Genomic DNA, 114658 nt, shown 5'->3' on the forward strand with positions numbered 1-114658 from the left:
GCTACGCTGGGGCTCGAGGCGGATGCGAGCGCCGTTGGCGCCGCCGCGCTTGTCGCTGTCGCGGTAGGTCGACGCCGCCGCCCAGGCGGTCCTGGCCAGCTGCGAGACGGAGAGTTCCGTCTCGAGGATCTCGTCTTTGAGTTCGGCGGCTTCCTCGTCGCCGATCAGTTCGTAGTCGGCGTCCGGGACGGGGTCCTGCCAGACGAAGGTTTCGTCCGGCACGTCGGGACCGAGGAACCGCTCCGGCGGGCCCATGTCGCGGTGGATCAGCTTGTACCACGCCCGCGCGAACGCGTCGAGGAACTGCGGCGGGTTGTCGCGGAAGTTCTCGATGATTTCGCGGAACTCCGGATCCCGCTTGAGCGCGACGTCCGTCGTCATCATCATCGGGGCGTGCTTCTCCGAGGGATCGTGAGCGTCCGGAACGGTGTCGTAGGCCTCCTCCTCGACCGGCTGCCACTGTTTCGCGCCGCCGGGACCTTCGGTCAGCTCCCACTCGTAGTCGAGCAGGTTGTCGAGGTAGGAGGTGTCCCACATCGTCGGCCAGGCGTTCCAGGCGCCCTCGATGCCGCTGGTGGTCGTCTCCGAGCCCGTGCCGGAGTCAGCCCAGCCGAGACCCTGGTTTTCGATCGGCGCTGCTTCGGGCTCGGCACCGATGTCGTCGTCGGTGGCGCCGTGAGCCTTGCCGAACGTGTGTCCGCCGGCGATGAGGGCGGCCGTCTCCTCGTCGCTCATCGCCATCCGACCGAACGCCTGACGGATCCGATCGGCCGATTTCAGCGGCTCAGGGTTGCCGTTTGGCCCCTCGGGGTCGACGTAGATGAGCCCCATTACGGTGGCGCCGAGGGGCTCGTCGAGTTCGCCCTCTTCGTCGACGCGGTCGTGCTGCGGAGCTTCCCATTCGCCCTCGGGACCCCAGTAGACGGCCTCGTCGGGCTCGAACTCGTCCTCGCGGCCGCCGGCCCAGCCGAGCGTCTGCATGCCCATCGACTCGAGGGCCGTGTTCCCGGCCAGGACGATCAGGTCGCCCCACGAGAGCTTGCGGCCGTACTTCTGCTTGATCGGCTCGAGCAGCCGGCGCGCTTTGTCGAGGCTGACGTTGTCGGGCCAGCTGTTGAGCGGCGCGAAGCGCTGGTTCCCGCCCGAGGCGCCGCCGCGACCGTCGGTGGTGCGGTACGTGCCGGCGCTGTGCCACGCCATGCGGATGAAAAGCGGCCCGTAGTGGCCGTAGTCCGCCGGCCACCAGTCCTGGGACGTCGTCATCAGGTCCTTGAGGTCCGCCTTTACCTCCTCGAGGTCGAGCTTCTGGAACTCCTCGGCGTAATCGAAGTCGTCGTCGTCGTACGGGCCGATGTCCTCGGTGTTCTGGTCGAGGACCTCCAGATTCAGCTTGTTCGGCCACCACTCGTGGTTGCGATTGCGCTCGTACTCAGTCATGCTCGAGTCACCTCAGCAATACCACCGTTACCGCCGCGTTCCGGATGCTCGTCTGCCATGATTTCTCTACAAAGGGAAGATCGGATCAGAGAATAATATATGTACCGATCGCGACTTCCGGTTCACTATTCGCCCATATTATTTCCGGTACTGGAAACAAACCTCGTTAATATCGCTATCGGCCACCGCTCGAGCGTACTCGCTTCCGGACGAGTATCGATCTTCCGCTCACATCGATGTCGGCGAGGCGAGAAAGAGACTCTGACCGCGGATCGCTCGAGCGCTTCCGTTACGCGTCCGTCGCTTCGTCGACTTCCGCTTCTTCTTCCTCCTCTTCGGGCGTATCCGGTGCGTCCTGATCCGCGCGACGGCCGACGTCGACCTGGTAGTTCCCGAGGATGTCCCGGCCGAGGATGACGGGGTAGTCCATGTGGCTGCGGTCCTCGACGCTGGCCGTGACGGTGTGCTGGGTGCCGCCGACGCCGACGACGACGTCGACGACGGGGCGGCTCTTGGACTGTTTGCTGCTGCCCGATCGGATGCGGGTGATGGATTTGATCGGTCCGGCGCCGATGTCGGCGGCGAGGGCGGTGTCGATGCTCGTCCGCGTCGCGCCTGTGTCGGACTTCGCGAGGACGGTCTTCGAGCCGCTGGTCCCCGAGAGCACGATCTCCTCGGTGTAGCCGATCACGCTCGGTTCCGTGTCCGGCGCCGACGTCTCGACGGGCTGGGCAGTCGGCCGAGAGTCGTCGAGGACGTTCGAGATGTCGTTGACGCGGTCCGCGTCGACCTCGCCGCCGGCGCGTTCGATCGCCAACTTCGCGATGTAGGGGGCCGGACTGACCTGGGTCGCCTCGTAGAGGCCCTTGAATCCGGCTGTCGGATTGACCTCGAGGACGAACCAGCCCTCGTCGCCCTCGACGAGATCGACGCCGGCGTAGTCGAGGCCGATGGCGTCGGCCGCGCGGCGGGCCATGTCGCGGGCCTCCTCGGGGAGGTCGTCGGTTGCGTCCTCGACGCTGCCGCCGAGGGCGACGTTCGTCCGCCAGTCGTTGTCCGGCGCGTAGCGGTACATCGCACTGATGATCTCGCCGCCGACGACGTAGACGCGGACGTCGCGGTGGCGGACGTCCTCGCGATCGATAAGTTCCTGCAGGAAAGCGTAGCGGTTGCCGACCTTCGCGTTGATCGGATCGTTGGGGCCGACCTTCCACGTTCCACCGCCGTGGGTACCGATCGCCGTCTTGTAGACCGCTTCTTCGCCGTACCGATCCCGTGCCGCGTTGAGCTGATCGCCGCTGAGCGCGAGGGTGACGTCGGGGGTTCGGACGTCGTTGGCCGCGAGCGTCGTCGCCGTCGAGAGTTTGTGGATCGCCGTCAACACCGTCGACGGCTCGTTGAGCGTCGGCACCAGTTGCGCGAACGTGTTCGCCAGCCCGAGTTCCTCGGCGGGCTGTTCGGTGTTCGACAGCAGCATCCGGTTCGCGATGACGTCGACGTCCGGCTCTAAGACGACGCTCCCGTCGGTGACGCTGATCGACGTGTTCTCGGCACGGAGCCACTCGGTATCGTGGCCCAGATCTTCGACGGCGTTGAGAATCGCTTTCGTTTCCTTGCTCGTGTGTAGACTCAGTACCCCGACAGTGACAGGATCGGCAACAGCCATACTCAAACACACGACTACGGGGGGCAAAAGGATACTGTCATCAGCAGGCGGCGCCTGCTTTCGATTGTCACTTCGAGGACGCCCCGTCTCGTCGGACCACACCTCTCACGAGTCGGATCCACGGTCGCCGCGCCGTCACGTGATCGCCGCCCGGACCTCGTTGGGATCGACCAGTCCGCTCGCGACGACGAGGACGGCCCACGTGATCGCGCCCAGCGCGATCGCGCCTGCCAACATCGCGAGACTCGAGACCAGCGGCGTCACGAGCAACACGGCGCCGGCCATGATCCCGGTGATCACGCAGATGACGCAGATCGACCGGGCGAGTCGTTTGAGCCGGAGTTCGAGTTCCAAGTGGACGATGTAGAGGTTCACCGCCACGTACACCGAGTGCGTCGCGACAGTCGCGATGGCCGCGCCGACGACGCCGATCGTCGGGATGAGAACGAGGTTCAACAGGAAGTTGGCGACGGCCGTCCCTCCTTTCGCCATCGCCCGGTGGCGTGCACGCCCGAGGTAATCTAAGCTGTCGCTGGTCAGGTTCGTGATCGCCTGCAGGATGATGAACGCGGCCAGGACCTGCAACACCGGCACCGCACCCGCGTACTCGGCGCCGATGACCATCGGAATGAACGGATCGGCGACGATCACGAGCCCGGCGGCCGCGGGGATGTACACCATCATCGTGTTCGTCAGCGCCGTCTCGTAGATCTGCCTGGCCTGCTCGAGTTGGTTCGAGGCCTTCTGTTCGCCGAAGTTCGGCGAGATCGTAAAGCCGAGCGATTCGGCGGGCGCGAGCACGAAGTCGGTGATCTGCTTGCCGAGCGTGTAGAACGCGACCGCGGTCGGAGTCAGGATGACGCCGACGAGCACGGTGTCGACCTGTTTGTCGATGACATTCGCGCTTCGCGTCGCGGTCAGCGGCACGCTGTACTCGATCATCCGTCGCGTCAGCCCCTCTTCGTGGGTCTCCGCGGCGTCGTACTGCGCGTAGAAGGCGTAGTAAAGGACCGCGAGCCCGACCGCGGCCGACAGCGCGTAGCCGACGACGTAGCCGAAGAATGCGCCCAGCGCCCCCAGTCCCATGAGCACGAAGCCGACGGCGAAGACCAGTCTGGAGAGGCCGCTGATCGCCCTGACGGCGGCGCTGTACGGGAGGTGGTTGAACCCCTGGAAGGCGACTTCCGTGAACGTGCTAAAGGAGAAGACGGCGATGTAGAGCACGCCGGCCGCGAGAAACGGCGCGGCGTCCGGCCGACCCAGCGCGGCCGCAAGCTGCTCGTGGAACACCAAGAGGAGGTAGCCGACCAGCGCCATGATGACGATCTTGAACGTGATCGTCGATCTGAGCAGGTGCGGAATCTGGCCCGGATCGTCCTCGCGGTACTCCGAGAGGTATCGCGCCGCGGATTTGCCGATCCCGAGATCCGCGACCAGTCGGATCATCGCCAGTATCCCGATCACCCAGTACAACGTCCCGTAGCCGTCGGGATCGAGGAGATAGCGCGCCAGTACGAACATCAACAGCGCGCTCGAGATCATGTAGATCGCTCGAGCGAGCAGCGTTGCCTTGAACCCGCGGACGATGTGGTCCTCTCGACTCATGTGATAGGGGAGGGTATTCGGTTGCGCGCGGTCGGTCAGCCGCTCGACCGTGGGAACCCGTCGTATCTATGCCGATGACTGAGTCGGCAATTGTAATGCGGGGACAACAGGTGTAACGTCCCGGTACCATCGCTGAAACGGCGTCTTAAGTCGATATCTCTGGGACGGAATCAGTCGACGGACACCGCAGCGACCGGACGGCTCGACGCTTCCGATCGACCGTTCAGCCGAGTACGGATCGCATACTGTCTTCGACCCGGTCAGTTCGCCGGCGTATCGCCAGTGCGGCGGTCACCCGACAGCCCGACCGAACGAGTTCGTCTAAGACGAGACGGGGACGGTGCGACCGTGATGTATCGACGGCCGCCCCTCAAAGATACGACGCGTCCCAGCGGGTCGCCTTCCGGCGGTTCCCGCAGTTGTTACACTCAATTCGGCCCATCGTGTCCATAGTGTTTTCCAGCGAGTCGCAGTTACCGCAGAACCAGCCGTACAGGTCCTGACGCCCCTCGCTCTTGTAGGCGCTGTAGAACGGCGCCTTGGCGCCGCGAGCGGCCTCGCCGTAGCTCACGTAGATCGTCTCGCCGTCGTTCTCGAGTTCGTCGACGGCGCCCCACCCCTCCTCGCCGATCTCGTCTTCGGCGTAGACGTTCTCCGTGAACGTCTCGTCGCCGATCTCGACCTCTCGCTGGCCGGCCCGTTCGAAGCCGTTGTCTGCGTAGAACTCGTTGCCGCCCTCGTTGTCCTCGAGGACGAGCCCCTGTACGTGGTCGGCGCCCTCGTCGAGCAACCGCTCGCGGGTGCGGACGAGCAGCCGAACGCCCGTGCCGCCGCCGCGGTGATCGGGATCGATGTGGAGCCACAGGATTCGGCCGGTGTCGTAACGCTGGCCGATCAGGTCGTTCTGCGAGAAGCCGACGACGTCGCCGTCGTTCTCGACGACGAGGATCAGCGAGTGATCGTCCTCGAGCACGTCGTCGAAGGAGTCGCCGTACCACTGATCGATCGCGTCGGCGACGGTGTCCTCGTCGAGGAACTCGGTGTAGGTCGATTCGAGTGAGCGCTGGGCGATCGATCGGATCGCGTCGATATCGTCGGCTGTCGCTTCGCGAATCTCCATGCCCGGTGCTACCATGTCTTCATACAAAACGTATGCCCACGGGGAGAGATTTTCCCCGTCTTCAGTTCAGCGGAACGAGCCGTCTCGACGTAAAATCTACACCGGCAGTTTCCGGCGCCGTTAGGTCCGGTCTCGAAGGGAAGATTCACATTGCCACCCGCCGAGCCATCGTTATGAGCGACGTTACGGACGAACCGCCCGACGACGGTCCGTCCGACCGCACGGCCGAGCCGTTCACATACAACGGCGGCCGGGTCGATCCCGGCGAGTCGGCTAACATCCGGTACGGAATCAGCGAGACGTATCTCGGCGATCCCGTCAGGATCCCGGTCACGGTCGTCAACGGCGAACGACCCGGGCCGACGGTGTTTCTCTCCGCGGCCGCTCACGGGGACGAACTCAACGGCATCGAGGTGGTCCGCGAGGTGGCCCACGACTGGGATCACTCGGAACTCCACGGGACGCTCATCTGTCTGCCCGTGATGAACGTCCCCGGCTTTCTCGCTCAGGAGCGGTACCTCCCGATCTACGACCGGGACCTGAACCGGTCGTTTCCCGGTCGCGAGGGCTCGACGAGCGCCCGGCGGATGGCCTACCAGATCTTTACGAACTTCATCGAACCCTGCGACCTCGGTATCGACTTTCACACGTCGACGCGGGGGCGGACGAACATGCTCCACGTGCGGGCCAACATGGAGGAGTCGACGGTCGGCCGACTCGCGAAGGCGTTCAGTTCGAACGTCATCATCGCCGGCGAGGGTCCCTCGGGGACGCTGCGCCGCGAGGCGACCCTGGCCGGCATCCCGACGATCACCGTCGAGATGGGCGAAGCCCACCGGTTCCAGCGCCGGCTGATCGACCGCGCGCTGACCGGCGTCGCCAGCGTCTTCGCCGAGTTCGGCTGTCATCCCGACTCGTCGGTCCACTGGCCCGGCTGGCGGACCATCATCGACGACGATAACGAGAAGACCTGGATTCGGGCCGACGCCGGCGGCATCGTCGACATGAAACGCGGCCGCGGCGAGTTCGTCCGCGAGGGCGAAACCATCTGTACGATCACCAACCCGTTCAAGGAGGAAGACGACATCGTCACCGTCGAGGCGCCGTTTACCGGCCTCATCGTCGGCGTCCTCGAGAACCCCGTAGTCTACCCCGGCAACCCGCTGTGTCACCTGGTCGGGCTGTCGCCGGACACGCGGACGGCCCTAGAGCGCGAGCGGACCACGGCGAGTTCGCGGTCGGAACTCCGCTCGGCCGGTCCGGACGACTACGGCGCGTAACCCGCGCCTCCGATCGCCGGTTGTCGGCGGCTCTATGGCAAACGGGCACGCGATCGTTCCCGTCCCGAACGAATTCATGATTTGTAGCCGTCGCCGATTTATTTCTTCTAACTATTATTCGCAGGGAAGGTTTGGCAAGAGAGATAAAAGTAACTTCTATACCCCCGCGGTCTAACGGTCAACATGAGCGCATGAGTCAGTCTTACAATCGCGGTCTCATCGAGGACTTCGGTCGCTGGAAGGAGTTCTCGGCGGGCATGTGGGCGTGGATCTTCCACAAGTTCACCGGGTGGATGTTGATCGGCTACCTGTTTACCCACATCGCCGTGTTGAGTAGTTCGCTAACCGGGCCGGAGGCGTACACGAACACGATCGGCGGACTCGAGTCGCTGTTTATCGTTCGAGTGCTCGAGGTCGGACTGCTCGCCGTCGCAGTCTTCCACATCCTGAACGGGCTTCGCCTGCTGATGGTCGACCTCGGCGTCGGCCTGGAGGCCCAGGACAAGAGTTTCTACGCCTCGCTGGTGTTGACGGCGATCATCACCGTCGCGAGCGTGCCGACTTTCCTCGACGGGGTGACCCTCTAATGGCAGAACGATACTCCTCCTTCGCGCCGGGCGGCACCGCGTGGCTACTCCAGCGAATCACGGCGGCATTTCTCGTCGTGGTACTTGCTTTCCACTTCTTCCTCCTGCACTTTGTCAACCACGCCGCGGAGATCGAGTTCGCCGGCACCCAGGCCCGCATGGAGAACGTCGGCTACTTCCTGACGATGGTGTCGTTCCTGATCGCAGGTACCTTCCACGGCGTCAACGGCGTCTACAACGCCCTGATCAACCAGGGGCTGGACGGAACGCAGAAGAAAGTCGTCCTTGCAGTGCTTGTTATCGCGAGCCTTGCACTCATCGCGCAGGGAATCTACGTTGCGACTACCATGGCGGGGTGGACCTAATATGAGTACTCAACAACAACAACCAGAGGAACCGCAGAGTCAAGAGGCACCGGAAGACCCCGAAATGCGAGGGGCCGAGTCGCCGGTCGACGAGAAAGAGAAGCAGGGCGGCGATATCGACCAGCAGACGACCCCCGAGGACGAACTCGAGGGCGAGACGGTACACATCAAGGTGTTCCGCTACGACCCCGAGGTCGAGGGCAAACAGGAACCGCGGTTCGACGACTTCCACGTCCCCTTCGAGAAGGGGATGACCGTCCTCGACGCGGTCATGTACGCACGGGACACCTACGACTCCTCGCTGACCTTCCGACACTCCTGTCGGCAGGCCGTCTGCGGTTCGGACGCCTTCTTCGTCAACGGCAAGCAGCGACTGGGTTGTAAGACTCAGATCGCGGATCTGGAACAGCCGATCCGCATCGAGCCCCTGCCCCACCAGGAGGTCGTCAAGGACCTGGTCGTCGACATGGACCACTTCTACGACCAGATGCACACCGTCGAGCCGTACTTCCAGGACGAGGAGACGCCGAACCCGGCCGACTTAGAGGAGCAGCGCCAGAGCCCCGAGAACCGCGAGAAGATCAAGATGTCCTCGCGGTGTATCTGGTGTGGCGCCTGCATGTCCAGCTGTAACATTGCGGCCGGCGACAACGACTACCTCGGCCCGGCGGCGATCAACAAGGCCTACAAGTTCGCGATGGACGACCGCGAGGGCGAGGAGATCAAGGAGCACCGACTCCGCATTCTCGAGCAGGAACACGGCGTCTGGCGGTGCCAGACCCAGTTCTCCTGTACCGAGGTGTGTCCGAAGGATATTCCGCTCACCGAGCACATTCAGGAGCTCAAGCGGGAAGCAGTCAAGAAGAACCTGAAGTTCTGGTAACCATGTACGAACACGACGTAATCGTGGTCGGCGCCGGCGGCGCCGGCCTCCGGGCAGCGATCGCAGCGCACGAGGCGGGATCGGACGTGGCGATCGTCTCGAAACTCCACCCGGTCCGCAGCCACACCGGCGCGGCCGAGGGAGGCATCAACGCCGCGCTCCAGGAGGGCGACGACTGGGAACTCCACGCCTACGACACGATGAAGGGGTCTGACTACCTCGGGGACGCCCCCGCGGTCGAGACCCTCGCCCAGGACGCCCCTGAAGACACCATGCGCCTCGAACACTGGGGAATGCCGTTCTCCCGCGAGGAGGACGGACGCGTCTCCCAGCGACCGTTTGGCGGCCTCTCCTACCCGCGAACCACCTACGCCGGCGCGGAGACGGGCCACCACCTGCTGCACACGATGTACGAGCAGGTCGTCAAGCGCGGGATTCAGGTCTACGACGAGTGGTACGTCATGGAGCTGGCCACCTCCGGCGAGGACGACCCCAACGACCGAAGCTGTCACGGCATCGTCGCCTACGACGTCCAGTCCGGCAACGTCGAGGGCTTCAAGGCCAACGACGGCGTCGTCCTCGCGACCGGCGGCCCCGGGCAGGCCTTCGATCACACCACCAACGCCGTCTCCTGTACCGGCGACGGCCACGCGATGGCCTACCGTGCCGGCGCGCCGCTCGAGGACATGGAGTTCATCCAGTTCCACCCGACCTCGCTGCCCTCGACGGGCGTCCTCATCAGTGAGGGTGTCCGCGGCGAAGGCGGTATCCTCTACAACAGCGAGGGCGAGCGGTTCATGTTCGAGCACGGCTACGCGAACAACTCCGGCGAGCTCGCCTCCCGGGACGTCGTCGCCCGCGCCGAACTGACCGAGGTCAACGAGGGCCGGGGCGTCGACGACGAATACGTCCACCTCGACATGCGCCACCTTGGCGAAGAGCGCATCATGGACCGCCTCGAGAACATCCTCCACCTCGCGGAGGACTTCGAGGGCGTCGACGGCCTCGTCGAGCCGATGCCGGTCAAGCCCGGCCAGCACTACGCGATGGGCGGCATCGAGGTCGACGAGAACGGCCAGACCTGCGTTGACGGCCTCTACGCGGCCGGCGAGAGCGCCTGTGTCTCCGTCCACGGTGGCAACCGACTCGGCGGCAACGCCCTGCCGGAACTGATCGTCTTCGGCAAGCGCGCCGGCCGCCACGCCGCCGGCGAGGACCTTGGCGAGCCCCAGATTCGCACCGGCTACGGCGACGACGTCGAGGACGAGACCGAGACCGAACTGCCCGTCCAGCCCGGCGACGCCGGTCTCGATACCTCGAGCGGCGTCGCGGCCGACGGCGGCGTCACGGCCGACGCCGAAGGGCTCGTCGAGCGCAAGGTCGAGCAGGCCCGCACGCGCGTAGACACTCTTATGGACCGCGACGACGGCGTCCAGCACGCTGAGATCCGTCAGAAGCTCCAGAACGCGATGACGGATTACGTGAACGTCTTCCGAACCGAAGAGGGCGTCAAGAAGGCGCTGCGGATCATCCGCGAGTGCCGCGAAGAGTACCAGAACGTCTACGTCGACGACCCCTCGCGGACGTTCAACACCGACCTCCAGCAGACTATCGAGACGCGCAACCTGATCGACGTCGCCGAGACCATCGCGCTCGGCGCGCTCGTCCGCGACGAGTTCCGCGGCGCCCACTGGCGTAAGGAACACCAGGAGCGCAAGGACGACGAGTGGCTCAAGCACACGCTGATCTCCTGGAACGACGGCCAGCCGGACATCTTCTACCGGCCGGTCATCCTCGAGGGCCAGGACAAGACCTACGAGCCGAAAGAGCGCAGCTACTAAGCGTTCGCTGCGATTTCGGTCGCCGTCACCCGTCGCAGCATAACAATACTGCTATATATGCGGTCCCGTTTGGTGTACGTAGATGGGTCTCGAACGGTTCGTCCGTCTGAATCTGATTCTCCTCCCGGTGCTCGTGACCAGCGGCTACCTGTTGCGCGACTCGATACCCCTGATTCTGTACATTCCCGTCGCCGGATACTGCATCTTTGCCGGCATCATCTGCTTTACGTGGCTGCTCTCCCAGCTAGAGATGTTCGGCCAAAACTCCTGAACGGCCCGGGGACCGTTCCGGACGGGTCTCACAGCCTCAGCGTCTCGAGGAGATCGATGCCGACGCCGAAGTGGTCGATTACCCTGTAGCCGACGTAGATTCCGATGATCCCCATGATCCCGGGGAGTTCCGGCGGCGCGGGGATCGGAACGTTGAGGAGGCGAAAGAGCGCACCGGTGACCGCTCCGGTTAGCAGGGCGAGAACGGCGAGCTGGGTCGACATTTCGTGTTGGTTTGCTCCGGTATCTACAAAAGCGATGCGCCTAGCTCCCCGCGTTCCGCCGACTCGAGCCGTGTGCTGGCAGATCACACGCGAAATCTCGGTCACGTCGATCGTCTCATCTCGAGAGCGGTCGATATCGAGTCGTTCAGACCGTTTCCAGCCGTATCCGGTCTGTCGAACTGCCAACCGTCTCCGTATTGCCCGCCGCATTTCGACGATTGTTGTAGCTGAGATTTATTATCGTCGAAACACAGACTCTGGCGTATGGCGTCACAGTCACCACAGGGGATCGACGTTTCGATACCGACGAGTCTGGATTCTGCACAGGCGAAACTGGTCTACCTCTACGTCGCCGCGAGCGGCACTGCGACGGCCGAACGCCTCTGCGACGATCTCTGCGTCAAGAAGGGAACGGTCCTCTCGATCACCAGCACCCTTCGGGACCGCGGCCACCTCGAGCGGACCGACTCCGGCTTCAAACTGGCCTAAAGACCCGGATTTCTCACTCTCTCTAACTCAGCGAACTGGCCGGGAGCGGGGTCGCCGAAATGACGGCGACTCCGCGACTCGGGGGAGGGAAGGCAGTTGCACGGTCGATTACCGCGAGCGCCCGGAGGGCGCGAACGGGCCGACGACCGATGTGAACGAACGACTGAAAGGAGTGAGGGAACGGAGGGAGGAGTGCTTTTCATCAACGCTAAGCGGGATCTTCGATCCCGCGAGGTCCGAGAGAGCTTTGCTCTCTCGAGATTTTGCCGAGTGCGGTCGCTGCGCGACCGCACGTGGTTCGAGACGCCTTCGGCGTCTCGTCATCAAGCGAGACCTCCGGTCTCGCGGACCTCGCGAATCGAAGATTCGCTCAGTCACGAGAGAGCTTCGCTCTCTCGAACGACAGAGCAAAAGGTTGTTTCTTAGAGTTCGATCCGCTCGACTAACTGGTCGCGGTTCTCGTTCGTGTTGACGGCGACGATGCGAATCTCCTCCTCGAGACCCGAGCCCTCGAGTTTCGCCTTGAGCAGGTTGTCGACCTGGTAGACGCCGGCGGCGTTGGTCATGGCGATCTCGACCATGACGGGGCTGTCCTCCCCTTCCTGGAGGGAGACGCGGCTGATCGCCTGGCTCGAGAGGGTGTTGATGCCGCGACCGCCGTGTTCGTAGGGGATCCGGGAGCGGCCCCGTTCCATGTCCAAGGCGTCGGCGACGCGGATGACGCCGGCTTCGGTCGTCAGCGGCGTCTCCGAGCGGTGGTGACAGAGGATCGCGTGGAGGACTTCGCCCCTCATGCGGACGGTTTCGGCGACGTCGTAGAACTCGGGGAGGATTCGATCGAGGATGTCAGCGGCCAGCGGGATCGAGTAGTAGGCGTGCTGGTCGCGGTGAACGACGTGGCCGACGTCGTGGAGCATCGCCGCGAGCGCGATGATGACCGCCTCGTCGGCCTCCTCGAGATCCTGCTGGCGAGCGCCGTTGAAGTCGACCCCGCCGGCCTTGAGCAGGTCGTAGAGACACAGCGCGCGGTTGCGGACGATCTCGATGTGTTTCGCGCCGTGGTCGTTGTACCGCATTCGGTCGACGGCGTTGACGTTCTGGGCCTCGAGGTAGGTCTGGATCTCCTCGTCGCTAGTGATGAATTCGAGAACTCGGTTCAGTTTCGCGTCCGGAAAGTTGTGATTAGCATCGGGGGAGTAGACGCGGCGAGCGGTGTCGTCGCCGGTAGAATCGCTCATAGGTGACCATCGCTTGCGTGCTAAAAAAGCCCTGCGACGGACCGAGCCGTCAGTCCCAAACCGGCGGTCGACGGAGCGTCGGTGCCGGAGGACGCTGTTGTCGGGTGCGGTATCGACGGTCGTTCAGGCCAGCTCCTCGACGGCGGCCTCGACCTCGTCATAGTCGGGTTCGACACCCGGATCGTCGCTGACCCACGAGTAGGCGATTTCGCCGTCGGCGTCGACGACGAACACTGAGCGCTTGGCGACGCCGTAGACGCCCAGGTCGGCGAAGTCCATCTCAATGCCGTAGTCGTCGATGATCTCTTTGTTGTAGTCGCTGATGAGTCCGAACTCGAGGTCGTTCTGCTCGCGGAACTCGTTCAGGGTGAACGGCGAGTCGCGGCTGACGCCGTAGACGCTGGCGTCGAGGTCGTTGAACGCGGCGAGCCGATCCTGGAACGTACACATCTCGGTGGTACAGACGCCGGTGAATGCCCCCGGGAAGAAGGCGAGCACGATCGGCGCCTCGTCCTCGAGGTGGTCGGAAAGCGTGAACTCCTCGATGTCGCCGTTTGCGAGCGGTGCCGTGAAGTCGGGTGCGGCGTCTCCAGTTTCTGGCATCGTCCTCCCTTTGTCGGTAACCGGGAAAGACAGTTTCGTTCGCGGACGAATCGTCCGTCCGGCGACGGTCGAACCGGGATCCGGACGTTCGGGGGCGTTCGGGGACGAACGGTCAGTTGCTGTTCAGCGGGGGTACATTCCCCTCTATCCGACGATTGTTCTTAGGAAACTCATGGGTCGTAACTGGACTTTCGCTGAAACTTGCTATACTTAGTGGTCCAAAAAGGTTATAATTGCCAGCGGGTAAGCCACGTATAGAGATGGCAATCGAAACCGCACCGTTGTTCGTCCCTACCCCGGGGGCACCAGAACTCCTGATCATCCTCTTCGTCGCGATCTTGTTATTCGGGGCCAACAAGATCCCGCAACTGGCTCGGTCCACCGGCGAGGCCATGGGCGAGTTCCAGAAGGGGCGTGAGAAGGTCGAGACCGAACTCGAGGAGATGCGCGAATCCGGCTTCGAAGAGGAGATCGAAAACGAGGACGACGACTTCGTCGACACCGAGCCCGTCACCGAGGAGGGCGAGACGGAGACGGAAACCGAGACGAAGACGGAGACGGAAACCGAGACCAACTGACGTTTTTTCTGCGGGCGTGTGGCCTAGCGGAGAGGGCAGGAGGTTCCTAACCTTCTGATCGTGGGTTCGAATCCCGCCACGCCCGTGTAGCGAGCCACGGAGTGGCGAGCGAACCGGATAGCGGATTCGAATTAGGGAGTGAAGCGAAGCGGAACGACCGCGGTTCAAATCCTGCCATGCCCGTTTTCCTGCGAGCGGCGGCGAACAGTGAAAACAGGGTTGGGGATTTGAATTACGAAACGAACGAGCGCAGCGAGTGACGGTTAGGTGGTTCAAATCCTGTCACGACCATGCAGCGAGCCGCGGTGTGGCGAGCGAACCAGCACGAGCCGCGCACAGCCACCACCGCGTCGTTCACTGTAGCGGACGGATTTTCGGAGCCGAGCCGTCTCTTCATACATCTACGAGCGACGGGACAACAGACCCGGACGAGGATACCCGTACTCGGTTAGTGGCCGCTGCCGCGTCGCGTGTTCGGATCGCCGAATCGGGTTAGCGGCTCGAGTTCCTCGCGATTCACGTCCGCGAAGGCGTCGCGGGCGATGACCCGTCGGTGGACCTCGTCGGCGCCGTCGACGATGCGGAACGTGCGGACGGCCTCGTAGAAGTCCGCCAGCGGGAGGTCCTTCCCGATGCCGTTGGCGCCACAGCACTGGACGGCGAGGTCGACGGCCTCCTGCGTGACGTTCGCGGTGAAGACCTTGCACATCGAGACGGGCACGCGGGCTCCGTCGCCGTCCTCGATCCGGTCGGCCGCGTCGCGGATCGCGGTCCGGGCGACGTGAAGCCGCGTCTCGGCGTCGGCGATCTGGTGGCGCAGCGACTGTTTGTCCGACAGGGTCGACCCGAACCCCTCGCGCTCGCTGGTGTAGGCCGTCGCGATCTCGAGGGCGCGCCGGGCCATTCCGGAAAAGCGCATGCAGTGGGTGAGGCGGGCCGGGCCGAGTCGCGCCTGGGCATGGGAAAATCCCTCGTTCAGATCGCCGAGCAGGTGTTCATCGGGGATTCGGACGTTCTCGTAGACGATTTCGGCGTGGGAGGCGCCGCGAGCGCCGTCCCCCATGTGGGGAACGTCGCGCACGATATCGACGCCGTCCGCGTCGGCGGGAACGAGGAAGAGCGAACAGCCCTCGTAGGGATGGGTGTCGGGGTCGGTGCGCGCGAGAACGATCAGGACGTCGGCCTCGACGCCGTTTGACGTCCACCACTTATGGCCGTTGATGACCCACTCGTCGCCGTCTCTCTCCGCAGTCGTCCGGATCATCTTCGGGTCCGAGCCGGCCCCGTCCAGCGGTTCGGTCATCGAGAACCCCGACGTGATCTCGCCCTCGACGAGCGGCTCGAGGTAGGTCTCTTTCTGTAGCTCGTCGCCCGCCAGTTCCAGCAGGTGCATGTTCCCCTCGTCGGGGGCGTCGACGCGCATCGCGGCGGCGCCGAGGAGGCTGCGGCCGGCCTCCTCGAAGATGGGCAAGACATCGCGGAAGCGTTCGCCCATGCCGCCGTACTCCGCGGCGATCTGGGGCGCGTAGATGTCGTACTCGCGGGCGGCGTCCCGAAGCTCCGCGATCGTCCCGCTCGAAACGGCCATCCCGCCGGCTCGCTCCCGCTCGATCGGGAGGACGACCTCTTCCATCAACTCGCGGGCGCGGTCGGCGAGTTCCTGTGCGCGGTCGGAGTCGGCGTAGTCCATACGGCTACTGGGTCCGGCGCGGCGATAGGTGCCGGCGGAAACTACCGTGGCTGTGGAACTCTCCCCAACTGTATTTACGATGGAAGCTGTAGTTGCATAACTCAATTCCAGAAGAAATACTTCGAGTTGAATAGGTATCGATGTAAAATGGGGCGCTGACGGATCGGCCGATCGCCGCGCGCTATCGGGCGGTCCAACCGCCGTCGACGGCCAGACAGGCGCCGGTTACGTAACTCGCGGCCTCGCTCGCGAGGAAGACCACTGGGCCGGCGATTTCCTCGGGGTCGGCGAACCGTTCGAGGGGCGTGCGGTCGATGATCGACTGCCGAAGTCGGTCGTCGGCCTCGAGGTCGTCGGTCAGGGCCGTCGAGACGTAGCCGGGGGCGACGGCGTTAACCCTCACTTCGGGGGCCCAGTCGAGTGAGAGGCTCTTCGTAAGGCCGACGAGGCCGTGTTTCGAGGCGACGTAGGGGTGCTGACGCGGCAGGCCGACCAGCCCGCCGACGCTCGCGACGTTGATCACCGACCCGCCGTCGCTCTCGAGGAGGTGGTCGGCCGCGGTGCGGGTGACCTCGTAGGCGCCGTTCAGGTTGACGTCCAGCACCCGATCGAGGCTCTCGGTCTCGACGTCCTCCGGCTGGCCAAGCGCGTCGTCGGGGTTGAAGCCGGCGTTGTTGACGACGACGTCGACCCCGCCGAAGGCGTCGTCCGCCCGGTCGATGACGTCCGCGACCGCATCGGGATCCGTCACGTCCGCGGGGACGGCGACCGCGTCGCCGCCCGCGGCCTCGATCTCGTCGGCGACCGCCTCGATCTCGTCGCTCGAGCGCGCCGACGGGACGACTGCGGCTCCGGCGTCGGCGAGTTCGATCGCGATCGCGCGGCCGATCCCTCTCCCGCCGCCGGTGACGACCGCGACGCGGTCCTCGAGACTGAACTGGTCGTTCATTTACCCGACCGATACCGGTGCCGAACCCATAGCTGTTCTCCCGTCGGGACCGCGCTGCTCAAAACTCGTCACAAATACGGACGGGTTTCCATTAGAAATAGATAACGTAGTCCGACAATATATGTAGGATGGGTCTGAAAACGGGAGTGTATTTGAGAGTGACAGTAGCGTGGATTGGATTGTGATAGCGGGGAGACACGTACGGATACGTCGGGAAGGAGACTGTGCTCGGGGGATTATCAGAAGTGGTAATGTATGGATGAATTTTTTGAAGGGTGAGAGTTTGGGTGAAGTCAATGGCTATTGACGAGGCCGACCAGTCGGATGCCGGGGACTTTTCTGAGGGTGAGGCGTCCGAGTCTGCGTCGGAGGCGAATCGATCTCGCGGGTCGGACGGCGACGCGAATCCGGACGGGGGAGTTCGCGTCGGCGACTACACGTGGGAGCATTTCATGGAAGAGTATGGGTACGGCGACGACGCGTCGGTTCTGTATCCCGACGATCCTGTTGAGGCGACGTCGGACGACCAACTGGGATTAGATACCGACGAAGGACCCGAACGCACGGTCCCGTCCGGCGAGGACTGGACCCGAGTCGAGTTCGATCCCGAGTCCTACCTCGGCTATCACCCCGACGATCTGGACTCGACGGTCGTGCCGACCGCCGGCGACAACGCCGAGGAACTCTGGGACGTCTTTCGGGAGTACGCCGACCCGGAGACGACGCCGGTCGTCAAAGATACCTGGACCTGGGAGCACTACAAGTGGGAGTACTACTACGAGGACGACGGCTCCCGGCCGCGGGATAGCGACGGCGACATCGTCACCCACGATAAGGAGGAGTCGCTCGGCTTCGATCCGGACACGCTAGAACAGCGCCTGTCCGCGGCCGACGACGCCGCGATGGAGCTGGACGAACTCGTCGAGGAACGAACCGTCAACGTCCAGGAGGAGGTCGACGAGGACGAGTTCTTCTCGACGGTCGCGGGCAACACGACCGTCACCAACCGCTACGATCTGGAGAAGGCCGTCCCGATGGACAAGAAGACCCACTTCAGAGAGGTCGAGCGCTACTGGGTGAACAAACCCTACGCCTGCGTCGTTATCTTCCACTCCGAGAAGGAAAACGAGAAGAAGTACTACCTGATCGAGCCCTACCTGAACGAGATCGAACTCGAGTTACAGGAGTTCCTCTCAGGCAAACTGCGAACCGCGATCAAGTACTCCGACGAGGGGATCAAGGAGAAGGCGACCGAGGACGGACGCCGGACGGTTATCGAGGACGAGACCCGCCAGTTGCTCAAGCGCTACGACCTGTTCGAGAAGACGGCTAGCGGGTCCCAGGAGAGTATCCTCGACACGCTGCGGAATCTGCTCGACGACGACGAGGGCGACGGCGACGGCGACGGCGAGAACGACGGCCCCGACCCGCTCGAGGGGCTCTCCGTTCGGCCCGAGCCGGCGATCCTCGCCGACGATCCGGACACGCTAAGTGAGTATCAGGTCGAGAAACTGCTCTATCTGCTCAAGCGCAACTTCATCGGCTACGAGCGCATCGACGGGATCAAACACGACATCAACGTCGAGGACATCTCCGTCGACGGCTACAACTCGCCGGTGTTCGTCTACCACTCGGAGTACGAGCAGATCATCTCGAACGTCTACCACGGCGAGGACGAACTCGACGACTTCGTCGTCAAACTCGCCCAGCGCTCCGGAAAGGGTATCAGCAAACGGCTGCCGCAAGTCGACGCGACCCTCCCCGACGGATCGCGCGCCCAGTTGACGCTGGGAGAGGAGGTGTCCGACCACGGGACCAACTACACCATCCGTCAGTTCAAGGACGTCCCGTTCACCCCGATCGACCTCATCAATTGGAACACCTTCTCGCTCGACGAGATGGCGTTCCTCTGGCTCTGCATCGAGAACCACAAGAGCCTGATCTTCGCCGGGGGTACCGCTTCCGGGAAGACGACCTCGCTGAACGCGGTCTCGCTGTTTATCCCCTCGAGCGCCAAGATCGTCTCCATCGAGGACACCCGGGAGGTCGAACTCCCGCAGCGAAACTGGATCGCCAGCGTCACGCGCCCGTCCTTCGCCGACGACGAGCAGGGCGACGTCGACGAGTTCGACCTGCTCGAGGCCGCGCTCCGTCAGCGACCCGACTACATCGTCATGGGTGAGATCCGGGGCGAGGAGGGACGGACGCTGTTCCAGGTCATGTCGACCGGCCACACGACCTACACCACGTTCCACGCTGACTCCGTCGACGAGGTGCTCAAGCGGTTCACGACGGATCCGATCAACGTCTCGAAGACGATGTTCACCGCCTTGGACCTCGTGTCGATCCAGACCCAGACGCGGGTCCAGGGCCGGAAGGTCCGCCGGAACAAGTCGCTGACCGAGATCAATCACTACGAGGCCGAACACGACGAAATCAACGTCCAAGACGTCTACCAGTGGCAGGCCGAGACTGACGAGTTCCTCAAGATGGGGGACTCGAACACCTTAGAGGAGATCCAGTTCGACCGCGGCTGGAGCCGCGAGAAACTCGAGGAGGAACTGTTCAAACGCGAGGTCATCCTCGCCTACCTCATCAAGAACGGGCTCAACACGTACGCGGAGGTCGCCGCCACGGTGCAGGCGTTCATCAACGATCCCGACACGATCCTCACGCTCATCGCGAACGGCCAACTCGAGGACAGCCTCGAGGACCTCCGGGAGATGGAGAGCGTCCTGATCGACGTCGATCCGGAGAAAGAGGAACTCGTCCCGCGACCGGATGCGACTGACGAGACGTACAACACCTCGATGGACCTCCTGGAACGCGCCGAAGAGTCGCTGTTCGAGGAGTACCGCGGCAAAACGCCGAGCGGACTGGACAGCGCCCTCGGTGGAGCCGAGGCGGCGGACGCGATCGAGGTCGACGGCGCCGACGCCGACGAGTTCGACTTCGCCGGCGACGTCGACGACTCGGTCGAAGACGACGAGTGGGAGCTCGGCGACGGCTCGAGCGGGTTCGGCGCCGGCGAGGACGCCGGGGAGCCGGCGTGGCTCAGCGACGATACCGGTTTCGATATCGGCGGCGACGAGGGCGAGGCTGCTGCCGACAGCGCCGAAGCGGCTTCGAGTGCCGGCGAGGGAGTCGCCGCCGAGACGGTCGGTGACGGAACGGCCGCCGGGACGGGCAGCGACGGGATCGCGGCCGAGTCGCCCGATGCCGGCACCGCGGACGAGACGTCCGACGGGTTCGAGATCGACGACGAGACGGGCGGCGTCAGCGGCCCGCCTGCGCCGGCGGCGAGCGCGAATGGCGCGGACGCGGAGACCGAAACTCCGCAGCCGGCGGCCGTCGACGAGACGGAGACGACCGTCATGCCGACCGACGACGCCGACGACGCGGATCTCGGCGGGCTGTTCGACGACATGGGCGACACTATCGATCGGCTCGACGCGGACGGCCAGCCGGAACCGCCAACGGAGGCCGACATCGCGTCGACGGCCAAGCCCGACACCTCCGGCTTCGATTCGATGTTCCCCGAAGACGACCTCGAGTCGATCTTCGACCCCGAATCCGACGCGGAGACGGCCGGCGACTTCAGCGATCAGTTCGAACCGGCGACCGCCGACGAGCCGGTCGGCGACGGACTCGAGACCGCCGACGAACCCGACGAGACGCCGACAATCGACCTCGGCGGTTCGACCGACAACCCTGCCGAAGGCGACGAGACATCGACGGCCGCTCCCGAGGAGATGACCGACGAAGGTATCGAGACCGACGAGACGCCGACTATCGAGCTCGGAGGGGCGGCCGACGACTCCGCAGCGACGGACGCCGAGGAGGGTGTCGCGTCGGAAGCTGACGCCGGTTCCTCGAGCATCATCGACGACGGCAGCGATGAGAGCGCCGCTGTCGAGAACGGCAACGGTATCGTGGCCGGCGAGCCGACCGCCGACGCGCCGGAGTCGGACACCACGTCCCCGGCGAACGAACGAAGCGAACACGACGGGCGTCTCGAAGGCGATGGCGACGACCAGCCGGCCGACGAGGAGCCGACGGTGACCGCGGCCGATCCGCCCGGCAAGGATCGCGACGATCCGACGGAGCCAGCAGAAGTCGACGATACCGACGAATCGGAGTCGATCTTCGGGACCAAGTCCGACTCGATCTTCTCCGAGGATTCGGCGGCGGACGATAGCGACGACGAGTCGCTGTTCGACGGCGAACAGGCGCAGGCCGAGACTGACGATTCGATCTTCGAACCGGCCGAGAGCGAGGACGATGGACCGGCGGACGGCGAAACCGATCCCGCCGACGATAACGGGGATACCGACGCATGAGCCTCCAGACCGACAGCAGCGGCGGTGGCGGTTCCGGCGGGCTCTCAGGGGGCTCCGACGTGCTCGGCGAGACGTTCTACCCCCTCTACGACTGGTTGTTCACCGACGATAGCGAGTTCGTCGGCGACGTCGAGACGAAGTTAGCTCAGGCTCGAATGACCAACACGGTCGAACTCTACCTCTCCCGAGCCCTCGGGATCGGCTTCATCAGCGGCCTGGCGCTGTGGCTGCTCGGCCTCCTGCTCGGCTACACGCTGTTTGCCACCGGCATCATTCAGGTCGACGTGATCCTCGGCTTCCCCGTCAGCAGCGAGCTGGTGCTCCAGATCATCGACACGCTCCGCATCCCGGCGTTGATCTTCTTCACCGGACTCCTCTTCGGTTCGATCGGCTTCGCGATCGGGTTCGGATCGCTGGTCGCGATCCCCTACTCGCGTGCCTCGACCCGCAAGCGCCAGATCAACATGCTCCTGACCGACTCCGTTTCGTTCATGTACGCGCTGTCGGTCGGCGGCCTGAACCAACTCGAGATCATCGAGGCGATGGCCCAGGCCGACGACACCTACGGCGAGGTCGCAAAGGAGTTCCAGAGCATCGTCAAAGAGACCGAGTACTTCGACATCGACTACCGGACCGCGATCCGGAAGCAGGCCCTGGAGACGCCCAGCGACGAACTCTCGCAGTTCCTGACCGACATGCTCTCGATCGTCAACAGCGGCGGCGACATGGAGAGCTTCCTCGAGGACAAGAAGGAAAAACACATGCGGACCGCCAAACAGGAGCAGGAACTGACCCTCGAGACGCTCGAGCTGTTCGGCGAGATGTACATGACGCTGTCGCTGTTCCCGCTACTCTTGATCATCATTATGGTCGTCATGCAGATGATCCCGCAGGCGAGCGTGACGAACACGATGCTCTATATGACCGTCTACGCACTGATCCCGCTGACCGGGGTCGGCTTTCTCATCATGGTTTCGACGGTCAAAGAGGACGAACCGGGTGACGGCTACCTCTCGATGGGGGACACCGACGACCGCCTCGAGAGCCAGGGAGATCAGGGCCTGCTGGATCTCGGGCTGGTCGAGAAGTTCACGGGTGACCACAGCGTTTTCGACCGGATCAAGAACCGCGAGGGGACCTACGAGACGATGGAGGTCCTTCAGAAACCCCACCTGTTCTTCCGGGACAATCCGCTGCTCACGCTCGCGCTGACGGTGCCGGCGTCGCTCGTGATCGTTACGACGGCGATGATGAACGGCTCGGCGCCCACGTCGTGGGATGGCCTCCTCGAGAACGCTGTCTGGGGGACGTTCATCTACGTCTACGTCCCGCTGTACGTTATCGCGATTCCGCTCGCCGTCTTCCGCGAGTGGAACGTTCGATACCGTAACTCCGTCGTCAGTCAACTCTCCGAGGACCTGCGCAAACTCTCGAGTTCGAACGACACCGGACTGACGCTGCTCGAGTCGCTAAAGGCCGTTTCCGACACCACGAGCGGGAAGCTAGCCCGCGAGTTCGAGATGATGCACACGAAGGTCAACTACGGGACCAGTCTGAAGCAGGCGCTCATCGAGTTCAACAACAAGTACCACATCCCGCGGCTGGCTCGGACGACGCGGCTGATCACCGAGGCTCAGGAAGCCTCGAATCAGATCTCGGACGTGCTCCGGACGGCCGCCCGCGCAAGCGAGAACCACGACGATATCGAGCGCGAGCGCAAGTCCCGCACCCGGATGCAGGTCGTGATTATCATCATGACGTTCATGACCGTACTCGCGGTGATCGCGATCCTCAAGACGCAGTTCATCGACACGATGGCCGGCCTCTCGAGTTCAACCGGCGGCGGTACCGACGCGGCCAGCGGCGGCGGTAGTGGCGGCCTCGGGGAGGCCGACCTGAGCGACAACATCGACGTCAATATGCTGTCGGTGTTGTTCTTCCACGCCGTGACGATGCAGGCGATCCTCTCCGGGGTCATCTGTGGGTACATCCGCGATGCGGACGTGCTGAGCGGACTGAAATACGCCGTCATACTGGCGACGATCGCACTCGTCGGCTGGACGCTGGTGGCTTAATCATGAGTCGAAAACGGACCCGAACCGACCGCGACCGCCGCTCGAAGACGGTGTCGATCTCCCTGCGCGAGCGTGGCCAGACCACGCAGGACTTCGCCATCGGGATCGGCGTGTTCATCCTGGCTGTAGCCTTCGTCTTCTCGTTTCTCCCGTCGATCCTGACCCCGTTCGACTCGTCGGTTTCCGGCGGGCAGACGGCCCAGGCCGACCGCGTCGCCGACCGAGTCGTGCACAATCTGTCGACGGAGACGGGGCCGGAGACCGAACTCAACGGCAGCGCGTTCGAGGAGTTCGTCGACGATGACGAGGGACTGTCCGAACGGCTCGGCCTCAGGGAAGACGAAGCCCGCTACGATCGGATCGACGTTCGCCTCGAACCGCTCAACGAAAGCGAACCGCTCGGGGACGAGTGGACGGTCGGCGACGGCTACGAAAACCAGTCGGCGGCCAGTTCCGCGCGGATCGTGACGTTCGAAGCGGGCTCGTTCACCGGGGCTGCGCCGGAGTGCGATCCGGCCTGTCGACTCGTCGTGAGGATGTGGTGATACGATGCGAGACACACCCCACTCCGAAACCGACCGCGGACAGGCCTACACCCTCGAGGGATTCGTCTCGGCGATGATCGTCCTGATGGCGGTCCTGTTCGCGCTCCAGTCGGTCGTTATCACACCGACGACGGGCGGGCTCGCCGATCGGACGTCCCAGGCGCAACTCGAACAGGAGGCACAGGACGCGCTGGTGGTCGGCGCAACGACCAACGGGAGCGCGGAGAACGGAACCGGCGATCTATCGACGCTCGTTCGCTACTGGAACGACTCGACCGACGAGTTCCACAACGCGAGCGAGCAGAACGTCGAGTTCTACTACAACGCCTCGAACGACACGGAACTCTATCGGAAGTTCGCCCTCGGCGAGGTGCTCTCGGAGCGGTTCACCGAGCGCGGACTGAGCTATAACGTCGAACTCGTCTATCAGGATAAGAACGGCGAGTTCGACGAGGAGAACAGTACGTATCTCGTCTATCAGGGGCAATCGGAGGCGGTGACGGCGAGTTACACCGTGACGCTGCTCGAGTCGGACAATCTGACGGCTCCCGACGACGAGAACAGGGACATATCAGTTCGAAAGGCCCACCAAGATGGGAAGTACCCCATCCCGCCGGCGACCGGTGAAAACGAGTCTGAACTCTACAACGTCGTGGAGGTGCGCGTCGCAGTATGGTAACTGACAGAACTCGCAGCCGACGAAGCGGAACCGGTGATCGATCGGACGACCGACCTGACAGGGGACAGGTGATGCTCATCGGCGCGGTCGCGCTCGCGTTCATCGTGCTCGGCGTGGTCGTCGTCTTCAACGGCGTCCTCTACACCGAGACGCTGTCGTCGGGCGAGACGAGCCAGAGCGCGAGCAGTGCCGAGACGACCGAACTCGAGGTCCGACAGGGAGTCGGCTGTTTGATCGCGGAGTACGAAGGCGATCAAACGGGGAACAACCAACTGGTCGATGGCGGCGAGGTGCAACCGTCGCTAGTGGAATCGAATCTGGAGAACGATATCGAGAACTACTCGGTGCTGTATCGAAACGCAACGGCTCACTCGCAGCCGACCGTCGTGCACGCCGAAGCCAACGACGACCTAGCCGATAAAATCGACGTGGACGACAACGAGGTCGACATCGAGAACGTGACCGTCACGATCTCCGCCGACTCCACCGATCAGCGCTACGATCGGACGATAGACGTCAGCTCCGAGGGGTGTCCATCGTGATTCGCCGTCCCGACCACACGTCCGACCGCGGGATGTCGATCGCGCTCACCCACGTCCTCACGATCGGCATCACGACGATCCTCATCGCCATGCTGTTGATGGCCGGCAGCACGATGCTCGAGTCCGAGACCGAGCGGTCGACCGAAACCGCCCTCGAGACCGTCGGCGAACGGCTGGCGGGCGATATCGGCAACGTCGATCGAATGGCCAACGACAGTGACGACGTATCGATCGTCTCCGATCGGCCGAGAACGGTCTCGAACTCCGGATACACCGTCACGACGCTGTCACCCGGGGACTGCGGGGAACGGGCGCCACTGCTCGACGACTCGAACCAGTGTCTCGAGTTGGAGGCCTCGAGCGCCGACGTGACGGTTTACGTGCCGATCAAAGTCGACACCGGGATCGAAACCGGAACGTCCGTTGCGGGCGGCTCGCTTGAGATCACCTATACGGGTAGCAACATCGAGATTACGGAGGCGGACCGATGAGCGACCGACGAGCCGACTCGACGCTGCGAGTCGGACTCGGTGCCGACGATCGTGGCATCTCCGAAGTCGTCGCCTTCATTCTCACCTTCGCGATCATCCTCGGCTCGGTCGGCTTGCTATACACGACCGCGTTCGGGGCGATGATGGACTATCAGGAGAACGAGCAGGAGACCAACGCCGTGCGCGCGATGGATTCGTTGACGGACAACTTCAACGACGTACTTCGTTCGAACGGCGTCAACCAGCGCTACGGTGAACTCTCGCTACGAGACGGGCGGATCACGACCGGGAACGGCGGAACGGCACTCAACATTTCGATCAACGGTAGTGACCCGATCGGTACCGACGGGAGCGATCAGCGGTTCGCCGGCTACGGTGACGGCGTCACCGCTGAACTCGGCGAGTTCGCCTACGAGTCGGGCGACGGCACGGTTGCATATGAGGGAGGCGGTCTCGTCCGCGGGGACGAGACCGGAAGCGTCGTCCTCCGAGAACCGCAGCTGCGGTGCAATCCGGACCAGAATACGGCGATCATCTCGCTGGTCGCCGTCTCCGCCGAGGACCGTTCGGTACAAGCTAGCAGCGGGCTCGGCGTGGCGATGACCGTCGAAGATCGCAGCAGTAAGGTCTACACTGGCGTCGAGAACGTGACTATCGAGCGCGAAGACGACGGCGCGTACGAAAACGCGTGGAACGACATCCTTTCGGGATGGAGCGAGGACGACGGCGGCTGCGGTGACTTCGACGGCAACGACGGTCGCGTCGTCGTCACCATCGTCGAAGTCGACATCGACTACTGAGCGGGCGAACCCGACGGTTCGTTTTACTCCCAATCGCCGGTTAGCATCGCCCGAAACCCCGCTTGAGTGGCGAGCGCTTCGACGCGGTTGGCCCGTCGCTCGGCGTCACCGCCGGTCTCGAGGTAGAGTCCGTTCGAGAGCTGCTGGGGAGTGGTCATCGGGGTCCCGTCGGGATGAGTCGGGGACTCGTGGAGGACGGCTCGCGTATCGTCGCCCTCGTCGGGACTCCAGGGCACCGAGAGCCCGGAGAGACCGCGCTCGAAGAGGTACTCCGCGGCGGCGACCAGCGCCCGATCAGATCTGGAGTGGCCGATCGCGCCGATCGAGCCCCGCTCGTTGAAGAAGCGAACGATATACTCGCCCGCGTCGGCATCGGCGTCGCTTCGTTCGGGTCTCGAGGCACTCGCGCGGGCGGCATCGTCGCCGCCCCCGTCCGGTTGTGACTCGTCCCCGTCTGCAGCGTCTGCGTCGGCGTCGGTCTCGCATTCCTCGGTCGCGCTCGTCTCGTCCGTCGAGGAGTCCGGGTCGCCGGTCGAAGGGTGGTTCGGTCGACTCTCATCCGTCGACATCGACTGTCGAGTCGCTTCGCTCTCATCGCTCGAGGAACCGGGTTCGGAGAACTCGAACGACACGTCGGCGTCGGCGGCCTCCAGATCGCCGGCTACGGGTCGCTGTCCGTCGTCGCTGAAGGCGGCGACGAGTCGATCGACGAACCGGCCGGCCGCGGAGTCGAACTCCGTGCGGTAGGCGTCGCCCTGATCGGTTACGGCCGTCAGTTCGTCGACGATCGACGCGACGATCTCGTCGCGTGCGACGGCGAGTTGGCGGGCGACGAACGGCCGGGAGTGGCGCTCGAGTCGCTGGCCGATAGTCTCGCGCGTGTAGTGGGCGAGCGCCGACTCGTGGTCGGGTAACGTGGCGAGCCGACAGGCCAGCCGATCGGCGTCGGTTGTTCCGGCCAGCAGGAGGAAGTCGCGGCCGTCGGTGTAGATCACGCGGTCGATCCCCGTCCACGCCATCGTCTCGAGGAGGGACACGGCGCGGTCTCGGTCCAGCGACTCCCCGTAAGGTTCGACGGCGACCAACAGTGCGGGGACCCCGCCGACGGCGGTGACGTACTCGAGTCGGGTACCGTCGACAGTCGTCTCGCTCAGACAGGTATCAGCGCGGACGTCCCAGCCCAGCGTTTCGAGAAGGGGATCGACGAGCCAAGTACGCGTTTCCCGGCGCGTCGCGGGCGGCGCGGACTCGACGAGCGCTCGAGAGCGACCGACGAACGCGTCGAGATCGAATGCACTCATCTCGACTCCGTTTTCGCGGTCCCGATACGTAAGCGTCGCTATGTGTTACAGAAGACGGATTGCGAACCGTACCGCGGTTACCGGCCGTGGTCTACTTCGACGGTGTCCGTTCGCCGGTCAACGAGGCCGTTTCCAGTGTGTCTCGGTGGTAGATGCGAAGCCGAGCGTCGCGGACGGTGAACGCGGATTTGAGGTTCGGGGGGATCGTCTCGGCCTTCCCGATAACGAGATACCCCTGTTGCCGAAGCGACTGGGCGATCGTCGCCAACATCGACTGCTTGTACTCGTTGTCGATGTAGATAAACAGGTTCCGACAGATGACCAGATCGAATCCGGTCTTGGGGTCGTCGTTGATCAGGTCGTGGCACGCGAACGTGACGTTCCGTTTGACGGCGGGATCGATCCGGAAGGTCCGGTCGTCGCACTCGACGTACGCGTCGTAGTCGTTGAGGAAGTCGAGCTGGTCGGCGAAGTCGACGGTCCGGGATTCCTCGTAGACGCCCGACCGGGCCGTCTCGAGCGCGGGTTCGCTGATGTCGGTGCCGAGAATCGAGACCGACGATTCGTCGATCTCGGGGTCGTCGTGGGCGAGCATCGACACGGAGTAGGGTTCCCGCCCGTCGGCGCAGGCGGCGCTCCAGACGCGGACGGTCTCGTTGGTCGCGGTCAGCCGTTGCAGGACCTCTCGGATCCCGTCCCAGACGTCGGGATTGCGGAAGAACCCGGTGACGTTGATGCTCATCGCCTCGAGCAGCGCGGTCTGTTCCTCAGGATCGTCCCGGAGCGTCTCGAGGTACGTGGCGTACGTCTCGGACTGGGTCCGGCGCATTCGCGAGGAGACGCGCCGATCGAGGTAGCTGTCGTTGTAGTGGCTCGTCGCGAAGGCAAGTTCGTCCTCGACGAACTCGAGGAGTTCGTCGAACGCCGCGTCGCTCATAGCTCCACCCGTCCGTTCTCGGCGCTTTCGTCGGCCGTTTTGACGAGGAGCGTCCCCGTTCCGGGCGTGAACTCGACGGTCCGGCCGTACTCGCCACCGACGTCCTCGGCGATCAGGGGAACGCCGAGCTTTTCGAGTTCTTCCTTGGCGGCGGCGATGTTGCGCTGGCCGACGCCGTCGCCGAAGCTCTCGAATTCGAACATGTCGCTGCCGCCGGCAATCTTGGCCTTGACGGTGGTGTAGCTGGCTCCCTGCTCGACCATCCGTCGCAACAGCGCCCGGATCGCGGTGTCGGCGTACTTGCCGGGTTTTCGGTCACTGTTGTCGGCGGTGTCGCCGTCGGGGAGCATAACGTGGGCCAGTCCGCCGATATCGCTGTCGGGGTCGTAGAGGGTGATCGCGAGACACGAGCCCAGCCCGTAGGATTTGAGCGTATCGTCGCCGTCGCTGACGACCAGTTCGGAGATTCCGACCTGGACCGGCGTCGGCGCGCCCGGTTCGGTTCCGTACGTCTTCATGAGTTGTTGACTTCCTGGAACTCGGCCGTCGTCGGCGTCTCTTCGATCCGATCGACGTCGAGGTTGTTCAGCGCCCGCTCGAGGTCGGCTTCGTCCGGGATCGCGTACACCTCGCAGTCGAACTCCCGGCCGTCGGCGACGACGACCGTGTCGAAGACGAACGCGAACTCCTGGTTCTCTCCGAGCTGGATGATCACGGGGTCGACGGCGGCGGCGCCCATATCGTGGATGAACTCCGGTGTCGAGTGGTCGATCGTCGTGTCGAGGACGTTCGCCCAGCCGTCGAGGAAGCCGCTGGCCATGATGTTGCCCAGTTCCTTGATCGCGCTGGTGCCCATCTCACCAAACCCGTCCTCGTCGACCTCCATCGGAACCATCGCGTCGACGATCTCGTGGGCCGACTCCTCGTCGAACAGGAAGAGCAGATAGCCGCTGGGCATGCCGTCGAACTCGAAGGCGACGCCGACGAGTTTCTGGTCGGCCACCTGCTCGGGGATCGCCTCGAGCGAGACGAAGTTCAGCCGCCGGATCTCGACGCTGGTGTCGATGCCGGTCAGCGTCGTCGCCGTCTTGGCGACCTCCTCGGCGCCGCGTTCGGCCATGCGGTCGAAGCCGTCGAGTTTGTCGTACTCGATACCGCCGCTGGTCCGCAGGCGGTCGAGCAGCGCCGACATCGACTCCCGTTTCGGGAAGAGGTAGTGGCTGAAGCCAACTTCGGTGCCGACGGTCTCGATCTGGCTCTGGAAGAGCAAGGCGAGGTCGTCGTCGTCGGGCGCCTCGCTGACGTCGCCGAAGAAGGGTTCCGCCGTCGCCCCCTGGACGAACTCGGGCGTCGAGACGTCGATGACGGTCTCTAAGACGTCGGCCCAGCCGTCGATGAACCCGCTGTTCATGATGTGGCCCACCTCGGTCGCGGCGCTGCGCGTCATTTCGTCGAACTCGCCGTCGACGTCGATTTCGGCCTCGTCGGATTCGGCGAGCAGCGTCTCGACGATCCGGAACGCGTTCTCGCGTTCGAAGACGATCATCGAGTAGCCCTCGATGGCGCCGGTGAGCTTGACTCGCACGCCGACTTTCTCCGTCGAATCCTCGAAATCCCGCTGGATCTCGCGGCCGCGCATGAAGTTGAGTTTCGTGACGCCGACCTGCGTTTCGACCCCGGTCATGTGGGTCAGTCGCCCCGCGGCCAGTCCGGCGCCCTCTCGGGCCATTCGGTAGAAGGTTCCGAGTGCGTTGACGTCGAGTTTCATGCGTGCTGGACTTCGATGCCGTTGACCATCTCGACGAACTCCTCCAAGTCGGGGAAGGCGTAGATTTCGGCTTCGATCTGGTAGCTCGGAACGGTCAGATCCGAGTCGAAGAACAGCGCGAGATCGTCGCCGCCGAGCCCGGCGGTTCGGGTGACGATATCGCCCGTCGGCGCGTAGACGAGCTGCGGCGCGGCGATGTCGATCGCGCGTCCGAGCACGTCGGCCCAGCCGTCGATGAAGCCACTCGCCATCATGTTGCCCATCTCCTCGACGGCGCTTCTGGCCATCTTGCCCGAGACGTCCGACATGTCGTCGACGACATCTCGGAGCATGATCGCCGTGATCTTCTTGGCGCTGGCCTCGGGGAAGAGGATGAGGATGTGGCCGTGTGGCGGATCGAGCAGCCGGACGCGGACGCCGACTCGCTTGCCCGAGTCCAGCTGGGACTCGATGTCGTCGACGTCGATGAAGTTCGTCTTCGTCACCTCCATCTGTGCGTCCTCGCCGGTAAGCTTGCTCATGTTGTCGGCGACGCCGTTCGTCCCGACCTTCGCCATTTCGTTGATGAAACTCAGCTTTCGAATATCGACCATTAGCGTCATGGGTTCCTCCGTGGGTGTGGGTAGTCGTTCGTTGTCATAGTGTTGTTACGTCTAGTATGTTGACCACTTCCCCCCGTCCTCGCACCGTCGCTCCGCTGAGTCCAGGAATATCGCTCATGAAGCCTTCGAAGGGCTTGACGACGACTTCCTGTTGGCCGTACACGTGGTCACAGTGAAGGGCAACCGACCGGACGTCGTCGCGGATCCGCACGACCATCCCGTCGCCGTTGGCGCTCGCTCGCGGCGTCTCGAGGACGTCGTCGAGTTCGATGACGGAGTAGGTGTCGTCGCCGTCGGTGAGGACCCGCTGTCCGTCGACGGTCTCGAGGGTGGCGGCCGATTCGATGTCCTGGACGGCCTTCGTCGGCACCCCGAACTCCTCACCACCGCACTCAACGAACAGGATGTCGTCGATGGCGACCGACACCGGAAGCGTCATCGTCACGGTCGTCCCCTCGCCGGCCTCGCTGTCGATCGCGACCGTGCCGTCGAGGTCCTCGATCGTCCGCTTGACAACGTCCATGCCGACGCCGCGGCCGCTGACGTCGGTCACCTCGTCCGCTGTCGAGAGCCCGGGGTGGAAGATGAGGTCGTACGCCTCGTCGTCGGACATGTCAGCGACCTCGTCCTCGGAGCGGACGCCGGCCTCGACGGCTTCGTCGCGAAGCCGGTCCGGATCGAGGCCGCTCCCGTCGTCCTCGACGGTGATCCGCACCTGGTCTCGAGACCGGTCGGCGTGGACCTCGACGGATCCCTCGCGCGGTTTATCGGCCGCTTCGCGCTCCTCGGGCGGTTCGATCCCGTGGTCGACGGCGTTGCGAACCAGGTGGATCAGCGGGTCGCCGATCCGGTCTAAGATACTGCGGTCGAGTTCGACGTCCTCGCCGGTCATCTCGAAGGCGACCTCCTTGTCCTGATCGCGCGCGATGTCGCGGACGACCCGCGGCAGTCGGCTCGCGACCGTCTGCAAGGGGACCAGTCGGATGTCCATCACCGTCTCCTGGAGGTCCGTCGTCAGGTCCTCCAGGTCGTCGAGTTCCGTCTCGAGCGCGTCGGTCGCCTCGCTTTCGGTCGCGGTGTGGCGGAGCCGAACGCGGCTCGTGACCAGCCCCTCGACGAGGGTCAGCAGCGAGTCGATCTGGTCGATGTCGACCCTGACCGACTGGATCTCGTCGGTTTGCTCGTCGGCGTCCGGGCGGTCCGTCGACTCCGGAACCGTCAGCCCGGGGTTCTCGAAGGTCGGTTCCTCGATCCGGTGGACGACCTCCGCTGCCGATTCGTCGCTGTCGTCGGCCCCGGCGTCATCGTCGAACGACGGCGTTTCCGCACTCGAGTCGGTCGCCGCCTCGCCGTCCTCGTCACCGAACGAATCGTCGAAGCCGTCGACGACTTCGTCGACCGACTCCGCGTCGGCGTCGGTCGCGGAGGTCACGTCGTCGAAATCGTCGTCCGGCGACTCGAACTCGGTGTCGAACGACTCGTCCGCAAAGGGATCGTCCGCCGCGAACGCGTCGTCTTCGCCGAAGGCATCGTCCGCCGCGTCGTCCGCGAACGGATCCTCGTCCGCGAACGGATCGTCCTCGTCAGCGGCGAACGGGTCGTCGCTCGAGTCGTCGGCCGACGCCGTCGAATCGAATTCGTCCTCGAAACTCGTCTCGAGATCGTCGTCGAACTCGCCCTCGGCGTCGTCCGCGGTCTGTCCGTCGCCGGCGGAGTCGGCCGTGACGGCGTCGTCGCCGAACGTCTCGTCGCGTTCGTCGGTCGCCGCCTCGGGTTCGGAGTCCGCCTCGACGGATTCGTCGTCCGTACCGTCGGTCTCGACGGCGGTATCGGGCGTCTCGAGGTCGGTCGACTCGGCATCTGACTCGTCCTCGAGCGCGTCGCCGTCGTCTCCCGGTTCCGACGCTGCTTCGATCGCGTCGTCCAACTCCGCCGTCGACGGATCGTCGACCGCGGGTTCGTCCTCGTCCAGCAGTGTCGCGTCTCCGTCCTCGCCGTCAAAATCGGTTTCCGCAGCCGTCGAGGACTCGAGACCGTCGTCTGCATCGGTCCGTGTCTCTGTTTCGACTGCGGGCGACGCCGAGTCGGTGGCCGACTCTGCTTCGGCAGCCGGCTCCGGGTCTGCAGCAACCGACTCCGCTTCGACGGCCGGTTCTGAGTCTGCAGCCGACTTTGATTCGGTCGCCGACTCCGGTTCTGCGTCCGGATCCGCTTCGGCGACCGCTTCGACGTCATCGTCCGTCGACAGCTCGTCGACGATGTCCTCGTCGTCCTCGAGCACGGGCTCGGACTCTACGGCGGCGTCCGGTTCCGACTCGGCTGTCGCCTCGGCGGATTCCGGTTCGGGTTCGGGTTCGAACGGTTCGACCGCCGTGCCTTCCTCGTCGGTCGACGCGGTGGCGGTCTCTTCGTCGCCTGCAAACAGGTCGTCGAAGTCGTCGTCCGTTGCCGCGTCGGCGGGTTCGTCCGTCGTTGCAGCGGCAGTATCATCCGTCGCTGCGTCGGCGGACGCTTCGTCGTCGCCTGTAAACAGGTCCTCGAGTTCGTCGTCTGTCGCCGCGTCGGCGGACGCTTCGTCGCCGCCGGCCAGCAACTCGTCGAGCTCGTCGTCCGATACGGCGTCGGCCGCCGCCGGTTCGTTGGCGTCGCCGGCGTCGACCAGAAGGTCGTTGACGTCGTCCTCGGTCGGTTCCGGCCCCGCGAGGAACGCGTCGTCGGCGTCGGCGTCCTCGCCGAGGAGTTCGTCCATATCGACCTCGTCGTCGCTGTCGAACTCGTCGAACTCGAGTTCCTCGAGTTCGTCCTGCAACTCGTCGAAGCCGACCATCTCGACCTCGTCTTTGAGTTCGTTGAAGACGGCGTTGGCGTCGTCAACGTCGTCCGCTTCGGCGTTGGCCGACGCGTCGTCGGCCGCCTGCTCGCTCGCGTCGTCCTCGATCGGATCGACCGCCGGTTCCCCGAGTTCGCCGTCGACTTCGAGGTCGTCCTCGTCGAGGAGGTCGTCGAACGAACCGGCCTCGCCCATCTCCTCGAAGGCCTCGAGTTCGTCGTCGTCGACGTCGTCGACCATCTCGTCTAAGTTGTCGAACTCATCGAACTCGTCGAGCAGGTCGTCGACCTCGAGGTCCGCGGCGTCTTCCGTGGAGATCCCGTTGCCCGGCTCGGTCGCCGCGTCCGACCCGTCGGAACGGGCGTCGAACTGGTCGCTGATGTCGACGAGTTCGAAGTCGGCGACCTCCTCGACCGGCTCAAGACCGGACGTGATCGCGGATTTTCCGACCGCGCTGCCGAAGACGGCGTCGAACGTGCCGTCGTACTCGCCGGCCTCGATCTCGTCTCGGGGCGGCTGGGTCCCGATCAGAGCGAACGCGTCGATCAACGCGTCGACGACGAGTTTGCCGCTGTTGACGCCGTCTCGCTCGGCGATCGCGAGCCGCACCAGATAGGCGCGGTGTTCGTCGTCGGTCGGCGGATCGAACCGCTCGGTGACGGCGTCGATCTCGTCGGTCGAGGGCGTCGCGATCGCGGCGGGCCCGTCGGTGGCCTCGAGTTGGTCCCGAAGGGCCGCAATCGTCGCCGACGGGTCGGTCTCGATCTCGCCGCCGGCCGCGACCTCGTCGATCATCGTCTCGAGTTCGTCGACCGCGTCGAAGACGACGTCCATCAGTTCGGGCGTCACTTCGAGGCCGCCCTGCCGGACGGCGTCGAGCAGATCCTCGATCGCGTGGGCGAGATCGCTCGCCGGCTCGAGTCCCATCGCGCCACAGTTGCCCTTGAGCGTGTGTGCGACCCGGAAGATGTTCTCCATCGCCTCGTCGTCGGTCGGATCGCGCTCGAGCGTGAGCAACGCGTTGTTCAGTTCCGTAATTCGTTCTTCGCTCTCCTGAACGAAGTCGGTTAGATAGTCAGTCATCGGTCTCACCGTCCGTATCGAACGCGTCGACGATCGCCGCAACGAGTTCGGGGGCGGGCGCGATGTCGTCGACACAGCCCGTTTGAATCGCCTGACAGGGGATGCCAAAGACCGGACTCGTCGCTTCGTCCTGTGCGATGGTTCGTCCGCCCGCGGCGTGGATCGCTTCGATTCCGTCCGCCCCGTCCCGCCCCATCCCGGTCAGCACGACGCCACAGAGCGGGTCGTCGACCCGCTCAGCGGCGGTCCGCATCGTCACGTCGATCGCCGGACGCACGCCGTGAAGCCGCTCGCCGTCGTCGAGTCGGACGCGAAGGCGCCCGTTGACGTTGCTGAGGGCCTCAAGGTGGGCGTCGCCGGGGGCGATCACCGCCTCGCCGGGATGGATCGATTCGCCGTCGGTTGCCTCGCGGACGTCGTACTCGCTGCGCGTATCGAGGCGGTCGGCGAAGCGCTCGGTGAAGCCAGCGGGCATGTGCTGGACGACGAGAACCTTCGCGTCGAGCTCGATCGGCAGCCGTTCGAACAGTCGTTCGACGATCTTCGGACCGCCGGTCGAGGCGCCGAGGACGACGACCGGATCGGCCGCGTACTCGCCCTCGAGATCGACCGGCGGGAAGTCGCCGATCTCGGTTCCGGCGGCGGCGCGGGGCCCGACCGCCGGACCGTCCGGCGATGCCTGAGGACCGCCACCGGAACCGACCTGTGCATCGTTTCCGGAGCCGGCGACGGCCCGGCCGGCGGCTGCCTCCTGGTTGGATCGCGTCGCGTAAGCGGAGGCGGACGCGCGAGCGAGAGCGATCGACGAGACGTTCGCGTCGGCGAGTTCGTCGACCTTCGCGACGACGTCGTCGGTCAGGTCGGTGACCGTTCGCTCGTCGGCTCCGTCGGGTTTGTGAAGGAAGTCGACGGCACCACGCTCGAGCGCGTCGAGCGTGGCTTCCGTGCCCTCCTCAGTGTGAACGCTGAGCATGAGAATCAGCGTCGGATTCGTCGCCATGATTCGCTCGACGGCGTCGATACCGCCGAGTTCGGGCATTTCGACGTCCATCGTGACGACGTCCGGGTCGTACGCCGCCACCGCTTCGATCGCTTCCGAACCGTTCGTGGCCGTCTCGACCTCGTAGCCAGCCCCGGTAAGCGCGTTGCCGATGACTGTCCGCATAAACCCCGAGTCGTCGACAACGAGTACTCTCGTCATGCCGCAGCGACGTCTGTGAGGGCCTTTCTGACGCTGGGTTCTTCGAACGGTTTCGTGACGTAGCCGTCCGCACCAGCCTTCACGGCGAGTTTCATTTTCTCACGTTGCCCGACACTCGTACACATGATAACGCGGGCGTCCGGATCGATCTTCTTGATCGCCGCGGTCGCCTTGATGCCGTTGCATTTGGGCATCACAATGTCCATCATGACGATATCGGGGTCGTGTTCTTTGTACAGTTTGACTGCTTCGGCGCCGTTGGACGCCTCTCCGAGAATGCGGTAATCCTGTTCCAAGATCTGGCGCAGTAAGTTCCGCATAAAATGAGAGTCGTCCACGATGAGCACCCCTGTCGACATTCAGTAGTACACCAACCGCTGATAACAATACAACTACCATAAATGCTGTCTCTCGATTATCAGTCATGATAAGTGACGTATACGGGACGGAGACATCATCCAGAATGCGACATCGTCGACCCCGTAACCGGCGGCTCCGTCGCCCTATTCTCCCTGTCCGGACGCCAACAGGAGACGTTCGATATCTACCACGGGTGTCGCCTCGATGACGACCTCCCGAGTCGATCCCGCGTCCGCCGTTCGGTCGTCCCCCTCGTCGGCGTCGTCCGGCGCTCCCGCGTCCGCGGACTCGAGTTCGAACGGGTTCCCAACCGCGTCGTCTGCCCCGTCCGAACCCGACCGCTGCACGGCTGACAGCGCACTCCCGTCGGCGCCGCGGTCGGCATCGACTGCGCTCGCGCTCCGCTGGGAACCGCGACCGGCCCTCCCGCCCGCGAGTTCGCGCTCCGTTTCGAAGAGCGCGACGACGAGCGGATGGTCGAGCGCATCGCCGGAGAGCCGGCTCTCCTCGACGGTCGTTTCGTCGACGATATCGTCCTCGGGAACCGTCTCCACGCCGATCACGTCGTCGACGTGGATCGCGGCTGACTGCTGGTCGGACGGTCGGTCGAGCACGAGCAACCGTTCGCGCCCCGCGGTGGCCTCGCGCTCGACGGTCGGGAAGTGAACGCCCGGATCGACCATGGCCGTGATATCCCCGCGCAGGTCCACCATCCCCTCGATCGCCGGTGGCGCCCGCGGAACGCGGGTAACGTCGTCGGGGACCTCTGCGAGCGTGCGCACGGTCGCGACCGGCATCGCAAACCGGTGGTCGCCCAGTCCGAAGACGACGAACTGTTCGAGTTCCGCCCGCGGTTCGTCCGTCTCGCTACCGTCGCGTTGCCGTCGCTCGTCGGCGTCGTCGATATCGATTCCGAGAAGCTTCTCGGAGAGATCCGGGGTCATGTTCTTGCTCGAGCATCACATTCCAACACTAAAACGTTGACTCCCGCCGCCGGAAATCGCCGCCGCCGACGCGGATCCGCCGTCCGCCGTTTGTTGTTCGAATTCCGATCGAAATCCTTATATTTACACAGTTAAATTTCGCAGCAGTATGGCATCGTCCGTAAACCGGGACTGCGACGACGATCGGGTCTCCGTGCTGACGTTTACTCTCGAGAGAGACCGGTACTGCGTCCGGGCCGCCTCGGTCGACTCCGTTCTCGGCGTCGGCGACGACCAGTCCGTCGCGACGGCCGACGACCCGTGGAACGCCGGGACCGTCTCCGTCGCCGGCGACCGCATTCGGGTCGTCGACCTCCCCCGAGCGTTCAGTTCGTCGGTCCGGACGATAAACCGGATCGAGACGCCGAAACTGCTCGTCTTTCGGCTGACCGACGCCGACGACGCGTACGTCGGCTGGCTCGTCGACGACGTCGACGTCACGCGAACCGTGCGGACGAGCGACCTCGAGCCGACGCCGACCAGCGCTCGGATCGCCCACGTCAAGGGCCGACTCGAAATCGACGGCGACGAAGTGCTCTGGCTCGATGAACGGGCGATTCACGGCTGACGATTCGTCTCGATCGGTCGCGAAAATCGACGCGCCGATAGCACGGAGTCCTTGAGCCGGGTTAGCCCATTCCCGGCGGCGGACCGTCGTTCGAATCGTCGTCGATATCGACGTTCAGGCCCATCTCCTCGCGTTCTTTGCGGAGTCGCTTGACCTCCCGGTAGTAGTACGCGATGCCGGCGCCCCCGATGAGCGCGACGGTGCCGATCAGTCCGATGAACAGGGGGATGTCGCGGCTGAGGTAGTAGCGGACCGAGATTTCGTTCTCGACTTCCTCCCAGTAGAGGCGTTCCTCGTCGTCGACGATCTCTCGCTCGTAGCCGCTCGGGCTGACGTCGCCGAAGATGAAGTTCGTCGTCCGGTGACCCTCGGGGAGCCGGACCTCGTGGGAGCCCTCGACGTACGCCGGCAGGCTAAACGTCTTCCGGCCCGCCTCGCCTGAAAACGCGAGCGTCCCGTTCTTGTCGGGGACGCGAATCTCGGTGCTCGAGCGGCTCTGCTCGATGTCCAGTTCCGACCCCGTCACCTCGGTTCCGTTGGGGTACCAGTAGCGGACGCTGTGGATGTCGAGCGCCTGCTCGCTGAAGAGAGCCGACTGGGAGAGCGAGAGCTCCTCCGTCCCGTCGAGGTCGTACACGGCGCGGAATTCGCCGCTGTTGAGCATGTTGCCGCCCTCGACGTCGATGGTGACGTCGGCGTCGGACGCGTTGCCTCGCAGGTCGTCGTACTTCTGATCCCGATCGAGCTGCTCGTCGGAAATCCCGCCGAAGACGCCCGAACAGCCGGCCGTGGTAACGATCAAACCGACCGCGATCACCGCGAGAACGAGCCGTCGATTCATGTTACGGAACGACGCAGCGGAGCTCCGCCGGGAGGTACTCGCCAACGCTCGCGAGCAGTCCCGGTGGGTCGGTATCTTCGGTACAGATCACGCTCTGTTCGAGGAGGCCCAGCCGCTCGACGGTGACGTAGTCCTGGGCGTGGCCGGCGCGGTTTAGCGTCGCCCGCACCTCGGCGCGGGTGGCGCTGTTGACGTTGAGCCGACCGTCGCCGCGGGTCCAGTCGTAGAGGCGATCCCGTTCCGCATCGGCGAGTCGGGACGGCTCGCCTTCGCCGTCCTCGCCGGCGTCAGCCGAGCCGTAGACGAACCGCAGCGGCAGATGCTGGACTAGCCCGTACCGCTCGCGGAGCTGTTCGGGTGATCCTGGACCGAGTCCGAGTTCGTCGGTCGGGATCCGCACGCCCTCGCCCTGTCCCGCGTCGAGGACGAAGCCGTCGTCGTCCCAGGACTCGAGGGTACCGATGTACGTTTCGCCGGGCTCGAGATCGGGGACGATCTCGCCGAACTCCTCGCGGAGGGCGTTGCGCGCGACGGTGGCGTCCTCGCCTTCGATGGTCACCGACGGAAAGTCGTCGTGGCGCACGCCGAGTTCGAACTCGACTTCGAGCTCGCCGATCTCGTTGGCGACCAGCGAGCGAAGCGAGTCCAGCGCCCGCTCGCGGGCGTCGCCTTCGACGTATAGTTTGGTTGCGAGTACGACCATCAGGCCTCTAGGTTGAGTTCGTCCTCGAGGGCGTCGAGGCGGTCGTCCATCGCGTTGACGAGCCGATCGTTGTCCATCGATTCGAGCGGCGAGCCACACTCGGGGCACTCGAAGCCGAAGTCCATGGCCTCGCCGAACTCGAACCGGATCGAGCAGATTTCACAGAGGTAGAACTCGTGGTTGCGCTCGTACTCCCGGCGTTCCTCGAGGGCCTCGTGAAGGCGGTACATCTCGTCTTCTAAGTTCTCCGGAATGTTGTCGTACTCGAACGTCCAGAGGTAGGTGAGCCACCCCGAGTCCTCGTCGCGCAGCCGTCGGTAGGTCGCGAGATCGTTCTCGTACAGGATAAACAGCGCCCGCCGCACGTCGTTCAACTCGAGATCCAGCTCCTCCGAGAGCTCCTCGTCGGTCACTTCCCCGTCCGGCGGCGCCGCCGCGACAGGCATCCCCTTGGGACCGACCAGCTCGTGCAAGTACTTCTGGATGACCGGATCCTCGAGCAGGTCCTCAAAAGCCATTACCTACGTGTAACGGCATGTGGCCATTAAGTCTTGTTAACTGCCTCGCGTGCCGGGCCCGCGGCGGAGTCTCCGGATCGTTGAACCGTTGCCCGGTGGGTGTCCCCGCTACTCGGTCGGTTCGTCGTCCGACCGGCCTGTTCGCCCCAGTACCAGACGCAGGGTGGCGACGATCAGCAAGAGCATGGTCGCTTCGAAGAGCCCGAAGAACAGCCCCCTCGGAATCGCCACCAGGAGGCTGTGGCCGGTCGCGACCAACACGACCATGTTGAGCACGACCAGCACCGCGGCGAACATGTAGTACTCGATCGGCGTCCGCTGAAGCGGCGCGTCCGAATCCATACTCGATTTGGGACCTCGAGGGGTGAAAAACTAGCCGTTCGCGGTCAGCACCGGAATCACCGCTCGCGGCTGCGCCGAATCGACCGTCGCGGCCTCAGTCGTCGACGGACTCGAGCTTGTACTTCTGCACCTTGCCGCTGGTGGTCCGGGGGAGTTCGTCGACGAACTCGACCTCCCGAGGATGTTTGTACTCGGCGACGCGGTCGAGGCTGTACCGCTTGAGTTCGTCGGCGGTAACGTCCGTTCCCGGGTCGACCCCGGCCGCGGGAACGACAACGGCCTTGGGGACTTCATTGCGGCGGTCGTCCGGGACGCCGATGACGGCGACGTCCGCGACGGCCTCGTGTTCCAACAGCAGGGCCTCGAGTTCGCTTGGGTAGACGTTGTAGCCGGCGCTGACGATGACGTGTTTCTTGCGGTCGACGATCTCGTAGTAGTTGTTCTCGTCCCGTCGGGCGACGTCGCCGGTCCGGAAGTAGCCGCGCTCGGTGAACGCCCGCTCGGTCGCGTCGGGCATCCCGTGGTACCCCTTCATGACCGCCGGACCGCGCACGAGGAGTTCGCCCTCCTCGCCGGGGGCGACCTCGTCGCCGTTCTCGTCGACGATCTTGCAGTCGGTCATCCGCAGCGGCTGGCCGATCGTCCCGTGTTTCAGGCCGAACGACGAGCCCAGTTGGGTGTGGGTGGCGCCGTGGGTTTCGGTGAGGCCGTACCCCTCGGAGATGTCGACGCCGGCGGTCTCCTCGAACCGTTCCTGGACCGCCGTCGAGAGCTTCGCACCACCCTCAGATGCGGCCTCGAGGCTCGTCAGGTCGTAGTCGCTGAAGCCGTCGGCCTCGACCATGTCCGCGTACATCGTCGTCACGCCGACGAAGTGGGTGATCTCCTCCGCCTCGATGAGTTCCATACACTCCTGGGCATCCCACTCGAGGGCGCTGCGGAAGTACAGCCCGCCGCCGCCGACGAGCGGCTGAAGGGCGGTGTGGGTGAAGCCGGTGATGTGATACAGCGGCAGCCAGATGAGGCTGCGAACGTCCTCGCCGTCGACGTCGACGTTGGAGGTCGTCAGCGGCCAACTCATCTGTGCGCGCGTGTTTCGGTGGGTCAGCTGGACGCCCTTCGGATCGCCCGTGGTTCCCGACGTGTAGGGCAGCAATGCGACGTCGTCGTCGGCCCGCTCGACCAGCGTCGACTCGCCGCTGACGTCCTCGAAAAAGACGTCGTCGGGGTTTCGGTCCGCCATCTCGCTCTCGATGGTGACGACCGTGGGCTCTCGATCCGCCTCCTCGAGAGCTTCGTCGACGACCTCCTGGAGCAGCGGGTGGGTGACGATTGCCTTCGCGTCGGCGTTCTCGAGCTGGTAGGCGACCTCGCGGCGCTTGTACTGCGGGTTGACCGGCGAGAAGACGACGCCCGCCTTGAACCCGCCGAGCGCGGCTACGAGGTACTCCGGACAGTTCGGCAGAAAGAGTAGCATGCGATCGCCGGGTTCGAGACCCAGCTCGTGGAGTCCGCCGGCGAAGGCGGCGGTCCGCGCCTGGAGCTCAGCGTGGGTCGTCCGCTCGCCGCGGTGTTCCATCGCCTGGGCGTCCCCGTGGTGTGCGGCCGTCTCGTCGAACAGCTTCGCGACGTTCCCCGCCCGCGCGGTCGGATCGACGTCGTCCAGATCCATGATGCATGATACCGAAGGCCGCGTATAAAATTTCGCCCCGGTTACACCTCTGCTGCGAATCGCCGGACGATCCGCTCGTGCACGCTCAGTCGGTCGGGTGTTCGCTGGGGCGCTCGAGGGCACCAGCCCACTGGAACCGAACGCGTCTTCAGTCGATCGTCCGCCCGAGCGATAGTATTAATACCGATGATGTGAGATTCAATACACGATGATCCGTCGATTCGCTGCCCGATTTCGGGACGAGATCGACCGCGACGACGTCGCCACCGCCGCCGTCTTCGGCGCCGTCCTCGCGCTCTCCGGTAACGAGTCGACCGCGATCGGCGTCGTCGTCGGCCTCCTCGTTGGCGTCCCCGTCCTCACCGCCCTCATCGATGCCGCCGGACTGGACCTCGAGCCCGGTCCCGCCGGCGTCGCCCTCGGGACGCTGGTCGTCGCCGCAGGCGCCTCCCTCCTCCTCGACGGCGGTCGTTGGGTTGGCTGGGGAGTCGTCGCGATCGGCGCGTGGATCCTCCTCGACGGGGTCGACAAGTGGCGGCGCCGTGACTCCGCCGACGCGGGCGATTCGACGGCCGACGAGGACGACATGTCGAAAGCGGACGTGTTTCGCTACGGCGAGTACAACCGCTGGCTGCTCGAGGAACTCCGGGCGGCCGACCGTCCGTTGACCGCCGACGAGATCCAGTCGCGAACGGGACTCACCGAGGACGACTTCGAACGCCTCCTCGAGAGCCACGGTGAGTCCGGACCGATCGAACGCGTCGGAAACGGCTACGCGCTCGACGAGAACGAGTTGGGCGCCGTCGCGTTCGTCCGGAACTTGGTCCGCACGGTCGGCGGTCGCCTTCTCCGTCCGTTCCGACTGTTCCGGCCTGCGGGCTGAGGCTTCGTCGCTCGCGTCTCGAGTCCCCCTCGGCTACTCTTCGTCGGTCGACTCGACGCGCTTGCCGGTCTCCATCGGAATGACGTGACGGTCGGCGTCCTCCCAGCCGCGCTCGAGTTCCCGCCCCTCGAACAACCGGTCTAAGAAGACCGCGAGGCCGGCGACCTCCGAGTGGGGCTGGTTGGTGACGCCGACGTTCCAGTCGGCTTCCTCGTAGACGTCGAAGGGGACCTTCTCGGCGCCGACGACGACGAGCAGGGGCTGGCTCTCGTTGCCGTGGGCCGCCCGGATCTCGTCCTCGACATCCTGGACGCGCTCGCCGTACATCGTGAGGTGGACGACCCGACCCTCCCAGTTGCGGATGACCCCCTGGGGCGAGTCGGTGAGTTCGACCCCGAAGGGGCCGCCGAAGCGGTCGGTAATGTCTGCGACGGTCTCCTTCGATTGGCCCGCGTTATCGGGCAGGAGGACGCGGTCGGCGCCCAGCGCCCGCGCGGTCAGGCCGACGTGGGTCGTCATCCGCTCGTCCCGGCCGGGGCGGTGGCCGAGCCGGAGGACGGCGACCTCGCTGTCGTCGTGCATGCTCGAAGTCACTCTCGGACGGGGTTAGGGGGTTTCGTTTTCCGACCGAACTTTTTGCGCCTTGGGTTCGCTCGCTACGCTCGCTCACCACTCGGCGCAAAAACGTCCTCAGAAATATTTGATTTCTGATGGGCCCGCGAGAGCAGAGCTCTCGCGGACTTCGATGAAAACACCGGGAGAGCAGAGCTCTCCCGAGCCCTCGTTCGCCCGTTGGACTCACGAGGAAGGCCGCCTCCGCGGGGCTTCGCCCCGCTTCGGCGGACGACCGCTCACTTCGTTCGCGGATTCTGAACTGCCTCCGAGGCTGTTTCGTTCACTTAGCAAAACGGAGTGAGTCGGCCCCGAGAAATATTATACCGTTGACTAGTGTCGATAACTGAGCATGGGAAAGATCAACGAACGCGACCTCGAGTGGGACGAATACGACCCGAAACCCGACGACACCGCGTTTCGCCGTAAGGAACTCTCGACCGCCGCCGACGCCGACGACCTCGGCTGTAGCCTCTACGAACTCCCGCCGGGGAAGCGCTCGTGGCCCTACCACTATCACACGGCCAACGAGGAGGCGGTGTACGTACTGGCCGGCGAAGGACTGCTCGTCGCGGCAAACGGAGAAAAGCCCCTCGAAGCGGGGGACTTCGCGAGCTTCCCGGCCGACGAAAGCGGGGGCCACCGGATCGTCAACGACGGGGACGACCCCCTGCGCTACCTGATGGTCTCGACGATGAACGAGCCGGATATCACCGTCTACCCCAAGATGGAGAAGTTCGGCGTCTACGTCGGCTCGCCGCCCGGCAGCCGCGAGGAGCGGACGCTCGAAGGCTACTACCGCATCGACGACGAGGTATCCTACTGGGACGCAGACGACCCCGACGACGAGTAGCCGGTCGCCGCGATAGCGAGTTCACCGTCACCCAGCGACTCCGACGCTCTCGCGCGGGGCAGGCATGGGATCGTCGGCCGGTAACCGGCGACGATAGGCTTTTTTCGCCGGGCACGAGACGGTATGTCATGGACGCGTTCGAATCCGGGCGGGTGACCGGCCGATGACGGGGCTCGGTGAGCGACTCGAGGCGCTTCGCGAGGAGCGGTGGGGGATGCTGGCGGATCTGGTCTTCGCCATCGTCTGGGTGACGCTCGTCGACGTCATCTTCCGGTTCCTCGAGGGGCCCCAGTGGGCATACTACCTGTTCATGCTCGCCGGGATCATCGCCTACTTCGGCTTCTTCGCAAGCCTCGATTTGGCGAGATCCGAGCAGTAGGTCGACGCGAGAGCAATCTCGCCCGGCCTCGAGAGCAACAGCGTACTTCTTCCTTCTGCACCGGTCGTCGGCCCGCCGACAGAGTCGAAGGCTCGATTTCGAGGATCGATCGTCGTGGGCACCGCTATTGGTCGTTGCGCTCCGAAAAACACCGCAGTCCGCGTCCGCGCCGCGTTACTCTCGGTCCGTGTCGACGACGAGGACCGGCGCGCGTGTCGATCGGAGCGTCCGTTCGGTGACGCTGCCGAGCAGCGTCCGTCGGATCCCCGACCGTCCGTGCGATCCCATCACGACGAGGTCGATATCGTTGTCTTCGACGTACTCGGCGATCAGCGAGTGGGGTTTCCCCGCCGAGACGTGCTCGACGACCTCGAGGCCGCGCTCTCGGGCGCGGTCGGCGACGTAGTCGGTGGCGCGCTCGGCGCGCTCCCGGACTTCGTCCATCTCGCCGAACTTGCCCTGTTCGATGCGATCGAGCTGTTCGGCGCCGAGGGTGAGGCTCATCGAGTCGGTGTCGACCACGTACAGGGTGTGGACGACGGCGTCGTATCGCTCGGCGAGCTCGAGCGCGTGGTCGATGGCCGCCTCGGCCGTTTCGCTACCGTCCGTGGGAACGAGGATGCGTTCGTACATGATCAGTCATCCGCGGGGGTTTCGCCCCCGTCGGTGACGACGTCTTCCGCGGCCTGTTGCTGGCCCATCGGTTCAGGGCTGTGACACTGTCGCACGACGCGCTTCGTCTCGATCGGCGGCTCGTCGGTCATCGCCGAGACGCCGATCGTGACTGCGAAGACGATCGGGACAGCGACGAGCGCCGAGCCGATGGCCGGCACCCACTGCGCCAGCACCGGAACGAACGGGTCACCGGTGCTGGTTGTGTACGTCGGAACGACTTCGTTGATCATCGGGATCACCCAGATGGTCAGCCCGGTGAGCATCCCGGCGAGCGCGCCCTCGCGGTTCGTGTTCTCCCACCAGAGACCGAGGAAGAACATCGGGAACAGCACCGCGCCGGCCAGCGAGAACGCGTAGGAGACCAGCGCGGCGATCGGCGCCGCGGGGTCGAGCGCGGCCAGCGTGGTCAGCACGCCCAGGGCGATGATGCCCAGGCGACCGACGAGGATCTGCTGGCGCTGAGTCGCGTCCTCGTTGATGAGGTTTGTGTAGATGTCGTGGGAGACCGCCGAGGAGCCGGTGATGAAGAGGCCGGCGGTCGTCGCGATCGCGGCGGCGATCCCGCCGGCGGCCACGAGGCCGACGAACCACTGGGGCAGGTTCGCGAACTGCGCCGCGATCACGACGAGGACGTCGGCGGTCGAGCCGGACATGCCGGGGTCGCCGTAGGTCGTCCCCGTCGCCGAGTTAAGGTCGTAGAGACGCGTCCCGAACGCCGTGTAGGCGGGGGCGCCGAGGTAGAGCAGGCAGATGAAGAAGAGGCCGGTCACGGTCGACCAGCGGGCGGTCCGCTCGTTTTCGACCGTGTAGAACCGGACTAGCACGTGCGGGAGCCCGCAGGTCCCGACGACCAGCGAGAAACACGTCGCGATCCACAGGTACGGACTCGAGTTCGCGAAGGGTTCGGTGAACTCGTTGCCGAGTTCGCTCAGGAGCATCCCGTACTCGATCTGCGGGAGCACCGTCGAGTACCCCTGCGTCCAGCCGACCACGTACATGCCGGCCAGGAAGGCGCTGATGAGGATGACGTACTGCACGGCCATGTTCTTCGTCGCGCCCAACATGCCCGAGAGCGTTAGGTAGCCGACCGTGATCGTCATCATGAAGATGACCATAGCCTGGTAGCCGCTGAACCCGGCGAAACCGAGGTCGCCGAAGATGTAGAGGCCGACCAGGGCCATCCCGCGAGCCTGTCCGATCGCGTAGACGAACGCGATGAGGAAGGTCGTGATCGCCGCGATGGCGCGGGCGCTGTCGGAGTTAAAGCGATCGCCGACGAAGTCCGGCGCCGTGTACTTCCCGAATCGGCGCATCTGCGCGGCCATGAAGATGAGCAGGATGAAGTACCCCGTCGTCCAGCCGACGACGAATGCCAGGCCGTAAAAGCCCGACAGCGCGATCAGCGCCGCCATCCCGAGGTAGGACGCGGCGGACATCCAGTTGGCGCCGATCGCCATCCCGTTCTCGATGTTCCCGATCGAGCGGCCGGCGACCCACATGTCCTCTGTGTCGGCCACGCGGAACACGAACCCGATTAGGAGGAAGGTGCCGAGCATCCCCAGAACGAGGATAGCCGGCGCGAGCTTGAACGAGACGTCCATCCCCTGGGGCAACAGCTCGGACTGCAGGACGGTCGCCGTTCCCGTCATTCGGAGACACCTCCGTCAGACCGCTCCGCGTCCTGACGCGGATCGCGATCGCTCTGCGATCGCTCACCCCCGTCGGTCGCCGCGGCGTCCTCGCTACCGCCGCCGCCGGATTCCGTCGTCGTCGTGTGATCGATCCCGTACTTCGCGTCGAGCTGGTCGCGCTTGCGAGCGTACCACGCCGAAAGGATCAGCGCGCCGCTCGGGCCACAGACGGCTACCAGGAAGTAGTGCAGCGGGAACTCGATGACCGGCATCGTCGTCGTCATGAGGTCCGGCATCGCGGCCGTCAGGAGCACGGGGCCGAACACGAGGATGGCCCAGGTAACGAATCCGGTCCAGATAATGCGCAGGTGATCGCGCATGAACGGCGTACTCGGATTCAGGAGGTTTACCTCCGCGTTGAGATAGTCGGTGTTTCGGTGGGACTGACCGTGATGCCCGGCCACCCCCCCGTCCGTTGCGGTCCGTTCGTCCGTCGAGTCTTGAGTGTTATTGTCTGCCATATTTTGGTGCAGTGTGTCGATATCGTGTGGTATCGTTCGAAAATCGAGGAAGTGTTCAGTCGCCCGCGACCTGGTCGGCGATCTCGTCGACGATTTCGGGGTTCCGGAGCGTCGAGGTGTCACCCAGCTCGTCGCCACTGGCGATGTTCTCGAGCAGGCGGCGCATGATCTTGCCCGAGCGCGTCTTCGGAAGTTCGGGCGTAAAGACGATCTCCTCGGGCCGGGCGATCGGGCCGATCGAGTCGAGCACGGCCTCCATGGCCTTCTCCTCGAGTTCGTCGTGGCGGTCCTCGTACCCGTCCTCCGGGATGGCGTAGACGTAGACGGCCTCGCCCTTGACGTCGTGGTCGCCGCCGACGACGGCGGCTTCGGCGATCCCCTCGACGCCGACGACGGCCGACTCGATCTCCATGGTCCCGAGCCGGTGGCCGGAGACGTTGATTACGTCGTCGACCCGGCCGAGGATGGTGATGTAGTCGTCCTCGTCGATCTTCGCGCCGTCTTCGGGGAAGTAGACCCACTCGTCGGCCTCCTCGTCGGAGTACTCGTTCCAGTATTCCTCGATGAAGCGCTCGTCGTTCTGGTAGAGCGTCCGGAGCATGCCCGGCCACGGGTTGTTGACCGTGACGTAGCCGGCCTGGCCGGCCTCGACCTCGTCACCGTTCGCGTCGACGACGCGGGCGTCGACGCCCGGCAGCGGCGGCCCGGCCGAGCCGGGTTTCATGGTGTTGATCCCCGGCAACGTCGTGATCATCATCCCCCCGGTCTCGGTCTGCCACCAGGTGTCGACGATCGGACACTCCTCGTTGCCGATGTGCTTGTAGTACCACTTCCAGGCGCGCGGGTTAATCGGCTCCCCGACGGTGCCGAGCAGGCGCAGCGAGGAGAGGTCGTGGTTCTGAGTGTACTCCGCGCCCCACTTCATGAACGCGCGGATGGCCGTCGGCGCGGTGTAGAAGATGTCGACCTCGTTCTTCTCGACGATCTCCCACAGTCGGTCCTTGTCCGGATAGTCCGGCGTGCCCTCGTACATGACCGAGGTCGTCCCGAGCGCGAGCGGGCCGTAGACGATGTAGGAGTGGCCAGTGATCCAGCCGATGTCCGCCGAGCACCAGTAGGTGTCGTCGGCCTCGATGTCCAGGACGGCGTGGGAGGTCCAGGCCGTGTAGGCGAGGTAGCCGCCGGTGGTGTGTTTGACGCCCTTGGGCTGGCCCGTCGTCCCCGAGGTATACATCAGGAACAGCATGTCCTCGGCGTCCCGCGAAACCGGCTCGACCGACGATCCCTCGTGGTCGGCGACGAGTTCGTCGTAGTCATGCTGGTTGTCCGCGAGGTCGTGGTCGAGGTCGTCGCCCAGTCGGTCGACCACCACGACGTCGGACACCTCGTGCTCGACGCCCTCGAGGCCCTCGTTGGTCTTCGAGAGGTGATCGAGCGCGTCCCCGCGGCGGTAGTAGCCGTCGCAGGTGACGAGGTACTCGCTGTCGGCCGAGTTCATCCGCGTCGCCAGCGCGTCCGCCGAGAAGCCGGCGAAGACGACGCTGTGCGGTGCGCCGATGCGGGCGCAGGCCAGCATCGCGATCGGTAGCTCCGGAACCATCGGCATGTACAGCGTGACGATGTCGTCTTCCTCGACGCCGAGGTCGCGCAGCGTCGCGGCGAAGTCTTCGACCTCGTCCAGCAGCTCGCTATAGGTGTAGGTTCGCGTCTCGCCGAGTTCTCCTTCCCACTCGATGGCGACGCTGTCGCCGCGGCCCTCCTCGACGTGTCGGTCGAGGCAGTTGTACGACGCGTTCAGCTCTCCGTCCGTGAACCACTCGTAGAACGGCGCGTTCCCGTCCTCGAGGACGGTGTCGTACTCTTCGTCCCACGAGAGCAGGTCGGCCGCCCGTTCCCAACAGTCCGGCCAGTTCTCCTCGAACTCCTCGTAGACCCCCGGATCCGAGACGTTCGCCTGCTCGACGAACGAGTCGGAGGGTTCGAACGTCTCCTGTTCCTCGAGTCGCGCCTCGAGGTTGGCATCCTCCTGTGTCATGATACACCACACCCAAACACAACTGGCATAGTAAAGCCGCCATCTAGTTGTGCAAAATCGACCCGACATAGGGGATGATAGCTAGGGAATATTGACTGTATTAGGAGCATATAGTCGCTTATATCGACCCGAAACCCCCCGGTCGAACGGTCGCGCGACGAACGAGCGCGGACCGGCCGGACACCGTTCGCCGTCGGACCCGTCACGTGCAGGCCGTTCATCTAGAGGGTTAGTATCCGACCGATCGACAGGATCTCCGTCAGTCGGTCCCGCGAGACTCGTCGCCCGGGTCGTCGAAGAAGGTCCGCAGGAGTTCGTGCTGGCCCTTCCGCAGGTGGTTGTGCAGCGTCGGCGAGGAGATCCCCATCGCGTCGGCGATTTCCTCGGCCGTGCTTTCCCGGGGCCAGTCGTAGTAGCCGCCGAAGTAGGCCGCCCGCAGCGACGCCTCCTGACGGTCGGTCAAGCGATCCTCGAGGCCCTCGCGGAACTCGCGAGCGGTCCGGACGTTCCGTTCGGTCTCGCGTTTGCCGACCAGTTCGGAGTTGGGGAAGACGGCGCGGAGCCCGTCCAGGATCGTCCGGATATCGGCGTCGACGGCGCATTCGGCCGTGATCGTCGCGGTTCCGCCCACGAACCGCGCCTCGAGGACGGTGGTACCGTACTCGGTGAGCGTGACGATCGGACACGAGCTATCAACCACGAACTCGACGCGCCACCCCTCCGCATCGGTCTCGACCAGCCGGTAGTCTTCGATACCGGGATCGTCCGCGGCGAGATCGAAGACGTCGGCCGGCGACGCCCCCTCGAGGCGCAAGTAGTACAGCTGCATCGTCTCCGAGACGGGGACGAGCGAGTCGAGTTCGAACCGACAGCCCAGCCGCCGCGAGGCGTCGACGAAGAACGAATCGTCGTCGCGACACTCGAATTCGAGTTCGACGACCCGATCGGACAGCAGGAGGTTCCGCCGCCGGATCGCCGCGATGGCGTAGCCGACCTGCTGGCCGATCGTCTCGAGCGACCGTCGCTCCTCGTCGTCGAACGCGTCGTCGTCGTCGGTCGCGACCGAGAGGGTGCCATAGACCGTGTCTCCGTACGCGAGTGGAATGCGCGCGAGGGTTCCCAACTCGTCGGTGCCACCGTCGCCCTCGTCCTCTCCATCGCCGTCGATTGCGAGGGTGACGCCTCGTCCGATCGAGACGGACGGCTCCCCGTCGACGTCGATCGACTCGACCTCGCCGTCACGCCACGCCTCGGAGACCAGTCGGTCGACCGCGTCCGGATCGATCCCGCTGGCGGCGCGCCAGTCCGTCCGCCGGTCCGCGTGGGTCGCCCGTTCGATCCAGGCACACTCGTAGGCGCCGGCGGCGGTCAGTGCGGCGCAGGTCTTTTCCTCTACCTCCTCGTGATCGGTCGACTCCAGCAACGCACGCGTCACCGCCCGGTGGGATCGAGCGACGTCGTATCGGCGCTCGAGTTCGTCTCTGCGCGCGCGAAGTTCCTCGAGTTCCTCGTGGGCCGGCGAGACGTCGCGGACGAAGACCGCGAAGCCGCGGTGTCGCCCCTGATCGTCCCGTAGCGGAGAAATGACCTCGGTGGCACGGAATCGCGACCCGTCCTCGGCGACGCGCCACCCTTCGCGTTCGTACCCCGACTCTTCTAAGGCCGTCGCGAGCACCCGTTCGGGGACGCCTTTGTCGACCGCTTCGTCGGTGTAGAACGTCGAAACGTGCGTGCCGACGATCTCGCCGGCTCGGTAGCCGAACATCGCGGCCGCGCTCCGGTTCCAGCGCTCGACGTAGCCGTCCGAATCGAGACGTAACAGCGCGTACCGGTCGCTCGCAGCGAGCAGCAGCCGGATGACGCTGTCGTCGCCGACGACGGGACCGTCGCGGCCGCGGCCGGTTCCGGACGGCCGTTCCAGGGCGTCGAAGGCGTCGATGATCTCGGTGTCGGTCGGTTCGGGGAGGTACGGCTCGAGGGCCTCGAAGCTCCGCCAGCCGCCGGCGGTCTTGACGGCCCGCGGGTTGACGCCGTGATCGATCAGTGCGCGACGGGCGAAGTATCGACGGAGATCGCTTGTCGAGACGTCGGACAGGTCCGGGCGGTTGAACAGTTCGGCGGCCCGGTCCGCGACGTCCGAAACGAGCATCTGGAGCCGACGGGCCGTAACGGGGAAGATCCGATCGTCGGTCGTCAGCCCGTTGCTCCGGGCGTAGCGTCGCAACTCGCGTTCGACGTGGATCGGCAGGTACGCCGTTCGGCCGTCACCGCCGTCGACGGCCGGCACCCGAACCAGATAGCGGGGCGGCTCGATCCTGACCTGCTCGACGTCGTCGACGGTGAGTTCGGCCAGTTCCCGCGGCCGGAGACCGACGTCGGCACAGAGGCGCACGACCAGCGCCTCGCGATACGTCTCGGCGGCATCGAGGAGAATCTCGTACTCGTCGCGCTCGAGCGCCGTCGTGTCCACCCCCTCGAGACTCATGCTTCGCGCATTCCAGCGGTGCGAATATAATTGTATCGGCGCGAACCGACGGTAGACCGGTAATATCGCGAATACGGTGCACAAGTCGTCGCTGTGTGGCGTTTCGTATTATCTGAGATCGCGAAATTAGGTGCGCTGTGGTCACTCGTCGTCGATCTCCGCCTGGATCTCGCCGACGATCTCGGGATTCCGAAGCGCGCTCGTGTCCCCGAGTTCCTCGCCGTTCGCGACGTTCTCTAATAGACGGCGCATGATCTTGCCCGAACGCGTCTTGGGAAGTTCGGGCGTGAAGACGACCGCCTCGGGCCGAGCGATCGGTCCGATCGCCGCCTCGATGTTGTCGACGATGGCCTCGCGGACGGCGGTCTCGTCGTCGTAGCCGCCCTCGGTGCTGACGTAGGCGTAGATATCGGTGCCGTTGGTCTCGCTCGAGCGGCCGACGACGGCGGCCTCGGCGACGCCGGCGACGTCGGTGATCGCCGACTCGATCTCCATCGTGCTCAGCCGGCGGCCGGAGACGTTGATCACGTCGTCGACCCGGCCGAGGACCGTCACGTAGCCGTCCTCGTCGATTCGGGCGGCGTCGCCGCTGAAGTAGTGCCACTCGTCGGCCGCCGGGTCGGAGAACCGCTCCCAGTACTCCGCGCGGAAGCGGTCGTCGCCGTCGTACAGCGTCCGGGCCATTCCCGGCCACGGACGGGTGATCGTGAGATAGCCCGTGTCGCCCGGATCGACCGATTCACCGGCGCCGTCGACGACGCAGACGTCGATCCCCGGGAGACCTGGCCCGGCCGCGCCGGGTTTCATGTCGTCGATCGCGGGCAGCGTCGAGATAGTCACGGCGCCGGTCTCGGTCTGCCACCAGGTGTCGACCACCGGGCATTCCTCGTTGCCGATGTGCTCGTAGTACCAATTCCACGGGCGCGGGCTGATCGGTTCGCCGACGCTGCCGAGCAGGCGCAGCGACGACAGATCGTGTTCCGCGGGGAACTCCTCGCCCCACTTCATGAACGCGCGGATCGCCGTCGGCGCCGTGTAGAAGACGTCGACGGCGTTTCGGTCGACGATCTCCCAGAGCCGGTCCCGGTCGGGGTAGTCGGGCGTCCCCTCGTACATCATCGTCGTCGTCCCCAGCGCGAGCGGGCCGTAGACGATGTAGGAGTGGCCGGTGATCCAGCCGATATCGGCCGCACACCAGTAGGTGTCTTCGGGCTTGACGTCTAAGACCGCGTGGCTCGTCCACGCGACGTGGGCGAGATAGCCCCCCGTTGAGTGGACGACGCCCTTCGGCTCGCCGGTCGTCCCCGAGGTGTACATCAGGAACAGCATGTCTTCGGCGTCCCGCGAGACCGGCTCGACGGTCTCGCCGGAAAACTCCTCACGGAGATCATGGTAATCGTACTCCTCGTCGCCGAGGACGTGGGGGAGGCCCTCGCCCAATCGGTCGACGACGACCGTCCGCACGTCCTGCTCGAGCTTGAGCTGGGCGTTGTCGACCTTGCTCTTCTGGTTGAAGGCGTCCCCGCGGCGGTAGTAGCCGTCGCAGGTCAGCAGGTACTCGCTGTCGGCGGCGTCCATCCGGGCGACGAGCGCGTCGGCCGACAGGCCGGCGAAGACGACGCTGTGTGGCGCGCCGATGCGGGCGCAGGCCAACATCGCGATCGGCAGCTCCGGGATCATCGGGAGGTAGATCGTCACCACGTCGTCCTCCTCGACGCCCAGATCGCGTAGCGCCGCGGCGAACTCGTTGACCTCGACGTACAGATCGCGGTAGGTGTAGGTCCGTCGCTCGCCCTGCTTGCCCTCCCACCGGATCGCGGCGTGGTTCTTCCGCCCCGCCTCGAGGTGCCGATCGAGGCAGTTGTACGACGCGTTCAGCCGGCCGCCGGCGAACCACTCGTAGAACGGCGCGTTCCCGTCCTCGAGGACGGTATCGTACTCCTTGTCCCACGAGAGCAACTCGGCGGCCCGCTCCCAGCAGTCCGGCCACTCCGTCTCGAACTCCTCGTAGATCCCCGGCTCCGAAACGTTCGCCTGCTCGACGAACGACGACGGAGGGCTTCGGGGCGACCCGGTGAGGACGGGATGATCCCGTCTCCACCCGTTCCGATCGACCATTCTCGTTCGAACCGACGGCAGACAGTGGAATAAGCGTTAGGTACCGAACTTTTTTAACGAGGTCTTCGCTCGTGGTTCGAGAGACCTCCGGTCTCTCGTCATCACGAAAGACGCTTCGCGTCTTTCGAACGACTGCGCTCGCTCGAACCCCGTCAAAAAACTTCGATGAAAAAGGTCGCCTCCGCGGGGCGTTGCCCCGCTCCGGCGGAAAACCGCTCACTTCGTTCGCGGATGCTCGACTTTACTTGTTACCAACGCCTCGAGAAGGGCATTCTCGGAGGGTCTACGGCGATCCAGAGGGATTGGTCATCGAAACTGTAGGAACCGCCGATCGTCGCTTCGCTCGCCGACGGCCGGATAGATTACCACGAAGTTCCCCTCGGTCAGTTCCGCGACGGTCGTCGGCAGCGTTCGTAGCGTCGCGTCCCAGCCCATCGTGCCCCGGCGGGCGCTCATCGGAACGACCAGCGACGTCTCGTTGACGTCCTCGCGGAGCCTCTCCTCGAGAGCATCCCAGCTTTCGACTCCGTCGAACGTCGCCGGCACGTCGGGTTCGATCAGTTCGAACGCGCGCTCGAACTGCTCGGGGGTACCGCCGACGACGAGGCCGCGAACCGGCGCGCCAACCTGCTCCGCGAGGTGTTCGACCGTGTGGACCGCCTCGGAGAACCCGTCGTTGTGTTCGATTCCCGGCGGGAGGACGACCACGACCTCGTCGGTGGTGTTCAGTGGCTGTCGCACGTGCGAGACCAGCACGAGTTGTTTCGTCCGAATCAACACCCGATCGATCACGTGGCCGAAGACGCGCTGGTGGCGCGGCGCGCCGTCCCAGCCGATGACCAGCGTCGTGATCCGGTTTTCGAGGGCCGCCCGCACGATTCCCGAGGCGACGTTGGCGTCGACGCGCGTCTGGCTCTCGAGGGAGACCTCGGCGCCGGCCGTGTAGGCCTCCGTCGCCTCGAGTCGCGACTCGAGGTCCGCGACGTCGGCCTCAGCGCTGGTACCGGGGGCGGCGACGCTCAGAGAGTACAGCGGTTGATTCTCGTCGGGTTCGCGCACCAGCAGCGCGAGATCGAGCAGGTGCTCGCTGTACTGGGAGTCGCGCGAAACGGGGACCATGATCCGCTGCGGGGCCGCCTGCGGATCGTACGCGGTGCGTTCGGACGCGCGAACGATGCCCCGGCCGTAACGGTCGACGATTGCGGGGCTGATCACGCTGACGACGAGGATCATCAGTACCGTGGCGTTGAGCATCGCCTCGCCGAACAGGCCCGCCTCGTAGCCGATGAGCACGATAGCCAGCGCCGCGGCCGCCTGGCCCAGCGAGAGTCCGAACATCGCCATCGTCTCGTCGGTCGAGTAGCCGTACAGCCGCGCGGTCAGCCACGCCGCGACGTACTTCGTCGGGAACAGGAGGCCGACGAACGCGACGGCGAGCACCAGCGTCTCGAGGCCCTCGGTCAGGACCCGGACGTCGACGAGCATCCCCACGGAAAGCAGGAAGAAGGGGATGAACAGCGCGTTGCCGACGAACTCGATGCGGTTCATCAGGGGACCGCTCTCGGGGATCAGCCGGTTGAGAACCAGCCCCGCGAGGAACGCGCCGATGATGTGCTCCACGCCGGCGAGTTCGGCGAGGAAGGCGCAGCCGAAGAGGACGGCCATCACGAACAGGAACTCGAAGTAGCTCTCCTGGTCGACCGTCCGGAAGAACCACTCGCCCAGCCGGGGGACGAGCACCCAGATGCCGACGAAGAAGAGCGCGAGCTTCCCCGTCAGCGAGAGCCAGAAGGCCGGGCCCAGTTCGCCCGCTTCGCCGGCCATAACGACCGCGAGGACAAGCAACGCGAGGGTGTCGGTGACGATCGTCCCGCCGATCGTCGCCGTGACGCTCTCCGTCTTCGCGATCCCCAGCCGGCTGACGATCGGATACGCCAGCAGCGTGTGCGAGGCGAAGATCGCGGCGAACAGGGCCGCGGCGCCGACGGAGAGCCCGAGGGCGTAGTAGCCGACGACGGTCCCGACCGCCTGCGGGATCGCGAAGGAAAGGAGGCCGAAGACGGCGCTCCGGTCCTTGTACGCGATGAACTGGGCGAGGTTGATCTCGAGGCCCGCAACGAACATCAGGTAGACGATGCCGACCTCGCCCAGCAGCACGATCGTCTCCCCGCGCTCGAGGATTCCGAGGCCGTTGGGACCGATCGCCGCGCCGACGACGATGACGCCGATGATCCCCGGGAGCCGGTAGCGGTCGAGCACCAGCGGCGCGACCAGGAAGACGGTCATCGCCAGCCCGAAGATGAGAATCGGATCTTCGACGGGGATCGACGCTGCCAGCATCACGATCCTCTCTGCGGCCGATCCCGCCGTCGACTCACGACTCTCGTCAACTCCGGCTTCCGTCTGAACACGCGTCTACTCGAGACGGCCTCGGTCGACTACAAACTGGCTCCGATTTTCGCGCCGCGAACCCGAGTGCCCAACGGTGAGACCGACTGACGCCGCGATAGCGGGCGCGGGATCACTCGACGGTCGAATCGATGTCCGTGATGTCCTCGGGGTCGACGTCTGCGCCTGGCTCGCGGACGACGTAGACGTCGTAGCGCTGATCGTTGGCGACTGGGCTGCCGACGCTCGACTGGGGAGCGATCACCGAGCCGGCGTTTTCGGACCCGATGAAGACCACCGACGCGCCGATCTCGCCGGCGACCCGTCGGATCGCGCGGACGACGTTGTTCGTCGCCGTCGCGGTCGGTTCGTCGGAACTGACGCGCTCGGTTTGAAACGTCGCTTCCGGGGCGACCTCCATCGCCCGCGTCTCGATGCCCGCTTCGATAGCCTCCGGATCGAACGGCTCCCCCGCGGCGATCCAGCCGCGGTCTCGAGCGTAGTCGGCGTCGTCGGGGATCACCGTCAGGACGACGACCTCCTCGTCTAACAGGTCGCCGAACGTCGCGGCCTTCTCGAGTGCTTTCCTCGCCAGTTTCGACCCGTCGAAGGGCACGAGTAGCGTCATACGGCTATGTCACACGACAGCCGAAGTAAATGTTCGGCCTCCAGCGTAGTACCGGTTTGTCTGCGTACGTCTCGTACTGATGGTAGTAGATATCACCGCTGGTCTTTCCCATTTCGATCTTCTGCGAATTCCCCAGATTATCTGTCACGTAGGTGTGGTGTTCTCATCACCTTCTCCGGCGATAACAGTCTTGAGGAAGCATCGGCACGGCAACGCCAGTCGGTTGTTTCAGAGAATCGAGGATGTGTGTGTCTGTGCTTCCGGATCGTGGTAGCTGGGATATATCTCGAGCAGTTTGTAGGCGGCGATGGCCTCGAGTCGGCCGTTCCCCAGCACGCGGAAGTCCTCGGGTGGTTCGACGCCCATCCGCACGAAGCAGTCGCGGATCTGGCACTTGAGATGATGGTCGAGGAACTCGCGGAACTCGTCGATGGATCGGGGATCGATGGGAGGTAATTCGATCAGCGCGTCCGGGTCGCGTTCGAAGGGATCGTGCTCGGGTTCGCTCACGTACTGCTCGCCGCTGTCGTCGAGGTAGGTAGCGTACAGCGAGGAAACGGCATCGACGTACGTACCCTCTTCGAGGGTGATCCCTTCGTCTTCGGCGAGCGCGACGAGGTCGTCTGCGAAGGCTCGCCAGTCGTCGATGTCGGCCGAAGAGAGCGCGTCGACGGCTTGCTCGGTGAGTGTGTCCTTGGCAAGGTCTAGGCCGTAGGCGCTGGCCATCTCTCGGGCACCAGCAGCAATGTCGGTCTCGAGGGGGTCGATACCGAGGTAGACGTGCTGGCGGTAGAGGATATTCTCGGAAGCCAGTGGGGGCTCGGGGATCGGCCGTTCGGTATCATAGTCGTGATAGCTTCTCATCTGCCGGTAGAGATCGCCGAACAATCCCTCGAATTCGCTCTCAGTGAGGTCTTGAATCGCGAGTCTGACCGCGTTGATGCGCTCGGGATGGCTCTCCGGCGCCACCGTGTCGTAGCCCTCCTCGAGGTAGACGTAGTACCGGGCGAATTTCCGTGCCTGCTCGTTGTACTCGTTTTCTTCTGGTGTTCGGTCACTCGGCTTGTCTGCGTATTCCTTGCATTGATGATGCTTTATTTCGCCATCAAATTCCATTTCGATCACATGCTCAGCGTCGTTATTGTCGATAACACTCAACCCCACACGTTCATCATTTTTTCCAGTGATTAGTCCATCCATGTTTACTCCCTCCGACTGTGTCCGACGCCCTGTGAATCATCGATCTGCTCAGATTCACTGAGTAGGTCTTTGACAGTTTTCTCGACGAGTTTCTCGATTTGTGCACCGGCTTTCCCGGCCAATTCGCTGACGGTTTGGGAGCCTTTATCGTACGCTTTGCCGGTCAGGGTCTTGGTGACGTCGCCGGCGACACCCTTCGCGACTTCTTGACCGACTGCTGCCCCGCCGATCGTTCCGATCCCCGGCGACACCATCGTTCCGGCGACGGCACCAAGTAAGCCTCCGACCGCGCCGACGGCACCCTGGGTAACTGCTTTGCCGACACCGTTCGGTGTCGACTCCTCAGCGACAGTCTTCTCTACTGATGAGAGACGGTCTTTGATCTGGGAGACTTCCTCCGCGAGCGTGAGGTGATCGCTTTCCGCAGCCGCCTGCTCGCGTGCCTGCTCCAACCGTTCCGCGTCCGGCATCCGCTGGACGTGAATCTCCGTTTTGCGCATCCGGAACAGGCCCAGTTCGCCGCCGCGCATCACGCGATCGGCAGTCTCCTCAGCTTCGCGTTCTAACCGCGGGTCAGGATCGATCTCGAGATCGCCGTCCTGATCTTGAGGCAACATCGAGACGGCGGCGCCAGTCTGCTGGCGAACGTGGGCGAGTTCGTGGGCCAGCACGTGCTGGCCGCCGGCGCTCTCAGGATCGTACTCGCCGTGGTTGAACGCGATGTGATTCCCGACGGTAAACGCGCGGGCGTTGATGTCCTCGCAGGCGTTGGCGGCCTGCGGACCGGTATGAATCTGCACGTCGCCCAGCGAGTCACCCATTCGCTCTTCCATCGCGCGCTGGATCGACGCCTCGAGGGGCTGACCGGGCGAAGAAATGACATCCCGAACAGAGTCGGGAACCTGCGTGTCGCCGGCGTTTGCGGACTCGTTGTGCGCCCCACGAGATCGTTGGACGGACTTGTTGTTCTGCCGCTCGATATCGGTCGGCACCGCGGCGGGACGCTCCCGCTGGCGGTCACGAAACTGTTCCATGTCTCGGGGCTTGCCCATCGTGTCGACGGGCATCCCCTCGTCGGCCCACTCCCGGACCTGCTGTGGGCCGTGGTCGTTGGCGAGGCGCTGGAGGACGGTGTCCAGTCCGTCTTTGTAGCAGTCGACGCCGAACCGCTTTTCGGCGGACCTCGCAGGCTGGCGGTCAGACGATCGGACGGACGGCGACGACCGCTTGCGGTCCCGACGTCCGCCAGCGGACCGCTCGGTGTCGTCAGTCACCTCACTTAGAGAGCGAAATTCCATCGATAGATTGATTTAATCCCAGAAATATATATTTCTTTGTAATAACAGTTCGACAGAAGCATTCTGAATACGGTGCCAACCGCATTGGGACGCCCCCGCTACCGATGACCTACTAAGATTCCACCACCCACCTGCTCGACGAACTCGTCTGTATCGCCGTTCTCCTGCGGGAGCTCTCTGCTAACAGGGACGAGATCACCGCCGGCGGGACCGCCGATGCTCTCGAGCGACTCGAGGACCTCCACGCGACCGACCGCGCGCCGGGCGAGCCTTGCCTCGTCGTCCTCGTTATCTGAACAGCATCCCACTGCTCAGGCGAGGCGGTCGGCAGCGTCACGCATCGACTCGTCGGTGAGGGTAGAACGACCGCTTCGCCGTCGGCGACGGTCACTCGTCGCTCTCCGGTTCCACTTGGACGCCGATCGTCGCGACGACGTTTCGGACGTAGCGCATGCTCGTCGCGATCGACATGATGCCGTCCATCAGGGCCTGCTGGCTGGCCTCGTCGGGGTAGACACGATACTCAACTTGGACAGTTTCCGCCTCCCGGAGCTGACAGGCCGCACCGTCGGGGTCGAGGAACGTGTAGAACCCCGGCGTCGCCGCCAGCATCGGCCCGACGTACTGGAGGAGTTCGCTTCGGTGCTGGTCGTCGCGGAGCAACTCCTTCGTTCGCTCCGTGTCGAACCCGCTTCGACCGACGATCCGGACGGGACCGAACTCCTCCTCCTTGATGACGTGGACGGGCAACCGCGAGAGTTCGACCTGCAGGTTGAATGCGGTGTCCTCATCGGAGTGGGCCGTCACACCCCGAATCGCCGTTTCGTCCAACCAGTGGCGAACCTGGGTCTCGCTAACGTGTCTCGTCATACGAGAGCGACGGCTGCAGTTGGGATAAGCCTTCAGCGGTCTCCTGCCAGGGTTTCGTGACGGTCCATTGCGCGTCAGTGCGAGCGGAAGGATCGCTCAGTGGCGTTTGGGCATCGTCGAGTGACGCGTCGTCTTCATATCCGCGCGCTTCGACGGCGGCGGCGCCATCGTCGAGTGTCGGGTCCCGTCGCCGCCGCCCCCGTCGCTCGATCCGAGCCCGGAACCGAGTAGTCCGTCGTCTTCCTCGTCCGCTGCGTTGCCGTCGTCCTCACCGTCGCCTTCGCCGCCGACGGAACTGGCGCTTCGCTCCTGCAGTCGCTCGTGGAGTCCCTCGAGGTCGTCGCCGACGCCCGTCAGCGAGGACTCGACCGTCGACCGAAGCTGGTCGCCGATGTCCGAGCCGCTGTCCTCGTCATCGCTCTCGAGGAGTCCGCTGGCTTCGCCGACCGTTTCGGCGGCGGCCTCGATCGTTTCTCGTGCGCCGCCCTCGCTGTCGGCGTCGTCGCCGTCCTCGTCGGATCCGGTGTCGCTAGCCGACGCCTCGGCGCCGCTATCGCCGCCGCTCTCGTCTCCCGAGCCGAGTACAGTCTCGAGCAGTCCGTCGTCCTCGGCTCCCTCGTCCTCCTCGTCTCGGTCGCCCTCGCTGTCGGCCTCCGCGTTCGACTCGCCCTCGTCGCCGGCGTCCGATTCGGCCGTCGCTTCCTCGCCGTCCCCAATCGACGACCGGAGTGCGTCGACGGCGCCCTCGAGTGCCCCCTCGTCGTCGTCATCGGCCAGATTCGAGAGGTGCAACAGCCGCTGGAGGTCCGCGACCTGCTCCGGATCGCCCCGCGCGATGGCCGCCGGAATGGAGTCCGGCTCGCTGCCGTCGGGCAGCGTGTCCAGCCCGACCGCCGCGAGCAGTTCGTCCGGCTCCGCGGACTCGAGGAGGTCGTTGGCCTCCGCGGCGGTCTCGAGGAGGTCCGCGCCGTCAGAATCGCCGTCCTCGTCGCCGAGCATCGACCCGCTCGAGGTCTCGGCGGCGTTCAGTATCTCGGTCACCCGATCGTGGAGGTCCTGGCTATCCTGGTTCATGGGTTCCCTCGCTGTCCGCGCCGCGGTCCACAGTTCGCCGTTCGCCGATCGCTGCCGTCCGGGCCGCCACTCGAGGGCGGACGGCGACGATTCGGTTTCGGCCGCCGGTCGCTATCCCGCTTCGGCCTCCGCCTCTTCGTCGTCTTCGTCCTCGTCGGTCACCGCCGCGATGATCTCCTCGGTCATCTTCTCGCGGCTGAGGTTCGCCTTCACGTCGACGTCCTTGGCCACCGATTGTAGGTCGTCGTAGGACATGATACCGAGGAAGTCCTCCAAGGTGTCACGCCGCAAGTCCTCGATGTCTTCGACCGACGGCTCGGAGTCGTCGCTCGCTTCCGCTTCGGCCTCTTCGGATTCGTCCTCGGTCGCCTCCGCTTCGTCGCTTTCAGCTTCCGACTCGGCTTCGTCTTCCGATTCAGCTTCGTCACCTCCATCCTCCGACTCGGCCTCGTCTTCCGCCTCCTCCTCGTCGCCTTCATCCTCCGACTCGGAGTCGTCCGCTATTTCTTCCTCCTCACCTTCAGCTTCGGACTCGGCCTCGTCTTCCGCTTCCTCGCCCTCATCCTCTTCCCCCAGAACGTCACCGAGTCCGCTTTCCTCACCGATGCTCTCGACGACCGACTCGATGGTCTCTTGCGTACCGCTCTCGCTTTCGGCTTCCTCGCTCTCGTCGCTCTCGGATTCGCTTTCGTCAGTATCGCTCTCGAGCAGGCCCTCGAGACCGCTCTCTCCGGAGACGCCCTGGGCCAGCGACTTGACCGACTTCTTCGCGTCGTTTTCTTCGACCGTCTCCCGGAGGGAATCACGGATCGCGGCCGTGAGGGACGACTGCATTTCCTTGCGGTTCTTCCCCTCCTCGAGGCCTTCAGCGATCGATTCGTGGATTCCACGGCCGATCGCCCCGCCGAGTTCGCGCCCGACCTGCTCGCCGAGCTCGCGGCCGACCGCTGCGCCGACCTCGCCGCCGTCGATGCTGTCCTCGAGGCTGCCGTCGCCGAGCACGTCGGCCACGTCGAGTTGGTCGCTCACCTCCTTGGCGACCAGCTTCCGCAGTCCGCTCTCAGCCATGGCGCTCACCTCGGGCCGTGACGGACGATCCGCCGTCGGGAAGCTGCTTTCGTACCATGGTTAATCCTCCTCGGCTTCGACGGCGTCCTCTTTCTCGGCCTCGGACTCCTCGCCACTCTCATCGTCCGCCGCGGCTTCGTCCTCTTCGCCGTCCTCGGCCTGGCTGTCGTCGGTGTCCTCATCGCCGGACGCCTCGGATTCGTCATCCACTGATTCGTCCGACTGTTCGTCCTCGACCGATTCGGATTCCTCCTCTTCCTCCGCCGATTCGTTAGCTTCCTCTTCGGTGTCGTCCGCGTCCTCGTCCTCGACCGATTCGTCAGCATCCTCTTCGGCCTCGACTTCTTCTTCCGCAGCCTCTTCTTCGAGACCCTCCGCTTCAGCTTCGGCTTCCTCTTCCTCGGCCGCTTCAGCTTCGGCTTCTTCTTTGTCGCCGAACAGTTCCTCAAGGACCATATCACCGATCGCTCGACCGATGGATTCGCCGATCTTCCGGCCGATGAGCGCGCCGATCTGGGCGCCGATGGCCTCTCCGAGGGGCTGGTCCTCCTCGATCTTGTCCTCCCACTGTGTGCCCTCGATCAGGTCCTCGATGTCGATGTTCTGGGCGACCTTCTCGAAGTCGATGCGCTGGGCCATTGACTTGGACTCGGTGTCGGATTCTCCGCTCATTGTTAGGCTGCCTCCGCTGTTGCGTCTGACTGATCGCCTGTCTCTTCCTGCTCCTCGTCGGGTTCTAGCTGTTCGATTAGCTGCTCGATTACCTCACTGACGACCATCGCCACGATGTCCTCGACCGGCAAGCTCGGTATGAGCCCGGCGAGGCCCTTTTTCGCCCGATTGCCGGCGGCTGAGATCCGCCCGGGTGATTCGGTCGCTTCCTCGTCTTCGTCCGCTTCCTCCGCTTCTTCGTCTTCCGCTACGTCTGCTTCCTCCGGCGGTTCTTCGTCTTCGTCCACCGTCGCTTCGTCCGGAGTCTCTTCTTCGGCTTCTTCCTCCGCTGGTGCTTCTTCTTCGGCCTCGCCGCCGAAGAGCCCGCGGAGCCACTTGACCGGCTTGCCGAGAATCCCCTTCACCCAGCTGAACAGCGAGGAGATCCGGCCACCGGACTCCGCTTCTTCCTCGCCTTCTTCGCCCTCGGCTTCCTCCTCGCCGTTCGCTTCCTCGCCACCGATTCCCAGCAGCCCCAGCAGCTTGCTGAACAGTTCCTTCGGCTTGCTCAGCAGTCCGCGGAGGAACTTCTTGGGCTTCTCGAGGATGCCACTGAGGAGGTCTTTCGCCTTCCCCGGGACCTTCTTGAGCAGTTCGAACGGCTTTTTCAGGAGCTCTTTCGCCTTGTCGATCATCGCACCGGGGCCGTCCAGCAGCCCCGTCACGGCGGACAACAGGTTCCCGAGGAGGTTGTTACTGCCCGGCCGTGCCGACACGTCGAGCTGGACCGGATTCAGGTTGACCTCGAGTCCGAGCAGATCGAGGAAGAGACCGTCGAGATCGAGATGGAGAATGCCGGAAGCATCGTCGCCTTCGTAGACCGCTTCGGCGTCGTCGGCGTGGCCTTCCGCTCGCTTGTCGTCGGTGAGTTCACCGGTTTCGTCTCCGACATCTCGTTCCTCTTCCTCTGCCTCCTCGTCCTCAACCTCTTCTTCTTCAGCTTCTTCCTCCTCTTCGGCTTCCTCGTCCTCAACCCCCTCTTCTTCAGCTTCTTCCTCCTCTTCGGCTTCCTCGTCCTCAACCCCCTCTTCTTCAGCTTCTTCCTCCTCTTCGGCTTCCTCGTCCTCAACCTCCTCTTCTTCGGCTTCTTCCTCCTCTGCTTCCTCGTCCTCAGCCTCTTCTTCTTCGGCTTCTTCCTCCTCTTCGGTTTCTTCTTCTCCAGCCTCGGCCTCTTCCGTATCGTCTTCCGACGCGTCGTCGGCATCAGCTGTCGATTCCTCGTCGTTACCCTCCTCGGCCATCTCTGCCTGACCCCCGTCGGTCAGAACCCTGCGATCCGCTCGCGCCGCGTGCTCACCGTCGTGACGATGGCTCGAGTGATCCTCGACTGCCACGGGATCCGAACATTCCTCGGAACCATCATCTCCTAGACCCGTTGTCATTATATGCAAAACCCATGCGAGTGGGCGTTGTGGTAATTTCCCTTGCGTATGCGACTAGTGGCGGGAACGGCCGCTCAAGGCCGACTTCGGCCGGGAAAACGAGTGATGGTGAGCGGGTCTCGAACCGGTTATGGCAGCTCCCTTATTCGACCGGGGCCACGTGCAGGGCGTACTCGCCGCGGGTCTTGCCCTCGTCGTGGTAGGCCACGGGTTCCTCGATCGCCGCCAGCGTCCCATCGTCGACGGCGGCGGCGGTCGCAATTCCCGCGAGTCGGTCGACCCGTTGTGGTCCGGACTCGAGGTCGAACCGGCGAACGGCGTGGGTTTCGGGGTCACGAACGCGGAAGTTCTGCGCACAGGGTACGACGATCGTCTCGCCGTCAGCGGCGAGGCCGTGAACGAAGCCCCGGACCTCGTCGTCCCACGCCAACTCGCCGTCGGCGTCGAAGGTCGCGGTCCGGTGCTCGTTCGGGTGCCGGTTCTCCGTCTCGCGACTCTCGACGGCGTAGGTGTTTCCGGTTACGAACGTCACGCGCCCGTCTGCCGCGTACGCGTGGTTCGGGTAGGCGTACAGCGTCTCGCCGTCGATCTCGGTTTCGACCGCCAGATCGACGCGCCAGCGCTCGGCGCCGCCGGGACCGAGCAGATAGCCCCGTTTATCGCCGTGGCTCGAGACCGCGATCGAATCGCCGTCGACGGAAACGTCGCCGACGCGCCGATCGCCCTCGGTGCCGGGGTCCCAGGTCCATGCGAGGTCGCCCGACGCTGTTTCGAGGACGACGAGTCCGACGTCGTGATCGCCCATACAGCGGTTGTAGCCGACCGCCAGTCGCTCGCCGTCGGCGTCGAGGTCGATCGCGATCGGGGAGGCGTCGGTCTCGTACGTCCAGCGCACCGTTCCGTCGGGATCGAACGCGTAGACGGTGCTGTGCCACTGCTGCGTCTCGCCGTCGCGCTCGTACCGTCGCGCGGCGGCGTAGAGGCACTCGTTGCCGTCGGCGTCGGTGCCGCTCTCGAGGGCGACCACGTACGGGAGGTAGAAGACGGTGTCCTTGACGGCCTCGCCGAGGTCGTCGACGGTGTCGTACCGCCAGCGTCGTTCGCCGGTCGCGGCGTCGTAGGCTGCAATCGTGCCGGTCTCGCCGCGGCCGGCGACGATCACCGTCTCCGCAGTATCGCCGTCGCTCTTGGTCCCGCCACCCGACAGCGTCGCGATTCCGACCGCGTGGTCCGGATGGTCGGCCGTCCAGCGGGCCTCGAGCGAGTCCGAGTCGACCTCGCGGGCGGTGACGGTGCCGTCCCACTCGCCGGTGACGACGAGGTCGCCGCTCTCGGCGACGTGAACCGCGGATCGGGTCCACATGTGGCGGCTCCGGGCCGTCTCGATCTCGCCGAGTGGGACCGACCGGAACTCGCGGTCGCCGTCCCGGTCGGCTTCGCAGTCAGCATCAGCGGTTTCGGCCATCGTCAGTCCTCTACCGGGAAGGTCTCGTGGAGGGTGTCGTGAGCGTCCCCGAGGCCGTCGACGATACTCCCGCCCTGCGTGCGCAGTCGCTGGACCGCGCGCTCGGCGTCGCGAACCGCCAGCAGTCGTCCTCGCGTGTAGTCGTACTCGGGGTCGTCGTCATCCATCGCGGCGACCTCCTCCTCCAGATCCACGAGGGCCGCGTCGAGATGGCGTTCGACCTCGGCGAGGCTCTCGGCGTTCGCGAGCCCTTCGATCGGGCCTTCGAGGTGGCCCTCGAGTTCGTTCTCCGCGTGGTCGCGGGCGCTGTCGTCCCCGACGCCGAGGACGTTCATCAGTCCGAGTCGTAGTGCTTCGATTTCGTAGCAGCTCATGAGTGTGTGTAGTGACTGTTCGGAGTCGTGTTTTTCGTCTCGAGTGCGTCGGTGCACGTCGGTCGGTTCAGTCCGTTACAGCGTCTGATCGACGAGGTCGCTGACGATGCGATCCCGATCGAGGTGGTCGCCGACGATCCGTTCGGCGTCCCCGCTATCGACGTCACCGTACCAGATCCCGTCCGGGTAGACGGCGACCATCGGTCCGTCGCCGCAGCGTCCCAGACACGAGGAGCGCGTGATCCGCGCGTCGCAGTGGTCGGAATCCCGCACCTCCTGTCGGAGTCGCTCGAGGACCGACGGCGAGCCCATCTCGGCGCAGGTCTGGTTCATGCAGACCGCGACGTGCTTTTCGGGCGCGTCGTGGCTGTGGGGTTCGTCGTCGACGTCTTCGCGGTCAGCGTGGGCCTCCTGATGGGCCAGCGCACGCAGCATGGCTCGGGCGCCGCCGACGTCCTCCTCGTAGCCCTCGAGGTCGACCTTGTACTTGCACGTGTCACAGGACATCTCGACGCTTCCCGACCTAGCCTCCTGCCAGCGGTCGGCGAAGACGTCCAGCAACCGGGAGTCGGTGCCGAGCGGGTCGCCGGCCAGCGCCTCGACGTAGGGGTAGTCGTCGTCGAAGTCGGCCGTCCAGTCGCGCACGCGCTGGGTCAGCACGCCGTCACCGAGCATGTACGGCAGGACGACGACCGCGTCGGGCCGGTGCTTCGAGAGCCCGTGGAGGGTGTCCTCGAGCGTCGGTTCGGTGACACCGATGAAGGTCGCCTCGACGCGATCGAATTCGCGGCCCTCGTAGAGCAGGCGGGCCAGCTTGTGCACGTCGCCGTTGGCGTCCGGATCGCTCGAGCCGCGGCCACAGAGGACGACGGCGACGTCGTCTTCCGCGCGATCGACGCCCAGTTCGGCCTCGACTTCGGTGGCGCGGTCGTCGAGTAGGTCCAAGATCGCGGGATGGATGCCCAGGTGGGCGCCGTTGTTGATCTCGAGGTCGTGTTCGGCCCGGGCCTGCTCGAGCGCCAGCGGCACGTCGTTCTTGACGTGGCTCGCGGCGAACAGCGAGCAGTGGACGATGGTTACCTGCGACGTGACGGGCGCGAGTTGCGCGAGCGCCTCGTCGATCGCCGGCTCCGCGAGTTCGAGGAACGCGGCGTCGACTGGGATGCCGAGTCGGGACTCGAGGCCGGCGGCGAGGTCCCGAACCTGTTCGTTGGACTTCTCCCGGCGGGAGCCATGGCCCACCAGCAGGAGCGCCTCGTCGTCGAACGCGGCCGTCGTCGCGGGCGTGGTCTCGTCGGATTTGCTCATCTTGGGAGTTCGGAATCGGGATCTGTCGGTCGGTTACTCGTCGTACGCCGTCGCCTGCTCGAGGCTCCGCTCGAGTTTGCGGCGGCGACTCGGCGCGAAGAGGCCGGTCGCCTCGCAGCCCTCGTAGAGCCACGTGCCGAAGTCGGGTGCGGCGTCGTCGTCGACGCCGAACCAGTAGCCGCCCGACGAGGTCTCGGAGAGTTCGTCGTACGGGGCCTCGACCGGACTCTCGTCGATCAGGTCCTGTACGAGCTCGAGCAGTTCCGCGTCGTCGTGGACGAACGAGATGCCGACGGTGCCGCTCGAGGACTTGAAGCAGACGGTGCCACAGCCCTCGAGCAGCCCTCGGAGGAGCTCTCGATCGTGGCTCGAGAACGCGCCGAAGCGGTAGTTGCCGCGGCCGTCGACGGGGAGCCCGAGCGCGCCGCTGCGGCCCAGAAGACCCGAGTCGTCGGTCCCGTCGTCGGCCCCGATCGAGAGTGTGTACTCGTCCTCCGTGCGCGTGATCGACGTATCGTGAGCGTAGTCTCGAGTCGTCGTCTCGTGCTCGAGGTCGCCGCCCGCGACGGCCGCGAGCACCTGTGCGGACTCCTCGTCGTTGGTGACGACCTCGATACCGCTATCCGAGACGTCGCCGCTGCCGGCGACGTGGCCCCAGAAGTACGCCGTTGCTGGGTGGCCCGCAAGCGGATCCGACGGAACCGCGATCTCGAGCGGCGTTTCGTCTCCGTCGTCGGCTTTCGGTTCGGTCTCGCTCATTCGCCCACCTCCTCGACGACGATGGCGTCCGTCGGACAGGCCGCCGCGGCCTGCTGGGCCTCGTCGATTCGATCGTCGTCGAACGTCGCGACGACCCGTTCGGCGGTATCGGCGACCTCTCCCTCGCAGTCGTAGACCGGATCCGCGTTGGGATCGATCGTCGCGAGGCCGTCCCCGCCCTCGACGAACCGCGGATCGCGAGTCAGGCAGGCGAAGATGCCGTCACAGGCGTCCTTCTCGATGGTGACTTCGTATCGTGGCATGCTGGTCCTCAGTAGTCGTACTTCGTCTCGTAGCCCCGGGGCGTGACCATCCGGTCATCCCAGACGTAGGTGTCCTCGGTGCCGACGACGATCGTCGTCGTCATGTCGATGATTTCGCTCTCGCCGAGGTCCTCGAGTTCGGCGAGTTCGGTGATCATCACCTGCTCGTCTTCGCGGCCGGCGCCGTGGACGATGCCGACGGGCGTGTCGGGGTCCCGATGCGTGAGGAGAATCTCGCAGGCCTTCTGGAAGTTCTCCCGGCGCTTGCGACTCCACGGGTTGTAGATCGTGATCGTGAAGTTCTCGCTGGCGACGGAGTGCAGTCGGGATTCGATCTCCGGCATCGGGACGAGATGGTCCGATAATGAGACCGAGACGGTGTCGTTCACCAGCGGCGCGCCCAGTCGGGCCGCACAGGACTGCGCTGCGGGGACCCCCGGAACCACGTCGAAGTCGACCATCGAGGCCGTCGCGCCCTTGGACTCTAAGATCTCGAGGGCCAGCCCCGCCAGCGCGTAGACGTTGGGGTCGCCGCTGCCGACGATGGCGACGTCGTTGCCCGCCAGCGCGCGGTCGATCGACTCCTCAGTGCGGGAAACCTCGCCGCACATCGGTGTGTCGTAGATCTCGTCGGCTTCCTCGGTGATCTCGTCCGGAATGAGTTCGATGTAGGTCGTGTAGCCGACGATGTGGTCGGCCTCGAGCAGCGCCGTCTTGGCGCGCTCGGTCATCCCCTCCGGATGACCGGGACCGAGGCCAACGGCGATCAGCTGGCCGGGCTCGGCGTCGAAGTCCTCGATCGTCGCGCCGACCTCCTTCTCGTTGCTGCCCGAGTCGTCGGAGCCCGAGGCCCCGCACGAACTCGAGGACGAGGAATCGGAGCTCGAGGAGGCGCCGCATTTGGAACTGCTCGAGTCGTCCGTCTCGTTCGAGGAAGCGCCGCACTTCGATTCTGAGGACGAGGTCTCGGCCTCCGTGTCGGTGCTCGAGGCGCCGCACTTGGACGTCGATTCGTCGTCAGCGTCTGCGTTGGTGTCCGTACTCATTGGTGTGTAGTATCTCTCTTTCAGAAGTCGTCGACGTCACGCCCGCCGCGCGGGGTGACGAGGTACGTTCGGTCGTCGTTGCGCCAGGTCTCGGTCTCGTGGTTGCCGATGATCAGCGAAGTGCCCATGCCGGAGACCTTGTCGTCATGGTCGGCGGCCTCGCCGAGGGTCGTGATGAACTGGCTCTCGCCGTTCCGGCCGGCGTCAGCGCGGCCCGCGTCGTTGACGATTGCCACGCGAGCGTCGTCGGTCCGCTCCTCGCGGACGATCTCGACCGCCTTCTCGTAGTTGCGCCAGCAGTTGTAGAGGACGATCACGAAGTCGCTGATTGCCGCGGCGCGCAGTTTCTCCTCGATTTCGTCCCAGCCGCGCCACTTGTCCGACAGCGAGATCGTACAGAAATCGTTGCAAAGCGGCGCGCCGACGTTGGCCGCGCCGCCCAGCGCCGCCGTCATGCCGGGGACGATCTCGATCGGGACGTCCGTGGCGTCCTCTTCTTTCGCCATTGTGAAGACGAGGTCGGACTTGCCGTAGACCGACGGATCGCCGCCGGAGACGTGGGCGACGTCCTTCCCCTCGCGGACGTAGTCGAACGCCGCGCGGGCGAGTTCGATCTGGCGGCCCATCGTCGAGCGGACGATCTCCTGCTCGAAGCCGTCCTCTCGGGTCGCGATGCCGTCTTCGTCAGTCCGCTCCTCCGCGGGGATCGTGCCGTCATCGCGCAGGAACTCCTGGTAGAGGCTCGAGGCGATAACGACCTCCGAGGACTCGATGACCTCCTTGGCCCGCTTGGTCATGTGGTCGGGCAGGCCGGGGCCGATGCCGACGACGTAGAGGGTGCCGTGGTCGTCTGGGGTGCCGTCGCCGCTGGTAGCTGCGTCCTCGACGCTCATCGACCGATCGCCACCGTAACCTCGTTCTCGTAGCTGATCTTCTCTAAGACCAGTTCCTGCTCAGCCCCGCCGGCGATGGCGGAGGCCTCGGAGACGCCGGGCCAGCCGATCAACTCCTTGGACTTCGAGGGTGTCGGTCCCTCGTGTTCGAGCAGCGTCTCCTTGTCGAAGGCGACGACGCCCAAATCGAGTTCCTGCGCGGCCTCGAGCAGTCCCTCCTCGTCTTCCTTCCGCGTCGCGGTGCCGACGAACTCGACGTCCTCGAGTTCGTAGTCCGTTCGCTCGAGGGCTTCCTCCCAGGCCTCGAGGAACGCCTCCTTGTCGGCGCCGGAGACGCTGCCAGTGCCGAGGACGACGCCCTCGTCTTTGTTGCGCTTGAGGACGGTCACGTCGTCGCCGACGAGGACGGCCTTCGGTCCCTCGAGTCGCTCGACGGGGCCGAGGTTATCGTCCAGCACGGCGAGGTTGGTCTTCACCGTCGAGTCGCCGTTGACGACGTGGGTGTCCATCGCCTTCGCACGGGACTCGACGCCTTGCTTGCCCGCAGCCTCCGAGGCCGTGGTCATGGCCGGCACGGCGCCCATCGTCGCCAGATCCTGGGCGACCTGATTCGCCCCGTGGTGGCCGCCGGTGATCGGAATCGCCCACGTCAGTTCCTCGTCGACGACGCAAATCGCGGGATCGTCCCACTTGTCGTCGAGCAGGTGGGCCGTCTTCCGCATCGCGATCCCCGAAGCCATGAGGCCGATGAAGCAGTCGTACTCGCCCCAGTGCTCCTCGAAGACGTCGCCGTGGTACTCGATGATGTCGATCGTCTCGTAGCGATCGCCGATCTCCGATTTGATCTCCTCGGCGGTGTCCATCTTCCGGCCGAAGGAGATGATCGCGATCTCCTCGGCGACTTCGCCGTCCGAATCCGCCGTCGAACAGTGTCCGCCGCCGGAGTCCGATCCGCCGTCGTCGTTCGCGTTGTCAGCGTTGTCCGTACTCATAATTAATCGTCTCCTGCTTGCGTTTCCGATTCGTTCGCGTCGCTCGAGTCAGGGCCGCGGTTCGCCCAATCACCGTAGAGAAACGAGCGCTCGTAGCCCGCGCCGGTCACTGCGTCGCCGATGACGACCAGCGCCGAGGCCCGGTAGCCGGCCTCCTCGACCTTGTCCGCGATCGATCCGATATCGCCGACGATCACGTCCTCGTCCGGCCACGAGGCGTGGTAGATCACTGCGACCGGCGTCTCGGGGTCGTGATCACCCTCGAGCAGCCGATCCATCGTGTCCCGAACCGCGTGGGTCCCGAGGTAAATGCAGGTCGTCACGTCGCCCATCTCCACGAAGTCGGAGATGTGGTCCTCCTCGGGCGTCAGGGTCTTGCCCTGCGGCCGGGTGAAGGCGACGTGGTTCGACACTTCGTTGAGCGTCAACTGCGTCCGCAGCGTCGCGCTCGCGGCGAAGGCCGACGTGACGCCCGGCACGAAGTAGGTCGGTACGCCCTCGTGTTCCAGCGCGTCCATCTGCTCGAGCGCCGCGCCGTAGATGGCGGGGTCACCGCTGTGGAGCCGGACCACGTTGTCGCCGTTCTCGTAGGCGTCCCGCATCAGCGGGATAAGTTCCTCGAGGTCCTTGCCGACCGAATTCACCAACTCCGCGTGGCCGCAGTACTCGTCGAGGAGTTCGCTGTTGACAAGCGAGCCCGCATGGACCACGAGGTCGGCGTCCTCGAGCAGTTCCTTGCCCGCGACGGTCAGCAGTCGCGGGTTGCCGGGGCCGGCCCCAACGAAGGGGATCCCTTCCTGTTCGTCGCCGGCGCTATGCTCGAAGATCCTGTCGTCGAGTTCCTCGCGGCGGCGTTCGCCCTGCGAGTCGATCGCGTCCTGCGGGTCGTTCGGTGTGTCCTCAGTCATCGGTGGCCTCCACAGTCGCCGCCCTCACAGCCCTCGGCGTGCTCGAGGGCGACGACTTCCCCGCCGTCCGCGACGGGTTCGCCGCTCGAGTTGCCGTCGTTCGCAGTCGCGTCGTCCGCGTCGTCCTCCTCGAGGAACGCCGCCGTCGCCTGTTCGACCTCGAGGCTCTCCTTCTCGGCGTAGGCGAGCGTGTAGTAGTCGCGCTCGTCGATCTCTTCGGGGTCGTCGGTGACGATCGTCTCGCCCTGTTCCATGAACAGCCGGCGGCCGTAGGTCACGTCGTAGCCGGCCTCGACGAGCCCCTCGTGGGTCGCCGGCGCGTCAGTGACCTTGAACAGGATCATCCGGTCCGGACCCGTGGGGCTCGCGCCGCTCGCCGCTTCGCGCAGCGAGAGCCCGGCACCGGCCTCGATTTCGACCCCCATCGCGGTCGCGAAGGCCGTCACCGCGCTGACGCCGGGGACGATCTCCAACTCGACCTCGGTGTGGAAGGCATCGATCGTCCGGCGAAGGTGGCCGAACGTCGAGTAGACGTTCGGATCGCCCAGCGTGACGAAAGCGACGTCGCCGTCGCGTGCGTTCGGCGCGATCTCCGCCGCGGCCTCCTTCCACGCGGCCCGCAGTTTCTCCTCGTCCCTGGTCATCGGGAAGTCGAGGTCCCCGATCTTCGACTCGTCAACGTGTTTCAGCGCGACGGTTCGAGACAAGCGGCCCGGCGAGTAGACGACGTCAGCGTTCTCGAGAATCTCCTTCCCGCGGACGGTCACGAGGTCGGCCTCGCCGGGACCGAGTCCGACGCCGTACAGCGTCATCGAGTCACCTCGCCCCCGTCCGCTGCGACTTTCTCACCGTCGTCCGACTCCGAATCGGCCGTCGCGCTCCCGACCAGCATGTACACCGGGTTGTCCGAGTTGAAACTCGTCGCGCCGGCGAGTTCGTAGCCGTGGCTCACCTGAAACTGGACGACCTCCTCCAAGATATCGCGCTCGCGGAACGCCTCCGTCGCCTTCCCGGCGACCTCGAGTCGCGAGACGTTCATCACGATGCGGTCGACCTCGGTCTCAACGGCGTGGTCGAGGACAGCCTCGAAGTTGCGGCTCCCGCCAAGGAAGAGCACGTCGGCGTCGTCGGGCAGCCCCTCGGGGGCTTCCGCGTTGCGCAACTCGACGTCGGCCGATACCGATTCCTCGTTCGCAGCGAGGTTCCGCTCGGTCGTCTCGAGCCGTTCGGCCTTCCGCTCGAGGGCGGTCACTCGCCCGGCCCGCTGTGCGGCTTCGATGGTGACGGCCCCCGTACAGGAGCCGACCTCCGCGAAGTGGTCGTCCGCCTCGAGCGCGAGCTTCGAGGCGACGACGGCGCGGACCTCGGACTTCGTCGGCCCGGCCTTCGCGTCGTGTGGAAGCGCGATGGGTGGCATCACCCGTGGCAACAGCAGCCTCCCCTAAAACAATTTTGTTTGGTGTAGAGCAAGTTCGGTTGCTCAGTTGCGGTTGGAGTAGTTCAAGAAAACTTGTTCTTCGAAGCGGAAGAACCGACTCGAGCGCGTCGAACACGGGCGAAAAAGCGTCGTCTTGAGGCAACCCGTTCACTCCGTCTCGACCGAGACGTCGAACTTTCCGCGCCACCGGTAGCGCCGCCCGCCCCAGACGAACGTCCGTCGGACGAGGCCGTACGCGAGCAGAGGAATCGCCGCCAACGCGACCGGATACGCCGCGAGGAACGTCCACCGGCGAACGCCGAAGGCGGCGTAGACGCCGGCCATCGCGACCGTCAGTAGCATCAGCGCGGGGAGCGGAAACAGCACGCACCCGGCGGTGAGTGCCGATCCCAGGACGAACTGGCCGGCGGTTGCAACCGGATCGTGATACCGGACGATCTTCGTGAACCGAACCTGATTCTCGAGCGTTTCGCGGACCGAACCCCCGATTTCGACGCGACGCGTCCGCTCGACGCTCGTGATATCGGCGTACTCCATGAGGAGGCCGTCGTCGCTCACCGTCCGCCGGAGGTCCGTGAGGAACGCCTCCTCGTCGATATCGTCGCGTTCGAAGACGAGCGACCCGCCCCAGGGAACGTCCCCGAGGGAGACGGCGAGCGTTCCGCTGATCACGTGCGTCGGCTCGAGGAGTTTGGCGAGCGGATCCTGGCCGACGAAGACCGGGACTTCCGTGGTCGGTCCGTACCGCTCGTAGTCGCTTCGTAATCCATCGAGCCAGTCGGGAGGGTGGTGATAGTCGTCGTCGGACCAGACGAGGCGATCGCACTCGGCCGCGTCCATCCCGACTGCGATCGCGTTCGCCTTCCCGGAGCAGCCCTCGGGTTCGCCCGCGACCACCAGTCTGACCGCCTCCGGACGGTCGTCGATTCGCTCGGCGACCGACTCGGTCGCCGCGTCGCAGACCACGAGGAGTTCGTCCCCCGAGCGCAGTTGCGCGGCGATCTCCTCGCAGGCGTCGTTCCACCCCGTCGTAGGTAGAATGACGCTGACCGGCGTCGGATCTGCCATATCCTCGCTATCGACCCACCTGGTGATGAAATGATAGGTTATCGGAGGCGAAATCGACGTTCGACTCCATCTATCGAGCGGCGATCGAACTGACGATTGATCGGAACGGATCGCCGCGGTCAGCGACTGCTCTCCTCGAGGAACCGATCGAACGCCCCGCTCTCGGCGTGGACGTGGACGTAGGTCCCCAGCGACTCGTACTCGGTGAGGCCGTCGTGGTCGCCGTCGATCCCGTCACCGCGGACGGTCTCGAAGGCGAAGCGGGCGTCGGCGTCGACGTCGGCGCTCGAGTAGTGGAACTCGTGGCCCCGAATCGTCTCGCCACGAGCGGCGGTCAGCGTCCCCTCGAGGGCCTCGAGTTCGACGTGATCGAGCGCCTGATAGCGGTCGTGCATGGTGACGTCCGCGGGGAGGATGCCGGCCATCTCGCGGCGGTCGCCATCGGTCGTCGTCAGCGACCGACTCATGGCCATCAGACCGCCGCACTCGCCGAGGACGGGCAGCCCCTCGCTCGCGAGTCGACCGAGTTCGTCGAGCGTGTCGCTCGACTCGAGTTCCGCGGCGTGGAGTTCCGGATAGCCGCCGGGGAGGTAGACGCCGTCGCAGTCGGGGACGGGATCGCCCGCGACGGGCGAGAACGCGACCAGGTCGGCGCGCTCGCGGAACCGCTCGATCGTCGCCGGATACCGGAAGCAGAAGGCGGCGTCGCTGGCGACGGCGATCGTGGCGTCGACTGCGGCGGCGCTGTGGACCGGCGACGGCGTCTCGGGTGCGGGCGGCTCCCTCGCGACGGCGGCCAGCCGTTCGGCTTCGAGCGACTCGGCGACCTCCCGCAGCGCGTCTTCGGGGAGGGTGGCCTCCGCACCCATCTCGAGGCCCAGGTGCCGGTCGGGAATCTCGAGATCGTCGTTCGGCGGAATCCGCCCGAAGTACTCGAGGTCGTCGGGGAGGGCGTCGCGAATGCCCTGCTCGTGACGGCCGCCGTGGGCGCGCTGGGCGACGATGCCGGCGACCTCGACGTCACGACCGATGGCGTCGGCGTACTCCTTGAACCCCAGTGCGGTCGCCGCGACGCTCTCCATGCCGGCCTTGGCGTCGACGACGAGGACGACGGGGAGGTCGAGCGCTTCGGCGACCATCGCCGTGCTCGAGCCGTCGCCGTCGTAGAGACCCATGACGCCCTCGACGACGCAGATATCGCCCTCGCCGCGCCGGTAGTTGCGCCGGAGTCCGTCTTCTCCCTCGAGCCAGCGATCGAGCGTGCGGGAGGGCCGGCCCGCGATCGCCTCGTGGTGGCTCGGATCGATGAAGTCCGGGCCCGCCTTGGCCGGCTGGACCGCGTAGCCGGTGTCCTCGAGGGCCTGCACGATCGACAGCGTCGCGACCGTCTTCCCGACGCCGGAACTGACGCCGCCGAGGACGAATCCGTTCATCATTGTGGTTGCGTTCGCACAACTGAACTTGAATCCGTCGGTGGGGAGTACGAACGGCTCGACGAGTACTGTATGAGGAACCTCGAGAAGGGTTCGAGTGAAAATGAACGTTCTGCTATCGTGGCAACAGGGGATCGCCACACCCTCCCCAGCCGATTTCTGCTCACGGGTGCGAAGCACCCGTTCGCATGGTTCGCGGAACCTTCGGTTCCGCGCTAACGCTCATTCACTTCGTTCACTCGCTCATCCCTCGCGCGAGTTCGTCGATCGGCCCTCACAGTCGTTCGGACCGATCGTCGGCGCGCGCCGCCGCAAACCGAGTTCGGGATCAAACCGTTCTGTAGCGATCTGTACAGTACACAGCGATCGATACCCGAGAAGCAGTCCGAGGCGACCGAAACCGAGTTGGGAGTGGTCCGCGTTCGAGGAACCGAGACCAATGAGCGACGCGAGAAGTGCTACCGAAACGGTGCCGGCGCTGAAGGAGCGCGCCGGCGTCGTCAACGCCCTGCTCGACGGCACGCAGACCGTGCTTGTTCGTCACCCGACGCTCGATCCAGGCACGATCGACGACGAATTCGTACTCTATCCGGCCTATAGCCATCAGGACCCCGCGCGGTACCAGTCGCGATACGAGCACTACTACCATCGCTCGAGCGCGAAACCCGACGCCGGCGTGCCGATCCGCGCCGTCGCCGACGTCCGCGAGGAATACCGCGTCTCGAGTGACGCCCTCGAGGCGCTGGCTCGCCACTACGTCTACACGCCGGACGGCCTGCGCGACAAGTACGACCCGGAAGACGACCTGCGCGTGCTGTTGCTTCGCGTGTCGGCGCTCGTGTCACCGCGACTCGCCGAAGAGCGGGGCAGCTACCGCGGCTGTCGCGCGTGGATCGACCTCGAGGATGACGTCGACGTCGATACCGAGGCCTCGCTCCCCGTGCTCGATGACGTGGCGTTCGCGGAGCGACGGGCCGCGGTTCGGGACGTCCTCGAGTGATCGCGTGAGCGGGCCGTTTGGTACCGATTCCCACCACCGACGAACTTAACCGCTCGAGTCGGCTACGACCGTCGGATCGAACTATGAGTGGGAAAAGCGGGAGTGACACCGAGATCGAGCACCACCTTCGGGAAGCGCTGCAGCACTTGAGCGAGGCCCGCGACGCCGACGACCTCCGAAAGACCAACGCTGTCGCGCTCGAAGAGGTCGAGAACACCGTTTCGACGGTCCTGCGGGAGTACGAGCAGGACGAGTGAGGCCGAACCGATCGATCGCTCCAGCGCAGGGGTGCCGTCCGCGGCCGGCCGATCGAGACGGGGACGTCCGTGACCTCGCGCGGAGTCTCACCACGGTGCCGGTTCTCGAAACAGTTATTTTGTTCGACGGGCGATTGCAGGGAACAATGTCGTTCGAAGATTGTCGGATCGGTTCGAACCGATCCGCAGGCCGGACCAGGGGTAGCCAGTCGTGACGACTCGAGACGACGAGGCCGTCAAAGAGCGCGTCCAGCAGTATTGGGACGACCGTTCGGAGTCGTACGACGGAGACAGCCACCACGCCATCCACAGCGACGAGCAGCGCGACGCGTGGCTGTCGATCCTCCGGGACTGGACCGGTGACGGTGACCCACCTCGGCGAACTCTCGACGTCGGCTGTGGAACGGGCGTCATCTCGCTGTTGCTGGCCGAACTCGGTCACGACGTCACCGGAGTCGACCTCTCGACGGACATGCTCGAGCGCGCTCGAGCGAAAGCCCGCGACCGCGGCCGGTCAGTCGAGTTCCGAAACGGGGACGCGGAATCGATCTCGGATCCCGAAAACGCGTACGATCTGTTGACGGCCCGGCACCTCGTCTGGACGCTGCCGAACCCGTCGGCGGCGCTTCGGGAGTGGCAACGAGTCGTCCGTCCGGGCGGCCGGATCGTCCTGATCGAGGGCCACTGGGACTTCGACGAGGCGTTCGACGGGTATCAGGAGATCCACGACGAGTTGCCGCTGTACGACGGCCGGCCGCCGGGAGAGTTGGTGGACGTACTCGAGAAACACGGGCTCGAGCGGGTCGAGTACGAGCCGCTGATGGAGTCGGTGCTCTGGGGCGAGGAGCCGAACTACGAGCAGTACGTCGTCGCCGGCGACGTTCCAGAGTGAGACGGGGCGGGAGAGACCGAACGGAGACGGTGACGGACCGCCCGCGATACCATCGATCCGATCTGCTAGAGTTTTATGAGTTGACACGTACTCGGCGGGAACACACGATGGGGACCGTCGAATGACGACCGACACGGAATCGAAGTCGAGGGAGACTGCGAGATCGATCCGCGATCCGCGGGTCGTCGGCCGAGGGCTCCTCCTCGTCGGAGCGCCGTTTCTCCTCGCTGTCGTTCTGTGGTTCCATCCGAGCGCGGGCGACGAGCCGTTCGCGGCCCTCTCGCCGGTCGTGGACACGTGGTTTCTCGTCCACGCGCTCCTGTTACCGCTCTTCGGCCTCCTCGGGATCGGCCTCTACGTACTGCTGCGCGAGTACCGCGGGACCGTCGCGACCGTCGGACGGGTCGGCGTCGCGGTGTATCTCGTCTGCTATCTCGCGTTCGAAGCGATCGCCGGCATCGCGACGGCCGTCCTGATTCGAGAATCCGGTGACCTCGCTGCCGACCAGCGAGAGGGCGTCGCAGCGGTCGTCGACGTCGTGCTGACGGAGCCGATCGACGGCGTCGCGGGCCTGCTGGCGGTCGTCGGGACCGTCGGTAACCTCGTCGCTGTGCTCGCGATCGCCGTTTTGCTTCGGCGCTCGGGCGCGCCGCTCGTCCCGGTCGTCCTGCTCGCCGGTTCGCCGATCGGTCTCGTCGCCCACGGTGCCACTCCGGGAGCCACGACCGGTATACTGGCGTTCTGTTTCGGCGTCGCGTGGCTCGAGTTCCGCTGGCGCTTAGCAGACTGACGAAAGAAACGGCGTCGAGTCGTCGGCGGATCACGACGCACGCCGACGAACCGCCGACGCGAATCGTCGGTTTCAGCGCCGCGCCGACGTTATGGTCTTCGATTCGATCGGCTGTCGAACGGCGAGCACGACCAGATCCGAGAACGGCGTGTCTTCCGTTCCGGTTCCGCCGGCGTGCTCGGACAACTCCGCCAGCGTGAATCGGTGGATCGCTTCGTCCTTGTGGGTCAGCTTCTCGAGCACCAGCGCCTCGAGGTCGGGGTCGGCACCCTCCTCAAGCAGGAAGGCGGCGATATCGCCGGGCATCCGGTCGTAGGGCCGCGGGAGCACGAGCAGATGGCGCTCGTCGACCGTCGCGGCGGCCGCGAGGCGTTCCATATCGGACTCGAGGTCGCCGCTCTTGTGCAGCGTGACGAACTCGGTGTCCTCCATCGGGGTGCGGGCGCGGCTGGCGGCCATCTGGAGCGAGGAGATGCCGGGGACGATACGGACCGGGGTATCGGAATCCTCACGCTCGACCGCGCGCTGTACCTTCCCGACGAACTGGTAGCCCGAGTGATTGGGGTCGCCCATCGCCACGGCGGTTCCCGACTCGCCGGCTGCAACGCGTTCGCCGAACGCCTCGAGCGCCTCGGCCTCGTCCTTGTACCCGCAGGTCAGCAGATCGGCGTCTGTCAGGTCCTCGACGAACTCGACGACGGTCGTGAAGCCGACGACGACGTCGGCCTCCTCGATCGCTCGCCGACCGCGAGGAGTCAGATATTCCTGATTCCCGGGACCGACGCCGACGGCGTAGACTGGGTCGTCCGCTCCGACGGTTTCACCGTCCTCCCGCGGGCTGTGCCCGCTCGAGTGGTTCGCGGAACGTTGGTCCGCGCTATCTCCGCCTCGCTGCCCCTCCGGTGCAGCGCCTTCGTCGATATCCGGCTCCGGCGCTGCGGCCGCGAACGTCGCCGGATCCGGCCCCGCCTCGAGGTCGTACTCGTCGCTCATTCGTCCTTGCTTTCGGATTCGACCCTCGCCGCTCGAGCGTCAGCCGTCACCTCGAGTTCGAGGTCGTCGGTCCGCACGTCCTTCGCGACGTGGATCAGTTCGTTCGTCAGCGCCGCGGCCAGCCCGCTGCCGCCGCGTCGGCCGACGTTCGTGATCGCGGGCACGTCGTATTCCTCGCTGACCCCGCGGATGCGCTGACGGCTCTCTTCGGCCTTGACGAAGCCCACGGGCGTCGCGACGATAGCGGCGGGTCGGGTGCCGTTCTCGATGCAGTCGGCCAGCGCGAACGCCGCTGTGGGGGCGTTGCCGATCGTCGCGATTGCGCCGTCGTAGACGCCCTGCTTGTCGAGTTCGAGCACCGACGCCGCAGTGCGGGTCATGCCGGTCTCCTTCGCCAGCTCGGCGCCGTTGCCGATCGCCTTGCGCTTCTCGCAGTTGTGGCCGCGGCCGGTGATCCCGGCCTTGGACATCGTGATGTCCGTGACGATGGTCGCCTCCTCGAGGACGGCTCGAGCGCCGGCGCGGACGGGCGCGTCCTCGTCGTCGCCGAGATCGTCACCGCCGGTGAACTCGATCAGGTGCTGAAACTCGATGTCGCCCATCGAGTGGACCGACTTCTGGCGGACGCGGTCGGCCAGCGTCTCGTCGGGGACGAACTGTCGGACGATATCCATGCTCGTCTCGGCGATATCCATCGCGTTCTGCGTCGTCGCGCCCAGATCGGCGTACTCCTGCTCGAACTCCTGACTGTCGCTCATCGGGTATCACTCTCCGGGCCTCGCGTATCGGTCGTCGGCCAAACACCTTCGCCGGTCGCTGCGATCGTCCGGTCAGTCATCCTGGGCCACCTCGGCGCCCACGGCGTCGTTGGTCGTGCGCGCCTCGAGGTCGCCCTCGACCTCGAGATTCAGATCGCGCAGGCGGTCGACGGTCTCGTCGTCTGCGTCCCACAGGTCGCGCTCGATCGCCTCGAGCAGGGTGTCCGTGATGGACTCGAGCGCCCACGGGTTGACGTCGCGCATCCACTCCTGGCGGTCCGCGTCGAAGGCGAACTTCTCGGCGACCTCTTCCCAGAGCGTATCCGAGACGACGCCGGTGGTAGCGTCCCAGCCCAGCGTCACGTCGACGGTCGTCGAGAGATCGCCGGCGCCCTTGTAGCCGTGCTCCTCCATGGACTCGAGCCAGTCCGGGTTGAGCACGCGCGAGCGCATCGCCTTGCGGACCTTCTCCTCGTTCGTGTAGACGTCGACGTTGTCGGGGTCCGAGGAGTCGCCGACGTAGGAGGCGGGCTCCTCACCCGAGATCTCTGATACCGCCGAAATGAAGCCGCCGTGGAAGGCGTACCAGTCCGAGGAGTCGAACTCGTCCTGTTCCATCGTGTCCTCGATCTTCACGGTGGCGTCGACGGACGAGAGGCGCCGCTCGAAGGCGTCGTGGGCGTCGGAGACCCGACCACGCGATCCCATCGCGTAGCCGCCCCACTGGACGTAGACGCTCGCGAGGTCGGAGCGGTCGTCCCAGTTGCCCTCGTCGACGGCCTTGTTCGTCCCGGCACCATAGCCGCCGGGCCGGGTCGTGAACACGCGGTGTTTCGCGGCCTTGCGGGCGTCGGATTCGTCGAGGTCCTCTTGTTCTTGCAACTCTTCGGCTTCCTCCTCGACGTGTTTCTTCACGTAGTTCATCTCGAGGGGTTCGTCGAGGTCGACGACGGCGTCCACGGCGTCGTGGACGACCCCCGCCGCAGCAGGGAAGGCGTCGCGGAACAGCCCGGAGACGCGGGTCGTCACGTCGATTCGGGGTCGATCGAGTTCCTCGAGCGGGATCGGCTCGACGTCGTCGATCCGGCCGGCGTCCGTCCACTCGGGTTCGACGCCCATCATCGCGAGCACCTGGGCGATCGTCTCGCCGCGGGTGCGGACCGTGGGGGTTCCCCAGGCGACCACGCCGATCTCTTCGGGGTACTCCCCTTCTTCAGAGTGATGGCGCTCGAGGACGCCCTCCGCGACTTCGCTGCCGACCTGCCACGCGGCCTTCGCGGGAACCTTCCGCGGGTCGAGCGTGTAGAAGTTCCGCGCGGTCGGCAGCAGGTCGACGCCGCCGCGGGTCGGCGCGCCCGATCCGCCGGGGGGCACGTACTCGCCCGAAAGGGCGTCCGCGGTTCGCGGGATCTCGTCCTCGGCGCCCTGGACGCGGGGCTGGGCCTCCTCGCAGATGTAGGCCAGCGCCTTCCGCAGATCGTTGTGGGCGCCCGACTTCGCGCGCCCGTCGCCGATCGTCTCGAGGTCGACGACGAGCAGATTCATGTTCACCTCGTCGTCGGGGCCGGCTTCGCGCTCGGAGACCGGGATGTCGAAGTCGTGTTCGGCGAGCGTCTCGATCAGATCGACGCTGGTCTCGTGGACCACGTCGGCGGCCTCGGCGTAGGTCATTCCGAGATCCTCGTCGTACTCGCCGGGCGACTCGAGCATCGTCTCGTAGTCGACGCCGAGCGCACCGGCCACGCTCTCGCGCAGGCTCGGTGCGCCGGGGTTCTCGAGTCGGGTGAGCGCGACGAGGTACTCCACGAGGCGCTCGTCGGCTGGCGGCTCGGACATCGTGTGCAGCCCCAGCCGGATCTGGGTCGTCTTCACGTCGGTGAGGTACTCGTGGATGCGCTCGACCAGTTCGTCGACGTCGACCTCGTCCCCTGCGACCTCGCCTTCCGCGAGGGTCGATCCGGCCTCGTCGGGGCCGCGAACGTCTGCTTTCTCGTCGATAGAGCCCGAGACTCCGAGCTCGACGGCGAGATCGAGTTCCTCGACTTTCTCGCGCATGAGAGCTTCGAGGTGGTCGCCGTCATCGGCCCGGGCGTCTTCCATCCCCGCTTCGCGGTACTGGTTCGCGAGTTCCTCGAGTTCCGAGAGTTCGTCGTACGTGCCGGCGTTCCGCATGACCGGGGTCAGATAGTCGACGATGGCGGCGTAGGAGCGCCGTTTGGCCTGCGTTCCTTCCCCCGGATTATTGACGATATACGGGTAGACGTTCGGGATGTCGTCGATCAGTTGATCGGGTGCGCTCGCGCCATTGAGGCCGACCGTCTTGCCGGGGAGCCACTCGAGGCTGCCGTGGGTCCCGAGGTGGACGACCCCGTCGGCCTCGAACGTGTTGTGCAGCCAGCCGTAGAAGGCGTAGTAGTCGTGTGGCGGCTGCAGGTCCGAGTCGTGGTAGACCTTCGAGGGATCCATCCCGAACCCGCGCGGCGGCTGGACGGTGACGAGTACGTTGCCGAACTCGACGCCCGGAATCGCGAACGGGCGGTCGGGGACCTCGCCCCACTCGTCGACGACGTTCTCCTGGAACCGCTCGTCGGCGTCGCTGAACCACTCCTCGTAGGTGTCCGGCGAGACGACGTCGACGGAGAGGTCGCGGACGTCTTCGGGCGCGATCCAGCGGTCCTCGAGCGTGAGCTGTGCGGTCAGCTTTTCGACCAGCGACTGCCCGTCTTCAGGCATTTCGTCGCCCAGATCGTACCCGCGGGCGTCGAGTTCCTCGAGCAGATTCACCGTCGACTCGGGACTGTCGAGACCGAACGCGGTCCCGATCCCGTCGTCGCTCGGCGGATAGTTGTGGAGGACGACAGCGACCTGTTTGTCTTCGTTGGGCGTGTGCCGAAGCTCGGCCCAGTTGACCGCCAGCCGCGTGGCGTGGTCGACCCGGTCCTCGATCGGGAAGTGGTGTTTCGGCGCCGACCCGATGCCCGCCTCGTCGTCGGTGCGCTCCTTCCCCGAGATCGGGTGCGTGATGACGTTGCCGTCGAACTCCGGCAGCGCGACCGAGAGCGCGAGTTCGAAGCCCATCACGCCCGTGTCGCTGGACTCGTACCGGGACCGCGAGCGCATGGTGGTAATCGTCTGGAGGACCGGGACGCCGAGACGGTCGAGGAAGACGTCCTCGGCGCTCGAGCCTTCGTCGCTGGCGCTGCGGCCGCGCTCGTCCATCGAGAGCGAGAACATGAAGGAAGAGAGCACGGCGTCCACGACGGGTCGGCCTGCGTCGTCGATCAGCCAGTTGTCGGTGACCCATTCGGCGTCTTCCTGCTCGTCGGTGTCCGTCGCGGGGTTACAGAAGATCGGCAGGGCGTTTGCTCCCTGCTTCTCGAGCGCCCGGACCTGCGCGTCGACGTAGCGGGTGTTCTCGTGGGTCCAGTGGGACTCGTAGAACCAGATCGCGACCGTCGGCTTTCCGGGGTCGTGGGTCCCGAGCAGGTCCTCGTACTCGATTCCCGGGTGGTCGGGGTGGTAGACCCCCTCCGTGGGGAGTTCGGCGGGGTCGTCGTATTCGACGTCGCGGCCCTCGTATTCGGAGACCAGAAACCGGCACAGGTTGGCGACATTGATCGTGCCGCCTTTCTCCAGATAGTCGTAGACGAGGTCGCGATGGGCCTCCGAGACGGTCGTGTCCTCGAAGGCGAAGGCGTCGCCGGTCGCCTTGACGATCAGCGGCACGCCCGCCTCCTCGAGGGCGCCCGTCGCGTAGTCGTAGCCCGGCATGCTGTCCTCGGCGCCGTGCAGCCAGAAGATCGCTGCCGCGGCGTCGGTCAATTCCTCGACGAACTCCTCGACGGCGGCCTCGTCCTCGAGGTCGCTCTCCGAGCGAACCACGAGGTCGATATCCTCGAGTCGCTCGGCGGCCCGGCCGATCGAGCCGAGTTCGTTCTCCGTAGCGGTGTAGATCCCGATCGTAGTCATCGCGTTTTTAAACCTCTGTTGTATTAGCGCAACTATGGTTGCAGAGTCCGGAGACAAAAAGCTGTCGTCGCTTCCCTTCCCGGCGATCGTCGGCCAAAACGAGTTGAAGCGGGCGCTGCTCGCCGTCGCCGCAAACGACGGTCTCGACGGCGCCCTGATCGTCGGCGAGAAGGGGACCGCGAAGTCGACCGCCGTTCGCGGGCTCGTCGATCTCCTCCCCGACCAGCGGGCTATAGCCGACTGTCCCTACGGCTGTGCGCCCGACGACCCGAACCTGCAGTGTGTCGACTGCCGCGAACGCGACAGCGAGGAGTTGCCCGTCGAGACCCGTCCCGTCCCGCTCGTGACCCTCCCGCTGGGCGCGACTCGAGACCGCGTCGTCGGCACCCTCTCGGTCGAGGACGCCCTCGCCGGAAGCGCGGACTTCGATCCCGGCCTGCTCGCCCGCGCCCACCGCGGGATCCTCTACGTCGACGAGGTCAACCTGCTGGACGACCACCTCGTGGACGTCGTCCTCGACGCGGCCGCCAGCGGCGTCAACACCGTCGAACGCGACGGGGTCAGCGTCTTCCACCCCGCCGAGTTCACCCTCGTCGGGACGATGAATCCCGAGGAGGGCGACCTCCGGCCCCAACTGCGCGACCGATTCGCCCTACAAGCCACCGTCGAGGGCTGCCGGGAGATCGACCAGCGCGTCGAGGTCATCGATCGGGCGCTCGAGGCGGACGCCGGCAACGGCGCCGACGACACCGACCCGTGGGCCGAGTACGCTGACAAGACCGAGACCCTGCGCGCGGACCTCGCGGCGGCCCGCGATCGCCTCGACGAGGTATCCCTCCCGGACGATTTCAAGGCTGAAATCGCCGACCTCTGCCTCGAGGCCGGCGTCGACGGCCACCGCGGGGACGTGGCGACCGCCCGGGCCGCGATGACCATCGCGGCGCTCGAGGGGCGGACAACGGTCATCGAATCGGACGTTTACGAGGCCGCCAGCTACACGCTTCCCCACCGGCTTCGGAGCACGCCGTTCGAAGACGAACCCGACCTCGAGGACCTCCTCGAGGATCGGTTCGACGAGGAGTCGCCGGACGAGGGCGAGCGCGACGACGATGCGGACGGCGACGAGTCCGCGGACGGAGACGAAGGAGACGAGTGCGGGAGCGACGACGGTGAGACGGGAACCGAATCCGGCGGCGAGCGCAGCGACGGCGACGACGATTCGGAGACCGACGATTCGGGACCCGAACGCCGACCCGACGAGGCCGACGACCCGACCGGCGGCGAACCGTCGCCCGCCGAAGCCGGTAACGGGAACGACGGGACCGAGGACGACGACTCGAGCGAATCCGATTCGAACGACGGCGACGGGAGCGACGACAGCGGTGGGAACGGCGACGAAGACGAGGTGGCCCAGCCGCTCGTTCCCGGCCAGCAGCGCGCCGACGTCGCCGAGATCGGCGAGGCGGCGGCGCCCAACCTCGAGACGCCCGACGCCGAGAGCGCGGACGCGGCGACGGCGGGCGGCTCGCGGGCGAGCACGGGTCCCAGCGCGGACAACCGCGGCGCTCGAGTCCGAACCGAACCCGCGTCGAACGACGGTCCGATCGACGCGGCGGCGTCGGTTCGCTCCGCCGCGGCCCGCGGCGACTCCCGCGTTCGGACGCAGGACCTCCGGCAGTCGGTGCGCCGCGGCGATACCGCGGCGACGATCGTCTTCGCGGTCGACGCTAGCGCCTCGATGCGCCCGGCGATGCGCACCGCGAAGGGCGTCGTGTTGGACCTGTTGCGCGACAGCTACGAACACCGCGATCGGGTCGCGTTCGTCGCCTTCGCCGGCGAGGACGCCGACGTTCTTCTGCCGCCGACCGACAGCGTCTCGCTGGCCGCGCGCCACCTCAAGGAGCTTCCCTCCGGCGATCGGACGCCCCTGCCGGCGGGTCTCGAGACCTCGCGGCGAGTCCTCGAACGCGCGGAGACGGACGCTTCGGTCGTCGTCTGCGTGACCGACGGCCGGGCGAACGTCGCCGACGGGAGTCCGACCGAGGCGACCCGGCGGGCGGCCCGAGGGCTCGCGGCCGAGGACGCGACGGTGATCGTCGTCGACGCCGGCGACGACTCTCGGGCCGGCCTCTCGGAACTGGTCGCCGGCGAGACTGGTGGCGACGTGGTCGCCCTCGAGGCGCTGTCGCCCGAAACGGTCCGCGCCGCGGCCGATCGGGCCGCAGACGAGCGATAGCGTCGACGTCGATCGGATCGTTCGGATCTAATCTGGTCAGTCAAAGAAACTTTCATATCGACTGGAACGTACGCGATGGCGGATCAATATCCATTTCAGCGCCCTCGCTCGTTATCCGACGAGAACTATGAGTAACGCGGGGGACGAATTCAGTAATCGGGACGCTGACAGGGGTACAGACGCGGATTCCGGGGTCGCCGTCAGCGAGGACATCGAGTACGGTATCGACGAGAAACCACCGCTCGGCGAATCGCTCGTCCTCGGCATCCAGCACTACCTGACGATGGTCGGGGCGAACATCGCGGTGCCGCTGATTCTGGCGGACGCGATGGGGATGCTCGAGAACGCGAGCCCGTCGGTCACCGCGCGGTTCATCGGCACCTTCTTCGTCGTCTCGGGGATCGCGACGCTGGCTCAGACGACCTTCGGGAACCGCTATCCCATCGTGCAGGGGGCGCCGTTCTCGATGCTCGCGCCGGCGCTGGCGATCATCACCGTCGTCACTTCGGGCGGTGTCGGGGGCGGCGCAGGCTGGCAAGCCGCGTTGCTCCAGTTGCAGGGCGCGATCATCGTCGCCGCGACGGTGCAGGTCGCGATGGGCTATCTCGGTCTCGTCGGGAAACTTCGGCGGTTCCTCTCGCCGGTCGTCATCGCGCCGACGATCATGCTCATCGGCCTTGCGCTGTTCAACGCCCCGCAGATCACCGCCTCGAACCAGAGCTGGCCCCTGCTCGGACTAACCCTCGGCCTCATCCTGCTGTTCTCGCAGTACCTCGACGTCAAGCACAGAGCGTTCCGGCTCTATCCTGTTATCCTGGCGTTGGTGATCGCGTGGGTCGTCGCCGCCGCGCTGTCCGCTGGCGGCGTCATCACCGACGCTCATCCCGGCTACGTCCCGCTTGGCGACGTCACCGACACGCAGCCGCTCCTGCCGATCTACCCGTTCCAGTGGGGGACGCCCCAGATCACGACCGCGTTCGTCGTCGGGATGTTCGCGGGCGTGCTCGCGTCGATCGTCGAGAGCATCGGCGACTACTACGCGGTCGCCAACATCACCGGCTCGGGAGCACCGAGCGAGAAGCGAATTAACCACGGTATCGGGATGGAAGGACTGATGAACGTCTTCTCCGGGATCATGGGCACCGGCGGCTCGACCTCCTACTCCGAGAACATCGGCGCGATCGGACTGACCGGTGTCGCCTCGCGGTACGTCGTCCAGCTCGGCGCCGTCATCATGATCGTCTTCGGCTTCATCGGCTACTTCGGGCAACTGGTCGCGACCATCCCGGATCCGATCATCGGCGGACTCTTTATCGCGATGTTCGCCCAGATCGTCGCCGTCGGCATCTCGAACCTCCGTCACGTCGATCTCGACTCCTCGAGGAACACCTTCGTCATCGGTTTCGCGCTGTTCGTCGGGCTGGCGATTCCGGCCTACATGGGGAACTTCGAGAGCACGATCGCGTTCCGCGAGGCGATCGACCTCGAGGCCACGCTCGCGGGCCAGCCGGGGTGGCTCGAGGCCGCGGCACAGGCCATCGTCGACACGATATTTATCATCGGCTCGACCGGGATGGCCGTCGGCGGCCTCGCGGCGCTGGTGCTCGACAACACGATCCCCGGCAGCCGCGAGGAGCGCGGCCTGGCCCACTGGGATCGGATCACCGAGGACGAGTCCGAGTTCGAGAGCTTCTGGGACCGCTGGCTCGGGGCCGACGACAACGCCGCGTTCGACGCGGAGCGACAGGACTGAGCGGCTGTCACTTGCGTTCTCGTGAGCCACAGTGCAACCCGTCGACCTATGTGTGCGGGAGCCTACAGTATTCTCGATGGCAGAACTCTCCCTCGAGGACGGCACGCTCTGGTACGAGACGCGCGGCGACGGACGGCCGCTGGTGTTCATCCACGGCGGTTGGATGAACGGACAGGCCTGGCGGCCCCAGATCGACCGCTTCGACGACGACTACGAGGTCGTCACCTTTGACGTCCGCGGCCACGGCCAGACGGGAGCGACCGAGGCGGACCAGTACTCGGTCGAACTCTTCACCGACGACCTCGAGGCCTTACTCTCGCATCTCGACCTCGAGGCGCCGATCCTCTGTGGCCTCTCGCTTGGGTCGATGGTCGTCCAGGAGTTCATGGACCGCCACCCCGACCGTGCGGCGGGAGCGATCCTCGGCGGCGCGGTGCGCTCGATGCCGCCGCTGGACATGCCCACGGGGCTGAAGCCTTTCATGTCGCCGCTGCCCGCACTCACGACGTCGCTGTCGCTGACGGGGTCGAAGACGACGTTCCGGTCGATGCTGGGATCCATTCGAGCGACCACCGGCGAGCGCTGGCTCTCGGTGAACCCGGAGATTCAGTCGCAAGCGATCGACGCCGTCGACGAGATCGGTCGCGACGAGTTCCGCAAGGTGTTCGACGCGCTCTACCGCTACGAGCCGTCGAACCTCTCCCACGTCGAGACGCCGACGCTGGTCGTCCACGGCGAACAGGAGGCGCCGCTGGTCAAACGACAGGGCCGACAACTCGTTTCGGAGGTCGGCGGCGCCGAACACCTGGAACTGTCCGACTCGGGCCACCTCGTCAACCTCGATCGTCCGAACGCGTTCAACACCGCGAGCGAGACGTTCCTCGAGACGGCCAGCGCCGCGTAATCAACGCATAGTACGAAAACGATCGCACTCGAGCGATGTGCGATGCGTCGTCCGTTCTCTCAGACTCTGGTTCACGTCGTGGATTTGACTCCGCGTTGAGTCTCTGAAAAATGCTGCTTAAGACGAGATAAGCGGCGCTATCGCTGTTCGAAGGTAATATGTGGTATGGAATATGAGTGTGGAAGCCGCGATTGCCCGGCGTTCCGGCCGGGGGAATCCCGGTTGCCTCCTCCACCCCGCAACCCGTCGAGCGACAGGTGTCCGGCGGTCCACTGCTCGCTTCCGCGCCTGATGGGCTGTCGCCGACTAACCGCGATGGGACGTCCCTGCGGACGGCCATCGCGGACCGCTGTCCCCGACGGACGAGGCTTCTGCGTTGGCTCCCGGGGCCCCGGCCGGTCTGACCGGACGCCCGCGGTGTTTGGTCCCCACTAAAGGCCATATCGCGGGTAACGAGCAGGGCCTAACTGCCCGACCTATCCATCTCTGTATAGGGGAAGGTAACTTAAGGACCTTTCGTCTCTCCGATCGCCGGACGACGCGGTGATCGGTCGTGGCGATCAGTTCGATGCGCGACTCGACCGTCCGATTAGTCCGACGTCGCGTCCGCCTCGCGCAACGCGTGCAGTCCCGCGCTGGGGAAGAACGCGGTTTCGCCGACGACGGGCGCAACCTTGTTGCCACTGCTGCTCGAGGCGTCGGTCTCGTAGCGCCACAGGCGATCGCCCGTGGCACCGTCGTGCGCTCTCATCGCGTTCAGCCCGCTGACATAGACGACGCCGTCGGCGACGACCGGCGGTCGGTCACCGGCCGTTTCGGTCGTCCAGTGCTGCGCGCCGTCATCGGCGTCGAGCGCGGTCAGTCGCCACGAGTTCGTGACGTACAGCGTTCCATCGTCGACTGCCGGCGACGAGACGGAGTTTAGCCCCGAGCCGTGGCCGCCGCGTTCGACCGGCTGGCGCCAGCGGAGCGTGCCGTCGCGCCCGAGCGCCGCGATGGTACCGTCGCCGAGCGGAACGTAGCAGGCGTCGTCGGTGACGGTCGGCGAGCCGCTGACCGCGTTCCCGAAGTCCTTCGACCACAACCGCTCGCCGTCCGCGGCCGATAATGCAGTGAATTCCATGCCGCCCTGATAGACGGTCCCGTCAGCCACCGCCGGCGGCGTCGGCCAGTACATCCTCTCGTTGCCGAGGGGTTTCGTCCAGCGCTCGCGCCCGGTCTCGATATCGATCGCCACCAGCGTCGGCGGATCGGCGTACGTGGTGTTGATCGCGTAGGCCGTTCCGTCGGCGACCGTGACCGCGTCGGAGAAGTCTCGCTCGAGTCGCCAGCGTTCGGTTCCCGCGTCGGCCTCGAGCGCGACGACCGATCCGCCGAGGATGAGGACGACCGCACCCTCGGCGACGACGGTCGATCCGAACGTGGTGCCGCGGGGATAGGACCACTCCCACTCGATATCGCCGGTCGCGCCGTCTAGCGCGTAGACGACCGTCTCCGCGCTGTCGTCGCCGACGGAGTGATTCTCGGGGACGTAGACCGTCCCGTCGACTATCGCCGGTGTTCCGATTTCGTAGTGTGAGTCGTCGTCGCCCTCGCGGAACGTCCAGACGGCGTCGACGTCGGCGGTCGGTCCGGCGTCGACGGTGTTCCCGACGTGGTCCGGTCCGTACTGGAGCATCCGGTACGGGTCGGCGGCGGCCAGCGTCTCCCGCAGTTCGGCCGTCTCGTCTGACGAGTCAGTCGGTTCCTTGTCGGATTCGGTATCGCCGTCCCCACCGTTCACGTTCTTGGTTTCGTCCTCGTCCCCCTCGAGCGCGCCGAGACAGCCCGTCAACCCGGTCGTCAGCGCCACTCCCGCGGCCGAGAGCAGGGCGCGGCGGCTACGACCGCCGGAAATCTGTTCTGCTTTGAATTTCATATATACTGATGAATATCAAGAAAATATATAGATAGGGGTTCCGTCGGCAACCGAGGCCGACATCGGACCGGCTCGAACGCTCCGTCGACCGCCTCGAGACTACCGAGATCCGCCGACGTCCCACGAGAGCCCAATCTCGTCGGTCTCGAAGCCCGGCATGTCGATCGGCAGGACGAACTTGTCGTCCTCCTCGTACAGTCGTAGTCGTTGCCGCCTCGGTCGCTAAACAGTTGGGACGGTACGTCGAGGCTCTGCGTCCAGGTGCTTGCATCGGTCGGAGCACCATAGCTGTTCACCTCAAATTCAATAGTAGATTGTTCGCGGTTCGCGATAAGTTTGTCAGTTCATTCGGTGTGTTACTGTGGAAAGGAGGGTAATGACAGAATAGTTCGAACGCGTCCGACGGAGGAAAAGGCCCATTAGTTTCCCGACACCTCGACTAGGTATGGGACTTGGCAGCACCGCAAAGAAGATTCAGAGCCTCTCGGAGCGAGCCGAGGCGATGTACAAGCAGGTTCAGCAACTCCAGAAGCGGATCATCTCGCTGGAAGAGGAGATGGACGAGACGCACGACACGGTCAACCGAATGGACCACCAAATGACCGAACAGCGCGCGCTCCTGCTGGCCATCGCCGACGAACACGACCTCGACGGCGAACAGATCCTCGCCGACGCGGCCATCGATGAGGCCGAACTCGAAGCCGAGGAGAGCGACGCCGCTGTGGACGAGACGACCGACGAATCGGCGGACGCCGACGCGAGCGACGCGACGGCCAAATAGGGCACTCGGGAACGGTTCCCGGGTCCGGGGGAGTCCAGCCCCGAACGGTCGACCGACCGATGTGGACGTATAGGGAAAGCCCTACGGCCACGGCTCCCGTTTTTCGAGTCGATGACGAGCCACGAGCAGCCGGTCGACTCGGTGCTCGAGACGATCGGTCGAACGCCGCTGGTCGCCCTGCAGGACGGACCCGCTGGCGTCGACCTGTACGCGAAACTCGAGACGTTCAACCCCGGGGCCAGCGTCAAGGATCGTATCGGCCGGTACATGCTCGAGGCGATGCTCGAGCGTGGAGAGCTCTCCGAGGACGGGACGATCATCGAACCGACCGCGGGGAACACGGGGATTGGGTTCGCGATCGCCGCCGAACAGCTGGGTCTCGAGGCGATCTTCGTCGTCCCGGAGCGGTTCAGCGTCGAGAAACAGCAGCTGATGGCCGCGCTGGGCGCCGAGATCATCAACACGCCCACGGACGCGGGGATGGGCGGGGCGATCGAGCGCGCCCACGAACTGGCCGCGGAACTCGACGACGCCGTCGTTCCCCAGCAATTCTCGAATCCGCTCAACGTCGAAGCCCACTACGAGACCACCGGGCCCGAGATCTACGAGGCGCTCGACGGCGAGGTGGGCGCCGTCGTCGCCGGCTGTGGCACCGCGGGGACGCTAATGGGCATCGCGAAGTACGCCCTCGAGCAGGACGAGTCGACGTACGTCGCCGCGGTCGAACCCGAGGGCTCGATCTACGGCGAGACGCTGGGTGACGACCGCGAGGAGGACGAGTACAAGATCGAGGGGATCGGCACCCACGACCTGGCGACCAACGAACTGTTCGATCCCGACCTCGTCGACGCCGTCTACGCGATCCCGGACCGGGACGCCCACGACGAGCTCCGGCGCCTGGCCCGCGAAGAGGGCCACCTCGTCGCCTCGAGTGCGGGCGCCGCGAGCGTCGCCGCGAAGCGGGTGGCACGGGCGATTTCGACGGGCGAGATCGACGCGCCCCACGAGACCGTCGTGACGGTGTTTCCGGACTCGAGCGAGCGCTACCTCTCGAAGGGGATCTATCGGTCCTTCGAGGAGTGGGAGGGCTAACGCCGAACGGCGCCGGAAGACGGGACGAAAACGACAGTCATCAGTACACTGATTATGTCTCCCTCTTAGAAACGGCATATGTCCCTCCCACCAGCTGCGCTCCCCGACGCGGGCTGTCCGCCCCCACTCCGGGCGCGCGTCGAGCGGTACACGAATCAGGGAGGGCTCATCGGCGCGTTCACCTACGCGCTGACCGTCCTCGAGACCGACGATGAGACCCTCGCCGCGGCGACCGCGTCGATCCCGACGAATCTCTTCGTCACGAGCAGCCTCCACGACGACGCGATCGACGAGTCGGGCGACTGGAACGCGGCCGATCGCAAACGCCGGCTGAACGAACGCATCACTCTGGGCGACCTCGTCTTTACGAACGTCGTCGAGGCAGCGCGGTCGCTCCCCGCGTACGCTGATCTGACACCCGTCCTCGAAACCGTCCGCCAGATCGGGCGGGGGCAACTCGCGGAAGACCACCTCGAGCCGTCGACGGCAACCCTCGAAGACGCCGTCGCCCGCGTCGACGCACGCGGGGCCGTCTGGGGCGATCTCGCGGTCGCGCTGGTCGATGCCGTCGCGGACTACTCCAAGACCCAGTGCGAGATGCTCCGTCGACTGACGAGAAATGGTATGTTCGTCCTCACCGTCGTGGACGACGTCGAGGACCTGCCCGCGGACGTCGGCAACGGCGTCGCGAACGTGCCGCGTGCGCTCTACGACGGCGACCTCTCGACCCGCGAGTCACCGGCCGCCGTCGTCGATGCCTTCCTCGGCTCCGACGCCCCCGATCGTCTCGAAGCGATTCTCGCCGAACGCCGGACCGCACTCGGCGCCGACGCCCGCGCGTTTGCAGCGACGCTCGACTGTCCCGAGACCGACGTGCTGGCGGCCGTCCGTCGGGCGCTGTCGTGGTACTGCGATACGGTCTGTTCGGTGCCGGTCGAGGCGACCGTGCCGCCGGAGCGCCAGCGACGCGTTCGGGCGGAACTGGTCGACGACGAGGCGTCGACGCGGCGGACGCTCGCGTCGGCCATCGCCGAACTCCCCCTCGAGACCGGATCGCTGCCGGTCGACCTCGACGCGGTCATCGACACCGTCGTCGAACTCCCCGCAGCTCCGCTCGCGGACGTCCTCAGTATGGTCACGCACGTCGCGACGATCGCCGACGACGTGATGAGCACGTCGCTGGCCGACGCCCTCGACGTTCTCGAGCGACGAGCATCGACACCGCAGTCGTAATCCGTCGTTCGACCGTCGTCGCTAGCCTTCAGGCGGCGAGCCGCCGGTGTTCGACCTTCATACACCGATCCTGGACGACCCGCCGGCCGTCGTCTTCGGCTCGGGCCGCGGCCTCGTCGTCGCGGATCCCCTGCTGGGTCCAGACGACCGTCACGTCGTCGCGCTCGAGGGCCGCGTCGACGATCCCGCTGACCTCCTCGCTGGGCCGGAAGATGCAGACGACGTCGATCTCCGCGTCGACTTCGTCGAGCGAATCGTAGACCTCCCGCTCGAAGATTTCGTCGGCGTACGGGTTGACCGGAATCACGTCGTAGCCGCGCTCGAGCAGGTACTTGGGCACGTCGTGGGCCGCCTTCCCCGGCGTGCTCGAACAGCCCACGACCGCGATCGTCTCGTACTCGAGGATCTCCTCGATCTCCTCCGCGGTATCGACTGGCATGGTAGTCTCAAGTACGCGCTCGGCGCTGAAACGTTTCGGGGTCTCGTACCGCCGGTACCTGACTCGAGATGGGATGGTCACTGCACTGCGTCGAACGCCACGAAAGCCCACCCGCGGTGGCACGACCGGCCAGCCGACTCGGATGAGACTGAAAGAGCCAGGGCTTTCGTGGTGTTTGCAGTCGATGCAGGAGTCCCAATGAACCCCTAACGCGCGATATCAGCGCTCGGAAAACGAAACGTGAAGCCAGCGGTCGCGAACGAGACTGCTACTCAACTCGAGAGGCCGGCGGTCCGAATCTCGGGTTCCTCGCCGTCGGTGGGCTCTTCGAGTTCGATGACGGCGTCGAACAGCTGTTTGAGCGTGTTCATGGTCTGGTCGTCGTGGGCCGTCGAGTCGATGACGTACAATCCCATGGCGTCGGCGCTCTGGATCCGGCCCGTGAAGACGTGGAGGAACCGGAACACGGTCTGGAGATCGGAGTACATCAGCAGCGTCGACACCGAGTGTAACAGTACGCGGTTCTCGGTCAGGCCGTGGCCCTCGTAAAATTCCTGGAGGAACTCCGAGAGTTTAATCCCGATACCGGTCATGTCGACCGGCGAGGAGGCGTACTTGATCCGCGGATCGTCGTCGACGGTACCGATCCCGCGCTGTTTCGTGACGCAGTCGACGATCCCGACGTCCGGATCGACGCCCGCCTCGAGCGAGTCGGTGAACGTCTCGAGAACCTTGTCGGCGCTGTCTTTGGTCGTCACGACGATCGAACCGTTACCACGGTTGGCGCCGCTGGCGAGGATGTCGAAGGCGATCTCGCGCTTTCCCGTCAGTGGCGGGCCCGCAATGAGCAGGTTCGTCCCGGGCTCGATGTCGGCGTCCGGGAGGACATCTGCGAGGTCATACATGCCAAATACTCACATCCATACAGCCGTAGTGGAATCCGCTGGCTACTCCGGCGTGTGATATGAGAATGCGGTATCCAGCTTATATTACTTTTGATTGTACAGGCACAACTATTGCTTATTCCCCACGGTTGTGGGTCGACAACCGCCGGCGCTGCCACCGCGAACGGTCTCAGAACACGGCGGGCATCGCCGCCGCCCGCCCCACGATAAACGCCAGCGCGGCGAGAAACATCCCATACTTGAGATGTCCCTGTCCCGCCGTCGGATTCGAGAAACTCTCGTAGGCCGCATAACACATCACGGCGACGGCCGGACCAACCACGACCAGGTACGCGACCCCGAAGTCCTCGAGGAGGACGTACGGGAGCGGGCTCGCCGCGGCGCCGATCGCGAGCAGCCCCGTCGCGACGTACAGCGCACGGCGCTCCCCGATAGCGATCGGGAGCGTGTTGAGTCCCTCCTCGCGGTCGCCCTCGACGTCCTCGACGTCCTTGATGATCTCCCGTGTCAGCGTCGTGATCGCCGAGAGTAGGAAGAGAACGGCCGCGGGCGCCATGTCGCCCACCGCGGCGGCCCCGAAGAGGAACGAACTCCCGACGAGGTAGGCGACCAGCGCGTTCCCGACTCCCGGCAGCCCCTTGAAGACCTCCGTGTACGCCACCAGCGCGACGAGGTTGATCCCCGCGATGGCCAGCGCCGCCGGCGGGAGCGTCACCGCGAGCGCGACGGCCGCGCCGAAGCAGACGAGACTGAACGCGAGCGCGCCGCGCGGACTCACCGCTCCGCGGGGAATCGGCCTGTCGGGCTGGTTGATTCGGTCGATCTCCCGATCGAAGTAGTCGTTGATCGCGTTGCCGGCGCCGACCGCGAGCGCCGTGGCGGCGACCGCCGTCGCGACCCGAACCGGCTGGTCGACGACGCCGCCCGCGACGAACGCGCCGATGAATGGCAAGACGCTCGCCGCGATCACGTTCACCGGCCGCGTCAACTCGAGGAGTCCGCGGCCCGTCTCGCCTGCTGTCATAGGCTGGACTGGTCAACGCTGGTGGTTAAACGGTGCGATCCGCCGCGGCGAGACGGCGGGGAGAAAACGGCGGCCTCGAGTCCCCCGCTGTGGCTGGCGACTACGGTAATCGCTGGCGAGAGCGCGGGTTAGTGGCGGTACGAGACGCGGTGCAAAGTCGCCTCGAGGGGCTGGCGCGGAGCGTTACTGCCACTCCTCGAGATCGCACAGCGTGTCGACGTCGACCGAGAGCCACTTGGTCACGCGCTCGTCACCGGTGGCGTCGGCCGGGACGGCCGTCCAGACGTCCTCGTCGTCGGTGAGCAACTCGAGCGGCATCGCTGCGGCCTGCTCGTCGTCGGGGATGGGGGTCTCGTTTACCGTCATGGCACATTCGATCGTTGACTATCCATGACAAAGACCCCCTGAGCCAATTTTCACCGACTGAGAAGTGCGGGTAAAGGTCGCGGACTCGTGGTGCGTGTGGTGGTGGCTATCGAAAGCGTCCCAAATCGAGTGACTTATACGGCACCGCCGGAAATTCAGTGGTGAGGGCGCTTAGCTCAGTCTGGACAGAGTACTTGGCTTCGGACCAAGCTGTCGCGGGTTCAAATCCTGCAGCGCCCATACATTTGACGTGCAATAATCGCCCGAGAGCGCGGCGATTATCGGTCGAACGACCATCTTCTCTGCTTTCGTTCGATCATCGAACGGACGATTAGGTGCCACCGGGATTCGCGTATGTCCAAACTGGTCGCCTTCGAGAAAATCGATCACCGATTGACGTACACTCTTCTGTTCGCGCTGGATGAGGCAATAAAGGGCCGAGATCACCCGGTCAGCTCTGTTCTCTCGTCGAGTGGTTCAGAATCCGCTCTAACCGACGCGTAGATTCGGTCGGCCCACTCACACGCGATCGATGCATCCGTATCGACGAATACCTGCATGAGTCCAGTGGACTCATCGTAGCCCCCGATTCCGATGTGCTCGTCAAAAATAGCCAGACCATACGGGAGCTCGTCACGCGTCCTGAGGGTCAGGTGCCCGCGACCAACCGCCTCTCGGGCGCGTTCCGGGTACGTCTCGAATAGCTTCTCGACGATGTTGGGCAGATAGACGATTTCGGTGTCGGTCGCTTCGAAGATCTGGTGGTGGAACTCGCCTAGGACGAGCGGTGCCATGTGCGTCGTGTTGAACCCCCGGAAGGTCTCGGAGTCCTTGAGCAACGATAGGAACCGTTCGACCGGCTGGTAGGGATCGTCCGGTTTGGCGAGCGTGACCGTCGCGTCCACGAACGGTTCGAGAACGAACTCCTGATGGTCCTCACAGATGACATCCAACAGTGGTGACAACCGGTGAACAGTACGCACGTTCGCCTCGAACCGGAGGACCTCGTCGGCAACGGCCTCACCGGCCCCGGTCAACTGGAACCGGCCGTCGATTTTTTCGACGAACCCCTGTTCGTCGAGCCACTGCGTGAAGCGGTGACTCGTCGCCCGCGAAACGTCCAAACGCTCTTCGATCTCCCGACGATCGAGCGGCTCGTCGCGGAGTGCTTCTAGGACGGGTCCATGACGAACGATCTCCCCGAGCAAATCCGTATCAACACGCTCGCCCGCTGCGTCGAGCCGTTGGCCGAGATACTGTTGGTTTCGAGCGTTCTCCAGGACGGCCTCCAGAACCGGTGAACCAGGAGGGTGGTGTTCGTCGGTCGGGTGATCGTCTTCGTGGAACCCCATGGAAACCACTAGTTCGGTAGTGTGTATCACGGATAGTAATTCTATCGTACGCAAAGCGAGAGCCATCTCACTTCCTGAAACAGTGCGTATTCCATCGAACATCTTTCCGTGAATGAGGCTAACAGCCACGCAACCGACCAAGCGTATATGGCACAACCGACGATCGAAGACGAAGAGATTGAACGGTTCGAAGCAACGCTGCACGGCGACCTCATTCGGCCCGACGACGCCGAGTACGACGACGCCCGCGCAGTCTGGAACGGGATGATCGACAAGTATCCAGAGCTGATTGCGCGGTGTCGAGGCGCGGCGGACGTCATCCAAGCCGTCGAATTCGCTCGCGAGACCGACCTTCGCGTGGCTGTCCGGGGCGGTGGCCACAACGTCGCTGGGACGGCCGTCTGTGAAGACGGCCTCGTGATCGACCTTTCGGAGATGAGGGGAGTTCGAGTAGACCCTGATGAACGGACAGTGTGGGTCCAGGGCGGTGCCACGTGGGCCGACGTTGATTACGAAAGCCAGGCGTTCGGCCTGGCGACTCCTGGCGGTGTCGTTTCGGACACGGGCGTCGCCGGACTTACGCTCGGCGGCGGCATCGGGCATCTTCGGTGTAAATATGGCTTGACCTGTGACAACCTCGTTTCCGTCGATCTCGTCACGGCCGATAGCGAGTTTCTGACCGCCAGCGAGGAGGAAAACGAGGAGCTCTTCTGGGGACTTCGCGGTGGCGGCGGCAACTTCGGCGTGGTGACCGGCTTCGAGTTCGAGCTCCACCCAGTCGGGCCGGACGTTGCGACCTGTCTGGTATTCTACCACGGCGACGACCTGGCGGACGTCTTGTCGGCCTACCGCGAGTACGTCGATTCCGCTCCCCGCGAGGTCAGCACGCTCATCTTCGCCGGCGAACTCCCCGACGAAGAACTGTTCGATGCCGGCGTTCTCCACGAGCCGAAGTTCGCTATCATGGGGTGTCACTCTGAGGATGTTGAGGTCGGCAAAGGGGAGCTAGCGCCATTACGGGAATTCGCCGATCCTCTCGCGGACTTCAGCGGGACGATGACCTACGCTGACTTCCAGCGGATTCTCGACGAAGACTATCCTGACGGGCTGCGTTACTACTGGAAATCGCTGTATCTTGACGGGCTCTCCGAGTCAGCCATCGATCGGATCGCGTATTGGGCCGACGCGGCACCCTCGCCGCTCTCGACAGTCGATGTCTGGCAACTAGGCGGGACGATTACTGACGTCGGCGTCGAAGAGAACGCGTTCGCCGGCCGGCACGCACCATACCTCCTCGGCGTTGAGGCGAACTGGGAGGATCCCCAGATAGACGATGCCAACGTGGAATGGGTCCGCGACTGTCTGGCCGACATGCGACAGTTCTCCGACGGTTCGGTCTACTTGAACTTCCCGGGCTTCCTGAAGGACAACGACGAAATGATGGAAACCACGTTCGGGTCAACGTACGAGCGGTTAGTGGCGTTGAAAAACGAATACGATCCGATGAACCTCTTCAGCCTGAATCAGAACATCAAGCCGACAACATAGGGGGCAGCCAGACATTGCTATTTTCCCGCCAGCCATGATTAATTCGCGTTTCGCCTACTGTATCTGGTTGGATATATTCATAGGATGTCAGAGCCTTACTTTCAGACATTCGAATTCAGATGTCTCACGCCTGAAAGGTCAATTCGTTCGATAGGCGAACCGGAGCCTGCAGCGCCCATACATTTAGTGTGGAATAATGGCCATAAAGCGTGGCAATTATCTGTCGAACAGGCCTGATTTTGCTTTCGTTCGATGGGCTATTGAGCGAGTGGGTGTCACCGGGATTCGCGTACATCCAAACCGGTCAGTAGAGAGAAAATTAATCGCCAATTGGCGGCCGATCATCGCTGGAGACTACCGCCACCCAAACCCTATCAAAAGTTCTGTGCTGCATCTCTCATGGGGCCCTCGTTTATTTCGCCCCATCAGAACTGAACTAACCGTGAAGTACTGCGTGCATATCTACCGAGCGCTGGCTCCAAACGATGGGAGTACGAGGGCGAATCACCCACGTGCAGATGAAGACCACATTTAACCGTTCCACCCAACTACCGGTTGCCAATGAGTCAACAGGGCGAACGCAGTGACCAACCGGGGACGCCGGGTCTCGAAAGCGGCCTCGAGGCATTGCGTCAGAGTCCTGAGTTTCGCGGCCCGGTCGAACCACCCGATAGCCATGACCACGTCAACGACCATTTCGCACTTATATATAAGAATCGAGACGAACAGTTCGCGGCCGCCATCCCATTCATCCGCCAGGGACTCGAGCAGGGCGAGCGATGCCTGTACGTCGCGGATGACAACTCGAAAGCAGAAGTACTGGAAGCGATGCGGGCCTACGGCATTGACGTGGACGGTGCCCTCGACTCGGGTGCGCTATCCGTCCACACGGAAGCGGACACGTACCGCAGGACCGGCGCGTTCGATCAGGATGCGATGCTGGAGTTCTGGGAGGACTCCCTAACGGAAGCAACAGACGAGGACGGCTACACGGGAATCAGGGCAGCCGCCGAGATGACGTGGGCGCTGGATGAGGATACGAGCCCCGATCAACTGGTCGAGTACGAAGCGGCCCTCAACTCCCTGTTCCAGAACGAGGACTACACCGTCATGTGTCAGTATAATCGCGAGCGGTTCCCACCCGAGGTGCTCGAAGACGTCATCGAGACCCACCCGCACCTCATCCACGACAACATGGTCTCTCACAACGTCTACTACACTCCTCCCGAGGAGTTCTTCGGCCCCGAACGGCCAGCCGACACGGTCGATCGGATGATGGGGAACCTGCGCGAGCAGACCGAGGCGAAGACGGAACTCCAGCAATCGAAAGAACACTTCAAGCAGATCTTTGAGAGCAGCCACGACGCTATCCTCATCGTTGACCCCGACGCAGACGAAATCCTCGACGCAAATCCGGCCGCATCCGAGATGTTTGGATACGCACGAGACGAGTTGCTGGCGCGCGGCCCCTCCGACTTATATCCCGACGAACACGACAGATTCAGTACGTTCGTTGACGAGGTGGTCGAAGATGGGATCGGCTGGACAGACGAACTCACCTGCCGCACTAGGGATGGGGTCCGGATTCCGACTGAGATCTCGGCGTCCCAAATCGAGGTCGATGACCGCCCGGTCATGTTCGCGGCGATCCGCGACATCACCGAGCGCAAGGAACACGAGCAGGCCCAACAGAGATTGTACGAGATTGTGGCCGATTCCGACCGGCCGTTCGACGACAAACTCCAAGCGGTACTCGAACTCGGCTGCGAGCGGTTCGACCTCGAATACGGCGGGATCGCCCGCATCGATCCGACGGCCGATCTGTTCGAGGTGGAGACCATACGCGGGGACCACGACCACCTCGTCCCTGGCGAGCAGTATCCGCTCTCCGAAACCTACTGCCGATTGGTGACGGGCGACGGAGAAACCGCTGCCGTCACCGACCCTATAAGCGAGGGGTTCGAGGGGAAACTGTGCTACGAGCGCTTCGGCGTCCAGGCATACCTCGGAAGCCACCTCGAAGTCGATGGTGACGTCGATCGGACGTTCTTCTTCGTCTCGAACGAACCACGGAAGGAGGAGTTCTCAGAGGCCGAACGCACGTTCCACCACCTGATGGGGCAGTGGGTGGAGTATGAACTCGAACGCAGGCAGGCCGCGGAGGAACTGCGCGAACAAACCCACACCCTCGAAACGATCAACCAGGTGGGCAACTCACTGGCCGCCGAACTCGACCTCGAGAATCTGGTGCAGGAGGTTACAGACGCCGGTACGGAAATAACCGGCGCGGAGTTTGGTGCCTTCTTCTATAACGTCATCGATGACCAAGGCGAATCCTACACGCTCTATACCCTCTCAGGAGTACCTGATGAGGAATTCGAAGACTTCCCGATGCCGCGCAATACGGAGGTCTTCGGCCCGACCTTTCACGGCGAGGGGGTCGTCCGCTCGGACGACATCACCAAAGATCCGCGGTACGGTAACAATGCGCCCTACGATGGGATGCCCGAAGGCCATCTGCCCGTCTGCAGTTACCTGGCGGTTCCTGTAATCTCGAACTCCGGTGAAGTACACGGTGGCCTTTTCTTCGGCCATTCGGAGCGGGGCATCTTCACCGAGAAGGATGAAAACATCATCACCGGGATTGCTGCCCAAGCGGCCGTAGCCATTGATAACGCTCGTCTGTATGAAACTGCGCGCGAAAGCGAGGAGCGATTCCGAGCGTTGGTCACCGCGAGTTCGGAAGCCGTGTTTCGCATGAGCTCTGATTGGAACAAAATGCACCACCTCGAAGCCCAGGGCTTCCTCGCCAACACAAACGAACCGACCAGCGACTGGCTTGATAAATACATTCTCCCGGGCGACCAGGAGCGCATCATGGAGGCCGTCAACGAAGCCGTCCGGACCAAGAGTACATTCGAGCTTGAACACCGAGTGGAGCAGGTCGATGGCAGCCTGGGCTGGTCATTCACGCGTGCGGTACCAATGCTGAATGAGGACGGTGACATCGAGGAATGGATTGGTATGGCGAGCGACATCACCGAGCGCAAGCATCGCCAGCAGGAACTCGAACAAACTAACGCACAACTGGAACGCTCGAACGCCGAATTGAAGCGGTTCGCCTACGCCGCCTCTCACGACCTCCAGGAGCCGTTACGGATGGTGTCGAGTTATGTTCAACTGCTCGAACAACGATATGCCGACGATCTCGATGCCGACGCACAGGAGTACATCGAGTTCGCCGTCGATGGTGCCGACCGGATGCGCGAAATGATCGATGCGTTGCTGCAGTATTCACGGCTCAACACGAGTGACAAAGAATTCGAACCCGTGGACTGTAATGGCGTGCTCGCCCAGGCGACGGATAATCTCCAAATCGCCATCGAAGAGAGCAGCGCCGAGATTACCTCGGATTCACTGCCCACGGTCATGGGCGACGAGCAGCAACTGGTGCAGCTGTTCCAAAATCTGCTCGATAACGCTATTACGTACGCTGGTGATGAGCCGCCGCATATTCACGTCACTGCTGAGAAGCAAAACGATGAATGGGTGCTGTCGGTCCAGGATAACGGAATCGGGATCGATTCGGAAAAAGCTGAGGAGATCTTTGAGGTGTTCAACCGCCTCCACACCCCTGACGAGTATGCCGGCACTGGTATTGGACTCGCACTCTGCCAACGGATCGTTGATATTCACAATGGCCGCATTTGGGTTGAGTCGGAACTCGGTGAGGGGTCGACTTTCTCATTCACAGTTCCCGAGAAGAAAGCGAGCAAATCCGCATAGGTAGTGGTTCGTAATGAGTGAGGGAATCGGGATTCTGCTGGCCGAGGATAACCCGGTCGATGTTCGTCTCATGTACTTAGCAGATGGTCGGTGAACTCGTGACCGATACGCGCTACTCAATTCAGCAAGACGCTACGAGCTCATGACTCCTCCATCACTTACGCCGGTTTTCAAATCCTCGAAAAACAGCCACCTTATGTCTGACGTAACAATCGCTCGTGTTGATTCAACAAAACAAAAGCAGTACTCATAACCGAGAGCAGTACGCAAAGTAAGAACGCGATATATAATAGCTGACGTCGGTCAGCGGTGAACTGACGCCAACTTCGTTTGAGTTCTATTGATGCAATTCGAATAGCACCACACATACCAATCTAATCTAATTATCTCTAGGCATTCTTTCCCCCGCTTCAAAGACCCTCTGGTAAAAAGGTGCGAGTACAATCATCCCAACAGCTGCCGAAATGAAGGTCGTCGCATCGCCTGAATGTATCGGTTGAAATAAGACAACATAGCCCGCACCCATTGCGCTCCCAAGCCAACCACCAGTAAGTGAAAATGGTCGCTGGTTGAGGAAATAACCAATAGCAAAAAGGAGTGCGGAAAATCCAACGAACCCACCCGCGACAAGCGTCCAGTTCGTGTTTTCACTCGCCGTGAGAAGATACATTATCACGCCGGTGAGAGCAGCACTGATCCCATTAAGGACGATGAGTTTGAGGTTGAATTGGTTGGTGGCCATACGTATCTATACTGTAGATATCACAATAAAAGTTACTTCCCAATATATTTATAATATCTATTATTGCCATATCATAAATAAAGTGGGCTATGGACGAGGATGAGAGACCTAGCAGAGGTCTAGACGGGGGTCTGCACAGAGTTCTTCGTAATCGTACTGTCCAGCACATCCTTTGCCAGCGGTGATTTTACAGGCGATTTGGGTGAAGGTAAAGCAGGTTCCACCAGCAATGTAACCTGAACCTGAAAGAACTCCACAAATGAATGCAGTGCCTGCCCCCCATCCAATCTGGCAGATGAGTTCGAAGCATTTCTTACACCCCCAGCAGCCAAGATCAAATTGTTGCGCTGTAACTGCATCGCTCTGAACTGCGATTGTATCAGTGGATGCAGGCGGGATACCACCGTATGTGCTTACCTCACCGCCCTCTATCGCGTTGATTTTCGTTGCTTCTTTAGGGATATTTTCATTCGGATCGTTGATGTATTTCAGTTCGGCTATGGAGATTCCATTTTAATCAATCCCCGTCGTTTGACACGATCTTCACTGCGGAGTCCACTGAGAGTTTCCCCTGTCTCTGCACAACCGCTGCCGTCGTCGACGGAGTCATTGATCTCTTCAATTTGGTGTCAATGTCGTCAGGTTCTTTCACCAGTTCTGGACCACATTTCACGAGTCAATTAGTAATATATTGTAATTAACAGCTGTTATTATACCTTACAGTGGAATTATTCCATCAGCTGAATTAGAACTTAAAAGAATAGTGTCCAAAAATCTAATTAGCTATTTATATAGTCTAGATTAGATTTAATGTGTTCAAATGTATTGTATGCCCATTTAATCAGATCCGGATCATCGTTCAATAGGCAATTCGAAAGTTGACCGCGCTCATACCCACCTACGAGAACACGATCAATGACGAAGTATCGGGACGACGGGGTCCCTCGAGGAGTCGTTTCTGACTGACTCGACGCATCAGAGGAGATTCTCGACAGGCATTACGACCGTGCCAGCCGGGCGAATGAGCGTCCCGACACTGGCAGATTATCCAAGGAAAATGAACACGAAAACTGGAAGTAAGAAGGTAGCAACGATCGGACCAGTTAACGCCTACAGCGCCCACTTCTCTGCGACGGTGTCGAGTACTTACACTGCATTCGACGAGATCCGTTTCCGCGACGAGTCGTTCTCTCTCCTTCACCGACAGGGTTAAGCGAGAACGTTTTGATCGGTCTATTCGATAACAGTCCTATGCAGCGATCACAGTGGACTCGAACAGTTGCGATCCGAAGGCGCGACCGGTTCGCACACCCGACGACGGCAAGTCCATGAGCCGACACCGGCGAACGTTCCTCGCGACCGCCGGAGCGGTCGCATTCGGCGGCTGTGCCGTCCCCGAAGGCGATCTGGCCGTCACCGACGACCGCGGTTCCGCTGCCGATCGCGACGGCGGGCGCGGCGAAACGACGATCGGCTTCGCCGGCGATACGATGCTCGGGCGTGAGCTCAACCGGCAGTACGGGCGGTCCAACGTCGACCCGGCGACGGTCTGGGGCGATCTCCGGCCCCGGCTCGAGTCCCTCGACGGCGTCTGCTGTAACCTCGAGTGCTGTCTGTCGACGCGCGGCGAACCGGCCCCCGGTCGGACGTATCACTTTCGCGGCGATCCGGAGTGGGCGGTTCCCGCGCTGAGTGCGGGGAACGTTCAGTTCGCATCGCTGGCGAACAATCACGCGATGGATTTCGGACCGGTGTCACTGACCGACACGATAGACGCGCTCACCGAGGCGGGAATCGACGTCGCGGGTGCCGGCGAGACGCCGGCGGCGGCCCGCGCGCCGGCCACGTTTTCCGTCGGCGACGTCGACGTCGCCGTCGTCTCGTTCGCCGACCGATACGCGGGTTACGCTGCGACCGACGGCCGGCCGGGAATCGCCCACATCGCTCCGGATCCGTCGGCCTCCGAAACCCGGCGGGTCGTCGGCGACGCGATCGAGCGCGCGAAGGCGACCGATCCGGATCTCCTCGTCGCCTCCGTTCACTTCGGGCCGAACTGGGTCGAGCGTCCCAGCGGACGGCTCGTCGCGTTCGGTCACTGGCTCGTCGATCGGGGCGTCGACCTCGTTCACGGTCACAGCGCCCATGTCGTCCAGGGAATCGAACAATACGGCGACGGCGTCGTGCTCCACGACACCGGCGATTTCGTCGACGATTTCGGGGTCAAGGACGGCCTCCAGAACGACCGCAGCTACCTCTTCGAAGCGACGCTCGAGGACGGAGAGCTCCGGGAGATACAGCTCGTTCCGATCGAGATCGACGACGGCGTCTCTCGCGCCGGCGAGGACGCGGCGGCGTGGCTCAGAGAGACAATGCGCGCTCGATCCGCGCCGTTCGAGACGACGTACGAACGGGACGGAGAGGGGCTCGTGGTCCCGCTGTGACCGACCGCGCTCGCTTCGGACCACGCCGTCGCGTCCGCGCCGTCAGGCGCGGAGAGGCCGCCGTGTGACGGCTGACGGGGCAAATCCTGCAGCGCCATATTCCTGTCGCGAGCAAATCCGCGGGCGACGGTACCACCATTCTCGCCGAACAGTGTGGCGATTATCAGTCGAACGGCGATCTTCTCTGATTTCGATCACCAGTTGAGCGGGGTGTGATTGCCTCTGGGAGTCGCGTCCAACCAACCTCGCGGCAATCCAGCGAATCGACCGCTAAGTGACAGGGACGCTGCGTGAACTCGAGCTTTCGTGTCCGCCGCGTGTTGGACCGGCCAGTAAAACACTCAGCGGCACCGCCACCGTTCTCAGTAGCCCCGGCTGCATCGCCGACAATCGGGAGGAGGCGGCGTCACGGTTTGGCCTCGAGCACGAGGTTGAACGGCGTCTCAGCCGCTCGACGGACCCGCGTGAACCCGCCCGCAGTGATCACCTCGCGGAGGCGCGCTTCGCCGGCCTGAGCACCCAGAACCGGGTCGCCGCCCTGGGCGAGCGAGTTCGGTACGCAGGCCAGCGTCGAGGCGCAGTAGAACGCCCTGCTCACCGTGTTCAGGTTCTTCTCGAGCTGATCGTTGGCGAACGGCTCGACCAACATCCACGCTCCGTCATCGGCGAGCGTCTCCCGGACGTGTGACGCCACGCCGACCGGATCACCCATGTCGTGGTACGCGTCAAACATCATCACGAGGTCGTAGTCGGCCCCGTCGTACTCCGTTGCGGTTGCCACCTCGAAGCTGATGCGGTCTGCCACACCGGCGTCTTCGGCTCGCTCGCGGGCGACCTCGATCGAGTGATCGTGGTAATCGACGGCGACGAACGCCGAATCGGGGTAGGCCTCGGCCATGATAATCGTCGACGCACCGTGACCGCAGCCGATGTCGGCTACGCGCGCTCCGTCCCTGAGCCTCGCGCTCATTCCATCGAGCGCGGGAATCCACTCGTCGACGAGATTCGTCTCGTAGCTGGGCCGATAGAAGCGTTCAGTTCCGTGACACACGTCTGCGTCTTGCTCGTGCCAGCCCACGCCCTCGCCGGTTCGGAAGGCGGCTTCGAGCTCCGAGAGGCTCCGCTGGTACCCCATCAGCCCCTGGAACCCGCCAGCGAGGAACGCGGGGCTGTCTTTATCGGCCAGTAGCGCCGCTTGCTCGGGTGTGAGACCGTAGCGGCCCGTCTCAGGATCGTAGGTGACGTATCCGCCGGCCGCTCCCGCATTGAGCCACTCGGTGACGTACGGTTCCACGGTGTCGGTCCGCTCGGCCAACTCGGCAGGCGAGACCGGTCCGCCGTCGGCTAACGCCTCGTAGAGGCCGAGCCTGTCGCCGATAACGATCAGCGGCGCGTAGTAGGCCACTCCTAGTTCGTTGACGGCCATTCCGACGAGTTCATCCAACTGTTCTTCGTCGACCGGTTCGTCGGCGGTAGTCGGTAGTGCCATATCTGGACAGTGGACGGCGAACGTGTTGGCCTCATTCACGGAGATTCCGTTTCACGGACTGAACGCCGTTTCAGTGCGTGAGAGTGACTGTCTCATCACGTACGAGATAGAGCTACTACCGTTGCTACCCTATCTCGAGCTAGTGACTGACATGGACGTTCCCGAAGACGACCAACTCACGTTCAATCCACCGGCATCGCCGATCGTAGAGGCGGTCATGCAGAACGCGCGGAACCAGCAATACCTCGGTAAGCGCCTCAACGCGGCAGGCACCCGCGCCGACCCGGACCATCTCGGCGACATCGTCCGGCACGGGCCGGTTCTCGAGGCGCTCCGAGCGGAGCCCCTGGATCGCCGCGAGATTGAGGATCGCCTCGACGTTTCGCGGGCGACGAGCCACCGCCTGACGAGGTGGCTCGACGAACAGGGGTTCGTCGAGAAGACGGACGGTCGGTTCCGGTTGACGGGTCGCGGCGAGGCGGTCACCGACGAAGTTCTCCGATTCGAGGCGAACGTGAGCACCGTCCACCGGATGGGACCGCTGTTGGACGTGATCTGTCCGCACCACGCTGAGTTCGCCATCGAACCGATGATCGATTCGACCGTGACGGTCGCTGAACCGACCGTCCCGGACCGACCTGCCGAGCGGTTGATCTCGCTCGTCGGCGAGTCGGAAACGTTCCGGGGGTTCAACACGACGCATCTGGCGCCGCTGATGATCGGCGAGTTCTACCAGCGAGTATTTGACGGCACCGAAGCTGAACTCATTTACCCACCGGACATCGCCGAGAGGCTGCGTGAAACGTATCCGACCCGCGTGACTGAGGCGGTCGATCGTGGACGGTTGACCCTCCGGACTCGCGAGAAACTCCCGTACGGACTCGCGCTCTTCGACGAACGCGTCGGACTCGGCGGATACGACGACGACACAGGGCTGATGCAGGTGTTCGTCGACACGGACTCGCCCATGGCCCGCGAGTGGGCCGAACGGGTCTACGCGTCGATTCAGGCGGACTCTACGCGACTCGACAGTCGGATAGAGCAGTGACACCCCGCTCGCAAGAGCGGATGGATATCAGTACAATCTATTACTCGTTTTTCCTCTCAAACCGCTAAATTCGGGCGTCCCACGCCCGAAATATTGATTCGGTCGTCCGTCGAACTAGAGCCTGTCGCGCTCCTTGTCAAAGCGAGCAAGACCGACCGCTCGAGCACACTCGAAAGCAAGCGGCGGCCGTCGGGCTCTCGGCCAATACCGGTAACGATAGTGACACAAACCCGCGGTTAACGACGGCTTGACGAGCCCCACCGTGCAGACGCACGCCCCGAGCATTTACCCGCTAATCCGGTACCCGGCGGTGATGGTCCGAACCGAAGCTAACAGAAACCGCTGGTTGATCGCGCTCTCGGCAATCGCGATCCACCTCTCCATCGGATCGATTTACGCGTACAGCGTCTATCAGAACCCGCTTCGCGACGAGCTAGGGTGGGCGATATCCGACGTCTCGCTGGCCTTTACCGTCGCGATCGTCTTCCTCGCGCTCTCGGCGGCATTCCTTGGGGGGTTCGTCGAAAACCACGGCCCGCGGACCTCGGGACTGATCGCCGCCGGAACGTTCGGCCTCGGAATCATCGGCGCCGGCGTGAGCGTCCAACTCGAGAGCTACGCCGCGTTCGTCCTGACGTTCGGCGTGATCAGCGGGATCGGCATCGGACTCGGATACATCACGCCGATTTCGACGCTCGTCCAGTGGTTCCCCGACCGCCGCGGGATGGCCACCGGGATGGCGGTGATGGGCTTCGGCGCCGGCGCGCTCGTGACCGGTCCGGTCGCGAACTACGTCATGGAGACCGCCAGCATCCCTGTCACCTTCTACGGACTCGGCGTGGCCTACTTCCTCCTGATGGCCGCCGGCGCGAGCTATCTGAAGAAGCCGCCGGTCGACTGGGTTCCGGACGGAATCGACGAAAGTGAACTCGACACTGCCAACAACGAGAAGGGCGTCTCCGTCAACACCGACCTCGCGGAACTCACCGGCAGCGAGGCCCTGCGGACGCCGCGGTTCTACCTCGTGTGGCTGGTCATGTTCATCAACATCTCGGCCGGGATCATGCTGCTGTCGGTCGCGTCGCCGATGACGCAGGTCATCGCGCAGGTTGACGCGGCGACCGCGGCCTCGGTCGTCGGCCTCATCGGCATCTTCAACGGCGGCGGCCGGATCTTCTGGGCGACCGCCTCCGACTACATCGGCCGGACGAGCACGTACGGCGTGTTCTTCGGCCTCCAGATCGCCGCGTTCCTGCTGATGCCCCAGATCACCCACCTCTGGCTGTTCGCGGGACTGCTGTTCCTCATCATCAGCGCGTACGGCGGCGGGTTCGCCTGTCTGCCGGCGTACCTGGGCGACCTGTTCGGGACGAAGGAACTCAGCGCCATCCACGGCTACACCCTGACGGCGTGGGGAGCCGCGGGCGTCGCAGGCCCGATGCTCATCTCCGAGATCGTCGAACGGACCGGTAGCTACGTCATGGCCTTCTACATCATCACCGGCGCGCTGGTCGTCGGGCTGACCGCCGTGGGCGTCCTGTACTACCGGATCGAGGACGTCCGAGAGTCATCCCCCAGAGCCGACCCGCAGGCGACCTGATCGCCTCGAGTCGCGCCGGCGCAACTACTCGAGCGTCTTCGCCCCGAGGCCGGACAACCGTTCGCGTCGACACGCGACCGCACTACTGCGGAACCTGTCGGCTCCCACTGCGGGACCTGTCGATTCCCGTGGCAGTGAGAAACGCTATCCGTGCCGTCCGCAAACGGTGGGGTATGTTCGGCGATCGAACGCCGTCGGAAGCGACCGAAACGGAACGCGAAAGCGGGCGACGCGTCGGGGCAGTGGCGCTGTTGCTCGTCGCGATACTCGGCGCCCTCGCGGTAGCGCTCGGAGCGCGCCGCAGGGAGCGATCGACGCTGGAACCCCCGTTCTGATCCGACACCACGTACGGATCCCCAGACTGATCGCTGCAAGCCAGTAGCGTGATTGACACGCCGGAGATCCGCACGTCCCCGTTCAGGGTGTGCTTTTTCGTATCCCGGGACCGGAGACGGAGGCAATGGATGAACGGACCGAGTCGACGGACGAAGCGGCCATCGTTCGCGTCGCCGGCGGGTCGGAGAGCGAACGACGAAAACAGCGCGCGCTGGACGAGCTTCGCTCGGCGGCCGAGGAAACCCGCGTCCTCGAGACCGGACCGACCGGCGTTCGGGAGCTAGAGCCGCTCGTTCTTCTCACCGACGGCGGTCAGACGGCCTTCTATTCCGCGCCGGTCGTCGGCCGGCTCGAATCGCTCGTCGAGACGGTAGAGCGCGGCGAACTCCCAACCGACGACCCCGTGACGGTCGTCGACCACGAGCCGGCGCCGGCGTCGCTTCCGACGCCCGAGGACGGGCCGCTCGCGGTGGGTCGGCGCCGCGTCCTCGGCCGCTGTGGCTGGGTCGATCCCACGTCGGTTCCCGACGAGTCGGCGGCCGAACTGGTCGGCGACGATCCCGACGAGGCGCTCTCGCGGGTCCGCGACGTGGGACTGCTCGGCCGCGGTCGCGGCGACTGGAGCGTCGACGATCCCGTTACCGAGGAGTGGGAGCTAGCCCGCGAGACGGCCGCGGAGGGGTCTGACGAGCCCGACTCCGAGGCCGACGACCCGGTCGTCGTCGTCAACGCCAACGAGAGCGACGACCGCAACGCGACCGATCGGACGCTGCTCGAGGCCGTGCCGGGCGAGGTACTCGACGGGGCCCTCGCCGTCGCCGAACTGGTCGGTGCCGACGACGTCGTCGTCTACTGTAACGAGAACGACGATCGAGCCCGCGAGCGCGTCCACGAGGCCGCCCGCAACGCCGAGGAGCGATTCGCCGAACGCCTCGACCGGGAGCGCGGACCCGAGGTCGTCGTCGGACCGGATCGGTTCATCGCCGGCGAGCCGACGATGGCCCTCGAGGCCATGGAGGGCAACGACCGCCTCGAGGCTCGCCTCCGGCCGCCGTCGCCGGCCGAGCATGGCCTCTACGGGCGACCGACCGTCGTCCACACCCCGCGGACGATGGCGCAGGCTCGCCGCGCGATGCTCCACCCCGAGGAGTTCGACGCGGACGACGCCGACCCCGGCACCCGGCTGGTCACCGTCACGGGCGACGTCGACGCGGCGGCGACCGTGGAGCTCCCGACCGGCGGGAATCTGGCCGACGCTCGAGAGGCCGTCTCCCTCGAGGGGCAGTTCAAGATGGCCTGCGTCGGCGGCCAGTTCGGCGGGCTCACGCGGTCGCTCTCGCAGTCGCCGTCGGCGCCCGCCCTTGCCGGCGCCGGGCTCGGAACTGAGGGCGTGGTCGAACTATTGAACGAGGACAACTGCGTGCTCGCGACGGCCGGGCGGCGAGCGAACTTCGCGATGGAGTCGAACTGCGGGCGCTGCGTCACCTGTCGCGAGGGTAGTCAGGAACTCACAAACATGCTTCGAGATATCTACGACGGCCATTACCAAGATGCAAAGATACGCGAATTGACCCGCGTGATGGGCGAAACGAGCATCTGCCACTTCGGCCGCACGGCGATCCGCCCGGCCGTCACGGGGATGCGCGAGTTCGAGCGGGAGGTGGCCGCTCACACCGAGGGTCGCTGTCCCAGCGGCGAGTGCGAGGGCGCGATGACGCAGACCGCCGGACACCAGACGGAGGGGAACCGATGAGCAGCGAGGACCCGGCGAGCCACGTCGACGACGTGGAAACCGAACGGCGACCGACCGCCGTCGAGAAGCTCCCTTCGGTGCCGAACGTGTCCGATCCGCGGCCGAGTACGCCGCTCACGGAGCAGTTCGAGACCGGGACCGCCAACGACCCGGACGTCCGCTCCGGAGACGGCAAGGACGGAATGACCCACCTCACGGTCGACGGGACGCCCGTCTCGGTGCCGCCGGGCTCGACGATCATCGACGCGGTCGAGTCCGTCGAACCGGCCGACGAGCTGGCCGCGCTCTGTTACTACGACCGCGACACCGAACAGGCCGACGCGATCGGGCCGCGCGGCGAGTGTCGGACCTGCACCGTCCACACGGAAGAACACGGACTCGTGACGTCCTGCTCGCATCCCGTCGAGGAAGGGATGACGGTCCGAACCGACGAGGACGACGCAGCCGAGGCGCGCGAGGTCAACCTCGACCTGCAGCTGTCGGATCACA

102 protein-coding genes, 2 tRNA genes and 1 other RNA gene (2 of these 105 only partly in view) are annotated in these 114658 nt (G+C 64.7%); 39 read left to right on the forward strand and 66 right to left on the reverse strand.

Features of this window, described 5'->3' with window-relative positions:
- From katG to EH209_RS11020, 4 genes are all read right to left on the reverse strand, one after another.
- A protein-coding gene (gene katG, locus EH209_RS11005) for a catalase/peroxidase HPI (RefSeq protein WP_126662950.1) crosses the window boundary here: on the reverse strand, positions 1 to 1437 show its 5' portion. Its footprint begins 705 nt before the window's first position; the window shows 1437 of its 2142 coding nt (coding positions 1–1437); its start codon is at positions 1435 to 1437; its stop codon lies off the left edge, out of view.
- Positions 1438 to 1726: 289 nt separating this feature from the next.
- Positions 1727 to 3103 carry a RimK family alpha-L-glutamate ligase gene (locus EH209_RS11010; protein ID WP_126662951.1) on the reverse strand — a complete coding sequence of 459 codons (1377 nt, stop codon included), beginning with the start codon at positions 3101 to 3103 and terminating at the stop codon, positions 1727 to 1729.
- A gap of 135 nt (positions 3104 to 3238) precedes the next feature.
- Positions 3239 to 4708: a flippase gene (locus tag EH209_RS11015; protein ID WP_126662952.1), complete on the reverse strand. Its 1470-nt coding sequence runs from the start codon at positions 4706 to 4708 to the stop codon at positions 3239 to 3241.
- Positions 4709 to 5078: 370 nt separating this feature from the next.
- Positions 5079 to 5828 (reverse strand): GNAT family N-acetyltransferase, encoded by a 750-nt coding sequence (locus EH209_RS11020; protein ID WP_126662953.1) that lies wholly within the window; start codon positions 5826 to 5828, stop codon positions 5079 to 5081.
- A 173-nt stretch (positions 5829 to 6001) separates the two neighbouring features.
- Here EH209_RS11020 and EH209_RS11025 point away from each other — a divergent pair, with 173 nt between their 5' ends.
- From EH209_RS11025 to EH209_RS11050, 6 genes are all read left to right on the forward strand, one after another.
- Positions 6002 to 7108 (forward strand): succinylglutamate desuccinylase/aspartoacylase family protein, encoded by a 1107-nt coding sequence (locus EH209_RS11025; RefSeq protein WP_126662954.1) that lies wholly within the window; start codon positions 6002 to 6004, stop codon positions 7106 to 7108.
- 191 nt (positions 7109 to 7299) lie between these two features.
- On the forward strand, positions 7300 to 7695 hold the full coding sequence (sdhC, locus tag EH209_RS11030) for a succinate dehydrogenase, cytochrome b556 subunit (protein WP_008896324.1): 396 nt from the start codon (positions 7300 to 7302) through the stop codon (positions 7693 to 7695).
- The gene (locus EH209_RS11035) at positions 7695 to 8060 is read left to right on the forward strand and encodes a succinate dehydrogenase (RefSeq protein ID WP_126662955.1); all 366 of its coding nucleotides are present in this window, start codon (positions 7695 to 7697) and stop codon (positions 8058 to 8060) included. Before sdhC ends, EH209_RS11035 begins: the two co-directional genes overlap by 1 nt.
- A gap of 1 nt (position 8061) precedes the next feature.
- Positions 8062 to 8943, forward strand: a complete 882-nt coding sequence (locus tag EH209_RS11040; RefSeq protein ID WP_126662956.1) for a succinate dehydrogenase/fumarate reductase iron-sulfur subunit — start codon at positions 8062 to 8064, stop codon at positions 8941 to 8943.
- Positions 8944 to 8945: 2 nt separating this feature from the next.
- Complete coding sequence (locus tag EH209_RS11045) at positions 8946 to 10784, forward strand: FAD-binding protein (RefSeq protein ID WP_126662957.1); 1839 nt, start codon at positions 8946 to 8948, stop codon at positions 10782 to 10784.
- 82 nt (positions 10785 to 10866) lie between these two features.
- Positions 10867 to 11055: a hypothetical protein gene (locus EH209_RS11050; protein WP_126662958.1), complete on the forward strand. Its 189-nt coding sequence runs from the start codon at positions 10867 to 10869 to the stop codon at positions 11053 to 11055.
- A 28-nt stretch (positions 11056 to 11083) separates the two neighbouring features.
- On the opposite strand, the gene EH209_RS11055 is transcribed toward EH209_RS11050, so the two are convergent.
- Positions 11084 to 11278, reverse strand: coding sequence for a XapX domain-containing protein (locus tag EH209_RS11055; protein ID WP_126662959.1), 195 nt, complete (start codon positions 11276 to 11278; stop codon positions 11084 to 11086).
- Positions 11279 to 11542: 264 nt separating this feature from the next.
- Between EH209_RS11055 and EH209_RS11060 the strand changes: the two genes are divergently transcribed.
- Entirely contained in the window at positions 11543 to 11767 is a 225-nt protein-coding gene (locus EH209_RS11060; protein WP_126662960.1) for a MarR family transcriptional regulator, read from the forward strand.
- A gap of 422 nt (positions 11768 to 12189) precedes the next feature.
- On the opposite strand, the gene EH209_RS11065 is transcribed toward EH209_RS11060, so the two are convergent.
- The gene (locus EH209_RS11065; protein WP_126662961.1) at positions 12190 to 13005 is read right to left on the reverse strand and encodes an HD domain-containing protein; all 816 of its coding nucleotides are present in this window, start codon (positions 13003 to 13005) and stop codon (positions 12190 to 12192) included.
- Positions 13006 to 13128: 123 nt separating this feature from the next.
- Positions 13129 to 13608, reverse strand: coding sequence for a redoxin domain-containing protein (locus EH209_RS11070; RefSeq protein WP_126662962.1), 480 nt, complete (start codon positions 13606 to 13608; stop codon positions 13129 to 13131).
- Between the two features lie 260 nt (positions 13609 to 13868).
- Between EH209_RS11070 and EH209_RS11075 the strand changes: the two genes are divergently transcribed.
- A complete protein-coding gene (locus tag EH209_RS11075; RefSeq protein ID WP_126662963.1) occupies positions 13869 to 14186 on the forward strand; it encodes a twin-arginine translocase TatA/TatE family subunit in 318 nt (105 codons plus the stop codon).
- Positions 14187 to 14198: 12 nt separating this feature from the next.
- Positions 14199 to 14271 (forward strand) — tRNA-Arg (locus EH209_RS11080).
- 363 nt (positions 14272 to 14634) lie between these two features.
- On the opposite strand, the gene EH209_RS11085 is transcribed toward EH209_RS11080, so the two are convergent.
- Together EH209_RS11085 and EH209_RS11090 are read right to left on the reverse strand one after the other, a co-directional pair.
- Positions 14635 to 15876: an acyl-CoA dehydrogenase family protein gene (locus EH209_RS11085; RefSeq protein WP_126662964.1), complete on the reverse strand. Its 1242-nt coding sequence runs from the start codon at positions 15874 to 15876 to the stop codon at positions 14635 to 14637.
- Positions 15877 to 16057: 181 nt separating this feature from the next.
- On the reverse strand, positions 16058 to 16825 hold the full coding sequence (locus EH209_RS11090) for an SDR family NAD(P)-dependent oxidoreductase (protein WP_126662965.1): 768 nt from the start codon (positions 16823 to 16825) through the stop codon (positions 16058 to 16060).
- Positions 16826 to 17121: 296 nt separating this feature from the next.
- On the opposite strand from EH209_RS11090, the gene EH209_RS11095 reads away from it, so the two are divergent.
- From EH209_RS11095 to EH209_RS11125, 7 genes are read left to right on the forward strand one after another with little or no spacing between them, the layout of a single operon-like run.
- Entirely contained in the window at positions 17122 to 21165 is a 4044-nt protein-coding gene (locus EH209_RS11095) for an ATPase, T2SS/T4P/T4SS family (protein WP_126662966.1), read from the forward strand.
- Complete coding sequence (locus tag EH209_RS11100) at positions 21162 to 23240, forward strand: type II secretion system F family protein (protein ID WP_126662967.1); 2079 nt, start codon at positions 21162 to 21164, stop codon at positions 23238 to 23240. The genes EH209_RS11095 and EH209_RS11100 overlap by 4 nt, the downstream gene beginning before the upstream one ends.
- A gap of 2 nt (positions 23241 to 23242) precedes the next feature.
- Complete coding sequence (locus tag EH209_RS11105; protein WP_211338349.1) at positions 23243 to 23785, forward strand: DUF7287 family protein; 543 nt, start codon at positions 23243 to 23245, stop codon at positions 23783 to 23785.
- Positions 23786 to 23789: 4 nt separating this feature from the next.
- Entirely contained in the window at positions 23790 to 24464 is a 675-nt protein-coding gene (locus EH209_RS11110; RefSeq protein WP_126662968.1) for a DUF7288 family protein, read from the forward strand.
- Positions 24458 to 25006 (forward strand): hypothetical protein, encoded by a 549-nt coding sequence (locus tag EH209_RS11115; RefSeq protein WP_126662969.1) that lies wholly within the window; start codon positions 24458 to 24460, stop codon positions 25004 to 25006. Before EH209_RS11110 ends, EH209_RS11115 begins: the two co-directional genes overlap by 7 nt.
- Positions 25003 to 25497 carry a DUF7266 family protein gene (locus tag EH209_RS11120; protein ID WP_211338350.1) on the forward strand — a complete coding sequence of 165 codons (495 nt, stop codon included), beginning with the start codon at positions 25003 to 25005 and terminating at the stop codon, positions 25495 to 25497. Before EH209_RS11115 ends, EH209_RS11120 begins: the two co-directional genes overlap by 4 nt.
- Positions 25494 to 26297: a DUF7289 family protein gene (locus EH209_RS11125; RefSeq protein ID WP_126662970.1), complete on the forward strand. Its 804-nt coding sequence runs from the start codon at positions 25494 to 25496 to the stop codon at positions 26295 to 26297. The genes EH209_RS11120 and EH209_RS11125 overlap by 4 nt, the downstream gene beginning before the upstream one ends.
- Before the next feature lie 23 nt (positions 26298 to 26320).
- Here the strand turns inward: EH209_RS11125 and EH209_RS11130 are convergent, their stop codons facing one another.
- The 9 genes from EH209_RS11130 to EH209_RS11170 form a co-directional block, all read right to left on the reverse strand.
- Positions 26321 to 27598, reverse strand: a complete 1278-nt coding sequence (locus EH209_RS11130; protein ID WP_126662971.1) for a hypothetical protein — start codon at positions 27596 to 27598, stop codon at positions 26321 to 26323.
- Between the two features lie 91 nt (positions 27599 to 27689).
- On the reverse strand, positions 27690 to 28535 hold the full coding sequence (locus EH209_RS11135; RefSeq protein ID WP_126662972.1) for a CheR family methyltransferase: 846 nt from the start codon (positions 28533 to 28535) through the stop codon (positions 27690 to 27692).
- Positions 28532 to 29053, reverse strand: a complete 522-nt coding sequence (locus EH209_RS11140) for a chemotaxis protein CheD (RefSeq protein ID WP_126662973.1) — start codon at positions 29051 to 29053, stop codon at positions 28532 to 28534. Before EH209_RS11140 ends, EH209_RS11135 begins: the two co-directional genes overlap by 4 nt.
- Positions 29050 to 30303: a chemotaxis protein CheC gene (locus EH209_RS11145; protein WP_126662974.1), complete on the reverse strand. Its 1254-nt coding sequence runs from the start codon at positions 30301 to 30303 to the stop codon at positions 29050 to 29052. The genes EH209_RS11140 and EH209_RS11145 overlap by 4 nt, the downstream gene beginning before the upstream one ends.
- Positions 30300 to 30905, reverse strand: coding sequence for a chemotaxis protein CheC (locus EH209_RS11150; RefSeq protein ID WP_012942163.1), 606 nt, complete (start codon positions 30903 to 30905; stop codon positions 30300 to 30302). The genes EH209_RS11145 and EH209_RS11150 overlap by 4 nt, the downstream gene beginning before the upstream one ends.
- Positions 30906 to 30939: 34 nt before the next feature.
- Complete coding sequence (locus tag EH209_RS11155) at positions 30940 to 34818, reverse strand: Hpt domain-containing protein (protein WP_126662975.1); 3879 nt, start codon at positions 34816 to 34818, stop codon at positions 30940 to 30942.
- Positions 34811 to 36019, reverse strand: a complete 1209-nt coding sequence (gene cheB, locus EH209_RS11160; protein WP_126662976.1) for a chemotaxis-specific protein-glutamate methyltransferase CheB — start codon at positions 36017 to 36019, stop codon at positions 34811 to 34813. Before cheB ends, EH209_RS11155 begins: the two co-directional genes overlap by 8 nt.
- Entirely contained in the window at positions 36016 to 36378 is a 363-nt protein-coding gene (gene cheY / locus EH209_RS11165; RefSeq protein ID WP_008896351.1) for a chemotaxis protein CheY, read from the reverse strand. Before cheY ends, cheB begins: the two co-directional genes overlap by 4 nt.
- Positions 36379 to 36522: 144 nt before the next feature.
- Positions 36523 to 37323, reverse strand: coding sequence for a chemotaxis protein CheW (locus EH209_RS11170; RefSeq protein ID WP_126662977.1), 801 nt, complete (start codon positions 37321 to 37323; stop codon positions 36523 to 36525).
- A 148-nt stretch (positions 37324 to 37471) separates the two neighbouring features.
- Between EH209_RS11170 and EH209_RS11175 the strand changes: the two genes are divergently transcribed.
- On the forward strand, positions 37472 to 37930 hold the full coding sequence (locus EH209_RS11175; protein WP_126662978.1) for a chemotaxis protein CheW: 459 nt from the start codon (positions 37472 to 37474) through the stop codon (positions 37928 to 37930).
- A gap of 61 nt (positions 37931 to 37991) precedes the next feature.
- On the opposite strand, the gene EH209_RS11180 is transcribed toward EH209_RS11175, so the two are convergent.
- From EH209_RS11180 to EH209_RS11200, 5 genes are all read right to left on the reverse strand, one after another.
- Positions 37992 to 38771, reverse strand: a complete 780-nt coding sequence (locus EH209_RS11180) for a DUF5803 family protein (RefSeq protein WP_126662979.1) — start codon at positions 38769 to 38771, stop codon at positions 37992 to 37994.
- 1 nt (position 38772) lies between these two features.
- Positions 38773 to 39474 carry a DUF2110 family protein gene (locus EH209_RS11185; RefSeq protein ID WP_126662980.1) on the reverse strand — a complete coding sequence of 234 codons (702 nt, stop codon included), beginning with the start codon at positions 39472 to 39474 and terminating at the stop codon, positions 38773 to 38775.
- Positions 39474 to 39992: a transcription factor E gene (gene tfe, locus EH209_RS11190; protein ID WP_126662981.1), complete on the reverse strand. Its 519-nt coding sequence runs from the start codon at positions 39990 to 39992 to the stop codon at positions 39474 to 39476. Before tfe ends, EH209_RS11185 begins: the two co-directional genes overlap by 1 nt.
- A 108-nt stretch (positions 39993 to 40100) precedes the next feature.
- Complete coding sequence (locus EH209_RS11195; protein ID WP_008896357.1) at positions 40101 to 40334, reverse strand: hypothetical protein; 234 nt, start codon at positions 40332 to 40334, stop codon at positions 40101 to 40103.
- Positions 40335 to 40428: 94 nt separating this feature from the next.
- On the reverse strand, positions 40429 to 42006 hold the full coding sequence (locus tag EH209_RS11200; RefSeq protein ID WP_126662982.1) for a class I adenylate-forming enzyme family protein: 1578 nt from the start codon (positions 42004 to 42006) through the stop codon (positions 40429 to 40431).
- A 208-nt stretch (positions 42007 to 42214) separates the two neighbouring features.
- On the opposite strand from EH209_RS11200, the gene EH209_RS11205 reads away from it, so the two are divergent.
- The gene (locus tag EH209_RS11205) at positions 42215 to 42889 is read left to right on the forward strand and encodes a hypothetical protein (RefSeq protein ID WP_126662983.1); all 675 of its coding nucleotides are present in this window, start codon (positions 42215 to 42217) and stop codon (positions 42887 to 42889) included.
- Positions 42890 to 42922: 33 nt separating this feature from the next.
- Here EH209_RS11205 and EH209_RS11210 read toward each other — a convergent pair whose 3' ends face one another.
- Entirely contained in the window at positions 42923 to 43471 is a 549-nt protein-coding gene (locus EH209_RS11210) for a tRNA (cytidine(56)-2'-O)-methyltransferase (RefSeq protein ID WP_126662984.1), read from the reverse strand.
- 382 nt (positions 43472 to 43853) lie between these two features.
- Between EH209_RS11210 and EH209_RS11215 the strand changes: the two genes are divergently transcribed.
- Both EH209_RS11215 and EH209_RS11220 read left to right on the forward strand, forming a co-directional pair.
- Complete coding sequence (locus EH209_RS11215) at positions 43854 to 44354, forward strand: cupin domain-containing protein (protein ID WP_126662985.1); 501 nt, start codon at positions 43854 to 43856, stop codon at positions 44352 to 44354.
- A gap of 163 nt (positions 44355 to 44517) precedes the next feature.
- Positions 44518 to 44733 carry a hypothetical protein gene (locus EH209_RS11220; RefSeq protein ID WP_126662986.1) on the forward strand — a complete coding sequence of 72 codons (216 nt, stop codon included), beginning with the start codon at positions 44518 to 44520 and terminating at the stop codon, positions 44731 to 44733.
- Positions 44734 to 44907: 174 nt separating this feature from the next.
- Here the strand turns inward: EH209_RS11220 and EH209_RS11225 are convergent, their stop codons facing one another.
- The 29 genes from EH209_RS11225 to EH209_RS11365 form a co-directional block, all read right to left on the reverse strand.
- Complete coding sequence (locus EH209_RS11225) at positions 44908 to 45366, reverse strand: universal stress protein (protein ID WP_126662987.1); 459 nt, start codon at positions 45364 to 45366, stop codon at positions 44908 to 44910.
- Between the two features lie 2 nt (positions 45367 to 45368).
- The gene (locus tag EH209_RS11230) at positions 45369 to 47057 is read right to left on the reverse strand and encodes a sodium:solute symporter family transporter (RefSeq protein WP_126662988.1); all 1689 of its coding nucleotides are present in this window, start codon (positions 47055 to 47057) and stop codon (positions 45369 to 45371) included.
- The gene (locus EH209_RS11235) at positions 47054 to 47560 is read right to left on the reverse strand and encodes a DUF4212 domain-containing protein (RefSeq protein WP_126662989.1); all 507 of its coding nucleotides are present in this window, start codon (positions 47558 to 47560) and stop codon (positions 47054 to 47056) included. Before EH209_RS11235 ends, EH209_RS11230 begins: the two co-directional genes overlap by 4 nt.
- A 55-nt stretch (positions 47561 to 47615) precedes the next feature.
- Complete coding sequence (acs, locus tag EH209_RS11240; RefSeq protein ID WP_126662990.1) at positions 47616 to 49595, reverse strand: acetate--CoA ligase; 1980 nt, start codon at positions 49593 to 49595, stop codon at positions 47616 to 47618.
- A 259-nt stretch (positions 49596 to 49854) separates the two neighbouring features.
- Positions 49855 to 52080 (reverse strand): bacterio-opsin activator domain-containing protein, encoded by a 2226-nt coding sequence (locus tag EH209_RS11245; RefSeq protein WP_126662991.1) that lies wholly within the window; start codon positions 52078 to 52080, stop codon positions 49855 to 49857.
- A 141-nt stretch (positions 52081 to 52221) separates the two neighbouring features.
- The gene (gene acs, locus EH209_RS11250; RefSeq protein ID WP_126662992.1) at positions 52222 to 54198 is read right to left on the reverse strand and encodes an acetate--CoA ligase; all 1977 of its coding nucleotides are present in this window, start codon (positions 54196 to 54198) and stop codon (positions 52222 to 52224) included.
- A gap of 306 nt (positions 54199 to 54504) precedes the next feature.
- On the reverse strand, positions 54505 to 56538 hold the full coding sequence (locus EH209_RS11255) for a cation:proton antiporter (RefSeq protein WP_126662993.1): 2034 nt from the start codon (positions 56536 to 56538) through the stop codon (positions 54505 to 54507).
- A gap of 181 nt (positions 56539 to 56719) precedes the next feature.
- Positions 56720 to 57214: a universal stress protein gene (locus EH209_RS11260; RefSeq protein WP_008892599.1), complete on the reverse strand. Its 495-nt coding sequence runs from the start codon at positions 57212 to 57214 to the stop codon at positions 56720 to 56722.
- Between the two features lie 228 nt (positions 57215 to 57442).
- Complete coding sequence (locus EH209_RS11265) at positions 57443 to 58330, reverse strand: hypothetical protein (RefSeq protein WP_249038787.1); 888 nt, start codon at positions 58328 to 58330, stop codon at positions 57443 to 57445.
- Between the two features lie 86 nt (positions 58331 to 58416).
- On the reverse strand, positions 58417 to 59712 hold the full coding sequence (locus EH209_RS11270) for a DUF4157 domain-containing protein (RefSeq protein WP_394343690.1): 1296 nt from the start codon (positions 59710 to 59712) through the stop codon (positions 58417 to 58419).
- Between the two features lie 98 nt (positions 59713 to 59810).
- On the reverse strand, positions 59811 to 60020 hold the full coding sequence (locus EH209_RS11275) for a hypothetical protein (protein WP_126662995.1): 210 nt from the start codon (positions 60018 to 60020) through the stop codon (positions 59811 to 59813).
- Between the two features lie 79 nt (positions 60021 to 60099).
- Positions 60100 to 60582: a hypothetical protein gene (locus EH209_RS11280; protein WP_126662996.1), complete on the reverse strand. Its 483-nt coding sequence runs from the start codon at positions 60580 to 60582 to the stop codon at positions 60100 to 60102.
- Positions 60583 to 60678: 96 nt separating this feature from the next.
- The gene (locus tag EH209_RS11285) at positions 60679 to 61656 is read right to left on the reverse strand and encodes a hypothetical protein (RefSeq protein ID WP_126662997.1); all 978 of its coding nucleotides are present in this window, start codon (positions 61654 to 61656) and stop codon (positions 60679 to 60681) included.
- A 111-nt stretch (positions 61657 to 61767) separates the two neighbouring features.
- A complete protein-coding gene (locus tag EH209_RS11290) occupies positions 61768 to 62724 on the reverse strand; it encodes a hypothetical protein (RefSeq protein ID WP_126662998.1) in 957 nt (318 codons plus the stop codon).
- A gap of 60 nt (positions 62725 to 62784) precedes the next feature.
- Positions 62785 to 63396 carry a hypothetical protein gene (locus tag EH209_RS11295; protein ID WP_126662999.1) on the reverse strand — a complete coding sequence of 204 codons (612 nt, stop codon included), beginning with the start codon at positions 63394 to 63396 and terminating at the stop codon, positions 62785 to 62787.
- 2 nt (positions 63397 to 63398) lie between these two features.
- The gene (locus EH209_RS11300; RefSeq protein WP_249038788.1) at positions 63399 to 64769 is read right to left on the reverse strand and encodes a DNA primase; all 1371 of its coding nucleotides are present in this window, start codon (positions 64767 to 64769) and stop codon (positions 63399 to 63401) included.
- A gap of 190 nt (positions 64770 to 64959) precedes the next feature.
- Entirely contained in the window at positions 64960 to 66282 is a 1323-nt protein-coding gene (locus EH209_RS11305) for an outer membrane protein assembly factor BamB family protein (protein WP_126663000.1), read from the reverse strand.
- A gap of 2 nt (positions 66283 to 66284) precedes the next feature.
- Entirely contained in the window at positions 66285 to 66656 is a 372-nt protein-coding gene (locus EH209_RS11310; RefSeq protein ID WP_008892606.1) for a DUF3209 family protein, read from the reverse strand.
- 75 nt (positions 66657 to 66731) lie between these two features.
- Positions 66732 to 67964 carry a CbiX/SirB N-terminal domain-containing protein gene (locus EH209_RS11315; RefSeq protein WP_126663001.1) on the reverse strand — a complete coding sequence of 411 codons (1233 nt, stop codon included), beginning with the start codon at positions 67962 to 67964 and terminating at the stop codon, positions 66732 to 66734.
- A 33-nt stretch (positions 67965 to 67997) separates the two neighbouring features.
- The gene (locus EH209_RS11320) at positions 67998 to 68723 is read right to left on the reverse strand and encodes a cobalamin biosynthesis protein (protein WP_126663002.1); all 726 of its coding nucleotides are present in this window, start codon (positions 68721 to 68723) and stop codon (positions 67998 to 68000) included.
- Positions 68720 to 68986: a ferredoxin gene (locus tag EH209_RS11325; protein ID WP_126663003.1), complete on the reverse strand. Its 267-nt coding sequence runs from the start codon at positions 68984 to 68986 to the stop codon at positions 68720 to 68722. The genes EH209_RS11320 and EH209_RS11325 overlap by 4 nt, the downstream gene beginning before the upstream one ends.
- An 8-nt stretch (positions 68987 to 68994) precedes the next feature.
- Positions 68995 to 70032, reverse strand: coding sequence for a precorrin-3B C(17)-methyltransferase (cobJ, locus tag EH209_RS11330; RefSeq protein ID WP_126663004.1), 1038 nt, complete (start codon positions 70030 to 70032; stop codon positions 68995 to 68997).
- A 20-nt stretch (positions 70033 to 70052) separates the two neighbouring features.
- A complete protein-coding gene (locus EH209_RS11335) occupies positions 70053 to 70925 on the reverse strand; it encodes a precorrin-3B C(17)-methyltransferase (protein ID WP_126663005.1) in 873 nt (290 codons plus the stop codon).
- Positions 70922 to 71917, reverse strand: a complete 996-nt coding sequence (cbiG, locus tag EH209_RS11340) for a cobalt-precorrin 5A hydrolase (protein ID WP_126663006.1) — start codon at positions 71915 to 71917, stop codon at positions 70922 to 70924. The genes EH209_RS11335 and cbiG overlap by 4 nt, the downstream gene beginning before the upstream one ends.
- A gap of 2 nt (positions 71918 to 71919) precedes the next feature.
- Entirely contained in the window at positions 71920 to 72825 is a 906-nt protein-coding gene (locus EH209_RS11345; protein WP_126663007.1) for a cobalt-precorrin-4/precorrin-4 C(11)-methyltransferase, read from the reverse strand.
- Positions 72822 to 73637: a cobalt-factor II C(20)-methyltransferase gene (locus EH209_RS11350; protein WP_126663008.1), complete on the reverse strand. Its 816-nt coding sequence runs from the start codon at positions 73635 to 73637 to the stop codon at positions 72822 to 72824. Before EH209_RS11350 ends, EH209_RS11345 begins: the two co-directional genes overlap by 4 nt.
- Positions 73634 to 74242 carry a precorrin-6Y C5,15-methyltransferase (decarboxylating) subunit CbiT gene (gene cbiT, locus EH209_RS11355; RefSeq protein WP_126663009.1) on the reverse strand — a complete coding sequence of 203 codons (609 nt, stop codon included), beginning with the start codon at positions 74240 to 74242 and terminating at the stop codon, positions 73634 to 73636. The genes EH209_RS11350 and cbiT overlap by 4 nt, the downstream gene beginning before the upstream one ends.
- Before the next feature lie 168 nt (positions 74243 to 74410).
- Positions 74411 to 75331 (reverse strand): glycosyltransferase, encoded by a 921-nt coding sequence (locus EH209_RS11360; RefSeq protein ID WP_126663010.1) that lies wholly within the window; start codon positions 75329 to 75331, stop codon positions 74411 to 74413.
- A 119-nt stretch (positions 75332 to 75450) separates the two neighbouring features.
- On the reverse strand, positions 75451 to 76764 hold the full coding sequence (locus EH209_RS11365; RefSeq protein WP_126663587.1) for a cobyrinic acid a,c-diamide synthase: 1314 nt from the start codon (positions 76762 to 76764) through the stop codon (positions 75451 to 75453).
- A 439-nt stretch (positions 76765 to 77203) separates the two neighbouring features.
- Here EH209_RS11365 and EH209_RS11370 point away from each other — a divergent pair, with 439 nt between their 5' ends.
- The 4 genes from EH209_RS11370 to EH209_RS11380 all read left to right on the forward strand — a co-directional run bounded on the left by EH209_RS11370 (position 77204) and on the right by EH209_RS11380 (position 79703).
- Positions 77204 to 77764 carry a DUF1802 family protein gene (locus tag EH209_RS11370; protein ID WP_126663011.1) on the forward strand — a complete coding sequence of 187 codons (561 nt, stop codon included), beginning with the start codon at positions 77204 to 77206 and terminating at the stop codon, positions 77762 to 77764.
- A gap of 83 nt (positions 77765 to 77847) precedes the next feature.
- Entirely contained in the window at positions 77848 to 78021 is a 174-nt protein-coding gene (locus EH209_RS24025; RefSeq protein WP_012942206.1) for a hypothetical protein, read from the forward strand.
- 211 nt (positions 78022 to 78232) lie between these two features.
- Positions 78233 to 78913: a class I SAM-dependent methyltransferase gene (locus tag EH209_RS11375; RefSeq protein ID WP_126663012.1), complete on the forward strand. Its 681-nt coding sequence runs from the start codon at positions 78233 to 78235 to the stop codon at positions 78911 to 78913.
- Between the two features lie 121 nt (positions 78914 to 79034).
- The gene (locus EH209_RS11380) at positions 79035 to 79703 is read left to right on the forward strand and encodes a hypothetical protein (protein ID WP_126663013.1); all 669 of its coding nucleotides are present in this window, start codon (positions 79035 to 79037) and stop codon (positions 79701 to 79703) included.
- A gap of 72 nt (positions 79704 to 79775) precedes the next feature.
- Here EH209_RS11380 and EH209_RS11385 read toward each other — a convergent pair whose 3' ends face one another.
- The 3 genes from EH209_RS11385 to cobN all read right to left on the reverse strand — a co-directional run bounded on the left by EH209_RS11385 (position 79776) and on the right by cobN (position 85423).
- The gene (locus EH209_RS11385; protein ID WP_126663014.1) at positions 79776 to 80696 is read right to left on the reverse strand and encodes a cobalt-precorrin-7 (C(5))-methyltransferase; all 921 of its coding nucleotides are present in this window, start codon (positions 80694 to 80696) and stop codon (positions 79776 to 79778) included.
- A complete protein-coding gene (locus EH209_RS11390) occupies positions 80693 to 81454 on the reverse strand; it encodes a precorrin-8X methylmutase (RefSeq protein ID WP_126663015.1) in 762 nt (253 codons plus the stop codon). The genes EH209_RS11385 and EH209_RS11390 overlap by 4 nt, the downstream gene beginning before the upstream one ends.
- Positions 81455 to 81526: 72 nt before the next feature.
- Complete coding sequence (gene cobN / locus EH209_RS11395; protein WP_126663016.1) at positions 81527 to 85423, reverse strand: cobaltochelatase subunit CobN; 3897 nt, start codon at positions 85421 to 85423, stop codon at positions 81527 to 81529.
- A gap of 34 nt (positions 85424 to 85457) precedes the next feature.
- Here cobN and EH209_RS11400 point away from each other — a divergent pair, with 34 nt between their 5' ends.
- The 3 genes from EH209_RS11400 to EH209_RS11410 all read left to right on the forward strand — a co-directional run bounded on the left by EH209_RS11400 (position 85458) and on the right by EH209_RS11410 (position 90316).
- Complete coding sequence (locus EH209_RS11400; protein WP_126663017.1) at positions 85458 to 87659, forward strand: VWA domain-containing protein; 2202 nt, start codon at positions 85458 to 85460, stop codon at positions 87657 to 87659.
- A gap of 127 nt (positions 87660 to 87786) precedes the next feature.
- Positions 87787 to 89412 carry a uracil-xanthine permease family protein gene (locus EH209_RS11405; protein WP_126663018.1) on the forward strand — a complete coding sequence of 542 codons (1626 nt, stop codon included), beginning with the start codon at positions 87787 to 87789 and terminating at the stop codon, positions 89410 to 89412.
- 76 nt (positions 89413 to 89488) lie between these two features.
- Entirely contained in the window at positions 89489 to 90316 is an 828-nt protein-coding gene (locus tag EH209_RS11410) for an alpha/beta fold hydrolase (protein WP_126663019.1), read from the forward strand.
- A 174-nt stretch (positions 90317 to 90490) separates the two neighbouring features.
- Here the strand turns inward: EH209_RS11410 and ffs are convergent.
- Together ffs and EH209_RS11420 are read right to left on the reverse strand one after the other, a co-directional pair.
- Positions 90491 to 90803, reverse strand: an RNA gene (ffs, locus tag EH209_RS11415) — signal recognition particle sRNA.
- 102 nt (positions 90804 to 90905) lie between these two features.
- Positions 90906 to 92234, reverse strand: coding sequence for a PQQ-binding-like beta-propeller repeat protein (locus EH209_RS11420; RefSeq protein WP_249038789.1), 1329 nt, complete (start codon positions 92232 to 92234; stop codon positions 90906 to 90908).
- A 445-nt stretch (positions 92235 to 92679) separates the two neighbouring features.
- On the opposite strand from EH209_RS11420, the gene EH209_RS11430 reads away from it, so the two are divergent.
- The 3 genes from EH209_RS11430 to EH209_RS11440 all read left to right on the forward strand — a co-directional run bounded on the left by EH209_RS11430 (position 92680) and on the right by EH209_RS11440 (position 95340).
- Positions 92680 to 93015, forward strand: coding sequence for a DUF5798 family protein (locus tag EH209_RS11430; protein ID WP_126663020.1), 336 nt, complete (start codon positions 92680 to 92682; stop codon positions 93013 to 93015).
- A 111-nt stretch (positions 93016 to 93126) separates the two neighbouring features.
- A complete protein-coding gene (locus EH209_RS11435) occupies positions 93127 to 94107 on the forward strand; it encodes a PLP-dependent cysteine synthase family protein (protein WP_126663021.1) in 981 nt (326 codons plus the stop codon).
- A gap of 78 nt (positions 94108 to 94185) precedes the next feature.
- The gene (locus EH209_RS11440; protein ID WP_126663022.1) at positions 94186 to 95340 is read left to right on the forward strand and encodes a class 1 isoprenoid biosynthesis enzyme; all 1155 of its coding nucleotides are present in this window, start codon (positions 94186 to 94188) and stop codon (positions 95338 to 95340) included.
- A 28-nt stretch (positions 95341 to 95368) separates the two neighbouring features.
- On the opposite strand, the gene EH209_RS11445 is transcribed toward EH209_RS11440, so the two are convergent.
- The 4 genes from EH209_RS11445 to EH209_RS11460 form a co-directional block, all read right to left on the reverse strand.
- Positions 95369 to 95779, reverse strand: a complete 411-nt coding sequence (locus tag EH209_RS11445; RefSeq protein ID WP_126663023.1) for a CoA-binding protein — start codon at positions 95777 to 95779, stop codon at positions 95369 to 95371.
- 272 nt (positions 95780 to 96051) lie between these two features.
- The gene (locus EH209_RS11450; protein WP_126663024.1) at positions 96052 to 96684 is read right to left on the reverse strand and encodes an RAD55 family ATPase; all 633 of its coding nucleotides are present in this window, start codon (positions 96682 to 96684) and stop codon (positions 96052 to 96054) included.
- A 169-nt stretch (positions 96685 to 96853) separates the two neighbouring features.
- Positions 96854 to 97708 carry a geranylgeranylglycerol-phosphate geranylgeranyltransferase gene (locus EH209_RS11455; protein ID WP_126663025.1) on the reverse strand — a complete coding sequence of 285 codons (855 nt, stop codon included), beginning with the start codon at positions 97706 to 97708 and terminating at the stop codon, positions 96854 to 96856.
- Positions 97709 to 97891: 183 nt separating this feature from the next.
- Positions 97892 to 98074 carry a DUF7511 domain-containing protein gene (locus tag EH209_RS11460; protein ID WP_008892639.1) on the reverse strand — a complete coding sequence of 61 codons (183 nt, stop codon included), beginning with the start codon at positions 98072 to 98074 and terminating at the stop codon, positions 97892 to 97894.
- A gap of 165 nt (positions 98075 to 98239) precedes the next feature.
- Between EH209_RS11460 and EH209_RS11465 the strand changes: the two genes are divergently transcribed.
- Positions 98240 to 98314: transfer RNA gene (locus tag EH209_RS11465), tRNA-Arg, on the forward strand.
- Positions 98315 to 98517: 203 nt separating this feature from the next.
- On the opposite strand, the gene EH209_RS11470 is transcribed toward EH209_RS11465, so the two are convergent.
- Positions 98518 to 99426 (reverse strand): helix-turn-helix transcriptional regulator, encoded by a 909-nt coding sequence (locus EH209_RS11470; protein ID WP_126663026.1) that lies wholly within the window; start codon positions 99424 to 99426, stop codon positions 98518 to 98520.
- Positions 99427 to 99573: 147 nt separating this feature from the next.
- Here EH209_RS11470 and EH209_RS11475 point away from each other — a divergent pair, with 147 nt between their 5' ends.
- Together EH209_RS11475 and EH209_RS11480 are read left to right on the forward strand one after the other, a co-directional pair.
- Positions 99574 to 100974, forward strand: coding sequence for an FAD-binding oxidoreductase (locus EH209_RS11475; RefSeq protein WP_126663027.1), 1401 nt, complete (start codon positions 99574 to 99576; stop codon positions 100972 to 100974).
- Positions 100975 to 101535: 561 nt separating this feature from the next.
- The gene (locus tag EH209_RS11480) at positions 101536 to 104760 is read left to right on the forward strand and encodes an MEDS domain-containing protein (protein ID WP_126663028.1); all 3225 of its coding nucleotides are present in this window, start codon (positions 101536 to 101538) and stop codon (positions 104758 to 104760) included.
- A gap of 379 nt (positions 104761 to 105139) precedes the next feature.
- Here EH209_RS11480 and EH209_RS11485 read toward each other — a convergent pair whose 3' ends face one another.
- Entirely contained in the window at positions 105140 to 105502 is a 363-nt protein-coding gene (locus tag EH209_RS11485; RefSeq protein WP_126663029.1) for a hypothetical protein, read from the reverse strand.
- A gap of 108 nt (positions 105503 to 105610) precedes the next feature.
- A complete protein-coding gene (locus tag EH209_RS25105) occupies positions 105611 to 106009 on the reverse strand; it encodes a halocin C8-like domain-containing protein (protein WP_126663589.1) in 399 nt (132 codons plus the stop codon).
- Positions 106010 to 106830: 821 nt separating this feature from the next.
- Here EH209_RS25105 and EH209_RS11500 point away from each other — a divergent pair.
- The gene (locus EH209_RS11500; RefSeq protein WP_126663030.1) at positions 106831 to 107943 is read left to right on the forward strand and encodes a CapA family protein; all 1113 of its coding nucleotides are present in this window, start codon (positions 106831 to 106833) and stop codon (positions 107941 to 107943) included.
- A gap of 406 nt (positions 107944 to 108349) precedes the next feature.
- Here EH209_RS11500 and EH209_RS11505 read toward each other — a convergent pair whose 3' ends face one another.
- Positions 108350 to 109432 carry a methyltransferase domain-containing protein gene (locus EH209_RS11505; protein WP_126663031.1) on the reverse strand — a complete coding sequence of 361 codons (1083 nt, stop codon included), beginning with the start codon at positions 109430 to 109432 and terminating at the stop codon, positions 108350 to 108352.
- Positions 109433 to 109583: 151 nt separating this feature from the next.
- Here EH209_RS11505 and EH209_RS11510 point away from each other — a divergent pair, with 151 nt between their 5' ends.
- The 5 genes from EH209_RS11510 to fdhF form a co-directional block, all read left to right on the forward strand.
- Positions 109584 to 110480, forward strand: a complete 897-nt coding sequence (locus tag EH209_RS11510; RefSeq protein ID WP_126663032.1) for a helix-turn-helix transcriptional regulator — start codon at positions 109584 to 109586, stop codon at positions 110478 to 110480.
- A 313-nt stretch (positions 110481 to 110793) separates the two neighbouring features.
- The gene (locus EH209_RS11515) at positions 110794 to 112080 is read left to right on the forward strand and encodes an L-lactate MFS transporter (protein ID WP_126663033.1); all 1287 of its coding nucleotides are present in this window, start codon (positions 110794 to 110796) and stop codon (positions 112078 to 112080) included.
- A 173-nt stretch (positions 112081 to 112253) separates the two neighbouring features.
- On the forward strand, positions 112254 to 112415 hold the full coding sequence (locus EH209_RS24030) for a hypothetical protein (RefSeq protein WP_164722034.1): 162 nt from the start codon (positions 112254 to 112256) through the stop codon (positions 112413 to 112415).
- Positions 112416 to 112540: 125 nt separating this feature from the next.
- The gene (locus EH209_RS11520; protein ID WP_126663034.1) at positions 112541 to 114169 is read left to right on the forward strand and encodes an NADH-ubiquinone oxidoreductase-F iron-sulfur binding region domain-containing protein; all 1629 of its coding nucleotides are present in this window, start codon (positions 112541 to 112543) and stop codon (positions 114167 to 114169) included.
- Positions 114166 to 114658, forward strand: the start of a protein-coding gene (fdhF, locus tag EH209_RS11525) for a formate dehydrogenase subunit alpha (protein WP_126663035.1). The gene runs 2900 nt beyond the window's last position; 493 of the gene's 3393 nt are visible here — the first part of the coding sequence; it begins with the start codon at positions 114166 to 114168; its stop codon lies beyond the right edge, outside the window. The genes EH209_RS11520 and fdhF overlap by 4 nt, the downstream gene beginning before the upstream one ends.

It is taken from the genome of Haloterrigena salifodinae (genome assembly GCF_003977755.1).
Taxonomy (GTDB): domain Archaea; phylum Halobacteriota; class Halobacteria; order Halobacteriales; family Natrialbaceae; genus Haloterrigena; species Haloterrigena salifodinae.

Bases quoted from the DNA above. Each gene is read 5' to 3' on its own strand.
- EH209_RS11385 (WP_126663014.1), bottom strand. From the start codon at position 80,696: ATGAGCGACGAGTACGACCTCGAGGCGGGGCCGGATCCGGCGACGTTC.
- EH209_RS11170 (WP_126662977.1), bottom strand. From the start codon at position 37,323: ATGACCCCGGATCTCTCCGAGAAGCTTCTCGGAATCGATATCGACGAC.
- EH209_RS11110 (WP_126662968.1), top strand. From the start codon at position 23,790: ATGCGAGACACACCCCACTCCGAAACCGACCGCGGACAGGCCTACACC.
- EH209_RS11010 (WP_126662951.1), bottom strand. From the start codon at position 3,103: ATGGCTGTTGCCGATCCTGTCACTGTCGGGGTACTGAGTCTACACACG.
- EH209_RS11380 (WP_126663013.1), top strand. From the start codon at position 79,035: ATGACGACCGACACGGAATCGAAGTCGAGGGAGACTGCGAGATCGATC.
- EH209_RS11370 (WP_126663011.1), top strand. From the start codon at position 77,204: ATGAGCGACGCGAGAAGTGCTACCGAAACGGTGCCGGCGCTGAAGGAG.
- EH209_RS11360 (WP_126663010.1), bottom strand. From the start codon at position 75,331: ATGGCAGATCCGACGCCGGTCAGCGTCATTCTACCTACGACGGGGTGG.
- cbiG (WP_126663006.1), bottom strand. From the start codon at position 71,917: ATGAGTACGGACAACGCTGACAACGCGAACGACGACGGCGGATCGGAC.
- EH209_RS11515 (WP_126663033.1), top strand. From the start codon at position 110,794: ATGGTCCGAACCGAAGCTAACAGAAACCGCTGGTTGATCGCGCTCTCG.
- EH209_RS11285 (WP_126662997.1), bottom strand. From the start codon at position 61,656: ATGAACCAGGATAGCCAGGACCTCCACGATCGGGTGACCGAGATACTG.
- EH209_RS11195 (WP_008896357.1), bottom strand. From the start codon at position 40,334: ATGGATTCGGACGCGCCGCTTCAGCGGACGCCGATCGAGTACTACATG.
- EH209_RS11350 (WP_126663008.1), bottom strand. From the start codon at position 73,637: ATGACGCTGTACGGCGTCGGACTCGGTCCCGGCGAGGCCGACCTCGTG.
- EH209_RS11505 (WP_126663031.1), bottom strand. From the start codon at position 109,432: ATGGCACTACCGACTACCGCCGACGAACCGGTCGACGAAGAACAGTTG.
- EH209_RS11315 (WP_126663001.1), bottom strand. From the start codon at position 67,964: ATGAGCAAATCCGACGAGACCACGCCCGCGACGACGGCCGCGTTCGAC.
- acs (WP_126662990.1), bottom strand. From the start codon at position 49,595: ATGACACAGGAGGATGCCAACCTCGAGGCGCGACTCGAGGAACAGGAG.
- EH209_RS11400 (WP_126663017.1), top strand. From the start codon at position 85,458: ATGGTTGCAGAGTCCGGAGACAAAAAGCTGTCGTCGCTTCCCTTCCCG.
- cheB (WP_126662976.1), bottom strand. From the start codon at position 36,019: ATGACGAGAGTACTCGTTGTCGACGACTCGGGGTTTATGCGGACAGTC.
- EH209_RS11055 (WP_126662959.1), bottom strand. From the start codon at position 11,278: ATGTCGACCCAGCTCGCCGTTCTCGCCCTGCTAACCGGAGCGGTCACC.
- EH209_RS11210 (WP_126662984.1), bottom strand. From the start codon at position 43,471: ATGCACGACGACAGCGAGGTCGCCGTCCTCCGGCTCGGCCACCGCCCC.
- EH209_RS11125 (WP_126662970.1), top strand. From the start codon at position 25,494: ATGAGCGACCGACGAGCCGACTCGACGCTGCGAGTCGGACTCGGTGCC.
- EH209_RS11185 (WP_126662980.1), bottom strand. From the start codon at position 39,474: ATGGTCGTACTCGCAACCAAACTATACGTCGAAGGCGACGCCCGCGAG.
- EH209_RS11390 (WP_126663015.1), bottom strand. From the start codon at position 81,454: ATGAGCGACAGTCAGGAGTTCGAGCAGGAGTACGCCGATCTGGGCGCG.
- EH209_RS11070 (WP_126662962.1), bottom strand. From the start codon at position 13,608: ATGCCAGAAACTGGAGACGCCGCACCCGACTTCACGGCACCGCTCGCA.
- EH209_RS11405 (WP_126663018.1), top strand. From the start codon at position 87,787: ATGAGTAACGCGGGGGACGAATTCAGTAATCGGGACGCTGACAGGGGT.
- EH209_RS11255 (WP_126662993.1), bottom strand. From the start codon at position 56,538: ATGCTGGCAGCGTCGATCCCCGTCGAAGATCCGATTCTCATCTTCGGG.
- EH209_RS11100 (WP_126662967.1), top strand. From the start codon at position 21,162: ATGAGCCTCCAGACCGACAGCAGCGGCGGTGGCGGTTCCGGCGGGCTC.
- EH209_RS11175 (WP_126662978.1), top strand. From the start codon at position 37,472: ATGGCATCGTCCGTAAACCGGGACTGCGACGACGATCGGGTCTCCGTG.
- EH209_RS11065 (WP_126662961.1), bottom strand. From the start codon at position 13,005: ATGAGCGATTCTACCGGCGACGACACCGCTCGCCGCGTCTACTCCCCC.
- cobJ (WP_126663004.1), bottom strand. From the start codon at position 70,032: ATGAGTACGGACACCAACGCAGACGCTGACGACGAATCGACGTCCAAG.
- tfe (WP_126662981.1), bottom strand. From the start codon at position 39,992: ATGGCTTTTGAGGACCTGCTCGAGGATCCGGTCATCCAGAAGTACTTG.
- cheY (WP_008896351.1), bottom strand. From the start codon at position 36,378: ATGTCGACAGGGGTGCTCATCGTGGACGACTCTCATTTTATGCGGAAC.
- EH209_RS11230 (WP_126662988.1), bottom strand. From the start codon at position 47,057: ATGACGGGAACGGCGACCGTCCTGCAGTCCGAGCTGTTGCCCCAGGGG.
- EH209_RS24030 (WP_164722034.1), top strand. From the start codon at position 112,254: ATGTTCGGCGATCGAACGCCGTCGGAAGCGACCGAAACGGAACGCGAA.
- EH209_RS11440 (WP_126663022.1), top strand. From the start codon at position 94,186: ATGTCCCTCCCACCAGCTGCGCTCCCCGACGCGGGCTGTCCGCCCCCA.
- EH209_RS11305 (WP_126663000.1), bottom strand. From the start codon at position 66,282: ATGGCCGAAACCGCTGATGCTGACTGCGAAGCCGACCGGGACGGCGAC.
- EH209_RS11450 (WP_126663024.1), bottom strand. From the start codon at position 96,684: ATGTATGACCTCGCAGATGTCCTCCCGGACGCCGACATCGAGCCCGGG.
- EH209_RS11140 (WP_126662973.1), bottom strand. From the start codon at position 29,053: ATGAAGACGTACGGAACCGAACCGGGCGCGCCGACGCCGGTCCAGGTC.
- EH209_RS11320 (WP_126663002.1), bottom strand. From the start codon at position 68,723: ATGAGCGAGACCGAACCGAAAGCCGACGACGGAGACGAAACGCCGCTC.
- EH209_RS11020 (WP_126662953.1), bottom strand. From the start codon at position 5,828: ATGGAGATTCGCGAAGCGACAGCCGACGATATCGACGCGATCCGATCG.
- EH209_RS11420 (WP_249038789.1), bottom strand. From the start codon at position 92,234: ATGAAATTCAAAGCAGAACAGATTTCCGGCGGTCGTAGCCGCCGCGCC.
- EH209_RS11025 (WP_126662954.1), top strand. From the start codon at position 6,002: ATGAGCGACGTTACGGACGAACCGCCCGACGACGGTCCGTCCGACCGC.
- EH209_RS11265 (WP_249038787.1), bottom strand. From the start codon at position 58,330: ATGGAATTTGATGGCGAAATAAAGCATCATCAATGCAAGGAATACGCA.
- EH209_RS11280 (WP_126662996.1), bottom strand. From the start codon at position 60,582: ATGACGAGACACGTTAGCGAGACCCAGGTTCGCCACTGGTTGGACGAA.
- EH209_RS11270 (WP_394343690.1), bottom strand. From the start codon at position 59,712: ATGGAATTTCGCTCTCTAAGTGAGGTGACTGACGACACCGAGCGGTCC.
- EH209_RS11130 (WP_126662971.1), bottom strand. From the start codon at position 27,598: ATGAGTGCATTCGATCTCGACGCGTTCGTCGGTCGCTCTCGAGCGCTC.
- EH209_RS11045 (WP_126662957.1), top strand. From the start codon at position 8,946: ATGTACGAACACGACGTAATCGTGGTCGGCGCCGGCGGCGCCGGCCTC.
- EH209_RS11200 (WP_126662982.1), bottom strand. From the start codon at position 42,006: ATGGATCTGGACGACGTCGATCCGACCGCGCGGGCGGGGAACGTCGCG.
- EH209_RS11205 (WP_126662983.1), top strand. From the start codon at position 42,215: ATGATCCGTCGATTCGCTGCCCGATTTCGGGACGAGATCGACCGCGAC.
- EH209_RS11180 (WP_126662979.1), bottom strand. From the start codon at position 38,771: ATGAATCGACGGCTCGTTCTCGCGGTGATCGCGGTCGGTTTGATCGTT.
- EH209_RS11235 (WP_126662989.1), bottom strand. From the start codon at position 47,560: ATGGCAGACAATAACACTCAAGACTCGACGGACGAACGGACCGCAACG.
- sdhC (WP_008896324.1), top strand. From the start codon at position 7,300: ATGAGTCAGTCTTACAATCGCGGTCTCATCGAGGACTTCGGTCGCTGG.
- EH209_RS11035 (WP_126662955.1), top strand. From the start codon at position 7,695: ATGGCAGAACGATACTCCTCCTTCGCGCCGGGCGGCACCGCGTGGCTA.
- EH209_RS11085 (WP_126662964.1), bottom strand. From the start codon at position 15,876: ATGGACTACGCCGACTCCGACCGCGCACAGGAACTCGCCGACCGCGCC.
- EH209_RS11015 (WP_126662952.1), bottom strand. From the start codon at position 4,708: ATGAGTCGAGAGGACCACATCGTCCGCGGGTTCAAGGCAACGCTGCTC.
- EH209_RS11520 (WP_126663034.1), top strand. From the start codon at position 112,541: ATGGATGAACGGACCGAGTCGACGGACGAAGCGGCCATCGTTCGCGTC.
- cobN (WP_126663016.1), bottom strand. From the start codon at position 85,423: ATGACTACGATCGGGATCTACACCGCTACGGAGAACGAACTCGGCTCG.
- EH209_RS11220 (WP_126662986.1), top strand. From the start codon at position 44,518: ATGACGGGGCTCGGTGAGCGACTCGAGGCGCTTCGCGAGGAGCGGTGG.
- EH209_RS11295 (WP_126662999.1), bottom strand. From the start codon at position 63,396: ATGAGCGGAGAATCCGACACCGAGTCCAAGTCAATGGCCCAGCGCATC.
- EH209_RS11090 (WP_126662965.1), bottom strand. From the start codon at position 16,825: ATGAACGACCAGTTCAGTCTCGAGGACCGCGTCGCGGTCGTCACCGGC.
- EH209_RS11150 (WP_012942163.1), bottom strand. From the start codon at position 30,905: ATGACGCTAATGGTCGATATTCGAAAGCTGAGTTTCATCAACGAAATG.
- EH209_RS11475 (WP_126663027.1), top strand. From the start codon at position 99,574: ATGGCACAACCGACGATCGAAGACGAAGAGATTGAACGGTTCGAAGCA.
- EH209_RS11260 (WP_008892599.1), bottom strand. From the start codon at position 57,214: ATGACGCTACTCGTGCCCTTCGACGGGTCGAAACTGGCGAGGAAAGCA.
- EH209_RS11325 (WP_126663003.1), bottom strand. From the start codon at position 68,986: ATGCCACGATACGAAGTCACCATCGAGAAGGACGCCTGTGACGGCATC.
- EH209_RS11050 (WP_126662958.1), top strand. From the start codon at position 10,867: ATGGGTCTCGAACGGTTCGTCCGTCTGAATCTGATTCTCCTCCCGGTG.
- EH209_RS11290 (WP_126662998.1), bottom strand. From the start codon at position 62,724: ATGGCTGAGAGCGGACTGCGGAAGCTGGTCGCCAAGGAGGTGAGCGAC.
- cbiT (WP_126663009.1), bottom strand. From the start codon at position 74,242: ATGCCACCCATCGCGCTTCCACACGACGCGAAGGCCGGGCCGACGAAG.
- EH209_RS11485 (WP_126663029.1), bottom strand. From the start codon at position 105,502: ATGGCCACCAACCAATTCAACCTCAAACTCATCGTCCTTAATGGGATC.
- acs (WP_126662992.1), bottom strand. From the start codon at position 54,198: ATGGTCGATCGGAACGGGTGGAGACGGGATCATCCCGTCCTCACCGGG.
- EH209_RS11040 (WP_126662956.1), top strand. From the start codon at position 8,062: ATGAGTACTCAACAACAACAACCAGAGGAACCGCAGAGTCAAGAGGCA.
- EH209_RS11215 (WP_126662985.1), top strand. From the start codon at position 43,854: ATGGGAAAGATCAACGAACGCGACCTCGAGTGGGACGAATACGACCCG.
- EH209_RS11115 (WP_126662969.1), top strand. From the start codon at position 24,458: ATGGTAACTGACAGAACTCGCAGCCGACGAAGCGGAACCGGTGATCGA.
- EH209_RS11455 (WP_126663025.1), bottom strand. From the start codon at position 97,708: ATGACAGCAGGCGAGACGGGCCGCGGACTCCTCGAGTTGACGCGGCCG.
- EH209_RS11445 (WP_126663023.1), bottom strand. From the start codon at position 95,779: ATGCCAGTCGATACCGCGGAGGAGATCGAGGAGATCCTCGAGTACGAG.
- EH209_RS11245 (WP_126662991.1), bottom strand. From the start codon at position 52,080: ATGAGTCTCGAGGGGGTGGACACGACGGCGCTCGAGCGCGACGAGTAC.
- EH209_RS11480 (WP_126663028.1), top strand. From the start codon at position 101,536: ATGAGTCAACAGGGCGAACGCAGTGACCAACCGGGGACGCCGGGTCTC.
- EH209_RS11365 (WP_126663587.1), bottom strand. From the start codon at position 76,764: ATGAACGGATTCGTCCTCGGCGGCGTCAGTTCCGGCGTCGGGAAGACG.
- EH209_RS11310 (WP_008892606.1), bottom strand. From the start codon at position 66,656: ATGAGCTGCTACGAAATCGAAGCACTACGACTCGGACTGATGAACGTC.
- EH209_RS11155 (WP_126662975.1), bottom strand. From the start codon at position 34,818: ATGACTGACTATCTAACCGACTTCGTTCAGGAGAGCGAAGAACGAATT.
- EH209_RS11435 (WP_126663021.1), top strand. From the start codon at position 93,127: ATGACGAGCCACGAGCAGCCGGTCGACTCGGTGCTCGAGACGATCGGT.
- EH209_RS11225 (WP_126662987.1), bottom strand. From the start codon at position 45,366: ATGTACGAACGCATCCTCGTTCCCACGGACGGTAGCGAAACGGCCGAG.
- EH209_RS11145 (WP_126662974.1), bottom strand. From the start codon at position 30,303: ATGAAACTCGACGTCAACGCACTCGGAACCTTCTACCGAATGGCCCGA.
- EH209_RS11075 (WP_126662963.1), top strand. From the start codon at position 13,869: ATGGCAATCGAAACCGCACCGTTGTTCGTCCCTACCCCGGGGGCACCA.
- EH209_RS11135 (WP_126662972.1), bottom strand. From the start codon at position 28,535: ATGAGCGACGCGGCGTTCGACGAACTCCTCGAGTTCGTCGAGGACGAA.
- EH209_RS11470 (WP_126663026.1), bottom strand. From the start codon at position 99,426: ATGGGGTTCCACGAAGACGATCACCCGACCGACGAACACCACCCTCCT.
- EH209_RS11345 (WP_126663007.1), bottom strand. From the start codon at position 72,825: ATGACTGAGGACACACCGAACGACCCGCAGGACGCGATCGACTCGCAG.
- EH209_RS11430 (WP_126663020.1), top strand. From the start codon at position 92,680: ATGGGACTTGGCAGCACCGCAAAGAAGATTCAGAGCCTCTCGGAGCGA.
- EH209_RS24025 (WP_012942206.1), top strand. From the start codon at position 77,848: ATGAGTGGGAAAAGCGGGAGTGACACCGAGATCGAGCACCACCTTCGG.
- EH209_RS11500 (WP_126663030.1), top strand. From the start codon at position 106,831: ATGAGCCGACACCGGCGAACGTTCCTCGCGACCGCCGGAGCGGTCGCA.
- EH209_RS11335 (WP_126663005.1), bottom strand. From the start codon at position 70,925: ATGAGCGTCGAGGACGCAGCTACCAGCGGCGACGGCACCCCAGACGAC.
- EH209_RS11460 (WP_008892639.1), bottom strand. From the start codon at position 98,074: ATGACGGTAAACGAGACCCCCATCCCCGACGACGAGCAGGCCGCAGCG.
- EH209_RS11410 (WP_126663019.1), top strand. From the start codon at position 89,489: ATGGCAGAACTCTCCCTCGAGGACGGCACGCTCTGGTACGAGACGCGC.
- EH209_RS11095 (WP_126662966.1), top strand. From the start codon at position 17,122: ATGGCTATTGACGAGGCCGACCAGTCGGATGCCGGGGACTTTTCTGAG.
- EH209_RS11510 (WP_126663032.1), top strand. From the start codon at position 109,584: ATGGACGTTCCCGAAGACGACCAACTCACGTTCAATCCACCGGCATCG.
- EH209_RS11105 (WP_211338349.1), top strand. From the start codon at position 23,243: ATGAGTCGAAAACGGACCCGAACCGACCGCGACCGCCGCTCGAAGACG.
- EH209_RS11060 (WP_126662960.1), top strand. From the start codon at position 11,543: ATGGCGTCACAGTCACCACAGGGGATCGACGTTTCGATACCGACGAGT.